Below are 115,343 nucleotides of genomic sequence, written 5' to 3' on the forward strand. Positions count from 1 at the left end.
AGATAGATCGTTACATTACCTACTACAATAATCACCGTTATCAATGGGGATTAAAAAAGATGACCCCTGTTCAATACAGGAATCATCTATTGTTGGTTGCTGCTGCTGCCTAACCTTCCTCTTTTTCAAGTGTCCTTGACAAGGGGGCCAGTTCACTTAGCTGCTTTACTCCTTTTTTACAAAGAAAATCATTCCGATTGGCGATTAAAACTTCCGATTAAAAGCGGTCGCTCATCCTCGAAGTACTCCGATAGGAATTTTTCTCACATAAACGATGCTTTGTACCAAACCCCGGAAAAGAAAAGAATCCCACCTAAGCATAGTAGAACAAATAACAGAATGACTGCTACGATAATCGTGCCTCCAGCTATTCGAGCAAGCTTTCTCACTATCATAACGTCCCTCCTATTGCTTTCTACTGATCTACTGGACGGTTAACGTCCCTTTATCCCTGTCAATGAGCACGAACTTGCTCTTCATACTGCTGCCATCCGGGCGCTTGAAGGTCAACTGGCTAGTCGCACCTTTTTCCAGCAGGGATTTAATCATCGTGATCGATATCGTCTTCCCTTGCTGCTCCTTCCAGATAACAAAGGTACAGCCATCTCGAAAAGCGCTGCAGCCAAAACCACGTTTACCTTCAATGATATGACCATGACAGCCGGCTCTTGGACAAGCTGCTATGGGTTCTCGTGTCGATGATGAACTTGCTGCGGTTTGCCTGCTGGAGGAAGCTGCTGCTGTCCGTGTACCGGATGTTGAAGATCTGGACGATGATGAGGCTGAAGCTGCTGTGGAATGTTCTCTGCTGCCGCTGGCTGCCTTCGTCGTACGGCTGCCTTTCTTCGCTCCAACTGCAGCTGTCCCGCGCTTACCGCCGCTTTCCCGTTCTTCGAACGTACCAGGAGCTGCTGGTCGCTGCTGGCGCACCTTATCGACGATCATAGCAGCAAATTGCTTTACTTTCATTATAAATTGATCATCAGATGCTTCACCACGTGAAATTTGATGGAGCCGTTGCTCCCAGCGGCCTGTCATCTCCGGTGATGCCAGCAGATCTACTCCCGCTCCACGGATCAATTCAATCGCAGCGCAGCCTTTTGAGGAAATCTCCAGCTTCTTGCCGGTTAGTCCAACATAACCAACCTGCTTTAGACGTTCGATCGTTGCTGCACGTGTAGCAGGCGTCCCTAGACCTGTATCCTTCATCGCTTCACGAAGCTCGTCATCTTCCATCGACTTTCCAGCACTTTCCATCGCTTTAAGTAAGGTTCCCTCGGTGTATGCTTTCGGCGGTTGAGTTGTCTTCTCGAGCGCTTCCGACTTCACACAGCGTACACCTTGGCTCGGCTCAATAGAGAAGGGCTTATCCATTAGCAGTTCTTCTTCATCGGCTTCAGCCTCGTCCTTCTCGCTACCTTTACGCTTACTCGTCTTCTTCGCGGTTTGCGCTTGATCCTGTTGGACGACCTTCCAGCCAATATCCAGCAATTCCTTGGCTTTTGTACGGAAGGTTTCGCCTTCTACTTCTGTTAACACCGTATGGTTCTTATAGACCGCCGGCGGGTAATATTGCGACAAGAAACGTCTAACAATCATGTCATAGATGTTTTGCTCTTCCGTGCTTAAACCTGATGGCCGCTTTGGCGTTGGCATAATCGCATGGTGATCCTCAACCTTGGCCGGATTACAAACAGCCTTATTGCCTTTGTGAACGCGGCTGCGGTCTGCTCCATTCGCAAGCTCCCTGTACGTATCGTTGCCCTGCAGCATCGAAAGCACCTTTTGCATAACTGGCAAGTTTTCTTCCGTTACGTAGTTGGAGTTCGTACGCGGATAAGTGATCGCTTTATGCTTCTCGTACAAAGCCTGCGCAATATCAAGCGTCTTTTTCGCCGAATAGCCGTAACGGCCATTGGCTTCCCGCTGAAGCAGTGTAAGATCATGAAGACGGAACGGATACTCTTTGCTCTCCGCTGTCTGATAATCTTTAATGATACCAGGCTTGCCTTGAGTCTTAGCTGCTAATGCCTCCGCCTTTGCTTTATCCGTTAACCGATCCCCCTGCCATATACCGGAATAACCAAATCCACTCTGATCGAAGGAAGCTTTCACCACATAATACATATCTGACTGGAAAGCAGTAATCTCCTTATGGCGGTCATACAGCAGTGCAAGTACAGGAGTCTGTACTCGGCCAACAGACAGCAGAGCCTTATGACGGATTGTAAAAGCACGCGAAGCATTCATCCCAATCAGCCAATCCGCCTCACTGCGCGCCCGTGCTGCCCTCGTCAGAGGTGCGTACTCTTCATCACTTCGAAGGGTATCAAACCCCTTCCGAATCGTCTCAGGCGTCAAATCAGAGATCCAGAGACGGTCTGTCGGCTGGGGAAGCTTCAAATACTGCCTGATCAGATGAAAAATAAGCTGTCCCTCTCGCCCGGCATCGCAGGCATTAACGAGACGGCCGCATCGCTTCGCAAGCTCACCGATCGTCTTTAATTGATCCTTTGTCCGGGCATTCGGCCACAGCTTGAATGTTTGCGGGATAATTGGCAAATCCTGATCATTCCACTTTTTATAGCGGGCATCATATTGGTCAGGCTCCGCTAAAGTAACCAGATGACCGATCGCCCATGTAATAATAAAACGGTCACCTTCCAAGTACGTCCGCTTATTAGATGCCTTCGGTTCAACAACCGCAGCTATCGTCCGTCCCATATCCGGCTTTTCCGCAATAATTAATGTCTTCAACAAATCGCCTCTCTAACTCTAGCTTGTTCGTTCCACTTTGCTTTTCATCGTTGCAAAAATTTTACTCACGCCATCGGCCCAATGCTGATCCTCCGCATATTTGCGGTTGATCCATGCAATCGGGTCCTTGCCCTCCGGCCGATTCCTGCTCCATTTCAAGACAGTCTCTGAAGCGATCCGTGCTGAGTCATGAATGGTCGTATTGTAGTCTTTCCAGCTATAAAAAACATTGAACGGATTATTGGCGATCTTCTTCGCCTGTTTATTCGACTTCGGTACAAAAGCCTGCTCCTGACCGGTAATCGCGAATAAAAGGAGGGGATGTATATCAAATGTTCTAGCGGCATCAATAATGGCATCCAAATAAGGCTGTTCAGCTAATAACGAATCTCTGCTGTTTAAAAAATCAACAAGACTGACCTTGTCCACATCTGCATAACGAAGCTCTTCCGGTAATTCGTTATTCTTTACCACCGGCTTGGCTTTTTCGAAGGATTGCAAATTTACAGGTGGCTGAAGCTTGTTAGGAGATGGTTTCAATAATGACCAGCCATACAGCAGGGATGCACAGACCAGTAATAAAGATAAAAGAAGATAAGTCAAGGTTTGCTTCGACCTATACGGCTTCACAAACTTCCTGCCAACATTCTGTACAGGCAGAGGAACTACCTCTGCCAGCTCAGCAACCGGTGGTTTTATCTTCACCTCTATAAGATGCTCAGACCTCATCCATTCCTTCAACTGCTCCCATTCACCTTGTATGGCAGGCTGTTGATGCTGCACCAGCTTGTCCAATTGAATATGAAACAAGTCCCAAGCCAGCTCGGCACCAGTCTGCTCCTCTACCCATTGATGAAGCGGCGTAACTACTTTGGCATCCGTTATATCAAGGGATAAGCAAGCTTCAAAGATATCATCCGCTCGGACCGGCATTTGCTTCTCCAACACGGTTGTTCGGATCAGTCTCGCTGTAACCTCATGTTTAATCGCTTCCTCGAAGGAAGGAAGCTGCTTATGGATAATACGGCTGACAGCATCTGCTACAATCTCTGCCCGCTTATCTTGCGGCATAGCCGCATATTTATGCTGAACGTATTGTCTGATTTTGCGTACATCGGTCGGGGTTAACACAAAAGCTTCTGCTCGATCGGCCGGCATGACGAATTCTCCCCTTTACGTCATCTCAAACCGATTTTACCACAAGTTTCCTTACAACGGGGAGGATAGATTTCTAATACGCTGCTGGATTTCATCACTCTCGATAAAGGTACGAATTTGTTCTTTTTCGAAAGTCGTAAATTGATACTCGCAATCAATATCTTCATCCTGAGGGACGATTTGCGCGATTGCGCCACCTAACGTACAAATAACTAGTCCGCTAAAATCAATTAGATCATCGGGAATAGGTGTCTCATCCATTACCTCGAATCGAAGGGTAATATCAACCCACTGATGGTCTCTGCGCTCCATCTCAGCCTTAATCGTTTCGAAACGCAGTTCTGTTACACGATCCAATCCATATTTAATCATCAACTGTCCTCCTAAAAAAGAATGGTTAGCCATTCTTGCTTCGTAAGCAAATGCTTATATCCGTATTCGACAAGAAAAGCGCCCGTAGGCGCTTTCTGTTAAAGATAGTTATCGTCATTAACTTCCTGCTTAAGGCAGCATCGACGATCCCATCAAATATTTATCCACTTCACGAGCTGCCTCGCGTCCTTCGTTAATTGCCCATACAACAAGGCTTTGTCCGCGGCGCATATCACCTGCTGCGAATACTTTATCAACGTTTGTTTTGTATTTGCCATAAGTTGCTTTCACATTCGTACGACGGTCTTGCTCAAGACCAAACGAATCGATCAGCGAGCTGTCTGGACCTTCAAAGCCTACTGCGATAAAGACAAGATCAGCCGGCCATACTTTTTCTGTGCCTGGGATGTCTTTATAAATTCTGCGGCCAGTTTCTTCATCAACTGTACGCTCGATTTGTACCGTGTGCAGCTCTTTCAGGTTGCCATTCTCGTCGCCAACAAATTTCTTCGTCAGTACGGAGAATGCACGAGGATCTTCACCATATAGGGCTTTTGCTTCCTCTTGTGCATAATCAAGCGTGTACACATTAGGGAATTGCGGCCAAGGGTTGTTCACGATATCACGTTCCAGTGGTGCTTTCGCAACCGTACCAAATTGTGTAACCGATTTACAGCCGTGACGCAGAGCCGTTGCCACGCAGTCTGTACCTGTGTCGCCGCCGCCGATAACGATAACATCTTTATMTTTAGCCGAGATGTAGTTTCCATCTTCGAGGTTCGAATCCAGGTAGCTCTTAATGGTTCCATTCAGATAATCCATCGCAAGGTGGATGCCGTTCAAGCTGCGGCCTTCCATCTCAACGTCGCGAGCTTTCGTTGCGCCACCGCACATAATGACAGCGTCAAATTCCTTCAGAAGCTCGTCTCTCGAAATATCTTTGCCAATCTCCGTATTCGTTACGAACTCAATACCTTCTTCTCTCATGATGTTCACACGGCGATCTACAACATGCTTCTCAAGCTTCATTGTAGGAATTCCGTACGTGAGAAGTCCGCCTAAGCGGTCAGCACGTTCGTATACGGTTACTTTATGGCCTGCTTTGTTCAATTGAGCTGCTGCTGCCAGACCTGCAGGACCAGAGCCAACTACCGCTACTTTTTTACCTGTGCGTACTTTAGGAGGTTGTGCAACAACCCATCCTTCTGCAAAACCGCGCTCGATGATCTCATTCTCGATCGTTTTGATCGTTACCGGATCACCGATCAGGCCTACTGTACAAGAACCTTCACAAGGCGCAGGACAAACACGGCCAGTAAATTCCGGGAAATTATTCGTTTTGTGCAAACGGTCAAGTGCTTCACGCCACAATCCCCGATAAATCAAGTTATTCCATTCTGGAATCAAGTTATTAACCGGGCAGCCGGATGCCGAGCCTGCAAGTTCCATGCCAGTATGGCAATAAGGAGTTCCGCAATCCATACAGCGAGCACCTTGCGTACGCAGCTGCTCATCCGACAAATGTTTATGAAATTCATTCCAATCCTTAATCCGCTCAAGCGGATCACGATCGGCCGGCAATTCACGTTGATACTGCATAAAACCTGTAGGTGTAGACATGTGCGAATTTCCTCCATCCAATATTCCCGAAAAGCTATATATTATTCTCTTAAAACTATATCGGGTATCATTAAATATTTCAACAAAAAACTTCATTAAACACGCGAATATTATATTAAAAAAGCCTATCATTGTTGTCTTCTGTCGTTAATGGATTATCCGCACAATCATTTGCACTTTATGACATATCGTTCGTCATTTCTTTATTTTAGCTTCCTTACGACTTTAGACGAGTAAAAGTTTGGAATGTAAAGGAAAAGGCGTTCCGCTCATCTCGTTCAACTTGCTCAGCATCTACCCGCTCCCACTCATCGGATGAGAACTCGGGAAAGAAAGCGTCTCCGCCTTCAATTTCGGTATCTACTTCCGTGAGCAGCAGTTTGTCCGCAAAGGGAAGAAACTGTTTATATATTTCCGCCCCGCCTATAACCATCAATTCGCCTTCACCATAACGGGCAATCGCTTCCTGCACCGAATGAACGACTTCACAGCCTTCTTTGGCGTAATCCGATTGTCTGGAAATAACCACATTGACGCGGTCTTTCAGCGGTTTCGGCAGCGATTCAAAGGTTTTACGTCCCATTACGACCGTTTTGCCTGTTGTATGACGGGTAAAGAACGCCATCTCTGCTGGAAGGCGCCAAGGCAGCTTATTCCCGATTCCGATTGTACGGCTGCGATCCATGGCTGCAATCATCGTAATCGACATGATGCGACCTGCTTTCTTATACGGCTACCGGAGCCTTAATGGTTGGGTGTGGCTGATAATTCTCGATCGTGATATCCTCTACCTCAACTTCGAAGATCGATTTCACATCCGGATTAATCGAAAGAACTGGCAGCTCACGCATGTCCCGCTTTAATTGAATATCAATTTGATCCAAATGATTCATATAAATATGAGCATCCCCAAGCGTATGAATAAACTCTCCTGCTTCCAGCCCGCATTCCTGAGCCACCAAATGAGTAAGCAAGGCATAGCTTGCGATGTTAAATGGTATACCGAGGAAAATATCTCCGCTGCGTTGATAAAGCTGGCAGCTTAACTTACCGTTTATCACATAAAATTGGAACATCGTATGACATGGAGGCAGCGCCATCGACGGTACATCCTCCGGATTCCAAGCGGATACAATTAGTCGTCTCGAGTCAGGGTTCTTCTTAATCGTTGCGATTACATCTTTTAGCTGATCAATGGTTTCCCCTTGCGTTGTGCGCCACTCCCGCCACTGCTTGCCATATACATTGCCTAGTTCGCCGTATTTGGTTGCAAACTCATCGTCTGTCAGAACAAGCTGGATAAACTTCTCCATCTGCTCTTTGTAAAGGCTATTAAAACCTTCATCCGTCTGCGAGCGTAAGCCGAAATTGGTCATATCAGGACCATTGTAATCGGTGCTCTCCACCCACCTCTTGAACGCCCATTCATCCCAAATGTGGTTGTTATGCTGCAGAAGATATCGAATATTCGTATCCCCTTTTATGAACCAGAGCAATTCACTTACGATTAATTTAAAAGGTACACGCTTTGTCGTCAAAAGCGGAAAACCTTTATTCAAGTCAAACCGCATCTGATAGCCAAAAGTCGAGATCGTTCCCGTACCGGTACGATCTTCTTTCTTCACACCATTAGCCAGCACATGACGCAGTAATTCCAAATATTCGACTTCTGTCGTTTGAACAGTCACGGTTTCTTTCAACTCCTTGAATTTCGATCTACAAGGGAACAAAACTATTTAACTATTTTAACATTTTCGCCGCGTGTTGTCTTTCCCGTTTTCTCTTCATTCGTAATTCATATCGTTCGGGAGCCGTTGCAAATAAATGGATTTCTCCTTCTGACTCCGGATACACCTTCGGCACTTTAGTTGGTTTGCCCTTATCATTCAAGGCTACAAAGGTGAAAAGGCGGTTACCGTCGTCGTTCGCTGTGCTGTATATAGATTCTCGGATTGAACGGTGACGCATACTTCCATTGAGCTGTCATTCGTCCAGCTGACGAATGCTTCTACTTCAATGACTTCGCCAACTTTTATCGGAGCTACAAAATCGATACTGTCCGTTGAGGCCGTAACAACCTGCATACGAGCATGGCGCATCGCTGCAATAGCCGCTGCTTTATCCATGTACTCCATTACTTTGCCGCCAAACATCGTCTCATGATGATTCGTATCCAGCGGGAAAATGATCTGCGTCATTACCGTTCTGGATGCACTAGCCGGCTTTTCCATAACCAACCGCTCCTTACGCTATGTACAGTTATAATATGCAAAAAGAGGCCCGCATGCTGTTCAAGCAGCGGGGCCTCTTCGATTAAATATCAAGTAGAGGAGCTATTATTTAGCTACTGTGTGAATCGGATGTCCAAGCGCTACCTCTGCTGCGTCAAGAACGATCTCACCCAGTGTAGGATGCGCATGGATAGTCAGAGCGATATCTTCGAGTGTAGCACCCATTTCGATTGCAAGAGCAAGCTCAGCAATCATGTTGGAAGCTTCAAGACCGATGATTTGTGCGCCCAGAACAAGACCAGTCTCAGCATCGGAAACGAGTTTCACGAAGCCTTCAGTCGCGTTAAGCGACATTGCACGACCGTTGATTGCGAATGGGAATTTGCCCACTTTTGTTTGGTAGCCTTTGTCTTTTGCTTCTTTCTCGGAAAGACCAACAGCTGCACATTCCGGATCGGAGAAGCATACTGCAGGTACACATTTGTAATCGATAACGCTTGGCTGACCAGAGATTGCTTCTGCTGCAATGCGGCCTTCGTACATTGCTTTGTGAGCTAGTGCAGGACCAGCAATGATGTCGCCGATTGCATAAATATGCGGGTTGCTTGTACGGCATTGTGCGTCAACTTCAACCAGACCACGTTCGCCAACTTTAACGTTAGCCAGTTCAAGACCAAGGTCTCCGTCTGTGTTAGGACGACGTCCAACTGTAACGAGCAGGTAGTCTGCTGTTACTTTCTCTTCTTTGTCGCCAACTTTATAAGTCAGTGTAACGTCTTTATCTGTTTGTTCAGCGCCTTGAGCCATTGCGCCAGTAACGATATCAACGTTTGTGCCTTTAAGTTTCTTAGCAACGATCGAACCCATATCTTTATCGAAGCCTGGCAGAATTGCGTCGCCGCCTTCAATGATTGTTACTTTTGTACCGAATTTGGAGTACATTTGACCAAGCTCGATACCGATGTAGCCGCCACCAATAACGATGATGCTTTTCGGAATTTCAGGCAGGGACAACGCACCAGTCGACGAAACGATACGGCCGCTGAACGGGAATGCTTTCAGCTCGATCGGACGGGAACCTGTTGCAATAATGCAGTTTTTGAAACGGTAACGCGGTGCTTCTTGATCGTTGAAGACACGTGCTTCGTTCTCGTTAATGAACATAACTTCGCCGTTGAAGTATTGCACTTTATTCGCTTTAAGAAGCGATGCAACACCGCCGGTCAGTTTTTTAACGATACCGTTCTTGAACTCTTGTACTTTGTTCCATTCCACTTTCACGTCGCCAGCAGTAATGCCGAACGCCGATGCATGGCTGATGGATTCGTATTGATGCGATGCCGAGATAAGCGCTTTGGAAGGAATACAGCCAACGTTCAAACAAACGCCGCCCACATTTTCTTTCTCAACAACAAGAACATTTTGACCAAGTTGTGCTGCGCGGATTGCTGCAACATAACCGCCAGGACCAGCACCGATGACTAAAGTATCAATATCTAAAGACGGATCTCCTACTACCATTGTAGTTACACCTCCATGATGAATAATTCTGGTTGACCCAGAAGTTGTTTAATGTAGTTCATAAAGTTTTGAGCTGTTGCGCCGTCGATGAGACGGTGGTCGAAGCTCAGCGACAGTGCCATTACAGGTGCTGCCACGATTTCGCCGTTGCGAACAACCGGTTTCTCAGAGATACGACCAGTACCCAAGATTGCAACTTCAGGGAAGTTGATTACTGGTGTAAAGAACATACCGCCAGCGGAACCGATGTTGGAGATTGTGATTGTGCTGCCTTTAAGCTCAGCAGAGGACAATTTGCCTTCGCGGCCTTTAACTGCCAGGTCACGGATTTTGTCTGCAACCATGAAGATATTTTTACGGTCAGCGTCCTCGATTACAGGAACGATCAAGCCGTTGTCTGTATCTGTCGCGATACCGATATTGTAGAACTTTTTGTAGACGATTTCTTGGTTAGCTTCGTCAAGCGTAGCATTCATGATTGGGAACTGGCGGCATGCCGCAACAAGTGCCTTCACGATGAATGGCAGGTAAGTCAGCTTGGAACCTTTTTTCTCTGCGTATGGTTTGTATTTCGTACGAAGAGCAACCAGTTCTGTAACATCCACTTCGTCCATGATTGTAACGTGTGGAGCTGTGTATACCGATTTAACCATCGCGTTAGCGATCGCTTTACGGATACCTTTGAATGGCACGCGCTCTTCTGGACGGTATGCGTCAGTTGCCGCTGCTGCCGGTTTAGCTGCTGCAGGTGCATCAGATGCTTGTGCTGCTGCTTCAGCTGCTGGAGCTTCAACCGCTGCCGGAGCTGCTGCGCCGCCGTTAGTTACATCTTCACGAGTGATGCGGCCGTTTTTGCCAGTGCCGGTAACCGTCGTCAGGTCAACGCCTTGTTCACGGGCAAATTTACGAACGCTAGGTGTAGCCAGTACTTGGCCGCCTGTTGCTTTAGGCGCTTCTGCTGGTACTGCAGGAGCTGCAGTTGGTGCCGCTGCTTGAGCAGCTGGTGCTGCAGGAGCCGCTGCCGCTGGAGCCTCAGTCGCAGTAGGAGTATCTTGATCAGGAATATCGCCTTCTGCATCAATAATCGCTACAACTTCGCCAACATGGCATACTTGGCCGTCCTTCATGCGCACTTCCGTAACAACACCATTTACAGGACAAGGAACTTCTACAACTGCCTTATCGTTCTGTACTTCCATGATGATATCGTCATCCGTTACTTTGTCGCCGACTTTAATATGCACTTTAACGATTTCGCCTTCGTGCAAGCCTTCGCCAAGCTCTGGAAATTTGTATTCAAATTTCGCCACTGTAGTATCCTCCTCAAAAGAATTGCCGTGCTCTTTGCGGTGATTCTTACCTCGTAAGCATCCGCTTAAATTCGCCGCCTAATGACGACTTTGCCCGCTATTAAGCGGGCAATTTATATCCATCATCCATGAGGATGAATAACATTAAAAGTTCAGGACTTTATTAACCGCATCTACGATACGAGCTGGTGTTGGCAGCCAAGTATCTTCGATTTGTGCGAACGGATATACCGTATCTGGACCAGCAACGCGGAGTACAGGAGCTTCCAGGTGCAGGATTGCTTTTTCGTTGATTTGAGCAATAACTTCTGCTGCTACGCCGGAAGTTTTTTGTGCTTCTTGAACAACGATTGCGCGGTTTGTTTTTTTGATCGAAGCAACGATAGTGTCGATATCGAGCGGCACCAGGGAGCGAAGGTCAATAACTTCCGCTTTAATACCGTTTTTCTCAAGCTCGTCCGCCGCTTTCACAGCTGTGTGAACCATCATGCCGTAAGCGATGATGGTTACATCCGAACCTTCACGAACCACGTTTGCTTTACCGATCTCAACTGTGTACTCGCCTTCTGGTACTTCAGCACGGAAAGCACGGTACAAGTTCAGGTGCTCCATGAAGAATACAGGGTCATTATCGCGGATTGCAGCGATCATCAGACCTTTTGCATCGTACGGGTTGGATGGAATAACAACTTTGATACCTGGTGTTTGAACAGCAAGACCTTCCAGGGAGTCCGTGTGAAGTTCTGCCGCTTTAACGCCGCCGCCAAATGGTGTACGGAATACGATTGGAGAGTTGTAACGGCCACCGGAACGGTAACGCATACGCGCCGCTTGAATAAACATTTGGTCCATTGCTTCATAGATGAAACCAACAAATTGGATTTCAGCAACCGGACGGAAACCTTGAATACCCATACCAACTGCCAAACCGCCGATAGCGGATTCAGCAAGTGGCGTATCGAATACGCGCTCCTCGCCGAATTCTTCTTGCAAACCTTCTGTTACGCGGAATACACCGCCGACTTTACCAACGTCCTCACCGAAGATAAGTACGTTCTCATCACGTTTAAGCTCCACACGCATAGCGTCGCGGATTGCTTCCAACATATTCATTTGAGCCATGATCGTCAGATCCTCCTTCATTTTTGCTCGTGCAAAATCCCATCGTCAGGCAAGGGTATTATTGAAAATCAGCCTTTTGCTCTTCCAGATGCTGAGGCGTTGTTTCGAACATAGAATCAATCAAGCCGCCAACTGTCATTTTCTCTGTTGCTTCTGCTTTTTTGATGTTCTCGTTAACAGCCGCTTTCGCTTCCTCTTTCACGCGAGCCGTATCTTCTTCTGTCCAAAGGCCTTTCTTCTCCAAGAACTTGCCGAAACGAATAAGAGGATCCTTAAGGCCCCATTCCGCTTCTTCATCTTTCGTACGGTATTTCGTCGCATCGTCAGACAGGGAATGCGGACGGAAACGGTAAGTCAACATCTCGATCAGAGTTGCACCTTCACCATTACGGCCGCGTTCAGCCGCTTCAGATACTGCTTTAATAACAGCAAGAACATCCATACCGTCAATTTGAACACCTTTGATACCAGCTGCAACGGATTTATGAGCAACAGACAAAGCTGCTGTTTGTTTCTCATATGGCGTTGTGATGGCATAACGGTTGTTTTGTACGACATAAATAACTGGAAGCTTGAATACTCCCGCAAAGTTCATAGATTCGTAGAAGTCGCCTTCAGAAGAACCGCCGTCACCTGTATAAGTGATCGCTACACGTTTCTCTCCGCGTTTCTTGAATGCCATTGCTACGCCAGCTGCATGAAGTACTTGTGCGCCGATAATGATTTGTGGCATAAGTACATGTACATCAGCTGGAATTTGGCCGCCATGTTGATGACCACGGGAATAAAGGAAAGCTTGATACATTGGAAGACCATGCCATACAAGCTGTGGGATATCCCGGTAGCCTGGGCAAATGAAATCATCTTTATTAATCGCATATTCGCTGCCGATCATCGATGCTTCTTGTCCGGATACCGGAGCATAGAAGCCTAGACGGCCTTGGCGGCCAAGGTTAACGGCACGCTCATCCCATGTGCGTGTAAATACCATACGGTACATTAATTCTTTTAATTGGTCGTCAGTCAGATCCGGCATATATTCCGGGTTAACTACGTCGCCGTCGAGCGACAACACGGATAATGGTTTTACAGGTTCCGTTTGAACTTCATATGGCAGTTTGTTAAGCACTTTGCTCATTTTGAACGCTCACCTCGATCATTAATATTTGAAAATCGGAGCTCTCTGTTATAGAATCATAATACACCTGTTTACCGAAAATGGTCAAAGAAAAAAACAAAAAAACCGTTGTTTTTTCGCTAATCTGGCCGATTTCACTGATGAATTGTATATGTAACAGATTTGTTTTTTCTGTATAACAGCATAATACAATCAGGGTTCAATACCAGATGATGACTGAGGTACGGGCAGATTATCATTACCTTACTATTGTTTACCCACAAGCCAACCATTCCATTCAGGGGGATTCACATATGACTGATCAACGTTACTTGAAACGCACCGTGGTGAAAGAAATTGTAAAAAGCAGTTACTTAACAGAAGGCGAACGCAGTTTGCGTATCTATTTGCCGCCAGGGTATAACGAAGTACTCAGCTATCCTGTCGTATACTGCCAGGACGGTGAAGACTTCTTCAACTTCGGACGGATTGCAACAACGGCGAACCGCATTATTCTCGATGAGGGCGTAGAACCATTCATTATTGTTGGCGTTGATGTCGACAAGACGTATAGAACAGCTGAATATTCGCCTGATGGCAATCGACACGCAGCCTATGTCCGTTTCTTCGGCGAAGAACTTATTCCTTTTATAGAAGGCAAATATCCAGTCCGAACTTCTCCTGAGCATCGTTTGCTTGCTGGCGACTCCCTAGGCGGGACGATCTCCTTCCACTTGGCATTAACATACCCAGAGCTGTTCACCCGCATCTTATCGCTCTCTGGCGCTTATTACGACCGCTCGAGAGAGATCATGGAAGAGCAAAAGGATTTGTCCTGGCTTGAGATGTATATGATTGCCGGCTTTGGGGAGACAGCTTATGATACCGGTCATGGTATTTTCGATTTCCTCGACATCAACCGTACAGCCCGCTCCATTCTTGAAGAAAGAGGTGCAAAGCTGACTTATTTTGAAAAAGACGGCGGTCATCAATGGGGCTTCTGGCAGAAGGAACTGCCGGACGGCTTGATGCATTTTATCGAAGTTGAATAACTAAAAAAAAGGTGCTGTCCATCATATTTGATGAAACAGCACCTTTTTTTATGGATGTAATTCCTGCAGCACCTGTAGTACGGATTTTCCGTCTTATTGGTACTCCTTCACGTCATCCGCACTCCCTATTACCCGCTGTAGTACGGAATTAAGGTCTTATTTTCTCCCTCACCCACCACACTCCCATCAGGCTAGAGTAAAAAACGCAAAAAAGCTCGGACAGGTATATACCCGACCGAGCTTTTCATTTATTTCAGGTCATTAACGATCTGTTCAAGAAGCTTATCGCTTCCTTCAACTACCAGCTCATATACATAGTCGAAATTGCCAGTATAATACGGATCTGGAACGTCGTCCTCGGCATGCTGTGGGAGCATGTCCATAAATTTGAAAATCGTAGCCGACTCGGCCGCGCTTCCGATAATCCGGCGAACGTCCGCCTCGTTCTTCGTATCCATACAAACGATATAATCGAATACATGATCATCAGCTGTAAATTGTCTTGCTTTCATGCCCGCATAAGAGATGCCATGAAGATCGAGCTGCTTGCGGGTTCCCTCATGAGGCGGCTTGCCGATATGCCAATCTCCTGTACCAGCTGAATCAATCTCGATCGCGTCAACAAGACCAGCTTTCTCCACCAGACTGCGGAATACGGCTTCTGCCATCGGCGAGCGGCAAATGTTGCCGAGACAAACGAACAATACGCGTGCTTTTCTCATATAATGCCTCCTCCTTTCTGTTTAAGTGACCTGCGAGGCAGTCTCCATTTGTAGTAAACCGACAGCATTCGGAACACGATAACAATAACAAACAAGACTAAGAGCTCAAACGTCGTATGGAACCAGCCTTCGCCTACTGCTAGGCCTGCGAGCATTGCCCATACCGCATAAATCTCATCCTTGAGCACGAGTGGCTTCCGACCTGCCAATACATCGCGAATGATGCCTCCACCGATACCTGTTAACATCGCCGCAACGAGTACAGCACTGATCGGGTGATTCATCTCGGTCGCATACAAAGCACCTTGAATCGCAAATGCTGACAATCCAATAGCATCAAAGAATGACTCGCTTTTCCTCCACTTGTGGATCCATGATACTGGCAGCAGAAAAGCAACCGTCATGGCGATCACAGCGATTTCCAGCAAGTTACCTTGATTCCATAATGTCGTAACCGGCCGGCCAATCAGCAAATTTCTTATAACACCGCCGCCAAACGCTGTTACAAGACCTAGCACAAATACGCCCAAAATATCGTATTCTTCCTCCATAGCAACGATCGCGCCGCTGACTGCAAAGGCGACCGTTCCAATAATACTGAAAACGCCAAAGATGTCCAAGCTCCCTACTCCTCCGCTTCCATGATGACCGCCCATCCGCGTTCGCTAACGCGATCCTGTCGGTACTGTCCTTCATCATTTTAGCCGCGCTTATTCGGTTTGACAATTGTTTTACACATAACTTTCGCATTATACTGGCTTCAATACCTGAAGTGCGAAAGGAAGAGTAAGTATGAATAATCGGATCATCATCTGTACTGGCGGTCAATTGGGTAGCTGGACGCTTCCCTTGATCCAACCCGGAGATACATTAATTGGCGCAGACCGCGGCGCTTTGTTCCTCGTGCAGCATGGATTTACGCCGGATCTGGCGCTTGGCGACTTTGATTCGGTTACACCAGAGCAATTTGAGCTTATCCGGTCAAACAGCCGGGAGACGCTTGCCTATGATCCGATCGATAAGGATTATACCGATACAGAACTTGCATTCCGCCATGCCCTGAACCAGTCCTCTTCTGAGGTTGTTATGCTCGGAGCGCTGGGGAGCCGATTCGATCATTCCCTTGCGAATGTGCATCTGCTCAAGCTGGCACTGGAGAAAGGAATTAAAGCTTCTATTACAGACGAGCATAATACGATTACCTTAGCCGAGACAGGAACAACAGAACTGCATCAAAGTGATTACAGCCATATTTCTCTGCTTCCCTTATCTGAACAGGTTACCGGGATTACACTCCATGGGTTCGCTTATCCACTGCATGAGGCAACGCTGCAGATCGGTCAGTCCTTGGGGATCAGTAATATACTTACAGATCCCGTTGGTACCTTAACCGTCCGTACTGGTATCCTGCTCGTTATTCAGAGCAAAGACTAACTTGTAATAGAGAAGCAGCTTAACTTTCTGTCACATCCTGCTTTGTCTCGATCGTCAAGCCTTCTACATACTTCCGACCAATAAGCTTCCGTTTTTTTCGATTATCTTTTGTATCGAACACAATATCCATATCATAATCAGATCCAGGATACAGTTTTTCCTTGCTGATATAAGGCTTTAATCGCTTGCGGTTAAAGCCCATTTTTTTACCCTGCACCTGAACAATTACTTCGCCCCGCTCATCGGCCGGCTGGAAGACAATTCCCGCACGCCGAAGCGGATAAATCCACACCGCATCACCTTTGAGAAGAACAGGGGCTGGGGACTTTTGTTTTTGTTCGGCTCGATTCTTCATAGTATCGACAGCTTCTTCTACTACCACTCCCACTGTCTTCTCCTCATACACGGACGAAGATGTTTCCAAACGGATCTCTGTTCGGCCTTCTGCCAACTTCTCCGCCCGCTTCATCACATGCTCCGGAAGTCCAAAGCGTCTAGCAATCGCGAAAGCATGGCTTTCTCCCGCTTCTCCTACCTCAAGACGATAGAGAGGGCGTAACGTCTCCGCGTCAAAAGCCATTCTCGCATTCATGCAGCCAGCTGTATTTGATGCAAACTTCTTAATCTCATTAAAATGGGTAGTCGCCGCAGTAAGTGCTTTACGTTGCAGCAGCTCCTCTAGGACCGCAATGGACAAGGCGATTCCCTCGCCGGGGTCAGTCCCAGCTGCCAATTCATCGAGAAGAATAATCGTCTGCTCATCTGCCGAATGAAGCATTTCTTTCAGAACGGAAATGTGTGAAGAGAATGTAGATAACGACTGCTCAAGGCTTTGTCCGTCGCCTACATCGGCCATAATATGCCGGAACACTCCAAATCGGCTGTCCCGGGAAGCCGGGACAAGTAAACCGGATTGGACAAGCAGCGCGAGCAGTCCGATTGTTTTGAGTGCTACCGTCTTACCTCCTGTGTTTGGCCCTGTAATAATGAGCTGTTTCCAACGAACGCCAAGCTCTACATGGATGGGCTCCGCTTGTTGCCCCAGCAATGGATGGCGAGCCTCTACCAGCTTAATTATAGGCTCATCGCTTAATGTCACAGGCTGACCATTATAGGAAAGTGACAATTTACCTCTAGCCAGCATGAAATCAAAAGATGCCATGGCCTCCCGATTCTGGAACAGATCCAGCTTATACAGTTCAGCTTCATCTGACAGCCGCGATAAAATAATCGTTCTTTCCCTTTCCTCTTCAGCCTTCCATTCTTGCCATTCCTGCTGCAATTCTGCAACATCAATTGGCTCAATAAACAGCGTCTGACCACTTGATGACTCATCCCACACCGTGCCTGGAACAAGCTTCCGATGTTCTCGCTTGACCGCAATAACTGACCTGCCCCTTCTTCTACTTATAATCGGATCTTGCAGTGCCGACTTGTACTTGGAAAGCGAAGCTTCCAGCTTCTTATGAATTTTATCTTCTACCGCGATCAGATGACGGCGTATCGTGCCAAGATCAGCACTTGCTTGATCCGTAAGACTCCCATACCGAATACAGCGGTCGAGCTCCTGCTTCAGCCGAGGACAATCATTCATCGAATCGGCGTAGGCGGCAATCGTAGGTGCAATCATTCGCTTATTATCCATGTAACGCTTCATCTGGGCGATCGATACAAGCCATGCTAACAGCTGATCCAGCTCCGATTCAGTGTAGATTCTGCCCTTACCAAGCAGGGACAGAAAAGGATCAATGCCCTCCATGGCCGAAAGGGGTACACTCGCACCAGTTGCGAGCAAGGCCGCTGCCTCTTCTGTTTCATTCAGCCAAGCTCTAATTTGCTTCCGGTTCGTGCTTGGTACATGTCGCTCAGCCAATAATTGACCTGCTGGTGATACCGTATAACCGATCATTTTATCCTTCAATTTGTCATATTCCAGTCTTTGAAATACAGCTTCATTCATGTGTTTAGATGCTCCTTTAATTGTTTTTGGGTATAAAAAAACAGGAAAAGAACGCAAGAAGCGTTCCGTTCCTGTTATCGTTTCGGCCTAGACCAATCCCGTTAAATGCCCTTTGAAGCACAAAAAAACCGTGCTGCAAGAGCACGGTGATAGCCAGCCGAATATCTTCAGGCGGAAATCCTCATGTTCTTAACTCTTGGCATCGGTCTTTGTCCAGAGACGTCACGATAGAAGCATGCATGATGACAAAAACGGCATCAGCAAGCCAATCAGACGAACAAACAAAACCGATCTATCCAATTAGAAGTTAAGAACACCAGCAAACATTAAAATTTCCCCTTCCGAAATCACACATTCAATCAAGCAGCTAATTTCTTAGCTATAATCACAATGTACGCTAAAGGCTTACGATTTGTCAATTCAATTTCCTACAGGAACTTCCAAACCTGTATAAGCAAATTCCGCATGCTCTGGTAACGGGTATGATCGCCTCAGATCGATATCATGAGACATATGCGTAAATAAGGTTCTCTTTGGCTTCCATGTCGGAAGCATGTCAAGAGCCTCCGTCACATCATAGACGGAACGCGTCTCATACGCGAAGTTTTCTTTATAAAAACTTGTGCCAAGCACAAGCAGATCCAGCCCGTAAAGCGGCTTCTGCTGCTCTTCTGTTAACCCAATTGAGTCGGAACAATAAGCCCATGCTTCACCTGACTCTTGATGGTCAAATCGAAAAGCATAAGCATAACCGTTCTTGCCATGATTCACTTTCCACGTTGAGACACGCCAATTGCCAAAATCACAAGGTGTATCGATTGCAATAAAGCGAATATTACGATTCAGCCAAGGAAAACGCTGCATAATTTCCGCAATAACTTCTTCGTGGGCATAAGCTTCACCTTTTACCCCTAGCCATCGGCAAGCATCCGCCCACTCAGGAAGGCCCCCGATATGGTCGAAATGTGCATGCGTCACAAGAATCCGATTCACAAAATGAAGGCCAGCTGCCTCCATCTGTGTTCGCCAGTCCGGCCCGCAGTCAATCATCATGGTTCCAATATCAGCATCTTCAAGCTGTACAAGGGAACGATAGCGGCGATTGACGCCGCTAGTTCTCGCTTCAGTGCATACCTCGCATTCGCAATAAACACGAGGAACACCCATCGCATCCCCTGTTCCTCGGAAAATAATCTTCATCATATCGGCAGCAGCTCGATCTGCTCCTTGCCGCGCAGCCCTTCGATCATATCAAGCCATTCTTGTGGCTTATTAGGAAGTGCAGAGTAGTAGCCTTCTAAGAACTGAACGACTAGCGCTGCTGGAATGGCAGCTAACTCTTCATCTGCAGGCAGGAAGCATAGATTAAGCCCCTCCACTGCCTCTCCTGTAAGCTCCCAGGACGGGTGCACGTAAGGGATATTGATCATTTTATATCCGATGTGCGATAACACTTCACGGCGTACATACGGATTCATCGGTGTAACTCCGCCGAATTCATGCTCTGAGCTTTCATAGGGGTTATAGATTTCTGCGAACATGCCGATTGGGGATGTACCTGACTCTTGTGCCAATCGAGCCAGATCCTTCTCGCGTCCCCGCATTAGGAAACGGCCGATACCTTTATTTGGCTCGCCGATAATGGTAAAGTCGGTCATCGCTACTCGAAGCTCAGGATAATAGCGGTACTCTGTGGAGCCGACTACTTCACCGTTCTCAATGGCTACGTAGACATGAATGCCTGGATCTTCGAGAGGCTCTTTCCACAGCTCGTAAGCGAGAACCTCTTCAGGTGGGAAGATCCGTTTGAGCAGCGCGTGAAGTGATGCGAAATATGGATCATTAATGGAATTAATGCGGTGATACTTTAATGGCATGAACAAACACTCCAATCTATGTAGAGCTGATGGGTGCTATGAGAAAGCCTGGGCCTTCAGCCGCTGTTGTTTTTGAATGTTTGGATTGAAAATCCCAGTGGTTTACATTCAAAAACAAAGGCGGGCGCTATCGCTCTGAAGGCTCCAGGTTTTCTCTCCGCACCAACGCTCGAAATATAATATTTGTCTTTAAACCTTCAAAAACGGATTGCGCCATTCCATTAGCGCAGCGTAATTACAGGACTCTTCGTCGTCCAGATAGTTGGCTGTGATTCCCACAGGAGTTCTGCCGCAGCGGAGAAGGAAGGTGATGACAGGGTCTTTGTAAATGCCCTTCATCACTTTCTCCAAGTATTGCTCAGGTGTCTCTTCAGCAGCGTGAAGATGATAACCGGGCATCCGGCCGGCTCCGAGAAGCCGCTTGAGACCGAGATGGACAACCGTTTCATACATCGACTGAAGAAGCCATTTGCCAATACCGGCCTTCCGATAGGCTGGAACGACACAAATATCAGCAACGTACAGGGTATCACCGTCTGGATTGTGATTGCGGATATAGCCGCTGTCCGTAATTTGCTCCCAGCTATGCGCTTCGTGATAATGAGACATATCCACAATAAGTCCTGTCATGGAGCCGATCACTTTGCCTCCGATTTCACAGCATAATGCCCCTTCTGGAAACCGGTTAATATGTTCGGTCAGCTGTTCTTCGTTCCACCAAAGCTCCTCCGGATACGGAGGCGGGAAGCTTTCGCTCTGAACATCAATTAAGGCCTTAAAATCCTGTGAAGTATAAGTACGAATAATAGCTTCGGTTGGCACTCCATCATGAATAACGAACAATTGCTTGCGCATAATTATGTCCAATCCGTATAGAGATCGGTCCGACGGTCTCTCCAGGTCGTCACTGATCCTGCAGCACGCACGTCCTCCAGCAGCTGGAGATCCAGGTCCGCCACAATGAGCATATCGTCATTGATGACTCCTTCGCTCAAAATACCTGCAGGCGGGAAGGGAATATCATTTGGCGTAATTACCGCTGCTTGCCCATAATTGGCACGCATGAAATCAACTTTGCGCAGCGATCCAACCGTCCCTGTCGTTACAATATAGATTTGATTCTCCACAGTTCTTGCATGACAGCAATACCGTACACGATAGAAGCCATGACGGTCATCTGTACAGGATGGACAGAAGATAACGTCCGCCCCTTTTGCACGCGCCATACGGACGATTTCTGGAAACTCAATGTCATAGCAAGTCAACATTCCTATTGTGCCAAATGGAGTATCGAACACCTGAAGTCCGTCACCTGGTGTCATGTTCCACTCGGTAACTTCCGTAGGCGTGAGATGAATTTTGGCTTGACGATCAATCTTCCCATCCGGATGGAATAAGTGAGCCGTGTTCTGACGTTTGCCATTACCGGCATCCACAACATGTGTACCGCCTACAATGTACATGTCATACTCTTTGGACAGCGTGCGGAACAACCCTTCATACTGCTCTGTAAACTCGGGTAAACGGTCGATAGGCATTGCCTTCCCATTTTCATCCCCGATTGATAATAACTGTGTTGTCAAAAACTCCGGGAACAACATAATCTGTGTCCCGTATTCCGAGGCATTCCGGACATAATGAGTAACTTGCGCAGCAAACAGGTCAAACGATGTGATGTCTTCCAGATGATATTGTACAGAGGCAACACGGTATTTCAACAGACCTCTCCCCTTTAAAAGAATTTCCGCTGCTTTTGGCTGGCAATTCTTACTTCGTAAGCTTGTACTATTTCCTTTACTTTCTTTGTTTGAACTGAATCGAGATTGTCGTCCCAAGATCCGGCAGACTAAATACATCAATCTTGCCTTCATGAAGGTCAACAATACGTTTGGCAATCGACAGCCCTAGACCAACACCACCTGTCGCGCGGCTTCTTGCACCATCTACCCGGTAGAAGCGCTCGAACATATGCGGGATTTCATTCTCCGGTATGCCGATCCCTTTATCCTTGACCTCGATCTTAACGATGTTTCTGATCAGGCTGACCGTAACATCTATCGGATCTTTACTGTATTTAATGGCATTATCGAGTAAGATCACAAGCAGCTGCCGGATCTTATCCTTATCTCCGTACAAACGAACAGAACGGGACATTGCTTTCACCCGAATTGGACGCTGGAAGGTCGTCTGCAGCATAACAGCAAGCTCATCCACAACTTGAACAACGTCAAACATCTCTTGATTCAGCCAATCCTCCTGCTCAGCTTCAGCTAGCATAAGCATGGACTTCGTCAAGTTCTGTAAACGGTTTGCTTCCTTATCAATCGCTTCAATCGCTTCATTACGAATGTTCTCATCATCACGTCCCCAACGCTTCAACATACCAGCATAACTGCTAATGACGGTAAGCGGGGTCTTTAGTTCATGGGAAGCATCGGCGACAAACTGCTTTTGTCTCGCAAATGTGCGGTCAAGCCTGTCTATCATCTGGTTAAAAGCTCGTACAAGCTGCTGCAGCTCGGCTGATTCTTCATGACTTGAAGGCTCGATCTTGCGCAGCTTCCCGCTTCGGTCGATTTCGCGCATCGTAATGATCATCTGCTGCATCGGCGAAGTAAGCCGGGAGGTGAACCAATACGTTCCGAAAATAGCAAATAGAATGGCACCCGCACTTGTAACAGAAAGAGCAGCAACCAGAATTTGCAAATAATCATCAAGCTCGTTCAGAACTCGATTAATCTCAAGCATGGCAACGACATTAGTCCCATCATAAATAGGAACGCGCATATACATAATCCGCTCGCTGCCCTTTTTGATCATACCCGTATCGTGATGACTCTGAAAGGATGCCGGCAGATTCAATAAAATAGGGTCTGAACCGGTAATATTAACAATTTTTCCGTCAGGCTTAATAATACGTATCATTTCGTTCACATTATAATATTCGTTCAAGAGATCAGGGTCGAATATCCCTTTGCCGTCTTGGATGTTCGGATTTTCCAGCATGAGATTTACCTTATTCCCAATCACTCGCTGTTCGCTCTCCGTCGTAATCTTGATGACGTAGAAGTACACAAAGATATTAAACAAAATGAGAATAAAGATTAGCCAGAAAATTGTAAAAAGCGTGAATCGTTTGCGAAGCGTCATGCGTCAGGCTCCTTTATCATGTAACCAACGCCACGGACCGTATGAATCAGCTTGTGGCGGTAACCCTTGTCCAGCTTTTGACGCAAATATCGGATATAGACATCGACCAGATTCGTCTCTCCGATAAAATCATAACCCCACACCTCTGATAAAATATCTTCACGCGATTTCTCGTCATTCTTATTCTCGACCAAATAGACAAGAAGTTCGAATTCACGTGGTGTAAGCTCAATGACAATATCCTTGCGATACACCTTGCGAGTTCGCAGCTCTATCGTCAAGTCGCCTACCTTGATCAAATCTGATCCTTCAGATTCCTTCGGATACTGCTGGAATATACGCAAAATGTTGCGGACACGCGCAAGCAGCTCTTCCATTGCAAATGGCTTCGTAATATAATCATTCGCGCCATGCTCGAAGCCACTTACCTTATCAGGTACCGTATCTCTTGCTGTAAGCAAAATAACAGGCACAGGGTTGCCCGCCTGACGCAGTCGGCGAAGCACCTCAATCCCATTTAATTCAGGCAGCATCACATCAAGCAGAATCAGTTCCCACTCACCTGTTGAAGCCATCTCATATCCTGTACGTCCGTCGGCTGCTGTACCGACCGTATATCCTTCATGTTCTAACTCAAGTTGTAATACGCGGGAAATCCCCGCCTCGTCTTCAACTACCAAAACTCGTTCATTCATTCTGGATGTTCACCTGCTTCCAAATATGCTTATGGACTCGTATTCATCATAAAGAAGGTTTATTTCAAATGCAAGCAAGGTCAGTGCCTAAAGCTGACATGAACGGCTTTCTTTTGCAGTTCCTTTGCTGCATATTCAATCAATGGCAGAAAAGCTTTTTCCAATTGTTTGCAAAGACCTTTCCAATCTGTTGCCCATTGACCCCGCCACATGGCGTCGAGCCAAGCTGTTGCAGGCAATAGAGGAATTGCCGCTATAGGATACTCGGGCAGCATACTCATCCATTCATTCCGTCCAGCGAACTTAGTATCTTTATTCGCAATCCACAACATCGAACCTCCATTTGCGGACAGTTGACTGCTTATTTGCATTAGTTCCTTGAGCTGCTCCGTCCTCCATCTGGAAGGATAGGGGTCTGCAACACTAATCACGATATCGGATTGAAGCATCCATTCCTTATGAAGGGGGCTGGCTCCTCCAGAAAGATCGGTAATAATCACTTCAGCTTCTCCCCCTTTCTGCCGAAGCTGAAGCTTATCCATCTCATCCCTTTGAGCCAAAAGGATAGGATGCTGCTGCGCATACCACCATACACCTTGATCGTTCCAGCTGTAATACTTGTCTTCTCGTTGATCGCGTCCTTTCATATTGCTTCGTAACAGAGCGGCCCATTCAGGCCGTTCCGTAGGAAATTCTGCAGCTGTACAGGTCAGTCCTCGGGCCCCAAGCAATTTCGCAAGTGTAATGGCTATAAAGGTAGCACCTGCCCCAGGCGATAATGAAACGACAGCAATCTGCAGTGACCGATTATGATTTCGGCTTCTACCATAGGAGAATGATTTACCTAAATTCATCAAGTTCGTAAAGTTCTCCCCGTCAGGCAAATAAGAAGCATAAATCAGCAGCTCTTTCTCAACCTCACTCATCACAGCATAACGATCGTCCACACTCGGCTGAACCATTCTCCACAGCATCTCTGCAAATTGACCCGGAACATCTGCCTGCAGCTGCCTTAGGAAGCTGCTCCTCTTGAATTCAGCATGATTAATATAGCTGCCCTCGCTTAACAAGTAATAAAGCAGCGCACCAAAACCGTAAATATCGGTACGCATTTCACTTCGTCCCATATGCTGCTCCGGAGCAGCAAAGCCAGGTGTACCAAGCTTCATCGTCGTTTGTGTCTGAACGGCCAATCTTGACTTCGCTATACCGAAATCAATTAGGCGAACATGGCCGTTATCTTCAACCATAATATTCGATGGCTTAATATCTCGATGGATGATGGGTGGTGACTGGCGATGCAAATAAACAAGCGCCGAACATAAAGGAATGGCCATACGCAGCACATCACGAAAAGAAAGCTTCTTCCCCTGCCGATTAAATACCTCGCCTAAGGTGAAGCCGTGAATATAGTCCATCACAATGGCTTCCTTCCCTTGCCCGTCAAGGGTAAAACTGTCAATAATATGCGGAAGACTCGGATGGCTAAGCCGCATCAGCATCCTAGCTTCCTCATAAGCATGTACGGATTCAGCCACTTTAATAGCACGGAGCTTCCCTTGAAGCCTTATATCTTCAGCCGCATATACTTCCCCCATACCGCCGCTGCCAAGCTTACTTAATACCCGATACCGTTCACCCAGGATCGTCCCGGATCCCCAGCTTCCGTCTATCTTCATACAACCATCCTCCTTATTATTAATCCATAAAAAAATCCCGGCTTGAACGAAGAATCCGTTATGGATTCCTGTTCAAACCGGGATGCTTTCCCGCTGTATTACGTTATATTGCTATCGTAGCATAGGGTCGTATAGCTCGCCTATTGTTTCTTTTCGAGATAGAGAGTAATCTCCTCACGGTTATGGAACAACTGCTTCGCCCGCTTAATAATAAATGCCGTTGAGAATCGTTCCTTCACTTCTCGGATCGTCTGCAGAGGCTTCTTATGCATCAGTTTTATTGTAATGATAGCTGTTGCATGCGGAGCAAGGGCTTGCTCCAGATCCAATACTAACCGGCACATCTGCATCGGACTCCAGCTCATATCGCATACGAGCAGATCAAATGATCCTGCCTGGAACTTTACATCTGAAGCATTACGCTTGAGATAAGTAAGAGCAGGATGACCTGCCAAGGAAGGATGCATGTCCCCCGGATCAATGGCTGTAACGCGTAATCCCCTCTCGAGTAAAAGCGATGTCCAGCCGCCTGGCGCAGCCCCAATATCCACTGCATTGCGGAATATGGCATAATTCAGTCCAAACTCCCGTTCTGCTTCAAGCAGTTTGAACTTGGCTCTGGAAATTTGTCCATCCTCCCGCTGGAAACGGACGGCTCCCCCTGGCCAATCGGACAGCATGTCCTGAGGTTTGCCAAAGCCTACATATAGCTCGCTTGCTGCCGCATAAATAGCAATAATAATATCCGGCTGTTGAACAACCGGTGTCGCATCAATTTCCTCTAATACGGCATCCAGCACGGCCTTCGTATCTGATGCCGAATAAGGGTATGCTGTCTTATTGACTCGGCGAACATGAATCGCTACCTGCTTGTCCTCAAACAACAGCTGTGAGCGTCTTACCGTCTCCGACAACTCCTGCAGATCGTCTGCATTGCCTTTGATCTCGATTGTCCGGTCAACAGGCTGTAAATGCCGCAGGAAAATCGGTGGTTCCTTTACAACTGCTGAGATCACTTCCTCAGCAGAAGGTTCACTATCGAATAAAAAAGTCTCTCCGGCGGCTAGAGGCGTAACTTTCACGCCATCTAACAGCCGCCGAAGTTCTTCAATTGCATAAGGGGAATACCCCTGATTAGCCGTACCAATCCATCGGCTCACTTCTACACCCCTCCGTTGCTGCACCAAAACAACAATCTATATTAGCCGTTCGCCGCAATTTCATCCAGCAGCGAATCCGGCATAGGTCCGTTCATAATCTTCATTTCAATTGGCCCATGGGAGGACAGCATATGATACATATGCATTCTTCCTGCCGTACTGGAAGTATGAAGATATACCTTCTTCGGGTAACGTGCCGACTCCACCATATGCCGCACAACTTCATAGCCCGTAGGCTCGTTCCAGCCCAAATCATAATCAAGAGATAATATATCAATTGACTCGGAATCAATCAGAAGCTTGCACTCTTCCACATTTCGAGCGAGCACGAAGCCTTTTGGACATGGGCGGTAATCATCCAAATACACATGAATCATCATTGTGTCCCCCATTCGCGCATCAGATTCAATTGTCTAGCATAAGTGCCGTCTTCGTCTGAAGGCGTTTCCAGTATAAAAGGAACCTTGTTTAGCGCCGGTACAGTCATCAGCCATTTCAATCCCGCTTCATTGATATGCCCGCTTCCAAGCGCTGCGTGCCGATCCCGGCGGGCTCCTGCCGCAAACATCGAATCATTAAAGTGGATAGCTGCCACCTGATCCAGCACACCTAACGCTGCCGCTTTATTCAGCCACTCGGCGTCTTCTTCCCCATGCCAAAGCCCACTAGCGAACATATGACAGGTATCGAGGCAAAAGGCCAGCTTCTCTGACTGCGAACATAACCCGCGAATTTGCGCCAGTTCCTCTATGGTCGTTCCCATAAAGGTGTGCTCACCTGATTGAATCTCAATCAGCAGCTTAGCTTTGCCGTCCCATCTGCTAGTCACTTCGTCAAGGGACTTGATAATGGACTGATAACCGAGAAGTGGTTCTTTTCCCTTATAGACGCCAAAATGAACCACTACGCCAATTGAGCCGCAGCTGTTTGCGATATCCAGGTCATTCAGCAGAGACTCAACGGTTCTTTGGCGTACATCCTCACGTTCGGATGCAAGATTCGTCGGATAAGGGGAATGTGCAATCGTAACGATGTCGTATTGTTTGCAGAGTTCCGCACAACGCTCAGCATCTCTTCGATCGAAAGATTTCAGACCGAGACTGCGAGGATTTTTGGGAAAATACTGAAAAGCACTAATGCCGCCCATATAGGCGGATTTGGCAGCGGCAGCGTAGCCTTCTTTTATACTGAGATGACGGCCGAGATACATAAGTTCTATTGTTCCTTCTGACAAGTACCGCAGACGAATGCTTTACGTGACGAAATTTCAATCTGCTCGATTGGCGTTCCGCACACGAAACAAGGCTCGCCTCCACGGTCATACACTTGGCAATGGTCGTTAAAACCACCGGTTAATGTATCGTCTGTCGTTAATGGCTGTTCCATATAGCCGCCCTTTGAAATCGCTTCCTTTAACACACTATGCATCGATTCATAGAGTCGTTCCCATGTATCGCTTGTCAAGGAAGGAATTTTTGCATCTGGGCGAATCTTTGCCGAGAAAGCGATCTCGTCCGCATAGCAATTGCCAATTCCGGACAACACATGCTGGTCGACTAAAGCTGTCTTAATCGCGCCTCTCTTCTTATCAAAGCGAGCTTTAAAGCGTTCCAGCGTCAATCTTTTATCAAAAGGATCGGGTCCAAGCTCTGACAATTTCGCATCTGCTTCCTTCACAGACATGAGATGGAGATAACCCAATCGAAGGCCGATAAAGTATAAATTCCCAGTGGCAAACCGTATAGTCACCTGTACAGTACGGTCTGGACGTTCTTCATCCGTTCCATAAAAAATCGTGCCTCCAAGCATCAGATGGAGCACAAGACGTTTGCCGTTATCAAGGTGGAATAAAAGATGCTTGCCTCTACGTTCAACGAACCATATCGTCCGTCCGGCAAGCTCATTTTCGAATAGTTCGGCACTTACATTAATCGATTTGTCCCGTGTAACTTCTGTGCCTAAAATCGGCGAGCCGATAATAAGCTCCGATAAACGCAATCGGTAATTTTCCATTTCTGGTAGTTCCGGCATTCAAGCTCGCTTCCTTCCTGTCTTCCTTCTCTTATATCCCGATCGAGGCCGAAATATACGAGAGAAGCTTATGTAGATCTTCACAAATAACATCGGGCTTACACCCTGCGCGCTCCGCATAATGTTCGAAGTTATCCGCATTCGTTAAACCAGTCAATACGAGCAATGTCCCGCAGCCCGAGGCATGACCAGCCGCAATATCCGTCGCCATATTATCACCAATAACCCAGGTTTGTTCAGCAGTCAGGCCAATCTGACGCAGCGAGTAATCCATCAATATCTTTGAGGGTTTGCCGATCAAGGTTGGTTCCTTCCCTCCAGCCGCCGTCAGCATGGCGCCAATCGAGCCTGCACCCGGGAATAACCCGCCTTCGCCAGGCAAAAGCAAATCCGGATTCGTTAATACAAATTCGGCACCTTGATGGATCGAACGGACAGCTCTCGTCATTCGTTCATAAGAGAGCTGCCGATCGAGTCCTTGCAGGACAAAATCAGGCTGGTCTTCAACGAGCTGAAGACCAGCTGCTTCAACCGCTTCTAACAGTCCACTCTCGCCAATAACAAGAACGGTTGCGCCAGGCTTCTTGTTTGCTATGTATTGCGCCGCAGCCTGTGCTGAGGTACAGACTTCAGCAGGCTCGGCATCGATCCCCATCTTCCGCAGCCGGTCAGCAACGGTTTCTGGGGAAACGGTCGAATTGTTCGTCACGAAACGATAAGGAAGCTTCCACTCCCGCAGCTGCCTGATTAACACATCTGCTCCATCGATTCGCTGTGTACCATGATATAAAGTGCCGTCCAAATCTAGGAGCAGGCCTTTCATCGATGCTAGTTGTTCATTCATTCAGCAAGCTTCCTTCCCGTCTTGCGCAGAAGCCGCTCTTTCCGCTTACGAAGGCTATCAAGTTCGGCGCGGCGCTTAGCATCCCGCCGTCCAAGAGGATCGCTAAGCGCCTGTTCTAGTGCTTCTGTCACATATGATAGAGCTGAATCATAATCCTTCAGCTTATGTTCATAATACATAGCTAGTTCAACACTCGCGTTGATCCCAGCAGATCCATATTGGACGGATTGTATAACAGTCTTCTGCCACAATAACACAGCTCGCTCCCAATTTCCAGCCTTCTTGTCTCTGGCAGCCAGCATGGAAAGCGGTGCTGCGGCAGCACGTTCGGACTGAACAGCAAGTTCAAACATCCGCTCCGCACGATCTGCATGTCCCATCTTCTCCAGCCATAAACCGGTCCTTATGAGCTCTTCCGGTTCTTGCGGCATTGGCAGCTGATATCCGCCTTCCGTCCCATTAAGCAGATGGCCGAATCGAATAGACAAACAGACGAGTGACAGCATGTCGATTTCATTGTGCTCGAACACTCCTCTAAGAGGCTCTGGATTACCATCAGCTAGAAATTGAAAATAAAGCTGCGGAGCCAGTGATCCGGGCACATCGTCCACCCGCTCAATGCCAAGCCTCTCTTCCTCAACGTGGCTAAGTCGTAAGGAAGTTAATGTATTTTTCCATATACTTCGTGAGGGATGAAGGAAATCTAGATGAAGAGGCTGCCATAAACTGCGATTGTAACCATTCATAATAAACCGGGTTTGCATAACCGGCCAATCGAAGGTTTTTCCATTGTAACTAACTAGGTACCGATATCCGGCAAGCTTTCCGCTCAAATAATAAAGCATTGCCCGCTCCTCCGCGGGATGACGGATTACCGCTTGCTCGACAATCAATTCTGTTCCTGACCAATAAGCCAGACCAACCATAAACGGAATATTACCCGTTCCAACACCTAGCCCTGTGGTCTCCAAATCCAAGTAGAGCAGCTGTTCTGCCACGAGAGGGGACGCCTCCTCATGGAAGGCTGCAAGTCCCACAACGGATGATGAAAGCTCATCCAGACCGTGTATTCCGTGCTTATGAGCAGCAGGATAGCTCAGCCGGCGAATCAGAAAGCTGCCCGCTTCGTTATGAAGCAGCTTAACTCCCATGGATGACCATTCCTCAGACAAGGTCTCCAAATGATCTAGAGCAGCCGGAGAAGATGCTGGTTCTGCTGGTTCTGCTGGTTCTGCTGGTTCTGCTGGTTCTGCTGGTTCTGCTGGTTCTGCTGGTTCTGCTGGTTCTGCTGGTTCTGCTGGTTCTGCTGGTTCTGCTGGTTCTGCTGGTTCTGCTGAGCTGAATGCTTTTGTGCTTCCCGTTTATTCCTTCGATTTCGTTTCCGATACATGATGGACATCCATCCTTGCATGAGCATTTTTTTATTAGATTGGCAGCGGCCTGCTTCACCTCATCAAAACGTTTGTATACGTCGTCGGCAAGCCCGATCCCGCCTGGATAATGGTCGTAAATAAAAATAGTTGGCAGTCCTGTATGAGCAGCCTTAATCTGTGAAGTAACATGGACGTCGCTGCGGTCGCACATGACCAACACAGGAACGATATGCTGAATCACGTTTGCGATACCAAGCAGCAATTGTTCCAGCGTCTTCGTTCCCAGCTCAGGATCCGTATCTTTCAGCTCAAGCCAAGTTGCACGGGTATGAAGCTCCTGCTCAGGCAGGTGAATGGGTCCTGATCCAATATTTTCAAAGGTTGTCAGTTTGATCTTCTTGAATATCGTGGGGATCATCGTAACGGCTACATCACCTTGATGAACCGCACCATGGCCGGAGATTCTTGACTTATCGATCTCCAGAACTTTGAGATTTACTGCCAGATTAGCATCTGTGTAATACTCAACGTCCACTTCACGCACATAAGCTTTCTTATGATCCCAGTCCAGCTTCTCGACCTGGAATTGCACGCCTTCATGCAAATAGATCGCTTCATCATGCAGCAGCGTCATCGCGCTGAACCGGTCCATTTCCCCAATAATTCTCACATCGGCTACATTGGATTGATCCACAATAACGACATTTTCCTGCGATGCGGAACGCAAGCTGATCTCACTTGCAGGGAATGCCTGATTCGCCCAATAGAACGTATCTCCATTCCGGTGTAGTACGCGTTCCTCCTGCAAATACTCCAAAATCTCGCTAACTTCAGCTGGACCAAATTCCTCTGTATTCTTAAACGGCAGCTCATAAGCTGCGCAGCGAATATGGTCAACCAGGATGATCAGATTCTCCGGATTAATACGTGCGGATTCTGGCGTACGGTCGAAGAAATACTCCGGATTTTGTACAATATACTGATCGATTGGTGTAGAGCTGGCTACCATCAGAATCAATGCTTCCCCATGCCTTCTCCCTGCACGTCCAGCTTGCTGCCAAGTACTCGCGATGCTGCCCGGATAACCAGTCATTACGCAAACCTGCAGCTGCCCGATGTCTACGCCAAGCTCCAGGGCGTTTGTACTTACAACACCAAGAATCTCGCCGTCACGCAGACCTTTCTCGATCTCTCTGCGCTGTTTCGGTAAATATCCTCCCCGGTAACCTCTAATTGACTTCGTGCCGATCTCATTCTTCACAAGCTCTTGAATATGGCTGAGTATGATTTCAACTCTCACCCGGCTGCGGGCAAATACGATCGTCTGGATTTTATTCTTGAGGAATTCCCTCGCCAGATGATTAACCTCAACCGTTGCGCTCTTGCGGATATTTAACGGTACATTCACGATTGGCGGATTATAGAATACAAAATGCTTGCGCCCTCTTGGCGCTCCATTATCATCAATAAGCCGCATAGGGCTGCCGGTAAGCTGTTCAGCCAGTTCCTTCGGATTGGCAATCGTGGCCGAAGTACAAATGAAAGTAGGATTACTTCCGTAAAACTTGCAGATCCGCTTCAGTCTACGAATAACATTGGCAACATGGCTGCCGAACACGCCACGATACGTATGAAGTTCATCTATCACGATAAATTTCAAATTTTCAAATAAGCTAACCCACTTCGTATGATGAGGCAAAATAGCCGAATGAAGCATATCCGGATTTGTAATGACGATATGACCGGCTTTTCGGACGATCTGACGAATTGCTGGAGAGGTATCACCATCATAGGTGTAGCTCTTGATATCGATGCCCATCTCGTTGATGATCTCATTGAGCTCACTTTTTTGGTCTTGTGCAAGTGCTTTGGTCGGGAACAAATACAACGCACGGCTTGTATCATCCTTCGCAATCGCCTGCAGAACAGGCAGGTTGTAGCACATCGTTTTGCCTGAGGCCGTTGGTGTTACTGCAACGATGTTCTCTCCTTTGGAAGCGAGACGGAATGCCGTTCCCTGATGGGTGTACAGGTCGGATATCCCGCGTTTCTGCAGTGCTGCACGAATGCGAGGATCCACATTATCGTCGAATGGCGTTGTTTTCGCCTCTTGTGGCTGCATCTCGTACCAGTTCACTATATTTTCGTTGGATCGTAATTCATCTATTAATTCAGGTAATGTTTTCTTCTTGAACATATTCGGACGTCACCCCTTGATACCAACAGTTTAGCGAATATTTGTTCGCTTGGCTAGAGTACATATTTTGCCGTCGAGTTGTGATTACGATTAGGTTAAATGCAACCTACGTATTCGAATGTTCCTTCGATCGCCATTGCTCGAGGATTCCTTTGAATTAATCAAAGGGGGAGGAATCCCCGAGCAAAAGCGAACACTAACGTTTCTCCAGAATCATTCGAATTACTCCGTTTGCCATTAACCTATGAACCGTCACAAAATTTGTTTAAATATGTGAAAGGAAAAAGAAACAACAAAAACGGCCGTGTTGTATTACACGACCGCTTCTAAATTTACTTACATCTACACCAAATGCCATTTGATGATTGTCACGCCAGAAGCGGACGTCTATCCAGGAAACCTCGAAGCCGTTCTGATGCTCATGTACATGAAGATGTACTTGATCTACGAAGCCTAGAGTCCATAGCATAATCAACAGAACATGCTCCATGACACCAAGCAACCATGCAGAAGGTAAAACCAATGCTCGTGCCCATAGGAATGGAGCAGGCAGAGAGTGCATAATGCCACGATGATGGCGGATATAAGCTGCATGCCCTCTTAACCTTGCAAATACATCAAAGTCTGGTGCATGACTGCCGATGATCGTTCCGGCAAGGATTGCGAACCCAATCTCCGGCTGACTCGATACCGTCGGATTCAAGCAGGCTAGACCACCAAGTGTTGCACCAAACAGTAAATGACTCCCCGTATCCATGCTGTCCTCATCCCTTCAATCGTCGATTTAAGGTCAGCATAATACGCTCCGTTTACGGATTATTTTCAAACGATGATGATTTTGTTAGAAGATGCTTATCCCTTCGCTCGAGGAACCTCAGTATGATAGAGATCATACGCAGCCGATGAATTCGGGAAGATTGTCCTTGCTTCCTCTTCCAGAGCGGCAATATCGTCGTCGCCAAATCGTGTGCTGAAATGGGTCATGATTAATCGCTTAGCATTCGCTTCAAGTGCTGTTCTCGCCGCTTCAACGGTTGTGGAATGACCGTATAAATGGGCTTTCTCCTCTTGCCCTGCCGCAAAGGTTGCTTCATGGATAAGTAAATCCGCATTTTGAGCCAGCCGCATTGCGTTGTCACATGGCTTGGTATCCCCAGCAATAGCAATGGTCCTGCCGCACAACGGGGTACTCGCCACATCGGCAGCACGAATCAAAGTACCGTCTGGCAGCGTAATGTCCTCCCCTTTTTTAATACGGCCAAATAACGGACCTGCCGGAACTCCTAATTGCTGAAGCCGCTCAACATTTAGTTTCCCTGGGCTCTCGCATTCGGTAATACGGTAACCAAAGCAAGGAACTCGATGTTCAAGCGGCAGCGCTTCAACCGTATACCGTTCCGTCTTCAAAATAACCCCTTCACTCACTTCATGATAAGTAATCTCGTAATCAAGATGCGTGCTGCTTAACGTTATTGCTGTCTCAATCATCTCCCGGATACCAGGAGGACCAAACAGCTGAAGGGGACCGTTGCCGCCTACATATGACCGTGTACTAAGCAGGCCCGGAATACCGTATGTATGATCGCCATGCAAATGTGTTACGAATAAGGCTTCAAGCTTCCCGAGCTTAAGCGGCGTTCGCATCAGCTGATGCTGGGTACCCTCGCCTGCATCAAACATCCATAAAGAACAATCCGGGTCCGGCAGTTTTAGTGCAATGGATGTAACATTACGATGCTTCATCGGCCGACCTGCGCCTGTTCCCAGAAACCAAACTTCCATTCTGCTGTCACCTCGCATCAAATAGTCACCGCAATATAGGATGAAAGCCCCCGCAGGGAAGCTGGATATACCAGCTCACACTTACGGAGGCTTAGCTTGCATCTATCGTTCTACTTTTTCAACGTTGAAGTACTGTGCCTCCGGATGAGCAAATACCATTGCTGATACAGATGCTTCAGGCTCCATCATGAAACCTTCGGTCAGTTCTACTCCGATATCCTCAGGCTTCATTAATTCGAACAGAGGTCCTTGATCCTCGAGGTTCGGACATGCCGGGTAACCAAAGGATACACGAATGCCCTGATATCTTGCGCCAAAACGCTGCTTCATCGTCATTGTGCTTGGATCCGGGTAGCCCCAGACATCACGCATCATATGATGGACACGTTCTGCCATCGCTTCTGCTGTTTCAAGCGCAACTGATTGCAAAGCATGTGAACGCAGATAATCGCCACGATCCTTCCACTCTGTTGCCAGCTCGCGAATGCCTTGCCCTGCTGTAACGACGAGGAAACCTACATAATCCATTACGCCGCTCTCAACTGGCTTCAGATAATCAGCAAGACAAAGGAAAGGCTCCACTTGCTGACGAGGGAAGGTAAATCGTTTGATCTCTTTCGTATGATCCTGCGGATCATAGATAATGATGTCATTACCGGTCGATTGAGCTGGGAAGAACCGATACATCCCATTCGCCTTTAAAATGCCGCTGGTTGTACCTTCCTGCAGAATAGCATCAACCGTTTCTTTCAATTGAACGGCTTTCTCGTTGCCTTCTTGCAGCAGGCTGTCTACGTTGCCTTTGAGACCAAGGTGATGGCCAAGCAGCATCTGCATATTGATGTAAGGAATAATATGCGGAATCGGTACATCACGAAGGATATGTCTGTCGGTATCCGGCGGGATAAAGACAGGCGCATCAACCGAGATCTTGGAACGAGCTATGCGAGTAAGCTGCGGCTGCACTTTTTTCTCCTCAGCTTCATCTATACCTGATTCCTTATAAGCACGCATTTCTTCTTCCATTCTGCTGCGATGTGTGCTGTCCATCAGTTTGTTCGCAATATCAAGACCGTCCATCGCATCTTTCGCATACAGCGTAAGACCATCGTATTCCGGGCCAATTCTTGTCTTTGTGAACTTACGCGTAAGTGCTGCACCGCCGACCATAATTGGAGCATCAATACCCGCATTACGCATATCCTGCGCTGTTATCACCATCTGTTGAGCAGATTTTACAAGTAAGCCGGAGAGGCCGATAATATCCGCTTTCTCTTTACGATAAGCTTCAATAAGCTGTTCAGGCGGTACCTTGATTCCAAGGTTAATAATTTTGTAACCGTTGTTTGACAAAATAATCTCAACCAGGTTTTTACCGATGTCATGTACATCGCCTTTTACCGTTGCCAGAATGATTTTGCCTTTCACGGAAGATTCATTCTTCTCCATGAACTGCTCGAGATGAGCTACCGATGCTTTCATAACCTCGGCACTTTGAAGCACCTCTGCTACGATCAGCTCATTGCCATTAAACAGTCGGCCAACCTCTTCCATCCCGCGCATCAATGGTCCGTTGATCGTTTCCAGCGCCGTATACTTCTGAAGCGCAAGATCAAGGTCAGGAATAAGCCCTTCTTTTGTACCTTCAACAATATATGAGGCAAGACGTTCTTCCAGAGAAAGATTCGATATTTTCTCTTTCTTAACGACTTTCTTCTCACGGAATGCAGCGACAAATGCAGCAAGCGTCTCATCGGTCGTGTTGTAGATGAGGTCTTCTGCCAGCTTGCGCTCTTCTTCAGGAATCGAAGCGTACCGTTCCAGTTTTTCCGTATTTACGATCGCATAATCAAGACCGGCTTTTGTACAATGGTACAAATAAACCGAGTTCAGCACTTCGCGGCCTGCATCTGGCAGACCAAACGAAATATTACTTAGGCCAAGAATCGTCTTCGCTTTCGGGAACTTCTCTTTAATCATCTTAATGCCTTCGATGGTTTCTACTGCTGAACCAATATACTGCGGGTCACCAGAACCAACCGGGAACATATTCGGGTCAAAAATAATATCTTCCGGATTCATACCGTATTTATTAACGAGCAAATTATAAGACCGCTCCGCCACTTCCATCTTTGCTTCACGGGATACCGCTTGTCCGCGTTCGTCTATGAGGATCATGACAACCGATGCACCATATTGGTGAATAAGCGGAAGGATTTTCTCGAATTTTGATTCGCCGTCCTCGAGGTTGATCGAGTTAATAATGGCTTTACCCTGCGAGTACTTCAGACCAAGTTCGATAATATGGTCGTACGTCGAATCGAGCATCAGAGGAACTTTAATTTTCTTCACAACTTGCGGTAAAAACTCATGAACCGCATAAGCTTCATCGATATCCGTATCCTGCAGGTTAATATCGATAATATGAGCGCCGCCTTTTACCTGCGCGCGGGCGATCTCCGATGCTTCATCAAACTTGCCTTCTTTAATCAGGCGTTTGAATTTACGTGAACCGGAAATGTTCGTCCGTTCCCCGATCATAATCGGGCGATTGTCTTCTTCGATAAAGACCGTATCAATACCAGATACAGCCGCGGGATGGGTGCCGTATTGCGTACGAGGCGCGTAAGTGGCCATCGTCTCAGCCAACGCTTTAATATGCGCTGGAGTTGTTCCACAGCAGCCGCCGGCAATATTCAGCCAGCCTTGCTCGGCAAATGCCGACATTTTTCGCGCTAAAGATTCAGGTGACTCATGATAATTGCCATTCTCATCCGGCAGACCTGCATTTGGATAACAGCTGACAGCCGAATCCGCAATTTCGCTAAGCGAACGGATATGATCACGCATGAACTCCGGACCAGTCGCACAGTTCAGACCGATCGAGACCGGCTTCAAATGCTCAAGTGAAATATAGAAAGACTCAATGGATTGACCCGCAAGGGTTGTTCCCATTGGTTCAATTGTGCCGGAGATCATAATCGGAAGCTCACGCTTAAGTTCCTCGAACGCTTTCCGGATACCAATACTGCCTGCTTTCACATTCAGCGTATCTTGCGATGTTTCAAGTAAAATGGCATCAACATTGCCTTCAATAAGCGCAAGTGTCTGTTCATAATAGCTGTCAACTAGCTCATCAAATGTAACACCGCCTGTTACCGACAGCGTTTTCGTTGTTGGACCTAGCGCTCCGGCTACATACCGGGGGCGGTCAGGTGTCGAGAATTTATCCGCTGCATCTCTTGCAAGCTTTGCCGCTGCAAGGTTAATCTCACGGGCTTTTTCCGGGATATCGTATTCCGCAAGTACGACGCTTGTCGCACCAAACGTATTCGTTTCCAAAATATCTGCTCCTGCCTCCAGATATTTCTCATGGATCATCGATATTACATCCGGACGCGTCAATACGAGCATTTCATTACAGCCATCCAGCTCTTCTCCGCCGAAATCATCAGCAACTAGATCTGCCTGCTGAATCATCGTTCCCATCGCTCCGTCAAGGATGAGGATGCGTTGCTGCATCAATTCTTGCATGGTCGGTTTCAACAAATTTCGTACACCCTTCCTCCGAAAATCATTAACAAATAGTGTAACAGAATAGCCGCTCGCTGAAAAGGCAATCCATCGACATTTGACTACATTTGCTTTATAATTGGGCTTATCAGTTAATTTCTATAGGGAAAGAGGGATTGAGAATGGCTGAAATTCGCATTCGCAATACAAATGAGCGTATTTCTGGTGAGCAGAACGTTCGTGAGTTTTTAGAAAATCAAGAAGTTTTGTATGAACATTGGGACGCTACTAAGCTGCCTGCACCACTTAAAGAGAAGTTTATTCTCTCCGATGAAGAGAAAGCAGAAGTCTTGTCTACCTTTAACGATGAGATTACAGATCTCGCCGCTCGTCGCGGTTATAAAACATGGGACATCATCACGTTGTCCGATGCTACTCCTAACCTGGATGAACTGCTGAAAAAATTCGAATCCGTACACACACATACGGAAGATGAAGTACGTGCCATTACAGCTGGTAAAGGCATCTTCGTTATCAAAGGTACAGAAGAAGTTGGTTACTTCGACGTTGAGCTTGAAGCTGGCGACGTTATTTCCGTACCAGAGAGAATCCCTCACTTCTTTACATTGATGGACAATCGCCAAATCGTAGCGGTACGTCTGTTCATCGAAACAGAAGGCTGGATTGCACATCCATTCGAAGACCCTGCATTCGTAAAATAAGAAAACCTATATCGAAGTCATTCGATGATGAGCGACCGCGTTTAACGGTTGGTTTTATCGCCAAATAGAATTTCAAATTATATTATCTCAGAAATTTATAAATTCCAATGTGGAAATCATTCGATTGTGGAAATCAAAAAGCCCCTCGCACCATCATCAGATGGCTCTAGGGGCTTTGTCTTGTCCATTATTGCTCCAGCAACAGCAGAAGCTCTTCCAAATGAGCGATTTCATGCGATGGGATGATGTCATCATTGCGGACAGCACTATGACGATTCACCCAAACAGATGTCATACCAATGGTGTTAGCTCCGAGAATATCGGTCGTCAGTTTGTCGCCAACCATGATGCCGTGTTCCGGTTCAATGCCCAAGCGTTCCAATGCATGACGGAAGATCGATGCAGCGGGCTTACCTTCCCCGAATTCTCCCGAAATAATAATGTGATCGAAATAAGGAGCAAGCTCAGGAACTCCTGCCAGCTTCTCACGCTGCAGGTCTGGCGAACCATTCGTCAGCAGGAGCAGCTTGTACTTGCCTTTTAGTGCATCAAGCACACGGAAGGTTTCATCATATACGATAGGACGGCTGCGGCGTTCTGCAGGGAATTGTTCAGCAAGCTTAGCACCGAGCACTTCATCCTCTACACCAAGCGCACGCAGGCCGCGAGTCCAAGCATCTTTACGATAATCAGGAGCAAGCTTCTCCAGATTACGGAACTCCTCTTGCTCTCCTTCGCGGAAGTTAGCCCATAGTCCTTCGAAAGGATTAATCCCAATCATTTTCGTGAACGGGAACGTTTCATAGGATTCATACAACGCACGAGCTTCTCTGCGCACGGATTCTTCCAATTGCTCAGGATCCACGCCAGCAGCTTCAGCGCCAGCTTTACATGTTGTTTCAAATGCTTCTTTTACACTGCGGTCATCCCACAGCAAAGTATCATCAAGATCAAATAAAACGGCTTGCTTCCCCATAATTCGCATAACTCTCCTACTCTGCTTCTATTTTTCTTCAAAAGGCAAATTGTGTATTTTAGCAAAATCCTTTAATTTAGCGCTGATTTCATCCGTAGGATAACGATTCAGCAAACGCGAGAATACCCAATTAGCACCTTTTTGCTGCATGATGATAATTGCACCCTTTTGTACGCTGATTCCTTTAATATTTGACACTGGAAGCTGCTTATCGCCAGTCATTTTGCGGGTTTGGATATAATCCTTACCAATCGAGATATACGGACGGCGCAATAAGAAGACCAATGCCAGTAATAAATAACAGCCAATCGTTACCCATAACATCGTTGATGGCTCAAAATCAGGAGCAGAAGTTACCATAAAGGTATACATACCGATCATCAATACGAGCACGATTGGAAATATGTAGTTACGGCCGGTAAAGCGATCCGTTTTGGGTTTTCCAGATGATGTAGTACCAATCTGTGAAACACCATGCTTTTTACGCGCTTTATTAATTTGGTTCGTATTTTTGCGCACTTTGCGCTCCCACGTACGTGACAAGCCAATTCCTCCTAGTGTATATTGCAGGGCGCCGTTCATGGAACGGCGCCAGTGCTAACTATATAAAATCCAGACCAACTTAATGGGTTACACCCTTTTGCTCGTCGTCGTCCACAATTTCAATCGTATCCAACTGCTGTCGGAAATTTCTTTTGAAATTATCCAAATATTGTTGACGCAATACGGCACGTTCAGCAATTTCCTCTTCAGTTAAACCCACTGTTTTATTTTTACGGGATAATTCATTAATACGCGCGATGATTTCTTCCACTGCCTTCACCTCATTTGTACAATACTCATCTCTTCTTACCTATTTTGACTTTTTACGCGAGCAATTGTCAAGGTAATGATATAAGAATAGACAAATGGACAGGGAATAAAACGCACATCCTGTGCGCTACTCCCTGTCCATCTTCATAAATAGGTTATTGAGGAATAATTATGATTTGTCCTGGCCTTAGTTCAACGGTACTTAAATGGTTACGTTCTTTGATCTTATAGATGTACTGTCTAATATCCTTGGAACCATCCAGATAACGGTCTGCAATACCCCAGAGTGTATCACCTGCCGTAACAACTACAGTCTCCTCATTCAAGGCTGCTGCTTCTATATGATCGGATGAAGCGTTCGTACGCATCATTAGGAAACTAGTAAAGAGAAGGACAAACACCGCTGCACTTACTACAAGTTTAAAAGCATGACGAGTAACAATATTGCTCCGCGATTTGAAAGATTTAACCGCATCTTCCTTATGGATACTTTTATAAAAAGCTGGATTCATCATCATTATTATCGCTCCCCGAACGTTTGTTCTGTTTTCTTCTGTTCTTAGAATAACACGAACAAATGTTTGTAGTCAACAAAAATGCGAACTTTTGTTTTTAGGAACTTATGTTTGTACGAACTCCGGTTCTATGTTATAATTTTCTTCAAATATATTAATGGAGTGATTTCAGTGTCTAAGATTTCGAACCGCCAACAGTCGATTCTTGAATTTATAAAGAATGAGGTTCGGGACAAAGGATACCCGCCTTCTGTTCGCGAAATCGGCGAAGCGGTTGGCCTGGCATCAAGCTCCACCGTACACGGGCATCTGGATCGGTTAGAGAAGAAAGGCCTTATTAGACGCGATCCTACTAAACCCCGGGCGATCGAAATTTTAGATCAAGACGGTGTTGACGGTATCATCCTCCCCGCTGTAGCACAAGTACCAATCGTCGGCAAGGTAACGGCAGGCGTGCCGATTACTGCGACTGAGAATATTGAAGATTATTTCCCATTAGCCGCTCATTTCGTCGGAAATGATCAAGTATTTATCTTGAATGTCATTGGCGAGAGCATGATTGAAGCTGGTATACATAACGGTGATCTTGTCATCGTACGCCAGCAGCAAACGGCGAACAACGGTGATATCGTTGTAGCAATGACGGAAGATGACGAAGCGACTGTAAAGACTTTTTACAAAGAGAAAGACCATATTCGCCTTCAACCGGAGAACTCCACAATGGAGCCCATCCGCTTGAACACAGTAACGATTCTCGGTAAAGTGGTTGGGTTGTTCCGTGACTTCCACTAATAACTAACAAAAAGAGGCTGTTCCCGCTGATCCGATTGCTTCATTCGGATAGTGAGAACAGCCTCTTTTTTTGATTTGGATTATAATAGAAAATTTCAACATTACCCAACTACCTTTATATGGTATTATTTCTGTGATGGAATTAGATCTCCTGACCGAGAGGTGACTGCGATTGAAGAAGCGATTAATGAAATCAGAATTCAATAGATCGATATCTGGGGTATGCGGCGGGATCGCCAATTATTTTGAACTATCCGCTTTGTTCGTAAGAGTTATATTCCTCATTTTTATCCCCGCCAATCTAATTATCTATATGATCCTGGCTAACATTATTCCTGATCCTCCCTCTTCTTTATATAAAAAATAACACCCTCGACGCTACGTCGAGGGTGTTTTACATCATAATAGAAATCCTAATAATCCTAGTACAGCGTCAGATACTGATCGCGTTCCCATTGATGAACTTGTGTTTTGTACATGTCCCACTCGATTTCTTTCAATTCGTAGAAGTGAGCCAGAGCGTGCTCGCCAAGTGCTTCGCAGACCACGTCGCTGCGGAGCATTTCGTCGAGAGCTTCCTTCAGATCGGATGGAAGGCTTGGCACACCAGATTCCAGACGCTCTTCTTCCGTCATGATGTAGATGTTGCGATCTACTGGTGCTGGAAGCGGAGTTTTATTCTTAATACCGTCAAGGCCAGCTTTCAACATAACGGCAAGTGCCAGGTATGGGTTAGCAGCTGGATCTGGGTTACGTACCTCGATACGTGTGCTGAGGCCACGGGATGCCGGGATACGGATCATCGGCGAACGGTTACTTGCTGACCAAGCTACATAACAAGGTGCCTCATAACCAGGAACCATCCGTTTGTAGGAATTGATCGTTGGGTTCGTAATAGCTGCCATTGCACGTGCATGCTCCAGAATACCGGCCATGTAGTAACGTGCAGTTTGGCTAAGGCCAAGACGATCTTTCTCATCATAGAACATGTTTGTACTGCCTTGGAACAATGATTGGTGGCAGTGCATACCAGAACCGTTCACGCCAAACAATGGTTTTGGCATAAAGGTTGCATGAAGGCCATGTTGTCTCGCAATTGTCTTAACAACAAGCTTGAATGTTTGAATCTGGTCAGCCGCTTTAATAGCATCTGCATATTTAAAGTCGATTTCGTGCTGGCCTGGAGCTACCTCATGATGAGAAGCTTCAATCTCGAAGCCCATCTCTTCAAGTGTAAGTACGATCTCGCGACGGCAGTTCTCGCCCATATCCATTGGTGCAAGGTCAAAGTAACCACCTTGGTCGTTCAATTCTGTTGTAGGCTCACCGCGGTCATCGGTTTTGAACAGGAAAAATTCCGGTTCAGGACCTACGTTCATCGCTGTAAAGCCCATCTCTTCTGCTTCAAGCAGGGAGCGTTTCAGAATACCACGCGGGTCACCTGCAAATGGTGTGCCATCAGGCATATAGATATCACAGATCAGACGAGCAACGCGATCTTGTGCAACCCAAGGGAATACAACCCAAGTATCCAAATCAGGGTATAAGTACATGTCAGATTCTTCGATACGAACGTAACCTTCGATGGAAGATCCGTCAAACATCATTTTATTGTCCAGTGCTTTATCGAGCTGGCTTACTGGAATTTCCACGTTCTTGATTGTACCAAGCAAATCGGTAAATTGAAGACGGATAAATCGAACGTTCTGTTCCTCTGCAATGCGTTTAATATCCTCTTTCGTGTAACTCACACCGTTCATCTCCTTTTGCTGGTTCGTAAATTAGTAAGACTTAGATTATCGCTTGTTTAAGAAACGCGACAACTGACCTTGAATAAGGGATGCTTGGCCAGGACGTTTCTCGAGCAATTGCTGCTTCAGCAAGCGATGCAGCTGCGCATCGGACAGCTCCTTACGCTTCACTTCTGATTGCTCGCTTACGATTGTAGCGTCGTCCGATTCTTTTGAAACCGGATTCATGACTTGCTTAATGCCAGCAATGTTAACGCCTTTTTCAATCAATGCTTTAATTTCTAACAGACGCTCGACGTCATTAAAAGAGAACAGACGCTGGTTGCCGGCGGTTCTTGCCGGTACAATCAATTCATGCTGTTCGTAATAACGAATTTGACGCGCCGTTAGATCCGTTAGCTTCATTACGATACCGATCGGAAATAAGGCCATGTTTCTACGTATATCGTCACCCATTTCACATCAACCTTCCAGTCGCTCATTTATACGTATATAATAACCCACCTACCAAAAACGTGTCAAGTTGTGTTAGGTTTAATTACGTTTAATTACGTTTAATTGCGATAAGTCCGTTCTTAATGAGTCGACGTAACGCTGTAAGTACACCAAACTTCGCATGGGCAAAGGTCAAGCCGCCTTGCATGTAAGCGATAAAAGGTTCACGTATCGGTGCATCAGCTGATAACTCAAGGCTTCCGCCTTGGATAAACGTTCCCGCCGCCATAATAACAGGATGTTCATATCCTGGCATGTCCCATGGCTCAGGTACGACATGTGCATCAACCGCAGCCGCCTGTTGGATGCCTTGTACAAACGCTATCAGTTGCTCTGCTCCGCCAAATCTAACTGCTTGAATAAGATCTGTGCGAGGCTCGGACCAATGAGGCTTAGTCTCAAAGCCAAGCTGTTCAAACATTGCCGAGGCGAAGACGCTTCCTTTCACAGCTTGTCCAACCAGATGTGGTGCAAGGAACAACCCTTGATATATTCCGCGAAGCGTGTCCAGCATAGCACCAACCTCGCCCCCAATGCCCGGCGCAGTCAGACGAAAGGCTGCCGATTCGACTGCAGCGGCAGTTCCAACGATATAACCACCGGTTGCTGCAAGACCGCCGCCGGGATTTTTGATGAGAGAACCTGCCATTAAATCTACACCTACTTGAGTTGGCTCACGCAGTTCGGTAAATTCGCCATAACAGTTGTCAACAAACACAAGCACATCAGGCTTGATTTGCTTAACCCTCTGAACCATATCGCCAATCTCATCGACGGTAAATGATGCTCTCCAGCTGTACCCTCTTGAGCGCTGAATACCAATTACTTTCGTATGTTCATTAATTGCGGCTTCTATACTATTCCAATCCAGCTTGCCGTCTTCCTGTAAATCCACTTCGTTATAACGGATTCCCCAGTCTTGCAAGGAGCCTGTCCCATCTCCTGGCTTGCCGATCACTTTGTGTAAGGTGTCGTAAGGCTTCCCTGTAATATACAGCAGTTCATCTCCAGGACGCAGCACTCCAAACAGAGCGCAGCCAATTGTATGTGTGCCCGACACGAAATGCGGACGTACCAGTGCCGCTTCGGCACCAAATACATCCGCGTATACAAGATCCAGCACTTCACGGCCGCGGTCATTGTATCCATAGCCCGTCGAGCCTGTGAAGTGAAAATCGCTTACTTGATGCCGCTGAAACGCTCGGATTACTTTCCATTGATTACGTTCAGCAATACGGTCAATCAAGCGCAGCTGCTCGCTAGCTAGTTGTTCCGCTTCTTCCGCTAATTGCTCCAGATCATTCCATATTGATTCATTTTCTTGCTCCTGATGGTCAATCATTCTAGCCTGTCTCTCCCTTTGTTATCGTAACCCAAATCCTTATTCTATATAGGGCTGTAGTTTGTATCCGTGTAATTCATATGCTTGACGGCTGACCTGAACGGTCAATCGTAACGATTCGCCATCTTCGCTAACATCATTTTCTACTACTTCCCCACTTCGATAAGCAAGTGCGATCAAATCTCCGCGGTCTGCAGGTAAGGTGAAAGTTACCGTATCACCTGTCAACTTATCTTGAATTTTATTCCGTACCAGCGTCAAATCGGCTTCCTGGTAAGCGCTAATAACAAGCGTATCTGGACCTGCAATTGGCACATCCACGTTATTCTCTTCACATAGGTCTTTCTTATTATAAATCGTTAGATTAGGCGTACCCGCTGCTCCAAGATCACCTAGGATCTTCTCTACAACCGCCATTTGCTCATCGCGCATTGGTGAGCTGCCGTCCACGACATGGAGCACAAGGTCTGCTTCCAGTACTTCCTCAAGCGTCGCGCGGAATGCAGCAACAAGGTCATGAGGCAAATTCTGAATGAAGCCTACCGTATCCGTTAGTATAACTTCTCGGCCATTAGGCAGTTCAAGCGTACGAGATGTAGGATCAAGCGTTGCAAATAATTGGTTCTCTACATAGACGTCTGCACTAGTAAGCTCCCTAAGCATCGTTGATTTCCCGGCATTCGTGTAACCGACCAATGCTACTTGAATAACACCAGACTTCTTACGTCTCTCCCGATGAAGCTTACGGTGACGAACAAGCTCATCAAGCTGGGCTTTCAGATCAGTGATACGACCCCGGATATGCCTCCGGTCCGTCTCCAGCTTCGATTCACCCGGGCCTCTTGTACCAATACCGCCGCCAAGCCGTGACAGGTTCTTGCCATGGCCGGACAAGCGCGGCAGTAAATAGCTGAGCTGCGCCAGCTCAACTTGAATAATGCCTTCACGAGTCTTAGCCCGTTGTGCGAAAATATCAAGAATAAGCTGTGTACGGTCTACGATTTTTAAATCTAGAGCTTCCTCCAAATTCCGAACCTGTGCGCCAGACAATTCCTGGTCGAAGATCGCAGTAGTCGCACCCATTTCTTCAGCAATCGCTCTTAACTCTTCCACTTTGCCTTTACCGATGAACCACTTTGTATCTTTTGCTTCTTTATTTTGCGTCATGGTGGTCAGTACTTCAGTTCCCGCTGTCTCAGCCAGCGCAACCAGTTCAGCCAGCGAATGCTCCGGATCACTGATGCTGCGCTTTATATCAGGTGTAACCAGACTAACCAGCACGGCACGTTCCAGCATAGTCATTGTCGTATTATGTGTTTTATCTCGCATGATTGCTCCTTCTAAAGTGGCGTCATTTTATTTCCCATTTAAAGTCTTCCGGTTTGATCGTCATAAGCTCCTGCTTCGGCGGAATCCCATTCGAATATTGATTCAGCAGCCTGACGGCCTGATATCGGATAGCCTTCTCAATCAAATTCCTCACATAACGGGCATTGCTGAACGAGAACAAGTCATTCATCTTCTCTTGGATTAAATGCTGCCTTAGTTTAAATATGGACTGCGGCATCAAATAATAATCTCGATCCTTCGCCATCAGCTCAGAAATTTGAATTAATTGATCAATATTATAGTCTGGAAAATCGATTTGAATCGGAAAACGTGACGGCAGCCCTGGATTAGTCAGGAGGAAATGATCGATCTCAGCAGGATAACCCGCTAAAATGAGCACAAATTGATTACGATGATCCTCCATTGCTTTTACAAGGGTATCAATTGCCTCTTTGCCGAAATCCTTCTCTCCGCCGCGCGCCAGGCTGTACGCTTCATCCACGAATAAAACGCCGCCAATCGCTTTGCGCACCAAATCCCGCGTTTTCTGTGCTGTATGCCCGATATATTCTCCGACCAGATCTGCCCGCTCTACTTCAATCAGATGACCTTTAGAAAGTACACCCATCTTCTGGAACAGCTTCGCAACGATTCTGGCAATTGTTGTTTTGCCGGTCCCGGGATTCCCCTTGAAAATCATATGATAGACATGTGATCCGCCAAACAAGCCCGCTTCCGAACGCATTCGGGTTATATATAAAAGCGCATAGACTTCATATATAAGAGCTTTCACATTGTCCATCCCTACCATGGGTTCCAGCTCTTTCTGAATATCCGCAAAATGATCTCCAGGAGGGAGCGGCTTAACGGCTGGCAGCGGCTCATTATCAACTACAGGCGCTGAAGCCGTCATTTGAATGGGTTCCTGACTTCTAAGGACTACATTGATCTGACGGGACGGCCTTGCTCCATTATTCGATCCCGATATGACATGTCCGCTCATCTATCGCATCACCTATCCTTCGCACCGTCACTAGCTTGGGTATGCCAAAGAAAACAACCCCGGCATATCCCGCTTCTAACAAGTGTATTCTATCGGAATCGGTCATATTAACAGATTTTATTACAGGGAGTCTGGAGAGCGGTATCCGAACTTCAAGAGAACAGAATCCACCTTCCACTTCGTGTAAGCAAGTACTTCCCGTGATTGATTGCGGAATGGGTTCAAAACCTCAGAATGGAAGGCTGCAGCCTGCGTATTCTTGTAGCCTAGATAACGAGCTATTTCCATCGCCCTTGGCGCATGATAGTCATGTGTCACGATTAGGAGCTTATCCAAATGTTGATCAGCGGCAATCACTTTGCTGTTCAGGAGATTCTCATATGTACTTCTTGCCGCATTATCCAGAAACATTTTATCTGCTGGAACACCCTTCGCCATCAAATAAACCTGCATCCCTTCCGCTTCGGTCAGCTTCGAACCATTACGATCAAGACCGCCGGATAGGATAAGCATCTGAACTTTTCCGTCTTTATAAAGCTTGTCCGCATAATCAAGCCGTTCTTTGAGTGCAGGACTTGGCTTGTCTGACCATAATGAAGCACCTAATACGATCGCAGCATCAGCTTGTTCAATCGGCAGGGATTCATCATAGCTGTTGATCAGCCAAATCAAATAACCGCAGAACAATAATCCCAAACATACGAATGCTGCAAAGATACGAAACAGGAGCAATCCGCGACGTTTGCGTGACTTGCTCCTCGTATGAACAATACTTTTCATGATTCTCTAAGCTCTCTCTCCGTCAAGCTTTTACGATGCTTCAAGCTCAGTGTAAAATACCGGAATCGGCCATTGCGAATGCTCGAAAGCAATCTTCCCGCTGTCTTGCGTGCAAGTGCCGCTTCTTTCCCGGTTACCTCTCCTTGACGAAGAGCATCTTCCAGTTCGTCCTCATCAAGCAGGAACACTTCTCCGCTTGGCAGCACGACCACATCCAGATACAAGTCATCAAACCAAGGCACATGCTGATCCGTCAGCCCTTGCGTCTTGCAAATATCGATATACCATTGTACAACACGGCCCTTATCGTCAAACATCGTCGTTACGACAAAATGCTCACCCCGCGGAAAATGCTGCATCCAAAGATAACCGCGGTCTGCCAAACATAAACGCCGCCCGTTATATTCCTTCCAAAGCGGCTCGCGCAACTCATGAATCCGGTAAAACGTAACGAGGCCTTTGAACTCATCACTGTCGAGCGCCAGACAATTGTAACTTTTGCGTATAATGCGACGCCAGTTAGCCCGGTCTGAAAATTTTCGTTTCATACGGAACGTACCTTTCCGTTGAGATAAGCCTTTGATGCTTGGCTTTCGATGATGATGGATAGCGTTGTAAAAAGCTTACCATAACTTAACGCTCTTCTCCAGCACGCATGCAAAATAAACCAAGCCACCCCCCACTTTTCCATGTGAAGTAGCATGTGAGGCACCTGCTTTTGCCCAAAAAACGAAAAAAGGGATAGAACGGATTGTCCGCTCTATCCCATATCCRGCTTATGATTCCAAGATCGTAATCGAATTGATAATGACTTTTTCTTTCGGTACATGCTTGTCGTTGACCGGTGTCTTCGCTATATTCATGACCGTCTCCATGCCGCTGTCTACTTTTCCGAAGATCGAATAGGTAGGTGTTTGGTTCAGATTGACCGCATCAGGGCCTGTGCAAATGAAAAACTGACTGCCGCCTGAATTCGGTTTGCCGCTGTTCATCATCGCAACAACACCAGGCTCGAACTTGATACTTGTATCAAATTCATCAGGAATCGAATACCCCGGATTACCTGTGCCATTCCCTTTAGGATCGCCGCCTTGAATCATAAAAGATTCAATAATGCTGTTAAACGTAAGACCATCATAATAACCGCTTTTGGCAAGGAAAACAAAATTGTTAACCGTAACCGGTGATTCCGCCGCATACAGCTTAACGGTAAAATCACCCTTGCTGGTTGTAAATTTGGCCGAATACTGCTTATTCAAATTGATTGACATCTCCGGCATTTTGTCCCACTTCATCGGTTTATCAGCCGAATCGCCGGATGATCCGCAGCCCGTCAGTAATACAGCGATGACTGTAAAGGTCATGACGATGCTCCAGCTTATTTTCTTGAGCTTGCCCATCTTCAACGTCCAGCTCCTTACGTTTTGCCGCCAGCACTTCCGGCTTCAATTTTATCGGTAGTGCCTTTGCCCGTTGTGCCGGTGCCGGGATCGGTCGGATCGACCGAACCTCCGGCACCTTCACTTGGTTCTCCATTGCCATTCCCATTGCCAGCACCATTGCCTGGGCCCGGTGAAACGACTCCGCCATCTCCTGGCGTTTCCGTTTCAACCGGCTGATTCGGATCAACAGAAGGTGGAGGCGTTATACCGCCATTCGTCCCGTTATCCGGAATATCTGGAAGGTTGCCATCATTCGGCTGATCTGGTTCCATAGGCTGCTCAGGGACTTCAACATCTATCTCTGGCACTTTGATTGTAACCGTGTCAGAAGGCTTGCTTTCTACATCCTCTTCCGCATTATAAGCTACAACATAATATTGGTATGTCATACCAGGGAATACACTCATATCATCCATCATCGGTGTAACTGCATCAGCGAATACCGAGAATTCTGATTCGGATGAGTCTTTCCGGTAAATGCGATATGTTACACCTTTGCTGTCCGCAGGAGCAGTCCAGGACATCTGAACCTTCAATTGATCCGGCAGGAACTCTGCTTTAAAGCCCGTTACTGCTGCCTGCTCCTTCACTTCCTGCTTAATGCCGCTAGGCTGCACAAACGATGATTTTGCAACACCCTTCATCGCCTGCGACATAACCTTACTGAACATCGCGGCTGATTGCGCACTGCTCTTCTTAATCACGTGCTGCTCATCCGTTTTGTCATAACCCATCCAGACAGCAGCGGTCCATTCCGGTGTATAACCGACGAACCACGCGTCCCTGTTCGCACTTGAATTAAAGCCAGGGATACCATGCTGCGATGTACCTGTCTTACCTGCTACGGGACGGTCAATACGGGCACCCGTACCTGTACCGCCCTTCTCCAGAACGGTTTGCATCATTTGTGTCATGTACCACGCTGTTTCCGGCTTCATTAGCTGTTTCGCCTGTGGAGCACGGTACGTGTATACTTTCTTGTTAGCCGAGTTCTCAATCTTCGTAATCGTATGCGGGTCTACCGATTTGCCTCCATTAGCAAATACACTGTAGGCCTCTGCCATCTGCAGAGGGGTTACCCCCTTGTAAAGACCGCCAAGCGCAATCGCAAGGTTGCGATCTTCCGGCTCCAGCTCAATGCCAAGCTTCTTGGCAAACGCAATACCGTTGCCAATTCCCACTTGATTCAGMGTCCATACTGCAGCTAGGTTGCGGGATTCCTTAATCGCCTGCTGCATCGTTACTGGACTTGAACCATGGCTGTCTTTCGGACAATAATCGCCAAAGCATTTTTGTGAATCCTGATTAAGTACTGTCCAAGGATAATAATCACCAGATTCAAGCGCCGGACCGTAGGATACGATCGGCTTGAACGCAGAGCCCGGCTGACGCTGCACCTCTACTCGATTCAGACCTTTACGTACATAATCACGTCCACCAGCCATCGCCTGTATCGTACCGTCACGGTGATCCATGATGATCATAGCGCCTTGCGCCTTCTGATCGTCTGGACTCTTCTCGAAGTTGGTATCATCTGCGAATTCTTTCTCAACGGCTGTCTGTGCGGTTGGATTAAGCGATGTATAGATTCGATAACCGCCAATCCGCAGTTCTTCCTCCGTCATGTCTGGTATTACTTTAACAGCTTCTTCAATTACATAATCGACGTATGCTTTATATGGATCGCTTTTCTTTTCTTCCAGATTAGCAGGCGGCTCATAAACAACCGCTTTCGCTTCTTCCATTTCCTGCTCTGTAATCAATTTTTGGTCATACATCAGCTTCAAAATGACAGCCCGGCGTGCCATAGAAGATTCCGGATCATTAATTGGATTATAACGGTTAGGCGCCTTTGGCATACCAGCGAGTGTCGCAATCTGCCAGATCTTCAAATCCTTCAGATCCGTATCAAAATAAAAATCCGCGGCACCTTTAATGCCATAAATCCCTTTACCGAAAGGAATTCGGTTCAGGTACATCGTCAGAATTTCCTGCTTCGAATACTTATTTTCAAGCGCGACCGCAATGGATGCTTCCGTCGCTTTACGGAAAAAGGTTTTGTCCGCAGTCAGGAATATATTTTTTGCCAGCTGCTGGGTGATGGTACTTGCTCCCTCCACCTTGCTTCTTGCAATAACGTCTTTCACGACAGCACGTCCGATGGAGAAGAAGTCAATCCCGGAATGCTCATAAAACCTCTGGTCCTCCGTTGCTACGAAAGCATCTAGCAGCAGCTTCGGCATTTCGTTAAATTCGGCGTTCTCACGGTTCTGGTTTGCGTCGTAGAGCTTTGTAATCTCTTTTCCGTTCATGTCATATATAATCGACGCTTCGCCGAGTTCAAGCTTATCCGCCTTCTCAGTCAAGATTCGCTCGCCGTTCAGTGTAATAAACAAATATCCGATGATGCCACAGACGATTGCAAACACAACGGTAAAGAAGAACGCAAAAAACCATTTACGAGGCGTCATTCTTTTCTTTTTCTTTGCCGTCCCTCGTTTCATCTCCTTAGGTTTGCTGCGTCTAGGTTGTTCAGCCATTTGGCTCCCTCCTGTTGTTCCAAAATCTGTTTCTCTATTCTTCAATATACCCTGGAATGAAAAGAACAACCCTGCTGGAGCGGGTTGTTCTTGCCTTCCGCTATCAAGTTAAACGTTATCCGTGAATAGAAGGTTTCACAAATAACATTACGTTCTATGCTTCTGAAGCACTGTTGTCTTGCATTAATGAAACATTACGCTGTGGAGTAAACGTCGAGATCGCGTGCTTGTACACCATTTGCTGACGACCTTCACTGTCAATGATAATCGTGAAGTTATCGAACGCTTTAATAACGCCCCTGATTTGAAAACCATTCATTAAGAAAACCGTAACCGGAATGTTGTCTTTGCGCAGTTGGTTCAAGAAAGTATCTTGAATATTGATCGATTTGTTCATTGGACGTTACCCCCGTCTAAAAAAGATTGATTAGAAGTATATTCAAGATTGACTTGAAACTTTCCTGCTATTATATCATGAATCCGAAGTAAATTGTTGTGAAAATTTTCCCCCATATCAATCCACTCGATATCCTTCATGCGGCGGAACCAGGAAAGCTGGCGCTTAGCAAAGCGCCGTGTATCTCTTTTGAGCAGCTCTACAGCCGCTTCAAGCGTACAATCACCACGTAAATACATGACGATTTCTTTGTAGCCGAGCCCCTGCATGGCAACTCCATCCGCAGGTACACCACGCTTAAGCAGACCCTTCACTTCTTCGACCAAACCTTCCTCCAGCATTTGATCAATTCGCTGCTCAATCCGTGAATACAGCACTTCCCTGTCCATATTCAGACCTAGAATACATAATTCGTAGGGCGATTCTTTTTTCTGTCGCTCGAGCTGAGCCGTCATCGTCTCACCTGAGAGGTGGTAAATCTCGAGTGCGCGTATAATACGTCGCTGATCATTCGGGTGAAGACGTTCCGCAGATTTGGGGTCAACAAGAGCCAGCCGGCCATGAAGTGCCTCTGCTCCATTTTCTTCCGCGTAAAGCTGCTGTTCCTCACGAAATGCAGGATCTGCGCCATTATCGTCAAATTCAAAGTCATAGCAGACCGATTCAATATAAAGGCCCGTTCCGCCCACGATAAAAGGAAGCTTCCCTCTTGCGGCAATATCTGTAATCGCTTCTCTGCATTGCTCTTGGAAATCTGCAACGGAATAAGCCTCTTCAGGCTCGTTAATATCAATCAAATGATGGATGATCCCTTGCCGCTCGGCAAAAGGCAGCTTTGCCGTACCGATATCCATCGTCTTGTACACCTGCATGGAATCACCAGAAATAATCTCGGCATTCCAGGCTTTGGCCAGATCCAGACTAAGCTGTGTCTTCCCTACAGCTGTTGGTCCAACCAGCACAAGCAGCGGCTGCTTGCGGTCATTCGTCCCTGCTTCCTGCAACCTCTATCACTCCATAAGCTATTTTCGACGTATTCACATGCCGCCGCTCGAACCCAAGCCGAGCAAATTCTCCGCTGTCACGATGCTCCTTCATTACAACCGACTTACGAGCAACTCTTATCGCTTCTCGAACGGCATCAGCTGTTAACTCACTGTCATTAGCGAGGTTCCGCAAAGGCTCAAGTGCGCTCGATTCATGAATAGGCTGGCGAAACATCGGATCGAAATAGACGATATCTACACTCTTGTCCAGCAGTCCGGCCAAATATTGCGTATGATTCACGTTTATCATTTGAACACGACGCATCGCAGAATCCACATCCGGCAAGCCGGACTGGTAGACCGCTAAACCTTCACGCACAACTGCACAGAGGATTGCCTGGCTCTCAATAGCGGTTACGGCTCCCGTTTCTTCTACTGCATAAGAGAATACCAGTGAATCTGACGCAAGTCCTGCTGTACAGTCAATAACACGATCTCCGGGTTTGCAGCCCGTCAAATCGATAAGAGGATCGCTCTCACCCTTGCGAAGCCTCTTCACACGAACAAAGGCCATACTTGGATGAAAATATAACGGTGTTTCCGTCTGGCCGTCGTAAAATCGGACTTCCTTCTCCGTTACCACGATCAGCTCAATTTTCTCCATCTTCTCCGCCAATTGCCGAAGCGTCTGTCTGCCTCGTACAACATAGGGAGCAGATAATTCATCCGCAAGCCGCTTAGCGGTAGCTAACGCCTTCTGAGACGGCTTGTCGGAGGTTGTTACGATCATGACATCACCCGTTTAAACATTTTTTCCAATTGATAAGTAGAAATATGGACGACAATCGGACGTCCGTGCGGACAGGTATAAGGCTGAATACACGCGGCAAGACGAGCAAGCAATACCTCGCCTTCCTCACGTGTCTTCCGGTCATTCGCTTTAATCGAAGCCTTACAAGAGCACATAATAGCCGCTTTTTCTCTGAGCTTTGCGATATTAATCGACTTGCGCTCGCTTAACAGCAGCTCTGCCATTTCCTCGATAATGGCCTGCTCCTCGCCTTGCGGGAACCATTCCGGATAAGCGCGTACCAGGAAGGTTTGCTGCCCGAACGGCTCAAGCTCCACTCCTGCCTCCTGAAATAATCCAATCATACCGCGCAGCTGCTCCGATTCTCCTGAAGTAAACTCGAGAGTTAGTGGAACAAGCAGCTGTTGGCTGGCCGCTTCAGGATTGCCAAACTTCTGATAGTAATATTCATAATTGATCCGTTCATGGGCGGCATGCTGATCGATGAGGTACAATCCCTCTTCTGCTTGCGCCACGATGTACGTGCCATGCAACTGCCCAATCCAGTATAACTCTGGGAATGTAGGGCCTTGTTGCTCTGATTGGCTAGCAGAAGGATGCTCTCCATTATTACTTTGTAATTGTGATACCTCTTCCGTCTGCTGGAGTGCAGGAGCAGCCTGCTCCCACGGAGCTGAGGCCTCATGCACCGAGACTTCACGCTGCTCAGCAGGCTTATAGAGCCGTTCCGTCGCATCCTTTGGCACATAATCACGCTTAGGAGGCTGCGGGAAAGCTGAGCTGTAAGAAGAGCTGCTGCCGCTTGAATAGGAAGAAGATGCCTGACGATTTGGACTAAACCCGCCTCCGGATGAAGGGGTTGGGCTTGCAAACGGTGACCGCTCCTGACCGGATGGTTGAGTTTGAATCAGCGGATCCGGCCGATGGAAAGAGATCGCATCCTGTACAAATAGCGGCTTCTCGCGTTCCGGCTTCTCAGACGGTCCTGGTATATGACGAACTTGCCCAAGGGCCTCCTTCACCGCTTGCTCTACTAACGTACGAAGCTCGGTTTCTTTACTGAATCGAACCTCCATCTTAGAGGGATGTACGTTAACATCAAGCAAGCTTGGATGCATGCCGATCTCCAGTACAACAATCGGGAATCGGTTAATTGGCAAGAGCGTATGATAGGCCTGCAGGATCGCCTGGTTCACCGTATGACTGCGGATATACCGTCCGTTCACGATAACCGTCATCCCGTTGCGATTCGCCCGAGTCAGCTCCGGCTTCGAAATATAGCCGCGCAGATCATAATCGGATGTCTCACCTTCCACCTTCAGCATCGCCTTTGCCGTATTCGTTCCATACACTGCCGCAATAACTTGCTGCCTATCTCCGGTACCAAGCGTGCGAAGCAGAACGGATCCATTATGTTTCAAGGTCACGGTAATACCCGGATGGGCCAGCGCTATTCGGTAGACATAGTCGGTAATATGACCAAGCTCCGTTTGGATGGCTTTCATATATTTAAGCCTTGCCGGCGTGTTATAAAATAAATCCCGCACTGACATATCGGTGCCCTGAGGAGCATTGGCCGGTTCGTTAGCCGTTACCGTACCACCTTCAATATAAAGACGTTGCGCAAGGCCGCTCGAATCGATCGATGAGACGCATTCGAGCCGCGACACGGCCGCGATACTTGGCAGCGCTTCGCCACGAAAACCTAGGCTTGCGATCCTGAACAGATCGCTGCTGGAAGAGATTTTGCTGGTCGCATGGCGTTGGAACGCCGTTTCCATATCCGCTGGCTCGATCCCCGAGCCATTATCCGTTACCCGAATGTACGATAATCCGCCTTCTTCGATCGTAATATCAATGACGGAGCTCCCCGCATCAATTGCATTTTCCACTAATTCCTTAATAACCGATGCCGGACGCTCCACGACCTCACCCGCCGCGATCTGGTTCGCAAGCTGTTCATCAAGCACCTGGATTTTCCCCATCTTCAAATCCCTCCTTCCTCCATCACTTGCAATTAATCATTTATCTTTTGTTTCATTTCATTCAACCACTGCATCGCCTGCATCGGCGTCATATTAAACAGATCCAGCTTCCGAAGCTGATCTGCAAGCTGCTCGGCCTTAGGCGACGCTTTGCGGCGTCCTTGCTCCTGCTGTTGCACCGCAGGTACACCAGGCTCATCAAAGATGGAGAGCTGAACAGCAGCTGCCGTCTCTTTGATTGCTAGTTCAGGTTCTGGCGCAGTTATATAAGATGGAACACTCTGAGCTTCGGCCACTTTGTAAGCGGGCTGCTTCTTGTCACTTGAAACTTGCAGCAAGTTCTCAGCATCGGCTTCCAAGTGCTCCAGTAAGACGTAAGCACGGTCGATAATTGAATCCGGCAAACCCGCCAGTCTTGCACAATAAATCCCGTAACTCGTACTAGCAGCACCAGGAATCAGCTTACGCAGGAACGTCACATGATCGCCGCTCTCCTGAACGGCCATACAGGCGTTCGCCAGCTTCGGCAATGTGGCTTCCAGATGCGACAGCTCATGGAAATGCGTCGAGACAAGTGCTTTACAGCCAATATGATGGTGAACGAACTCAATAACAGCCTGAGCGATCGACATGCCTTCACTTGTTGAAGTCCCTCGTCCAAGCTCGTCAATGATCACGAGACTGTTCTCAGTCGCTTTTTCCGTCATAAGCTGGATATCCTTCATCTCGACCATAAACGTACTTTGACCGCCAATGAGATCATCTGCTGCGCCAATCCGTGTGAAGATACGGTCAATGAGCGGAATCTCTGCTGCTTTCGCTGGTACAAAGCAGCCAATCTGCGCCATGATACAAATCAGTGCTGCCTGGCGCATGTAGGTGCTTTTACCTGCCATATTTGGTCCAGTAATAAGCAGCATCGACTGCTCATCATGACGAAGTGCAGTAGAGTTAGAGATGAATGGAATACCTTCCATCATCGCCTCAACAACGGGATGTCTTCCTTCTTCAATAACCAAATTAAACTGATCAGTAATAGTTGGACGAGTGAATCTTCTCTCTGCACTAACTGTTGCAAGCGACTGATAAACATCAAGCTCAGCAACTACTTCTGCCAGACGCTGCAGTCGGTGCAGCTGCAATGCCAGATGATCGCGAAGCTCGAGGAAGCGTGCATACTCCAGATCGACCATTTTGTCCTCTGCTTCAAGGATCAGCCGTTCCTTCTCCTTCAGCTCCGGTGTGACAAACCGTTCAGCGTTCGCGAGTGTCTGCTTGCGCTCGTAACGGCCTTCTGGCAGCAGCGCCAGACTACCCTTAGATACTTCTAGAAAATAACCAAATACCTTATTGAAGCCGATTTTGATCGTCTTGATGCCTGTTGCTTCCCGCTCCTGACGCTCAAGCTCAGCCAGCCATTTCTTGCCGTTGGTGCTTGCTTCACGAAGCTGGTCCAGATAATCATCGTAACCGGCACGAATTAATCCGCCCTCCCGAATCGATACAGGCGGCTCGTCCACAATGACCGTCTCGATCATTTCCGCGAGATCCGTGCAATCATCAAGTCCATCCACAAGCAAGCGAAGTTGCTCGGAACCCGCGTTCCTCGCTAGCTCGACAAGCTGAGGCGTGCGGCGAATGGAGCTTCTAAGTGCATTCATATCTCTGCCGTTCGCACTGCCGAAGGCAACCCGTCCAACTAGACGCTCAAGATCATAAATATGATTCATCTCAGAACGAATATCGTCCCTTGCAATTAAATTCCGATATAATGCATCAACCGCTTCGTAACGCTCTTCAATCTTGGAACGGTTAAGAAGCGGCTTATCGATCCAGCGGCGGAGAAGCCTTGCCCCCATCGAGGTTTGCGTCCGGTCCAGCAGCCACAAAAGTGAGCCTTTTTTGCTCCGGTCGCGCACCGTCTCAGTAAGCTCCAGGTTACGGCGCGTATAGTGATCGAGAATCATATATTGATTTGGTTCATAGGTACGTATGGTACGCACATGGCCAAGCGAACGCTTCTGCGTCTCCTCAAGATATCCCGTCAAAAGACTGACTGCACGATAACGGGCATCATTCAGACCATCGAGCTGAGAATGATCGAATTGTACATTGAGCTTGTCCTCTGCCATAGGCTCCCTCGCCGTCAGCAGAACGGGGCGATTCCAGACCGCATTCTCCCGCAGCTGCGTAAGCAATGCTTCATCACCAACAATCTCTGCCGGCTGGTAAACGTTAATCTCATCAATGAGCGTATCAAGGTTGTACACAAGTGAGGTTACATACAGCTCGCCAGTCGATAAATCACAGGCTGCCAGTCCCATAGTGGAAGATGAGACCGATCCTACGGAGACGATAAAATTATTAGATTTGTCGGCAAGCGATTTGGATTCCATCACCGTACCTGGTGTAATCACCCGTACAATTTCACGGCGTACAACGCCTTTGGCAGCCGACGGATCCTCTACTTGCTCACAGACCGCGACTTTATAGCCTTTTTCCACAAGCCTTGCAATATAGTTCTCTGCAGAATGATAAGGGACGCCGCACATCGGAATTTTCTCCGTGCCGCCTCCCTCTCTGCCCGTTAATGTAATTTCTAGCTCACGTGATGCATGGATGGCATCATCGAAAAACATCTCGTAAAAATCGCCGAGACGGAAAAAGAGGAACGCATCTTTCGCTTGTTCCTTAATCGCAAGATATTGTTGAATCATCGGGGTATAGCCAGCCACTGTTGCCCCTCCCAGGTTAATAGCATTATTTGATCCTATATAAACATCATCATGCTATTATACCAAGCGGATTGCGGCGCGCCAACCTGCGATGGTCCAAGCCATACAGGCGATTGTCAGAAAAAGCACTCCCAGGCTGGGAAGCTGCCTATACCTCAACTTTGTCAATGAATACAATGTCCAGTAACTAGGTCCGAAATCGAGGGAGAAGAAATGAGCAAACAACGGCTTAACATCTTGTTTCTGGAAAACCACCCGATGTGGATTCATGGTCTGCCAAACGGATTTCGCAAATTGGGACATGAGGTGATGACCAGTTTGCCTCAAACAATGACATACGCAGCAATGGATAAATTTAAACCGGATCTGATCATTGCGATCAGCTGGACGCCTTCGAATGACAAGCCAAAAAAACAAGAGCGAATTGCGTCTCTTGTTCAGCATGCCAAGGTACCTTATATTTACTGGTCCACCGAAGATCCAGGGTTTACGAAACGTGTATCCCTTCCATTAATTAAGCGGACAAAGCCAGATTTTGTATTTTCGATTCATCGGCCGACCGTCGCAAAGTTTAACCAATTAGGCATACGAGCTGCCCATTTGGATTTCGGAAGTGATTCAAGCGTACACCGGCGTATGAAGCCGCTACAGAAGTACAAAGGCACCGCAGCTCTTGTTGCGAATGGTTATCCGAATTTATATAAGAAAAGACCGCATAATTACCGGTTTCAATCTTTGCGCAGGCTCGTTAATCCCTTCCTCTCCACTGCTTATAAGACCGATCTGTATGGCAGGTATTGGAATGAGATGAAAACGATCTTCAAGAGACCTATTGCCGCAAACCGTATTCATGGCTATTTACCCTATAAAGAAGCAAGTAAAGTATACAGCTCGGTCGATTATGTGCTTGGTCCGCAGAATGCGAGAGACCGACTCACGCAGCGTACCTATGAAATTCTGGCTTCTGGCGGGTTATTAATAACCGATGACACACCTGAAGTGCGCAGATGGTTCAAGCCGGGGCAGGATTTACTTGTCACTTCTTCTGAACAAGAAACCGCCAGATTAATTGCGTATTACAATACAAAACCCAAATTGCGGGAGCGTATACGGGCAAACGCAGTTAAAGCCGCGGCAGTCTACTCCTACACGGTTCGGGCCGGCTTTATCCTCCAAAAGCTTTATGAGGAAGGTATTTTAAACTCGAAGTAGGCGAGAAATGGTAACGAACTTAAACCCTTTCTGACGCAGCCGGGTGATGATGACAGGCAGAGCTTCCACCGTCTGCTTCGCGGAGTCGCTCGCATGCAACAATACCACATCACCCTTCTTTGCTTCTGTTGTGACGTTACGAATTACTCTTGTAACACCAGGATTGGTCCAGTCCAGGGAGTCCACACTCCAATGAATCGTCTGATAGCCTAAGGAGCCAAGCAAGCGGGTAACCCGATTGTTCATATCTCCGTTAGGGGTTCGAATCAGGCGACATTTCGCGCCGGTTGCTTTATTAATAATAGCATCAGCCTTCTTGACTTCTCTTTTAATCCATCGATTACTATGCTCTGTATAATTTTCATGCAAATGACCATGGGAACCGATTTCGTAGCCTCTGTCTCTGATTTTACGAGCGGTCGCCGGCTTTTTGGACACCCAGGCGCTGGATAGAAAAAAAGTCGCCTCCATCACCTCATAGTGCTTAAGAACTTGAAGTACTTGATCTGCAACTGCGTCCCCCCAGCCGATATCAAAAGTCAATGCAATCAGCTTCTGAGGTGTGTCAATCCGATAAATAGGTTCACCTCTACGCAGGATCATGAGCTTTTCTTCCCTTCTCGTCATTCAATCGATGAAAAATTTGGGACGGTGAATACCATTAAAATTTTATTCCTGGAACGTGGCGGTATATGGAGTTATGGTCTTCCAGATGGACTCAGGGATCTAGGGCATGAGGTGCGGATGTCAGGTCCAGTCAATACCAAATCCCTTACCAGCCTGCTTACTACCTTTAAGCCGGAAATACTCGTTTATGTCGGCTGGGGCTATGATCACACTCCCACCAAACAATTACTCATTCGGAAATTTGCTTCTGACTTCAAGATCCCATTAATCTATTGGTCTACTGAGGACCCCAATTTTACAGAAGTATTCACCCTGCCCTTATTAAAACGAATCAAGCCGGATTACGTGTTCACCATATCCGCCCAAACCTCCAAGCGTTTCCGCAAACTTGGTTATGCCAGCAAGTATTTGGACTTTGCCTTTCATTCCACAATTCATCGGCGCGTCAGTCCGATAAAAAAATATAAAGCAGATATTGCCGTTGTAGCCAACGCCTACCCTGATGTATTGAAGAAATATCCAAAATTGTACCGGCGCAAAGCTATCGATATCCTCATCCGTCCACTTCTGCAAGCAGGATATCGGATTGATTTCTATGGCCGTAATTGGCATTTGATGAAACCTTTCCTAGGTCGGTCATTGCCTGCCCGCTTCATCAAGAAGCCAATCCCCTACAAAGATGCCTACAAAGTATACAGCTCTGCCAAGATCATGCTTGGGCTGCAAAACTATAAAGATATGGCTACACAACGTACGTATGAGATCGTTGGTTCGGGTGGTTTTTTACTGACTTGCAATTCAGCCGGGGTAAGAAAGCTGTTGAAGGCAGGCCGTGATGCGGCGCTATCCTCCTCTCCCCAAGAGACGCTCCGACTGGTCCGACATTACTTGGCTAACCCGCAGGATCGTGAAAAGATAAGACAACACGGCCCTTTAGCGCTTGCTAATCATACGTACACCAATCGTGCTAAAAGCATGATGGATGCTCTGAAGAGAGCAGGAATTATCCAGTGACAAGAGTCGCGTATCTTACTTTTGATGACGGGCCAGCTGCGAATACCATGCGGATATTGGCCATTCAAAAGCAACAGCAGGTTAAAGCAACTTTTTTTGTACTCGGTACAAATCGTAAGACAATTTATCGTCAGATTCTGAAAGATAGTCACACCATAGGCAACCATAGCTACTCCCATCAATATTCAATGATCTATGCTTCAGTAAATCGCTATCTGCGTGACTTCGAACGATTAGAACGACTGCTGAGACAAACAACGGGAAGACGAACGACTCTGTTTCGCTTCCCTGGAGGCTCAAACATAAGGCTTCCAAAGAAGAGCGGAGGAATAAAGACGGTAAGACATATTGCAGCAGTCTTGCACAATCGCGGATATAAAGGCGTGGATTGGACGATTAATTCTCTAGATTCACGAACTCCGGCTCCAAGCAAGAAGTGGAAAATTACACATTCACCTGTTCATCTCTTTATTGCAGCGAGGAGGGATGAAAGATGAGGATTTTATTCCTAGAGAGCCATCCGATGTGGATTCACGGACTGCCTAATGGCTTTCGCGACGCCGGACATCAGGTGAAAATATCCGGGCCATTGAGCAAGGACTCTATCGTTCGGCTGCTCCGAGGCTTCAAACCGCAGTTGATTATCAGTCTGGGCTGGACTGACGAGCATAACCAGGATAAGCAGAAGCTGGTGAGAAAATATGTGAAGCCCTCAGGCATTCCGCATGTATATTGGGCGACCGAAGATCCAACCCACTTTCTATCATTCACCCTCCCTTATGTTCTTACTGTAAAGCCTGACTTTGTATTTACTATATGTAAAGCAAGAATAAAGGACTATGCCAATATAGGGATTCCTGCTGCCCATATGGATTTTGGCTTTCATCCCATAGTTCACCGCACCGGCAGAAGTTCACCCCGATTTAAAAGCAGTATTGCTGTGGTGGCGAATGGCTATACCGGAATACTGGAGAAATATCCGCAGCATTACCGGATTCAATCCTTGAGGCATCTCATTAAGCCATTGGTTCAGGACGGTACCCGTATCGATATTTGGGGACGACAATGGGACATGATGAGGCCTGTCCTAGGCGTTAAGGTACCACGGAACTGGATCCATGGATATCTTGATTATCCAGACGCGCGCAAGGTATACAACTCAGCAAAAATTGTGCTTGGTCCTCAGAATCAACTGACACAGGTGACGCAGCGTACTTATGAAATCCTTGCCTCCGGAGGGTTTTTGATCACAAGTGATACTCCTGTAATACGGCGTTTGTTCCGGCCCGGCAGAGACTTGGTCGTCACACGCTCAGCAAATCAAACCCGGCAATTGATTCGTTACTATCTCAATCATCCATGGGAGCGGAAAAAGATTCAGATGCAAGGGCTGACAGCCGTGCAGAGGCATCACTACAAATACAGGGCTGCTTACATGCTTGCCTTGTTAAAAAAGCATCACATTATTCCTTAATCTAAGGTAGGTAGGAAATATGCGATATATTGATCGGCTTATTTTCCAGGTGCCGTAAAACAAAAAATCGCGGCCCTGACCATCAACGTTGCGAACGGCAGAAAGGTATCCATTCAGATACACTCTCTTCTACAACGTTTGAAAGTCAAGGATGCGACTTTTTTTATCGATTTGATTGGAAGTACAAAGATATCTCTACCCTTCTCAATCGAGTCGTATCACGTATCCATCCCGGCGGCATCATCTTGCTGCATGCCTGGGCTGCCTTGTAAGCGTTGGGCAGTTGTTAGCGGAAGGTAGACGGCAGTCCCGTCAGAAGAAATAAAGCGGCTGCCATACTCATGGCTGCGGGATGCGCCATTTGATGCGGATGTCAGCCCGCTCATCCCAAGTAACGCCGCGCCTTGCCGCATCGAGCACAGGCTCGATGTACGGCGCCAGCGCGGCGTAGCTGTCTGTCGCCGACATGGCGCCGGCGACACGGTCCAGACAGCCGGCGAGCTCTGTGCGGTCGCCGGCGTAGTAGGCTTCGACATACCGCTCATCAAGAGCGGGTATGTCATGAAGGGCATCCGCCTCGCGCGCGCAGAGAAGCGCAAGCGCGAAGGCGGCTTTGGCCGCTGCCGGCGACACGAGCCAGCTCGGCAGCGTGCGGTACTCGAAACCGCCATGCGGCTGCAGGCGGTAATCGCCCAAGATGCCGTAGCGGGGGCGACGCCCGCGTCCGGCAGGATCCTCGACAAGCGCCAGCGGCATCGCCGCGTAGCTGTCGAGCAGCCTGAGCAGGCGCGGCGTCAGCCGCACGCCACTCAGATGGATATGCCCGCCGAGCGCAAGCCCCGGTACCGGCATGGCGCCCGCAGCCCAGCGGAGGCTCGGGTCGCGGACAAGCTCGGCGGCGCGAAGCAAGAGCCGCCGCACATTAGCAGCGAGCCCCGCCACATCGGCGGCTGGCTCAGGTCGAAGCTCGGCGACGGGATAAACAAGCCGCCGCCCAACCAGCATCGCGTCGCTGCCCGCGGCACCGCCAACGCCTTCCCCCAAATACCGTGAGGCAGGTGCAATTTTGCCATCTGGCCGGATCAGCACAAATTCCGGATCAGCTCCGATAAGGAGCTTGGCATCCTGCGGTAAGATTACCTTTTCCCATAATGCTGGAGTCGCCTTCCTGTTCTTTCGTGCCGCTCTCATCGATGCGCGACCATCCGTACCAAGCGCAACATCAGCCTCTCCAATATCAATGCCTACGGCGTATAAACCAGCAATAGCTGTGCGAATGACACGACGAAGCAACCCATCTTCCGGCCATTCAGCAGGATGGTCCCGAGCCTGCACAATTGCCTCGCCACTTCCAAACGTCTTGCCGATCCTGTTAATCCTTCTCAGCTCAAGGAGAGCCAAATTAGCAATACCAACCCGATATAACCTCTCGTCTTCCTGCTGCTCACGGGAAAGGCCGGCGCGGCGCCACCTGCGGAGCATCTCTTGTTCGGTCATGACTGCTGCATCAAGCCGGTTCAGCCGGTTTCCAGCCATCCCGCCACCTTCTTTTGCTTCGATTCGATTCCCCGTAACCAATGCCCAAATTGTGCGAATTCAACAAAAAGAGGGCTTTCGCCCTCGAATTTGCCGCTCTCGCGGCATATCTTACAGTACAGAAGCGGAAAGCCGGATTACAGCTCGTCGTCCAGTAAATCCGGATCCAAATCCTCGTAGTCCCCGTCGCCGAGACCGAAGTCAAGTTCTTTACCGTCGTCGTAGCCGCCTGGGAAGCAGGCTACCCAAACCTTCGTTTCGGCGATCATTTCTACGGCAAATTCGCGTTCAACACGAACCGTAACACCTGAACCGCTCGTTGAGATGTTCGCCTCAATGCAGTTTGGCTCTTGGATGCAATCGGAAGATACTTCTTCTGTAGAAGACCGATGCTTCGGATCCAGATAAGAAAGAGGAACATGCTCAACATAGTGTACGGATTCTTTTGCTACGTCCGTTTGCGAGTTTTTGCTGTACGAATACCAAATATTGATATCGTAAGTACCTATTACCTCAATGCCGTCGCCCGATCTGACCGCTTCATATTGGTGGTTGATTATCCATGCACCCAAGATGCTAGTCGGATGATGAGGCGGTGTTACGGTATGAGAGACAGTGGAAAACTTACGACCTTTCCCGCAGACAGCTTTCGTTATAATCTCTCTACCTTGTAGCTGTTTATCTGCAAATGTCATCGATTTAACCTCCTCCATACAATCATTCAATTAAAGTGTATGCAGGTCATTCGTCTAGGGTGACTGAATCTTTTCCCGCGCCGCCACGAATTTTATCCCTCTTTATTTTATGGCTCCGCTTTGTCTAACATGACATTTCTTTTCTTCAATCTCTTCGCAATCTCCAAATATCTTTCAAGCTCCATTCTCATCTTCAAAATGGCAGCACGAACTTCGAATTCATCACGTGTTCGTGGGAGCTCCATCGCTCGGTACATCTGCCTAAGATCGGACAAGCGCTGCTCCGTAATCCCCCGGTATACCTCCGATTTGACCTCTTCAGAGAGAAGCTCCAATATTTCTGCCAGTGGTTCGTTCTGCGGCAGCTTCTCATAGACGAGCGCAAGCTCCTCAAGCATCCCTTGAACAGATTCCAGCTGCAGACGTCTCATTTCAAAGTAAGTAGACCAATAGTGCTCCTGGCCGATCAAACGATTTTCCTTGTTCAGCACCGCTCTCCGCGCACCTTCTTCTATTAACCGGTGAGCTTCAAGCAGCTCACTTCCGTTCCAGATGTGGGAAGGATTGCGTAGTGTTAAAGCCATCTCGGTAAAAACAACGCCAAATAGCCGTTCTACAGAATCCTTGAGCGATTCAAGCAGATGCTGATCCTTCGGCATGTAGATAAAGTTAATGACCGTCGCCCAGCCGAGGCCAACAAGCATAAGAAGGACTTCATTCACAAGCACATCAACCGTTACTTCACCATGAGCAAACAGCTGGAAAACGATAACCGCACTCGTCACAACTCCATCCTTTAGGTTGAACCGTGCCAATACCGGGAACGTCATTAAGATAAATAATGCCACGACCCAAATATGAAAACCAAAAATTATAAATGCCAAAGAGGCAAAAAAAAGTCCCAGTGAAGAAGCGACGAAACGCTCAATAGCGCTCTTCAGCCCTTTCATCCGGCTGACTTCAACACCGAGAATAGCAAGAATACCCGCACCAAGCGGTGGTTCTAAATGTAAATATACGGCTGTGTAAATGGCGATAATGGCTGCTAAAGCCGTTTTGATAATGCGAATACCCACTGCGTTCCCTCACGTTCGGATTTATTAATACCTTATCCTAACGCTCGCGCCAGCCTGACGTCAACTTCCGTTCCAATATTGCCACAAGTTGATACATAATGGTCGCAACGACCGCGATTACGATCAGAGTCGATAGTACGAGGGTAAAGTTAAATACCTGGAATCCATAAATCATCAAATAACCGAGTCCAAGCTTCGCAACAAGGAACTCGCCTACAATAACACCAATCCAGGCAAGACCTACGTTAACTTTTAATGCTGAGATGATCACAGGAAAGGACGCTGGCAAAATCACAAGCCGGAACAACTGCGCTCTACTCGCACCAAACAGCCGGACAACCTTGATATATCCCGCGTCTATCTCTCTGAATCGGTTATAAATATTAATCGTCGTTATGATAACAGTCACCGATAAGGTCACTGCCACGATTGAAGTGAAGCCCGGTCCAAGACTGACGATAAAGAGCGGTCCAAGCGCTACCTTCGGTAAACTGTTCAATACGACGAGATATGGATCAAGCACCCTTGATAAAAAAGGAAACCACCATAGCAGAGCAGCAATCGCTGTACCTACTAATGTACCCAGTAAAAATCCGATAATCGTCTCTGACACCGTCATCCCGATATGCGGCCAGATGGATCCGTCCGCCATGGAGCTCCAAAGCTGCTTGATAAGTTTGGAAGGATAACTGAAAAGCAGCGGATCAATCCATCGTTGCCTGCCTGCCGTTTCCCACAGGGCAATGAACAGGAGTAAAATTGCAGCTTGAGTCGTTCCAACAGCTGCTGTAAGCCGTCTTGCCCTATGCTTATATTGCTTATGAAGCTCCTTCATCTCACTTACCCGATCCTCTTGAATACCGGATATCGAAGCATTGTTGTCAGGCGCTTTATTCGACATGCCCATTGCCTCCTTCCACCCGGTTAAGCTCTGCCCATAGTTGATCAAAAACATCCTGGAAGCCCGGCAGTTTACGTGCCTCCATAGGGGTAGCCTGTCGGATCTCCTCCGGTATTTCAAGCTGCTTTACAATTCTCCCTGGGTTCGCGGCGAGCACGATTACTCGATCACTCATCGCTACGGCTTCCGCCAGATCATGGGTAACAAGAACTGCCGTTTTGCCTAAACGCTTCAGCGTTTCATCAACTAAATCTTCAAGCTGAAGCTTAATATGCAAATCAAGCGCAGAAAATGGTTCATCCAGCAGCATTACCTCCGGATTAGTCGCCAGCATTCGCGCCAAAGCAACACGCTGCCGCATACCACCAGACAACTCATGTGGATATTTGGTCCCTGAGCCTGGCAATCCCAGCTCGGTCAGAAGCCGATCTACCTCCTTTAAGGCTGCTGCTGTCTTACCGCCGGTTATTTCAAGTCCAATCGCAGCGTTGTCTCGAATCGTCCGCCATGGAAACAAAAAATCCTGCTGCAGCATATAGCCAACCAGCTTAGACGGACCAAGGACAGGCACTCCAGCAAGAAGCACCTGTCCTCCGCTTGGAGGGAATAAACCCGCCAGCATGCTAAGAATGGTCGTTTTGCCGCAGCCGCTAGGACCGACGAGGCTGACGAACTCGCCGCGCCGTACCGTCAAATTCAATTTCTCGACGGCCAAGGAAGCACCCTTCTCGTTGACATAGACATGGGATACGTCCTTAAGCTCGAGCCGATAATCTTCGCCAGCCATTGTAGTCCCTCCTAAAAAGAATTGAAACTTAACTGCCGAATCCGGCAGTATGTTTCAATTCTTGCTTCGTAAGCATCATCTTAAAGAATTACCACATAAGTGGCCTGAATAAGGCCATTTTGTGGTGATTCTTACTTCGTAAGCATTATCTTAAAGAATTGAAACTTAACTGCCGAATCCGGCAGTATGTTTCAATTCTTACTTCGTAAGCATCATCTTAAAGAATTGAAACTTAACTGCCGAATCCGGCAGTATGTTTCAATTCTTGCTTCGTAAGCATCATCTTAAAGAATTGAAACTTAACTGCCGAATCCGGCAGTATGTTTCAATTCTTACTTCGTAAGCATCATCTTCACTTGCAAGCGTAAGCCTTAGCTTACTTCTTCACATCTTCAATCGCTTTCTCGGCGAAGCTGTTATCAACAATTTTGTCATGCTCTGTACGTTCCTTCAGCTCACCAGCCGAAGTCATGACATCCAGCAGATTATTCCATTCACCTTCGTCGATGATTGGATCGGTAGCATAGGAACCTTGCTGCTTGTAGCGGTCAATCGAGCTGATCAGAATGTCTTTATCCACGTTATCGAAATATGGCGCGACAGCTTCCGCAATAGTTGCAGCGTCATTTTCCTGCACCCAGATTTGCGCTCTATGAATAGCATCTGTAAACGATTGGATCACAGCTGTATTTTTCTTGATATAGCTTTGTTTCGTCATGAACACGGTATAAGGCAGATGTCCGCTTTCAACACCAAATGAAGCGACAACCTTACCTGTTCCTTCTTTCTCAAATACGGATGCCGTTGGTTCGAACAGCTGTACATAATCCCCTGTACCAGAAGCAAATGCCGGAGCGATATTCGCGAAATCCACGTTCTGAATCAGTTCCAGATCCTCTTGTGGATTAATGTCATGCTTTTTCAGCGTAAATTCTCCCGCCATTTGCGGCATTCCACCTTTACGCTGTCCGAGGAAAGTTGAACCTTTCAGGTTGTTCCAATCAAAATTCGTGTCATTACGTGCCACAAGGAATGTACCGTCAGTTTGCGTGAGCTGCGCAAAGTTAATGACCGGGTCATCGGAGCCTTGCTGATACACGTAAATAGATGTTTCCGAACCAACAAGTGCAACATCAATCGAGTTGGACAGCAGTGCTGTCATTGTTTTGTCCCCGCCTGCTGTTGTCGTCAGCGTCACGTCCAGCCCTTCATCTGCAAAGAAACCTTTTGCAAGAGCCACATATTCCGGAGCGTAGAAGACTGACCGTGTTACTTCGCCAATGGTCAGCTTTGTTTTCTCCGAGCTTCCTTTGCCGCAGCCCGCCAATGCAGCCGTTGTTGTCAACGCCACAATGAAAAGCAGCGACAGCCATAGCTTTCTCTTCATCTCTAATCCTCCTGTAGATACTCAATTTAAGTAAGGTACTGTAGCCTATGCAGGAGCCAATATGACGGTGAATTACGAACGTTTGATTTTGCCAACGTAGAACATCACTTTCGATGCCTACAATAGTCCACTAATAGAAAATTTCCGTACTACAGCAGGCAAGAAACGGCTCGGCGGGACGAAAGCAGCCCATTAAGTCGGTTTTTCCGTACTACAGCGGGTTTCGAGGAGTTACGGGAGCGTTCGAAGAGTAATTAGGAGGAAATTTCCGTACTAAAAAAGAAAAACCGCCCCGATTCGGGACGGCTTCACTTACATATGCCAAATTACAGCTTATAAATATCTTTATATTTCCTCTCCAAGTAAGTGACCAGATGCTGAGGATCAAGCGGCTTGCCGGTTACGTCTTGGATCAGCTCCGAAGGCGATTTCAGCTTGCCAAACTTGTAGATCCGTTCGGTCAGCCATTCCTTGATCGGAAGCAGCTCGCCGCGGCCTACCAGATTCCAGAAGCCGTCCAGCTCACGCTCCATTGTATCGGCGATTTGAGCCGCATACATGTTGCCAAGCGAGTAAGACGGGAAGTAGCCAAATGCACCACCAGACCAATGAACATCCTGCAATACGCCTTCTGCATTCGACGGAGGTTCAATTCCAAGATACTCTTTGTACTTATCATTCCAGATCTGTGGCAGATCAGCTGCTTTCGCGCCTTCATTAAAGATCATTTTCTCGATCTCATATCGAATAATAATGTGCAGGTTGTACGTAAGTTCATCCGCTTCAATTCGAATGAGAGATGGCTCAACAACGTTAATGCCGCGATAAAACTCTTCAACGGACACATCAAGCTGTCCAGGGAATTTCTCCTGCAGCTGGCCGAAATACTGCTCCCAGAACGGTTTGCTGCGGCCGATCACATTTTCCCAGAAACGCGATTGCGATTCATGAATACCCATCGATGTACCTGTGCAGAGTGTCGTTCCAATCAACTCTGGCATAAGATTCTGCTCATACAGCGCATGTCCGCCTTCATGAATTGTGCCGAAGAGCGCGCTTGTCACATCATCCTCCAGATAACGTGTCGTAATCCGAACATCACCTGGATTGAGACCTGTTGCGAATGGATGAACACTCTCGTCTAGACGTCCGGCTTCGAAGTTGTAGCCCATTTGATTCAGAATGAACAAGCTGAATCCTTTCTGTGCTTGTTTATCATATTTTTGTCCAAGGAATGAAGTATCCGGCTGATGAGGCGAAGCCGCAATGGCCGAAGCAAGTGGAACCAATTGTTCACGCAAGCCTCCAAATACGCGGTCCAGCTCAGCTGTCGTCATGCCTGGCTCGTACTGATCAAGCAATGTATCATAGCGGGTTGCCTTTGGCCCCCACAAATCAATAAACTGTTGCGTGTAATCGATAACCTTTTCGAGGTAAGGTTGGAAACTGGCATAATCATTATTCGCTTTTGCTTCTTCCCACTTGGATTCTGCTTGCGAAGATAGGACAACATATTCCTGATAGAGCTTTGGAGGAATTTTGACGCTTCGATCATAGTCTTTCCGCGTTTCGCTGACGAGTTTACGCTCGATGTCGGAGAGCTGCTCCTGCGCAGCAGGCTGCTCCAGTTCGTTCAAATATTCGCCAAGCTCTGGCGATGTTGATAACTTGAACATATCCCCGGATAAAACGCCAATGACTTCCGAACGAGTATCCATGCCTTTACGCGGTGCCCCTGTCCGAAGATCCCAATACAGAAGGCCAAGCGCTTCCTCATAGCTTTTAATTTTACGGATTGTTTCCATAAACTTTGCTGCTGTTGTTTCATTATGTACCGTCATAGTTCCATCCACCTTCCCTATTTCGAATTGCTCATTTTCAGCAGAGCATAACTTGATCTTACCGATTACAAAACGTATAATCAACTTTAACCTTTTCGTCTTTAGTAGAGTAGAGAGAAAGAGAGGATCATACGATGCGCATTACTTTTACTGCTCCTGCTGTAGAGGCCTTAACCCCTTACATAGCGGATGGCCATAAACAGCTCAAGCTGCTGCATGATACCGAAGGCTGCGGCTGTGTGGTCAGCGGTGTCCCCGCTCTCCAATTAATCGAGCAAGGCGGCCCGGATGACAAGCTGGCACAAGGCAATCCATTCCCGTTCTGGTATGAACCTCGGCATGAAGTTTTCTTTGAGCCAGAGCTTCGCATTGATTATAATGAATCAAGCGGTTTTTACAGTCTTAAGAGCGACAATCAGATTTACACGCTGAACCTACGTTTTTTAAAGAACTAATATTCAACTTATTTAGGAGGCTTTCCAAATGAACAATTTAGAGAAAATTCTAACTCACAACCAGGCTTTTGTAGAAAACAAAGATTATGAGCAGTATCTAACTGATAAATTTCCTGACCGCAAAATTGTAGTAGTCACTTGTATGGACACCCGTCTCATCGAGCTGCTGCCAAAAGCGTTGAACTTGAAAAATGGTGATGCAAAAATTATTAAAAACGCTGGCGCGATCATCACACAGCCATTCGGCAACATTATGCGAAGCGTGCTAGTTGCTCTCTACGAGCTCAAGGCAGACGAAGTCTTTATTATTGCCCACCACGAGTGTGGTATGACTGGCATTAACCCGGAAACGGTAGTAGGCCATATGCTGGAACGCGGCATTCCGCAGCAAACAATCGATACTCTTCGCAACTCCGGCGTTGACCTTAACCGCTGGCTGACCGGCTTTGACAACTTGAAAGAAAGCGTGGAGAAGAGCGTAAGCATCGTGCGTAACCACCCGCTTCTGCCACCAAATATTCCAGTGCACGGAATGGCCATCCACCCGGATACAGGTGCTTTGGATCTGATCGTAGATGGATACACACATTTGAAATAAAACAAAAAGGAACCGGACCCAGCGCTTATTGCACTGGACGGTTCCTTTTTTTCGTTTCTGCTGCCGCGGCCCGCTCTGCTATAACCTCACTGCGATCACGTAATTTGTGCCGGTGGATAAGTGCTGCATCATCCATTGGGCTGATACTTCCCCACTGTACATTTAGCTTGTTGCATAGCTGCATACAACGCTGTTCAAGATCCGGATCGGTCACTTTTAACGTCATTTCCTGATAAGGCGTCCGCTCTCCTCGCGATAAATAACCATAGTGGCGTGATAATTCAGCTATTACATCACTGCCATTAAGTCCTAATTCGTCCAGGGATTGTTGATGCAGCTTCTCGAGTGCTTTCTCGTACATCTTAACCGCACCTTTTTCGTTGCCGCGCCGTTCATGATATTGACCTACTGCCAGCTGAATGAGACCAACCCAAATGGATGCCCGCGGATCATCCGGATGCTCTTTCCAGTACTCCTCGAGCAGCTCATGACATTCGAAAAAATCCCGTGTACCGTTAAATTCAACCAGATAGGAGATATAAGCCGAAGGATAAGACATATGGATTCTCTCCTGTTCATATATATGATTTGGAACATTGTGTATAAAAAATTTTGAAACCTCCGTTAATATTAGCCGTAAATGTGTATGATAGCAACGAATACTCTACACATCGAAGCAGGAGGAGAAGTACACAATGAAAAAAGGGTTATTGGTCATGATCGCTTTCGCTTTGTTCCTGACATTTGGTCTTGGGCAAGCGGATGCTGCAAAACGCGGCGGCGGATTCAAATCGCCAAAACAAAGCTACACGACAACACCTAAGAAGCCAGCGGCATCAGAATCAACTTCTGGTACGAAGACAAACACTGGTGCAACAACATCTAAAACAGGCACAACGGCAAACAAAGGCTTTTTCGGCGGAGGCAGCTTTATGAAAGGCATGCTCGTAGGCGGAATCGCAGGTATGTTGTTTGGCGGCATGATGGGCAGCATGGGCGGTATGGGTCAGTTCTTCGGTCTGATTATCAACTTGCTTGCCATCTTCGTGCTCGTAAGAATTGTTATCTCGCTCTTCCGGATGTTTAAGAAAAAAAATAATCCCGATACACGGAGACCTTACTAATGACAAGAATTTACACGGACGAAATTATTAATGCCGTTTGTCTGCATATGGCAGATCGCAGAGGCGTGCAACCTTCGGACGTGGAGGTGCAGCTGTCCTGGGATGAAGAGTACGGCTTCACCGCAGAAGTATGGGTTAAAGGTCGGAGCCAATATATTATCGAAGCAAATCTGCTCGAGGCGATTGAGCAATATATGTACCGGCAATATAACCGCCGCGTCTTCCGCTCCAATATTAAGCTGGATGTGGACGAAGAGATGTGGGCGGACATCGAAGATTAGATTAGAAATGACGAAGCCTCCAATTCCACTGTAAGAGTGGGGTTGGAGGCTTTTTCTATACCTGTCTACTTCTCTTCCCGCTTCATACGATCATTCACCCATGCTTGATTAATAGCTTCTTTCGTAATATCCCGCTTTGGAAGATTAAGATAAATGATAAATAATAAAATAGAGTTCATAAAAGTTAGTAGAAATGTAAGAACAAGCACGATTGATTTACCTCGCTTAAGCTTTTAGGTCAAAATAGTCGGATTGTCCGTCCCATATAACCWGTAATTTGATGACCGTATTCTTATCAGGTACAGCTTTCGTTACGTTTAAGAGCAAGAAATAAATCCCGCTTACACTTACATCTTCCGTGATAATCGCACCACTGCCGCCAACGAACCCGCTGCCGCCATCATAATTCGTTCTGATTTCCCCTGTTGGATAAGGTTTAGGCCCCAGAAACTTCAAGAAGCTCACAGAATCATACCGTTCAGTTCCTGGCAGCTTATAAATAAACACCGACACAGCCCAGTTATCACTATGCCCCTGAAACGAATAGACTTCCTTGGACTTTGCAACTTGAGGTATATCATTGCTATCAATACCCGAGTAGACGTTTACTCCATGACTGCAGCTGCTGAGAATTATTAAGCAGAAGACCATTAGCCCAACTACAATTCGTTTCAAGCCTTCACCTCTCATTCGAATTGTTTTACCTATATTTTCTATTCCTGAGTTACATATTCCTTCTATATTGCCCGCCAACCTCAAATAAAGTATTTGTAATCTGGCCGATAGAAGCGAATTTCACAACCTCCATCAAAGTCTCGAACAGATTCCCATCTGATTTGGCTGCCTGCTTCAAACTGTCCAATGCTTCCGCACATTCCTGCTGATGCTTCATCTGGAATGCTTGCAAATGATGAATTTGCGCCTGCTTCTCATCTTCCGTGGATCGTGCAAGCTCCATCTCATAACGCTCTTCTCCTGGTTCGGGATTCAAGAACGTATTCACTCCGATAATCGGCAGTTCCCCCGTATGTTTCTTTTGCTCGTAAAATAAAGATTCATCTTGGATTTTGCCCCTTTGATATTGCGTTTCCATTGCGCCAAGTACGCCTCCCCGATCATGGATTCGCTGAAACTCCTCGAGTACAGCCTCCTCCATCAGATCAGTCAGCTCCTCGACGATAAAAGAGCCCTGCAGTGGATTCTCGTTCTTCGCAAGCCCAAACTCCCGATTAATAATAAGCTGGATCGCCATCGCCCGGCGTACGGAGCTTTCCGTTGGCGTCGTAACGGCTTCATCATACGCATTCGTGTGAAGAGAATTGCAATTATCATAAGTCGCCATTAAAGCCTGCAGCGTCGTCCGGATATCATTAAAGTCCATCTCCTGCGCATGCAGCGAGCGGCCTGACGTTTGTATATGATATTTCAGCTTCTGACTCCGCTCATTTGCCCCATATTTGTATTTCATGACAGTCGACCAAATCCGGCGCGCTACCCGTCCCATCACATTGTACTCAGGGTCAAGGCCATTGCTGAAAAAGAACGACAGGTTAGGTGCAAAATCATCAATGTGCATCCCGCGTGCCAAATAATACTCCACATACGTGAATCCATTCGCCAGCGTAAAAGCCAGCTGTGTAATCGGATTCGCCCCTGCTTCCGCAATGTGATACCCGCTGATGCTGACCGAATAATAATGGCGTACATGATGATCGATAAAATATTGCTGGATGTCGCCCATCATTTTCAGAGAAAATTCGGTACTGAAAATACAAGTATTCTGTCCCTGGTCTTCCTTCAAAATGTCCGCTTGCACCGTTCCTCGAACAGAACGCAGCGCTCGCGCCTTAATCGCCTTATACTCCGCTTCATCTGGCTGATGACCATGCTCAATAACAAACTTATCAATCTGCTGGTCAATAGCCGTGTTCATAAACATGGCAAGAAGGATCGGTGCCGGACCATTAATGGTCATCGACACACTGACGGAAGGATGACACAGATCAAAGCCTTCGTACAATTTCTTCATATCGTCCAGCGTACACACATTGACTCCACTATTCCCGATTCTCCCATAGATATCGAGACGGTCGCTTGGATCCTGCCCATATAAGGTCACACTATCGAAGGCAGTGGATAAACGTGTCGCTTCATCATTCCGGCATAGATAATGAAAACGCCGATTTGTCCGCTCAGGTGTCCCCTCCCCTGCAAACTGGCGTTTCGGGTCCTCATCGGTTCGTTTGAAGGCGAATACGCCTGCTGTATAAGGGAATTTACCAGGCAAATTCTCCTTAAGCAACCAGCGAAGCAGTTCGCCTGCCTCATGAAACTTTGGTAAGCTGACCCGGGGCACGAGACTTCCCGAAAGCGATTCCATCACATATTGCTGATAGGATCTGCGGACATCCGGCCAATCCGACAATTGTTTCCGGCAGTCCAGATGCAGATCATCCTCCCATTCCATCAGCATGACATCCAGCTTTTCAGCGAAATGAGCGGTCTCATCACTTGTCAGAAGCCTGCCCTGATTGGCGTGAATCAATTGGCGCGTACCTTTAAGCTGGGCAATCGTTCGGACGACGGCGACCTGCTCTTCGGTAAATTTTTTATAGTAACGGACGGTTTGTATAATTTCCCGCAAATATCCGGTTCTCTCTTGAGGAATGATTGCCTTTTTCTTAGCAGCCTGCTCATAAGGGATATTTCGCATTAGCGGCCAATCTCCACCTGCTTTGTCCTCTACCACCTTCATCACATGATGGAAAAGCATCGTCACACCTGGATCGTTAAATTGGCTTGCAATTGTCCCGAATACAGGAAGCTGCTCGTTAGGAACCCCTTCAAGACGCCGCCTGCTTCTTCTAAACTGCTTGCGAACATCCCGGAGTGCATCCTCCGAGCCGCGGCGTTCAAACTTATTAATAACGACGATATCGGCGTAATCGATCATATCGATCTTTTCGAGTTGAGTAGACGCTCCGTATTCGCTCGTCATCACATACATCGATATATCACATAGATCGACGATTGATGCACCACCTTGGCCGATCCCGCTCGTTTCGATAATAATAAAGTCATAACCGGCTTGTTTGACGACAGCAATGGCGTCTTTCGTGGCGTCACTTATCTCCAAGCGGGAGTTTCTAGTTGCCATACTGCGCATATAAGCTCTTGGATCATGGATCGCATTCATCCGAATCCGATCTCCAAGCAAAGCCCCACCTGACTTCCTCTTGGTAGGATCTATCGAAATGACGGCAATCGTTCGGTTGGGATAATGATCAAGATAACGGCGGACAAGCTCATCGGTGAGCGAGCTTTTCCCCGCACCTCCTGTTCCTGTAATGCCAAGCACCGGTGTATCAGGAATTTGCTCATGGAGCTGTTGCAAGGCGTTTGATGTCGTGTGATCCAAAAAAAGATTGGCCGCCTTATCTTCGGCAGCCGATATAAGCCTAGCAACCGCTCCACAATTTCTGGATTTTAGCTCCTTAAAATCCTGCTCAGCCTGTCTTGGCGTAGGATGATCACTTGCCTCAATCATGTAATTGATCATACCTTGCAATCCCATCATACGACCGTCTTCCGGGGAGAACACTTTTGCAATTCCGTAACGATGTAAGGCTTCAATCTCCGAAGGAATAATAACCCCGCCGCCACCTGCGAAAATTTTAATATGGTCAGCTCCTGCCTGTTTCAATACATCGTACATATACGTTAAATACTCGATATGTCCACCTTGATAAGAGCTGATTGCAATCCCCTGTACATCCTCTTGGATCGCTGCGCTCGTCACTTCGTGAACCGACCGGTTATGGCCAAGATGAATAACCTCTACACCAGATGCTTGCAGAATCCGCCTCATAATATTGATCGATGCATCATGCCCATCAAATAAAGCAGCTGCTGTTATGAATCTAACATGGCATTGCGGGCGATAAACGGGTATTTCCATACTGAATCCCGCCCTTCCGATCTGAGTAATACCAGCCCTTCTCCTTATTCCTACAATATTCGAGTTTAAGCCGAGCGATTCACATTCTTTTATTGCGGCATATTTGAGCAGCTTAAATATACTTTGAATCTATCCGTCAATAAGAACGTATAGTTATAAATGATGACCTAACAAAGCAGGAGGAAGAACGAATGAATTTGACTCCAACTCAACAAACCGTGTTACTAACTCTAACGAAAGAATGGTTGTCACCCGTACAACTCAGTGAACGCCTTCCCAAAGAATCGGGAAATCTATACAGTGTTAATCAATCACTTAAAGACTTAGTGAAGGCAGGATTGGCACAAGTGAATCCTGTTGTATATGGTCTGTATCGGTTAACCGCGAAGGGCACAACCCTCAAAGAAGAAGCGCAGAGTATCGGGTGATGTGAAAATGAAAGGGCATCTCCCTCTTTGGGAAGATGCCCTTTAATTATGCTCTGCGGAACGCAAGCACGGCATTCACGCCGCCGAAGCCATAGGAATTAGATACTGCCGCATCTGCTCTAACCTCTCTTGCATGCCGTGCAACCAGATCGATCTCCGCTTCCGGATCGGGATCATGTAAATTCGTTGTTGGCGGAAGCCACCCGTTACTTAGCGATAGCAGCGTAATGGCTGCTTCGATCGCACCGGAAGCTCCAAGCGGATGACCGTACAATCCTTTCGTGCCGCTGACCGCAACTGGCCGGCTGCCAAATACACTTCGAATCACTTTCGATTCTGTCACATCGTTTAGCATCGTAGAAGAACCATGTGCATTTACATATCCGACATCATCCGGCGACATATCTGCACTGGCAAGTGCCATCTTCAGCGCTCGGGCCGCCTGTGCGCCGCTTGGCAAAGGTGCGCTCATATGATGGGCGTCATTCGTTAAACCAAATCCAGCAAGCTCCCCATAAATTCGTGCGCCACGAGCACGGGCATGATGCTCAGCCTCAATGACAAGAATGGCTGAGCCCTCACCCATCACGAAGCCGTCACGGTTCCGGTCGAATGGCCGGCTTGCACTTGACGGCTCTTCATTACGTGTGGACATGGCGCGCAGCATATCAAATGCACCAAACGATAAAGGAGCAAGCGGCGCTTCTGAGCCCCCTGCAATAACAACATCTGCTTCCCCTCGCTGAATAGCCTGCAGAGCTCGTCCAATCGCAACTGCTCCAGAGCCGCAGGACATCGAATTGGTCTCGTTTGGACCTGTAAAGCCAAACTCCATCGCAAGATTACAGGAAGCGGCTCCTCCGAATACGGAGAAACCAAGAGTCGGTGATACAGAACGGAATCCACCCTGCATATATTGGCCGCATTGTTCTTCAGCAAACGCGATTCCTCCAAGGGCAGATCCCATAAATACGCCGGCCCGCTCCGACTCTATATCTTGCGCATCCAGCCCTGCATCACGAAGTGCCATAATGCCTCCCGCTACTGCCAGCTGCGAATAACGATCCATCCGATGTGCACGCTTCTTATCCATAAAAGCCGTTGCATCAAAAAGCGGGATTTGCGCAGCAATCCGGCTGCGGAGACCTTCCGGTACAAACCTATCGATCGGTGTAACGGCGCTCTCTCCACGCTGCACCCCTGTCCAAAACGCTTCTACACCAATACCAATAGGTGTTACACAGCCTATTCCAGTCACAACCGCCTTGATCTCTGCCATATCAGCTCACCTCTTCCTGTTCTTCTTGTTGCTCGATTTGCCTCTTAAGTCCTTGCAGTGTCCGATCCGCTATGACATAGACGAATAAGTCGCCAATCATCCCCGATGCAAGCTTTCGCCCAAATGGCGGCTGCAGCCAACGGTGAATAATAACGACTTTCACCTGATCCTTATGCCCTTGCGGCTCAATCTGCCATTCCACTTCCATTCCTGCCGTCACACCTCGAACATGCTTGTAAAAGACCTTGCGGCGCTGCTGATCGATATCCATCTGGCTGACCCACCAAACCGGCCATCCGAATGGCTTAAACGGTCTAACCGCCTTCATCATCACGAGTCCGCCCTGATCGCTGCTGCCCTCTTCAAACTGAACTCCCCGATAATGCGGGAGCAGCATCGGCCATTTTTCCACCTGCCGAGCATATTGAAATGCCGTTTCTTGATCACAATTTATGGTGATTTCATTACGGGTATACATGGCTCTGCCTCCTTCGGACAATCTCCTATTACTTCTGCCAGCTTATTCCTAAGCAGCGGGACTGCCCCCACTAACCGTAAGGCTGACCGCCATAAGAGCGGCTGTCTGTTTAGCCGTTCTATAAAGTGCTGCAGCTTTGTACCTAGTTCGAATTCATCGTCACGATCAACCGAATATTGGCGGATCGGCTCTGATCTTCCACTTTGAAGCGACTGCAGTAATGCCGGTGCCGCAAGCTCGGAGCTTCTTAGTGCCCGATATATCCCCTGCCCGGTTAATGGATCATAATAACCCGCTGCATCACCAAGCAAAACCATACCTTCAATGAAATGCGGCAGAACGGGACGGTCGAATGGGCCGCATGCCAACACATCTCCCTCAATCTCCACCTCCATTAAGCGATCGAATAACTCCGGTATCGCTTTCGCTTCTTGGAGCACATAAGCAGTTCGTTCTCGCCCCGCAAGTGCTGACGCATGGTTACTATCTAATGCAACGGTCATATTCGCTTGTCCACCACCAATGGGGGCAAGACCAATTACTTTTCCATGCGACCCTGTAAATAGTTCAACTTTACCGCTTAAACCTTGCATCCCATTTAGCCGCATGGTGAATGCTGCCTTTCGAAGAGGACCATATCGGTTCACTTTGGCACTTCTTGCAACGACTGATCGAAGACCATCACTTCCTGCCACAATAGCTGCACGTATGGTTAGAGGTCTGCCTTCAGGAGAACGTGCAATAACACCCGTTACCCGCTCCCCCTCCCAGATCAAGCGTTCAACTCTTGTACACTGCTCGAAAATCGCCCCTGCCCGAGTAGCTTGCTGGGCCATCCATTGATCAATCACTTCTCTGCGGCAGCCGATGCCAAAATCCCCTTTCGGGTAAGCTGCTTCCAGCGTTGTTCTTCCGCTTACAACCCGCCATCCGTTTAAATGGCTGTATGGAAAATCAAAGACTTGTTCCACATTCGTGTATCCCGCCACTCTTCCCAACGCAGCAACTGCACCAGGATTAAGCGATTCTCCGCAAGGCTTGCGTCGCGGGAAGGATTCTGCATCAAGCATTAAGACGCGAACGCCGCTGCCCGCAAGTAACTTCGCCAATGTGCTTCCGGATGGGCCTGCCCCAACCACAATCACATCATAATTATTCATGACCAACAACAGCCAAGCGGAATGGAAAATGCTTATGTACCGTAGCTTTAACCCCAGCTTGATGGACCAGCTGCTTCGCTTCCTGCAGAGTGAAAGAGCGCTGTACCGATAGTGGTCCGTCATGCCGCGTCACCGGACTCCTCCAGACAAACTTTGCGAGCAGCTTAGCAGCCCAATAAGCTAGCTGATGCCTTTCTAAATCCGTCACTACCCAGCCTGAACGGGTAACACGAGACATTTCCCCTAACAGCTTTGCCGCTGAACCTTCGTCCAAGTGATGTAAGGCAAGGTTGCAAAAAGCGATATCAAAGCTGTTGTCCTCGAAGGGAAGTGCTGTACCATCTGCACTCAGCACCTCAATTGACGGATAGGCATCTGTTCGGCGTGCTGCGAGCTCGACGATTTGTGGATGGTTATCGACTGCAACAACAGATGCTTTCCGACCTCTTTTCTCGCACCATTTCACAAAAGCAACCGGCAGATCTGCAAGCCCCGTCGCCACATCAAGTACTCGAATAGGCTCCGCTTGATTAAGCCGACTCATAAGCTTTTCCAAATGAACAAACAAAGCGGGATTACCACCAAGATATCGATTGACGCCCCACACCTCGCGCAGGCTTTTTTCAAGCTCTAATGGCTCCACGCCATCACCATCGAGCAGCTCCTTCAGGTTCAGCCGCTCGTACAGCTGTGCCATCTCATCACCTCATCCAGCTTTTTCCTACATGGCCTTATTGTTATTCTTTTCCACTTCTTTTATCCATCGATGCTGTCAAGCATGAACTCTTGGCAATATTTACACTGGAGAGCATGCCAAATTTTATCGCAACCTAATCGGCTCAATTGCGTCTAATTTAGTAGACTTTGAGAGGAGTGTGATAGAAAAGCATGTTCAAAAAACTATCGGCGGCAGTTCTGCTTCTGTTTGTTGCCCAAACCATTGGATTATGTGCAACCAGCATGGCAGCTAGCCCGGTTTCCGGCACAATGACCAAGTATCGCGTCTATCAGAACGATCAAGCATTGCGTGAATTTGCTACCGATAAGCAGGCGATCGCTTACGCTTCAAGCTTTGAGTACAGTCATGTGGAAGCGATTACGGGCCGTGTATGGGTGTGGGACAATCTGCCCAAGTACAAGATTTATCAAGGCGGCACTTCCAGCACGAAATGGGAGTATCGCACGTACAATGAGGCACTGGCCGCAGCCAAGAATTTGAAAGGCGTACATATCCGGGATCTCGAAAGCCCGGGCTGGATTTATCAGTCTTATCCGAAATATCAGCTCTATCAAGGTGATAAAACCAATACGAATTGGGGCTTCACGACGTTAGATGCGGCAAAAAAGGAAGCAAAGAGTTGGACAAATGCTCATATCATGGAGCTGTCTTCTAACAGCTGGATTTGGGACAATATGACGGAAGCAACGGAGAAGAAAATACGAAGCGGCAATGCCGTCTACTCTATTAAAGTAGATAAGGTCCAAGTTGAGGGGACTAAAACGTATGCTTTTCTATACGATGCTATAAAAGCAGCCGCAGCTATTCCTAGCAGCACCGTTGTTAATAATGTTTCTGGCCTTATTGTGCACTCGAATGTGCCAACCTACGAAGTACTGCAAAGCGGCAAAACCATTAAATCGTTTGTTGCTCTTGATCCCGCCTTGMAATACGCCAAATATTTCGGGAACTCAGAAGTCAAACATAACGGAACAACTTGGTGGACAAGCGTGCCTTACTTAGCTGTCTATCAAGGCGATACCAAACTGAAATCCTTCTTCTCGAGAGCATCAGCTGTTGCTTATGCGAAAGGATATTCAAACAGCTATGTCCAAAATGCAGATGGACGCAAGCTTTGGAGCAACACGAAGAGCCTAGTTTATCTGGCTTGGAACGGTTCCTCCAACAGTGAGACCATCTTGAACCAGACGGCAAAGACTCAAGGATTGTCGATCGACTCCCCTTCTTGGTTCGAGCTTAAAGATGCTGGCGGTTCACTAACGGATCTATCCGATCCTGCTGTCGTATCTAGCTTAGAGTCGCATGGCATACAAGTGATGCCCCTTGTCTCTAACGATTTCGATAAGCAGATGACATCGGCTTTTCTAGCGGATTCCAAGGCTCAACAGCAGTTCATTTCGGGTCTTGTGACAAAGCTTGCTGCACTAGGTGTATATGGGGTTAATATCGACTTCGAAGAAGTAGCAGGAACAGATCGTGTGGCATATACCTCATTTGTCACTTCTCTAACGAAGGCTGCTCATGCAAAAAGCTTGAAAGTATCGATTGATCTTCCACGCGGTGACGTGTCCTGGGATCATCTGACCGCTTATGATCATGCAGCTCTTGCAGCTGTCGTGGATACGATTATCATTATGGCGTATGACGAGCATTGGAGCGGTGCGTCAACAGCAGGCTCCGTTGCGAGCCTGCCCTGGGTGGAAGCTGGTGTTCAGCAATTCCTTGCCTACGGTGTACCTCGCAGCAAGCTGATGCTTGGTATTCCATTCTATGTACGAGAGTGGAAAGTCGACGGCTCTGGCAATCTTGTCAGCAACCGTGCAGTCCTGATGAGCGACATTCCGAAGCTGATCGCAGATACAAACGCAGTTGGTGTCTCCGATCCTGCTACTCCAGGCCAAACGAAATACAAATACGTGAAAGACGACTTCACTTACGTATTCTGGGCGGAGAACGCAAGCAGCGTACAAGCACGCATCAATATTGCCAAAAAATATGACCTCGCCGGCGTTGCCGCCTGGCGCCTCGGCTATGAATCTTCTGATCTCTGGACGATGATGCTTCGTTTGAAGCAGGGTTAAATGGACAAATCCCCGGCTCTCGCTTATGGCGAGGGACGGGGATTTTTATGAGCATTCTGAACTCTATTAAGTCAACTGTTGCGCTATCTCCCAAATATGTCCGCCTGGATCCGTGAAGCTTGCAGTGCGTACACCCCACGGCCGGTCCATGGGACCGTTGAGAAGGGCGACGCCACGTGCATTGAGCTCAGCACAGACAGCATCCACATCTTCAATCCGAATTGTGAACTGAAAGCGCGATCCGTTCTCTCTGCTTGCGACTATCTCAGGAGCAATAAGCTCGTGGGCGGCCGAATTCTGAAGCAAATTAATGCTCATGTTGGCGAAGTCAAATACGGCGGAGTTGTCGTCTTCATATACGACTGGAAGGCTGAATACCTGTTCATAAAACGACTTTGCAGCTTGCAGATCCTCAACGAATAACGTAATGACATTAATGCTCAGTGAGCCTAAAGCAATCATTTCTACACCTCTTCCAAGTGATTTTGTATCTGGTAAAATTACGTATAGATCACTCTCATTTTACCATATTTAGATAGATTCACCACCCAATTTCCTTCACACTAAAAAGCTGCCAGTCGCCTGGCCGCCTCTCTACATTAATGAATAATAAACGTTGCATCCTGTTTATCAGTCGTCGAGCTTGATGCACTAAGCGGATCAATCCGCATGCTGGTATAGTTCAATTGTCTAATGTAGTAAGTTGGGAAGTTGTACGATCTGAACGAGACTTGGGCCGAGTTCGCAAGACCCGCTGTCTGATAAAACGTAGCATCTTGATTAAATGTTGTTGTCCCGTCGTTACGGCTCACTTGAAGCACATAGTTATAATGTCTTAAGTAATAACCAGGGAAGTTAACCGATTCAAAGGATACACCGCCGGAGTCTGCCAGGCCAGGCACCATTCGGAATTTGGAATCATTGATCGGTGATGGGTTCGTATCAATCCGAGCCAAGAAGTTATAATGGCGCATATAGTATCCTGCATACCTGCTGGATTCCAGCTGGTGAATTTGTGCTGCGTCCCCTAACTCTTTGCTGCCGTAGCTAACTGAGTTATGTCCACTGCCAAGTGGTCCACCTGTCAAAATAAGTACATTATGATTATCAGCCATAGGCAATAACGCGCGGCTGTAACCTTGTGGCACTACTGTACTTACTCTCGTCCATGTATCTGAAGCACCATTCTCCGAGTTCAGATAGAGATCTGTGCTGGAGTTGGATGATACAGCAATTGTTCCGTTTGGTCCAGTGCCTGAGAGCCAGACAACATATGGAGAGCTTGAAGGAATAACACCGTCTCTTGTTTTAAGTACAGTACCTGGATCTGTAGCAGCTCCGAAGTTTTCCGGATTGGAAGAGATTTTGTAATAAACCGCAAAGTTGCCGTTTGGCGATCCTCCGTATTCATAGGTCAAGATGTAATTGCCATTACCAAGCTTCGCAACGGTAGACATTCCTGGACGTTTCGTCGAATCTGCCAGTGCAATATCTTCTACTGTGGAGCTCCAAGTTGTACCATTAGTCGAGGTAACGTGAACAAGTTTTTGATTATGTGCTGCATCACGCTCATCCGAGTAGTACATGATGAGCTTGTTGTTGGCTACAAGCAGGAATGGCTCCCATACAGGATCGTAAGAGCCATTTGGATCTGCTTTTCCACCAGTTGCAATTGAACTAACGAATGTCCAGGTCAAGCCTTTGTCCGTACTTTTGTATAGATCAAGCTTCGTTTGCGACAGATCGGAAGGGATGGAGTTGCCCGCACAGAGTAAAGTACCTAAAAACGTTCAAAGCTAACAAACTCACCAACCGGTTTGCGATAACCACGTATTCTGCGGCTTGATGTATCTTCTTTGCCAATTGCGATAAGCAGCGCAGGAACATATCGATCCGGGACGTTTAATAGTGTTTTAATTGCTTCAGGGTCAAAGCCTATCATTGGGCTGCTGTCCCATCCTTTTTCTTTGGCAGTGAGCATGAATAACATAGCGGATAGATTAGCATTACGAATCGCTTCATCTTGTTTGAAGGCTTCCCCGCGTTCTTCATAAAATTGCTGAACCGAAGAAACAGTAAAATCAAATTCCTGTTTATTTATGACTCCTAAGTTTAGTAATCCCTCGTTAATTTCCGCAGCATTTAGGTGTGCATCCATATGACCAAGAACAAGAATGACTGCAGAAGCGGTCTGAATTTTATATTGCTTATTTGCGGCTTCATAAACCTGCTGCTTAAGCTCTTCATCCCTTACAACAATATAATGAGCATGCTGCAAATTAAAAGATGACGGTGCGTATTTGACTAGTTCAAAGATTTCATTCAGTTCTTTATCCTCAATAACGATACCTTTATTAAATTTATTTGCAGATCTTCTCTCAGTAACTACGGACACAAAATCTTTCATGTGGCCCGCCTCCTCTTTATTCAAGTATTTATCTTTAATTTAATTATCTTAACTTTAAGATGTTTTTATTATATAATTCGATTTGACAAAATGCAACAATTATTTCTTCAAAAGAAATGGAAGGAAACAATAGCCGCACCCTTGACTATTACGTATACGTCATGCTTTATAATACAAATAACTTAATTCAAGGGAAGGAGCATCCCTCTTATGTACAGAATTGGCGAGCTTGCAAAACAAGCAGGAATTTCGGTAAGAACCTTGCAATATTACGATAAGCTGGGTCTGTTATCTCCCTCCCATCTGGCGGAGAATGGTTATCGCTACTATTCGGATCTGGAAGTCATGACTCTCCATCATATTACTGTCTTGAAGCAGCTTGGCTTTACGCTGGCACAGATCCAAGCAATTCTGCAGGATAATCATGGACTCCCGTACGCTGAACAATGGTCACAAGCCATTCGGCAGCAGATTGATTTCGTGAAGCAAGAGCAAGAACGTCTAGCTCTGCTGGATCGGATGCTGCATGTTTCCCTTCATACCATAGAGTTGAGAAGGAAGATCGACTCTTCTGAGCTGCTGCAATTTATTCATTCTCTGCAAGCAGATAAACCGTCCGCAGATCAGCAGCCCCAATACACTCAGCGTCAGTCCGTTTTTAAGGATGATGAGCTGCAGACCCTTTCCTCGCTCCCACGCCTCGATTCGGATGATCCTCGTAATGCAGAGTGGGTTAAGCTGCTGCTGGATATCCATAACCATCTTGATGAGCCGCCTCACTCCGAGATTTCGCAGCAATTGGCTGAAAGATTGATCCATATCATGCAAAGCTGGTTCGGGGATAACGACTCTCTCGTTGATAAGTATTGGAATTACATCCGTCCCGAAGATGGCGAAACGGAGAAGGTTCTTGGCCTTGATCAAGCAACCATGGCTTACATTGACCGTATAGTTGATTATTATTTGGAAGGACGTGACCAGGAATGACTGAGGAGCCTTTAAAAAAAGAAAAAGCACTCTCTCAAAATCGAGCTTGGTTATATATCGCCATTGGCGGTGCTTTGGAGATCGTCTGGGCATCCGGCTTCAAGTATGAAGCGATCCCCTCCTTAATCGTCCTTATCTCCTTGCTCGTCAGCTTTGATCTCATTATTCGCGCAGCAAAGGTCATCCCGATCGGCACGGCCTATGCGGTGTTCGCAGGCATCGGAACCATCGGAACGGTGATCGTTGAAGCTATCTTTGAGAATGGCGACATCTCACTTCTCAAAATCGGTATTATTTTGCTTCTGCTGGTGTTTATTATTGGATTAAAGCTGACATCAGATGGGGGGCGGAAGCTATGAGTTGGATATTCTTGGTCATAGCTGGATTACTGGAGGTCGTTGGGGTTATCGGAATCAAACAGGTCGCAAAGAAAAACAACTGGCCAAACAATCTCTTGATGATCGTTGCCTTCATTATCAGCTTCCAACTGCTTCTTCAAGCTTTAGAGACCATCCCCCTCTCCACCGGTTATGCGGTATGGACAGGAATCGGTACGGTTGGAGGAGCTATTGTTGGCATGCTCTTCTACAAGGAACCACGTAATCCGAAGAGAATCTTGTTCATAGCAGGAATTATATGTTGCATCGTTAGTCTGAAGCTTATTGACTCGTAATCAACCGACAGTGTCTGAACCATGATAAAAGGAAGCCCTCCTTTTGTAGATGGCTTCCTGTCATTCGTAATTATCATTCAGCACCTGAAACAAGAAAGGTTCACCGTTCAGATAGGCATTCAATATTGCTCTAGCGTATGGCTGTTCCTCGATTAAACCTTCCGTCTCAAGCTCGTTCTCCGCATGGAAACTGTAAGCTTCGATAATCGACATAATGAAGAAACACTCCAGCATCGAAATAGCCTTGCTGCTTAGCTGTCGAACCTTCTCATAGCCTTCTATAAAAAGCATTCTTTGATGAGGTCGAAGCCCCATAACCGCCTGAGCGATGTCATAAGTATGATAGCCAAAGCCGCATCTTCCGAAATCAATTGCGTATGGTTTGCCATGATGAAAAACAACATTCCCGCTGTGCAAATCCGCATGAATCATACCATAATCTTGTTCCTCTGCTACAAAGGTATCAAGCATATCCGCGACTTTTGCCGCAGCATTCGTATACAGTTGAAATGCTTCATCTGTAATAAAGGAATGATGATGCCGCTGCAAATGCTCCCAATCCCGTTTAAAGCTGTCGCTGCCCCAGTGTGGACGAATAAATTCTCTGCTAGCGGCAAAATCAGAACTCCCTGTGTGAAGGTCCGCCATCAGCATCCCCATCTGTTGAATATGCTCATCCGTAAGTGACCATTTATCCAAGCGCTCACCTTCAACCCAGCTGAGCATTGTTGCATAATAAGTTTGATCATCTTCATCTGGAATGGCTGAGACGAGCGAACTCTCCCGATTCATCACCCCTTCAGGCACAATAATTCCCTTACGCCTCAAGTGATTTAACCATTCCAATTCGGACAGCGTTGCTTCAGCTGATTTGTTCCCTGAATGAATCCGAAGTAAGTACTTGTCACCCTCCCCGCAATCAATTCGGAAAGTGACATGCTCAGACACTTGGATGAAATGAATGGAGTCCCATTCCAGCTCATATTTCTGCAAAGCGACTAGCGCCGCTCGTTTCGTTTGCCTGAGCGTATTACGCCGTTTGTGATCTGTATCCATTAAAAAACCGCTGTTCATGCTGCCTCCTTATAATTACTGATTTAATGCTTTACAAATCTCCTCAAGCTTCAGGCTCCGTGAGCCTTTCACTAGAATGACATCCTTATTGCTCAATATACGGTTACATGCTGACACTAACTCTTCCTTGGAAATAAAATGCTTTACTTCTCCTTCAAACTCCTTATTACGTAGACTATCAACAATCGTTCTGCTAAAATCCCAATGGTAAATACAGAATGAATGTGGGACGGGTTAATACTGTTAGCCATTTCCTCATGAAATTGTTGCTCTTGATCTCCTAATTCCATCATATCGCCAAGAACCAAAACCTTATGATGATAGCGCAGCTACTGCTCCGTTCTCGAATGCCTTCTGTACATAGTTGTGTCCATCATCGATTCTTACGATTGGGACAAATAAATTGCATTCCTTTATGGTTCTGGAATCAATGCATACGCCTTGGATGCTTATATGTTCAGGAGAATGCATAGAAGCGGTAACGCCGTTTCTTTGGACCATGGATACGATCTCTTCCAACGAACGTTTGATCACAATGATTCCCTCTCTAGGTTCAATAAGGCTATTATGGCATTTCTGCTTGTTAAATTAACCAAATTATTTCGGCTGAGCTATCCACGAAAAGGAGAGGGCACCTTCAACAGGCACCCCCTCGTTTTTAAGCTGCTATGCTCTCTTCTCCACCGGAATCCAAATCTCGCTCCGATAGGTCGGCGATGTAATATCCTTATGCTCATTCCACAGGATCTCCGGACCTTCGGCCACTTCGTAATTCGAGGACGGGAACCACTCCGAATAAATGCGACCCCAAACATTCTGAAGCGTTGCCGGGAATGGGCCAACAGCTTCGAATACAGCCCATGTTCTTGGAGCAACCTTCAGCTCACTAAATTCATCCGGACAGGCTTCTGTTGTTGCAACCCCGATATAGTGATCCAACTCCCCTTTTTCCTCCATACGACCTTCTGAGAAATGAACGGAGGCATTTAACAGACCCTTTGGAGTAACATTGGACAAAGATTTCAACTTATTAATCCGATCCTCGTTCAAGCTTTGCCACATAGCTGCAATCTCTGGATTCACTCCCTCAAACACGATGGGAACCCTTTTCATAATGCCAGCGATACTGAATGCTTCCTTCTCTTCAATCCGGTAATTCATTTCGTCTCCCCCTGTTACAGATAGTTGAAAGGACATTCGTGGAAAAGCTTTGAGAGACTGGCCGCTATGTCTCGCCTCTGACGGTGTGATGCCGTGTACGCCTTGGAATGCCTTCGTGAAGGAATCTGGTGAAGAATAACCATACTTGACGGCAATATCAATCACTCGAGTAGATGACGAATCCATAAGATCAAATGCTGCGAGTGTCAAGCGCCGGCGGCGGATATACTCGGATAACGTTACTCCAGCAAGGAATGAGAACATTCTTGTAAAATGGTATTCCGAGCAGCACGCCCGCTTTGCTACTTCTTTGAAATCAATCTCCTCTGTCAGATTGTCTTCGATAAATTTCAAGGCTTTGTTCATATTGTCCAGTGTATTCATTGCCCTCCTCCTTTCCTCATCAATAGAATAGCAAAAGCTATTCCTGCCTATCCGACAATTCATGCACAAGGATAACGGCTTACTCATATGTAAAAAAAGACAAGCTGACTCAGCTTGCCCCGCGACTTTATTAGGCCATTGTTACTTCTTCAATCATACAGATGGGTACATGAATGAGCATGCTGTCATCGTATCGAAGCTGTACAAACTGCTCTTCTACCTTTTCGATCTTCCCGTTCCACTTCTTGCCTTCTTCTGTCAAGATCGCTACGAACTGCTGTGATAACTTCGCACACAATAGGATAGATCGAATTGTCGAGATCATCCTCAGCTCCCCTGCTTTTCCTCGAATTCATCCGATAGTTTTACAAAAATGGGACTTATGCCTTAATTTTATAGGATTTAAGTTCATTATTCAATTCAATACTTCATACGGTCTTCACTTAGATAATTAAATGATATACTCGAATAATATTACTTCTTTTGTATTTTCATTGCACTTCACCTCCCTTAAATGCCACTATCAAAGTAGAATTGCTAGACTGAAAGGAGCTCCCCCCATGAGCCAAAAACAAAAGCTGAATAATGATTGGTATTTCTCCAAGCATCCGCTAGGAACCGAAATAGATACGATTAAAGCTGGTAAGATTCCTTGGGCCCCCATCACCGTACCGCATGATTGGCTGATCTATGATTCGAACAATCTGTATGAGAACAGTGTTGGCTGGTATCGCAAAACCATAACTCTTACTGAAATCGCCCCTCACACCTGCTATTCGCTTCGATTTGAAGGCGTTTACATGAACTCGACGCTTTATGTCAACGGGCGGGAAGCCGGTACCTGGAAAAATGGTTACTCGACGTTTGAACTCGACATTACTTCTTATTTAATAAATGGCGACAATGAAGTTTACGTTCAGGTTATTCATGAGTCTCCGAACTCCCGTTGGTATTCTGGTGCAGGGATCTACCGTCCCGTATGGCTGGTCACCTCTCCTGATACCCATCTCGCTTCGGATGGCATTTATATTTCTACTTCCAATAAAGGTGAGGCGTGGGCCGTTGAGGTGGATACCGAGGTCGTATTTGCGAAACCGTCAAGTGCAGCAGAATTTAAGCTCCGCCACAGCATTTTGGATGCCTCATCATCAATTATTGGCCAAGCTGAAGTTTCCCTCCAATCAGAAACTGATCATACAGTAACCTTTAGCAGCATCCTGACGGTTCAGGGTCCGCTCCTATGGGATATTGAGCGGCCGAGCTGTTATATGCTCCAGACGGAGCTTCTTGCTGATGATGTTGTTATTGATGTAGAACAACAAACCTTCGGCTTCCGCACATTTGAATTTGATACGGAAAAAGGCTTTTTTCTCAATGGCCGTCATGTCAAACTCCAAGGTGTCTGCCAGCACCATGACTTAGGCTGCCTTGGCGCTGCCGTGAATAAAACCGCACTAAGAAGACAAATTGCACTTCTTCAAGAGATGGGCGTAAATGCCATTCGAACTGCTCATAACATGCCTGCTGTAGAGCTTATGGAATTAGCAGATGAGATGGGAGTCCTTATCGTATCCGAAGCATACGATATGTGGGAACGGGCAAAAACGACTTATGACTTTGCGAGATTTTATGCCGACTGGTGGGAAAAGGATATTTCCAGCTGGGTTCGCAGAGACCGTAATCACCCCAGCATGCTGATGTGGAGTATCGGCAATGAAATCTACGATACCCACGCTGATGAACGCGGACAAGCACTTACGATTGAGCTTCGTGACAAGGTTCACTTCCATGATCCTAAGGGCAATGCTGTTGTCACCATCGGCTCTAACTATATGCCATGGGAGAACGCCCAAAAATGCGCGGATTTGGTCAAGTTCGCTGGCTATAACTATGGAGATAAATATTATCAGCAGCATCATGAAGAACATCCGGACTGGTTCATATATGGCAGTGAGACCTGCTCGACCGTACAAAGCCGTGGTATATACCACTTCCCTCTTGCCCAATCCGTCTTGGCGGATGATGATGAGCAATGCTCGTCGCTAGGCAACAGCTCCACCAGCTGGGGGGCCAGAAGCACCGAAGCCTGCATCATTGCCGACCGTGATGCAACCTTCTCGCTGGGACAATTTCTGTGGACCGGCTTTGATTATATTGGTGAGCCTACCCCATATCACACAAAGAACTCGTATTTCGGACAGCTGGATACCGCTGGATTCAAAAAAGATTCGTTCTATATCTATCAAGCGGAATGGACCAATTATAAAGTAAAGCCAATGGTTCATATTTTCCCGTATTGGGATTTCTCTGAAGGTCAGTTAATTGATGTACGTGTATGCTCGAATGCACCAAAGATTGAGCTGTTCTTCAATGAAGTGTCGATGGGTACCTATGAGATCGACCATGCTCATGGACAGAAGCTGCTTGGTGAATGGCAAATTCCTTATACTCACGGCGTTCTGCGTGCCGTTGCCTACGATGAGTCGGGTAACCCAATTGCAACCGACGTGAAGTCCTCCTTTGGAGATGCGGCTGCTATCCACCTCACACCGGACAAAGATACCGTAACCGCTGTTGGTTCCGATCTGATCTTCATCGAGATCGCTGCTCTCGACCAAGAGGGTCTGCCGGTAGATAATGCGAATAATCGGATTCATGTAACGGTTGAAGGACCTGGCCGTCTTGTAGGGTTGGATAATGGCGACAGCACGGATTACGATTCGTACAAAGGAAATAACCGCCGGATGTTCAGCGGCAAGCTTCTTGCTGTTATTGCTTCAACGCTGGAGAGCGGAACCATTACAGTTCGAGCAGCCTCCAACGGCTTGACGTCCAGCGAGATTACGTTAACCTCCGTTGATCCTGTAACTGCCGATTCAACTGAAGAATATTCGTTGTATGCTTATAACCCGGCTATGTCTTCTGCAGCTGGCGATCTAGTTTTGGAAAATGATGAAATTCCCGTTCGTAAGCTGGAGATCATCTGCCCGCAAGGAAATGAACTAACTGCAGACACCCGCTCCCTTCCGGTTCAAGTCGTTATTCACCCTAGCAATGCGACTTATAAGGAGATCGAATGGCGGGTTACGAATGTCGCCGGAGTGGATGCAAATATCGCAAGCCTGCAGGCAATCGGCCAAGAAGCTGTCGTTACCGCCCTAAGCGATGGTGATTTCTATATTCGCTGCGCGACGAAAAACGGTTCAGACCAAACCCGGCTTTATTCCTTAATGGAATTCCGGATTAACGGCGTCGGACAAGCTTTTATCAATCCGTATGAGTTTGTATCGGCCGGTTATCATAGCGAGTCAAGCCGCAACCTGACGAATGGCAATGAACGTGGTGTTGCAACAAGCAGAGATGGCGAGAGCTGGATCTGCTTTGACAATATTGATTTCGGCAGCTTTGGCACGGATGAACTGACATTACCGATCTTCTCTTTGGACAGCGCACAGTTCCTGATGGACATTTGGGAAGGCATTCCTGGTGAGCCAAACGCCTCCTTGATTACCCAAGTGTCCTATCATAAGCAGACCAAATGGAACGTCTATCAAGAAGAGACCTACCGATTGCCGCGGAGATTGAAGGGGATTACGTCCCTCAGCTTTGTTCTGAATCGAAAAATCCATCTGAAAGGCTTCCAATTCAACAAAGCCATTAAGGCTTTTGAACGCCTTGAAGCACTGGATAATAATCAGATCTATGGAGATACCTACACGCTGGCCGGAGATTCCATCCAGAATATCGGCAATAACGTTTCCTTAGTGTTTGAGGATATGGATTTTGGAGATGTGGGAGCAAGTAAGCTCGTGATCAACGGTCAGTCTCCAATCGACAACAATACGATTCATGTCCTGTTCAGTGGTCCAGATGGCGACTCGAAACAGCTCTTGGAATTCGCATATTCCGAAGACTATTGCAAGCGTGAGTATACACTGGAACGCATTATCGGTCCACAGACCGTCACCTTCATCTTCCTTCCGGGAAGTCAATTCCATTTTAAGTCATTCCAATTTCTATCTGAGTAAGAAACAACCTAAGAAAGGACTTCAGCATGAAGCTGAGGTCCTTTCTTTTCTCTTCTGGATGAACCGCAACCAACCTAACAAAATCGCGTACAATTGTATAAATAAGGAAAAATATTCATCACCGTCTTATCCTAGCTTTTCTTTACGAAACCTATATTCGAAGTAAATAATTATTAAAATAATTTAAGAGAAACCTTTTCGAAATTATATTTTGGTAAACTAAAGTTTACGATTCCTAACAGTCATCTAAGGAGGATTATACATTTGAGAGTGAAAGAGAATTTAATTGGAGCGGCTATCGCTTTCGTACTGATATGCGGCGCTGGGGCAATAGGCGCTAATTTCGTTCTGAAAGCAATGGGCGATGGAGATAAAGTCGAGGCTGCTGATCAATCCAATACCGCAGCAACGAACAAACCACTTCATGTTCCGCAGGTTGATTTTGAGGCAAACTCAACAGAAGGCCGTGCGATTACGACGATAAAAGAATTCCATGCTGCCTTTGACCTAAAGGTTACTGGTGGAGGACTGGATAATTTCGCATCCGATAATGACGATTCTTGGAATGAATTTTTAACCTCTGATGCATTCAATACAGACAAATATGAGGAAATCGGTAAGGCGCTTACGAGCGTACAGGGCTTGCAATTAGATATGAACACTTTAATTGAGCTAGCTAATATTGCCCGTGAAAAGCATGACCCGGAGGCTTTGCGGTTCATGCATCGTATCCTACATGATCTGGACTTATACGCTTTCCCTAATAAAGAAACGGTTCAACGTGATTATTGGGGTGTAACAAATACGGTTCCTTCTGAGGATGGGACTAACCGTACTGAAATGGAGAAATTCTTAGCAGCGAATTAACCAACCGAAACCGGGACACTCATTGTGTATCCCGGTTTTTTCATGCAAACCTTGCAATGATGTTTGGCAGCTCAAACAAATTTTCACAGACCACATCCGCATATTCATTATGAGCAATCTTACTTTTTAATACCGTTCTCATTCCCATTTGTTTTGAAGGCACCATATCTGCCTTGACGCTATCTCCAACAAATACCGTTCGCTCTGCAGAGACTTCAAGATTAGCGAGAGCTAGTTGGAAGATCGCATGATCTGGTTTTCTCATACCTACTGCACCAGAAATCACAATATCGTCGAAATAATCTTCAATACCAAGAGACTTAATTTTACTTAACTGATAAAAGGCTCTGCCATTCGTAATCATGCCTATTTTATAACCTGCTTGTTTCAACGCATGCAGCATATCCACTAATCCAGGATAACCAATTACAAACACATGGAAATTACGGTTCAGATCATCTAACATTGAAGGAAATAAAGCGCTCTCGATTTGGAAAAAGGCGATTAACTCCTCATACACTTCTTCTTTTGGCCGCACAGCATGATTCAGCACCACGAATTTTTCAATGAATAGCTCTCTTCCGACGTTGCAGGACACTAATGAAAAAGCTTCATATTGATGGTTTGCGAACCGGATTAAGGATTCGTGTTTGTCGAGCAGCGTCTGATCAAGATCGAAGATAACTGCCTCTATCTTACTCACGTAAACACTCCTTCATCAGATAATCCATGTAAGCTAGCGCATCATTCCTTCTTTGGAATCTAGAGCGATACAACGACTTCTTCGAGCCAATGCGTAACTGTATTGATTCCTGAATGATGCGATGCCATCTAGCCGGGACATGCTGAAGGGCGTACTCACCAGCTCCAGTCTTAGAGATCATGTCCTGTTCCCGAATGGAATAATAGATACGTGAAACCCCTAAGACACCCCACTCGATCATCCAATCTTTATACAGCATGCCAAAGTAATTTTTGGAAGGGAACCTCTCGACTTTTCTTTTCCAATTCATCCAATACTGTTCGACGTTCCGTTTCATGTTCTGAGTTAAAACATCCCAATCGACGGTGTAATCGTACGTACGCGGATCTTTGCCCAAGATTGGGATACCATACTGCTTGAGCTGGTACGCATCTATCGAGTTCTTGTGAAGTCTTTCAATACCCACAAGCTTCCCACTATTAAAATAGTAATAGGGACAATCTTTATAAGCCAGGTTCTCCATATCCTCCCTCACGACATATCTGCCGTCCAGACTGATCATGGGGAATTTCTGCTCTAGATCACGATGGATTGACTCGATAACTTGCACTTCCTTCTCGGTTATTGCTCTACTTGTAACAGCTACAAAATCAAGATCACTAAATCCTTCTTGAAATGCCCCTAATGAAACCGAACCAAATAGATGATAAGCTTCGACCAAGTTGGGAAGTTTCTGATCTAATCGGATAATATGTTGGTCCAAAACCTCTTGAGCCTTTTTAGGAACGGCCACCAACATCCCCCTTATCATAGTGATATAGAGAGGATAACATATAGCCATCTATTATAAAATATTGGAAATTCTAAAAATCTCGAAGTTTGATAACGGTTAAAACCGGTTCAAAAGCCTTTACCGTGCCATTCATATTTTCGCAAACCAATGTTAAGGCTGAATCACGCAGTAGGGATAACAGATGTGTTCTGCCGACTCCTACTGTTATTCAATCGTTATTCTTACCGTTAGCAAGCCTGCCTCTTGTCTTCCCTTCCAAAACACCATCTACAGCAATAATAAAAGTAATCTCTGACACGGGCTGCAGTGTAACGTTGACGGAATAAGTAACGAGATACAGTCCTGCATCTGGTACAACAATCGAGCTTTGAAGCTCAGCATTCTCTAATTCAAAGAAATCTGTAACTACGATTGGCTCCATTTTACTATTTTAACTTCAGAGAGCATTCCTGCATCTCCAAAGCTGTTAACCGGCAGCCCTGCTGGCCCTGGAGGTCCTTGGATACCCTACGGCCCCCTTGGTCCGGTTAACCCAGTAGGTCCCGTTGGACCAGTCGCACCCGTCATTCCTGTTATTCCTGACGGCCCTGTATTACGACTTACCATCATTAAGCAAAAAAAGAGCAGCCATCAGCTCTCTGAGCTATCTGGCTCTCTCCTCATTTTACATTAAACGGTGCATGCTCCAAACAATACCGCCAGTGTTGGCACCTCCTAATATTAAATTGATAGTAAGTCCATCTGCTACATAAAACAAACCAATCACATCTCCTGCTGTTAACGTAACATCCCCTGACAATGTTACGGTTCCATTGCCTAATACCGCTCGAAGATTAAGGAGAGTCACATTTATGTTGAGTAATGGAAACAATCCGCTAATTAGGGTCGTAGCCACAGGCGATGTTCGCTGAACAGCAAAGGCTGGATTGACGCCTGCTCCTAGAGAAAGGGTAATAGCAGCCGAAGTAGAGTAGTTAATCGTCGCAAGTATCTCATAACGACCCGTTACCGGAACCGTATAGTTTCCGGTCGTCGCATTAAAGTTTGCGCTAGGAAAATAAGGAGATGCCGTCGACCAATTCGTCAATTGCTGACTAGCAGAAAGACTTAACGTACTAATAAAACCAGAAAACCCTTCAGACAAAATATTAGGCCCCGTTGCTCCCGTTGCTCCCGTTGCTCCCGTTGCTCCTGTTACACCGGTTGCTCCGGTTGCACCCGTCGCCCCTATCACTCCCGTTGCTCCTGTTGCCCCTGTTGCTCCTGTTTCCCCTGTTGCTCCTGTTGCTCCTGTTGCTCCCGTTGCACCCGTTGCACCCGTCGCCCCTGTGGCACCCGTTGCTCCGGTAGCTCCTGTTTCGCCCGTTGCTCCTGTTGCTCCCGTTGCTCCCGTTGCTCCTGTCTCGCCCGTTGCTCCCGTTGCTCCCGTCGCCCCTGTCGCTCCCGTTGCTCCCGTTGCTCCTGTCGCTCCTGTCGCACCCGTCGCTCCTGTTGCCCCTGTTGCTCCCGTAGCACCCGTCGCCCCTGTTGCTCCTGTTACTCCCGTTGCTCCTGTCGCTCCCGTTGCTCCCGTTGCTCCTGTCGCTCCTGTCGCTCCCGTCGCCCCTGTTGCTCCCGTTGCACCTATTGCTCCTGTTGCCCCTGTGGCACCCGTCGCCCCTGTCTCGCCTGTCGCTCCCGTAGCTCCTGTTGCCCCTGTCGCTCCCGTTGCACCTGTTGCTCCTGTTGCTCCCGTCGCCCCCGTCGCCCCTGTCGCTCCCGTTGCTCCTGTCTCGCCTGTCGCTCCCGTTGCACCCGTTGCTCCTGTCTCGCCCGTCGCCCCTGTGGCACCCGTCGCCCCTGTGGCACCCGTCGCCCCTGTTACCCCTGTCGCTCCGGTGGCACCCGTTGCTCCTGTTGCTCCTGTCTCGCCCGTAGCTCCCGTCGCCCCAGTGGCACCTGATGCTCCGGTAGCTCCTGTTGCTCCTGTTACTCCCGTAGCTCCCGTGGCACCCATTACTCCCGTAGCTCCGGTGGCACCCGTTGCTCCGGTAGCTCCTGTTTCGCCCGTTGTACCCGTCGCTCCCGTTGCACCTGTTGCTCCTGTGGCTCCCGTTACTCCCGTAGCTCCTGTGGCTCCCGTTGCTCCTGTTACACCAGTTTCGCCCGTGGCTCCTGTCGCACCTGTACCCCCTGTTCCCCCTGTCGCACCCGTCACGCCTGTTGCTCCCGTGGCACCTGTTGCTCCTGTCTCCCCTGTCGCTCCAGTCGCACCTATTGCCCCTGTCGCTCCTATTGTTCCTGTGGCTCCTGTTACACCAGTTTCGCCCGTGGCTCCTGTCGCACCTGTTGCCCCTGTTACTCCCGTAGCTCCCGTGGCACCCATTACTCCCGTCGCCCCTGTCGCTCCCGTAGCTCCTGTTGCTCCTGTTTCGCCCGTCGCTCCTGTTGCACCCGTCGCTCCTGTTGCACCCGTTGCCCCTGTCGCTCCTGTTGCTCCAGTTTCGCCCGTTGATCCCGTTACCCCTGTTGCACCCGTGGCACCCGTGGCACCTGTGGCTCCAGTAACACCAGTCACTCCAGTCGCTCCCGTTGCACCAGTTTCGCCCATTGATCCCGTTACCCCTGTTAATCCCGCAGCGCCTGTCGCACCTGACGCTCCTGTTGCTCCAGTTACTCCCGTAGCCCCAGTGGCACCTGATGCTCCGGTAGCTCCTGTCGCACCCGTCGCTCCTGTTGCCCCAATTTCTCCTGTAGCTCCTGTTACCCCCGTTGCTCCAGTTACTCCTGTCGCACCCGTCGCCCCTGTTTCACCTGTTGCCCCTGTTGCCCCTGTTGCCCCTGTTGCCCCTGTCGCACCAGTTGCCCCTAATAATCCTATTTCACCCGTCGCCCCTGTCGCTCCCGTTGCTCCTGCTCCTGTTGCACCGGTTGCCCCTGTCGCACCAGTTTCGCCCGTTGCACCTGTCTCTCCAGTCGCTCCAGTCGCTCCAGTCTCCCCACCACTGCTGCCTGTCGGTCCGGTTGGCCCTACTGCACCAGTCGCTCCCATCTGCCCGACACCAGTCGCGCCTGTCGCACCAGTAGCTCCAGTTGCACCTGGATCTCCCATAGCTCCTTGAACACCTGCAGCTCCTGTTGCACCTGGCACCCCATCCACACCAGCTGCTCCTGTCACACCAGCAAATCCTGCTGGCCCTGTCGGTCCAGTTGGTCCAGTTGGTCCAGTGGGACCAGGTGGACAATGGCATCTAAGCCCATTCGTAATCATGACCTGAATAGAAGAAATAATGGCAATAAACTTGTTCGTATAGCTCGGATCCAAACATCCCTGCTTTACAATCGACAACAGAAGATCCATCAGCTGTTGTAAAGCTACCCCTATACTTAATGGTGAAAAGGGCATTACCTTTGCAGCAATAAGAGTAAGCTCCAACTTGGCCAGCAGCCGGGCTTTATTCGCATTTTTTATTCGGGAAGTTTGAGTCAATGTCAACAGTCGCCCCAAAATATCCCGTAAATGCAAAACAACATTCTCCGTCGCGTTATCTTGAAATAAGACTGGAATAATAGCTCTCAATTCTTGTAGAAGCAGCAAAACTGTCCCTGTATCATGACCATAGCCCTTCATTTTCCCTGAGGATCCAGAATGGGCTCGATTCAGCTTGCGGCGCTTCACTAACAACACCTCCTTTTATCCAATCGTTTCCCAAATATTAATTACATATTGACGAACAGGTTTCATAAAATCTTCATCGAATACTTAATCAGAATCACATGCTCCACATCATGTAAAATCCATTAAACATAAGGAGTCACTTATGGACGAAAAAAGAAAATGGGCATACAAGAGATTACTTTACGCTTCTCTTCTGGACATGAGGGCAATCGCCGGAAGAGGGTCTTTTCTAAGCAATCAGCATCCTTATTTATGGGAATTTTCTTTCGCTTTCCATAACTTAGCAAGATTTAATATCTTCGATTTCGAAGGCTTTGACGAAGATCATTTTTGGCGGGACTTTGACATATTAAGAACGAAATTCCCTAAGACAAATGACTATTATAAAATGTTTAATGACTTCCTTAATGAGCCATAAAGCACTTCGTGTCAACACCATTTACTACAACCTATATAGTTACGTTGTAAAGCTTTTCATCATAACTACTTAAAAGGAGAATCACCAATGATTCCACAAAGAGTCAGCTTAATAACTGTTGGTGCTTATGATCTGCCTACACTTCGTGCATTTTACCAACGTTTGGGATGGAAAGAGACTCTGTCAAGCTCGGATAACTATGCCGCGTTTCTTACAGCAGGAGTAATCCTGTCTTTGTTCCCGATTGAAGAATTAGCCCGCGATGCCGGCGTAACGTTCACGCAGGATAAACAATCTTACTCTGCTGTTTCGTATGCCATTAATGTGGACGAGCCTTCTCAAGTAGACTCCACCATTGAACAAATCCGGGAAATTGGCGGAAAAATATTACGAGAACCTAGCGATGCTTTCTGGGGAGGACGGACGGCTTACTTCGCAGATCCGGAAAATAATCTATGGGAATTGGCGTGGAATCCCACTGCCGTGTTTGACGAACGAGGTGGAATGATTTCCTTCTAAAGGGAGGCAGTACAAAATGGAAATAACAATTCGAAATATTCATGATACTGAACTTAATACTTTTGTAGAAGTCCTGACTGAAGGGGCAAGATGGATCGCTAAGAATAACGTTCCGATGTGGGATGAAGCCGATCTAACCCTAGATCAACTATTACACAGCCTAACCATAGACAACGTGTATGCAGCCATAATTGGCGGAGAATTCGCGGCCGTCATGATCTTACAAGAAGAAGACAGCTTCTTCTGGCCGGAGGATCTGTCGAACGACTCCCTCTATCTCCACAAGCTGTGCATCAGAAGAAAATATGCAAAGTCCGGATTATCTAGCAGCATGCTTGAATTTGCGAAGAATCGTGCACATGACTTACATAAAAGCTATCTGAAGCTGGATTGTGCCTCTGATCGCCCTTCCCTTCGCCAATTATATGAGCAGCATGGCTTTCAGCTTGTCCGCGAAGCGCAAGTCATGGAGAAATACTCTGCTGCCTTCTACCAATACAAAGTAAAGAGCTATGCCGAAGCCTAAGGCTGCGACATAGCTCTTCTGTTTTTTCACTCTACTTCAGCGGCACCCAGCTCAACTGTCGAGCTTGCCACTTCAACTCCGTTCACCAACAAGGCGATACGATGCTCTCCAGCATAATGTTTGCGGGTTGATAGGTCTGCAAAACGATGAATTCTGTTGCCAGAGAGTGTTGAGCCGCCTGGAACGGTTTTGTCTGATAAGAGAAACAGCTTACGAGAAGCTTTCCCTCCAGATTTCACGAAATCTATGCCGTATTCAATCCGTAGATGCATCGGCTCACCGTCTTTGGCTTGCAGCTCATATTCCAGACGGCAGTTATCTCCAATCTCCAACAACGCTGGACGAGCATGCAAGGATGCCGAAATGATGATCGGATCTGATTCAGCTGCTTCCATCGCATAGCCAAACAAAGCAAGTACCTCCGGATGAGCTTTGCGTATCAAATTTCGGCAGGCATGCCGGATAATCCAATCCGTATAGGGATGCTGACCCTTCCATCTGCGGGCTGTCTCGATAACAACATCCGGATGGTCCTTAACAATATCATTCAGATTATTGGCGACACTCTTACGGACATACAAAGATGGATCTTCCTTCAATAACTCTAGAATTGGAAGAATCGGCGATGGATCTTTCTTAAAGACAAGAAGTGCTTGTCCCCACGGTAGTCGCGGTCTGCAGCCTTCGCTTGCCAAGCGGCGTACATGTTCATCCGGATGTTGTGCCCAGGTTAGCATTTGGCGAATCATTCGCTTCGGGTCACGAAGCAAAAACACACGAACGGCGAACTCCGCCGAAGATTTGGTAGTGAATCGTTCTAAAGCTTGCATAGACAGCTCCCAATGCTCCTCTGCCCCTCCATACACCTCTACAAAATCCGGGAAAAATAAATAAGGAAAACCTGAGCATTCCTCATATACGGCATACAAAACAGCTAACGCATCTTCATAATCGGAAGGCAAATGCTTACCAAGTACGATTGCAATTTGACGGATCCGTCCTTTCAACTCCAATTGTTCCCACGCTTCATTCATTACCTGTGATACAAACGATTCTATATCAAATAACGGGTATGCGGCCTTTAATTTATCGGTAAACTGCCTTAGAAAAGCTTCATGATACATTTCTTTTAACGGCTCAGCCAATGGTGTTCCCCTCTTCGACAATCTCATATTCTTAGTGTTATCCATATCACCATTATAGAACATTTGTTCTTATATGGGAATAGCCACTTTTTCAATATAAAAAAAGAAACCAGCTTGTCTTATAGACAACTGGTTCCCCTATTTTGTTAGACAAGTATTAGAATTCGTTAATTCCCAAGTTAAACTGCCACTGAATACCAAACTTATCGGTAACCTGTCCATACAGTTTACTCCAGAACGTCTCTTGCAGCTCCATGACGATCGTACCGCCATCACTCAATCGATTAAATGCCGTACGAAGTTTTTCTTCTTCGTTCTCTACATACGCCAGTGTAATATTGTTGCCTAGAGTAAACGGCATACCAGGGAAGATGTCGGAGAACATCACATTGCTTCCGCCAATGTTCAGGCGAGTGTGCATAATCAGGTTTTTGGCTTCTTCAGGCAATGGATAATCCGGATGTGGCGGCACTTCACCAAATGTCATGAGCTTAGGCTTGTCCAAACCGAATACAACTGCGTAAAACTCCGCCGCTTCTCGGCAATTCCCATCAAAGTTCAAATAAGCATCAACGGACATCTAGATCTCTCCCTGTGCGAATAGTATTATGATCGCTGAATGGCAATCCTTCAATAATGTACCATTTCTCGCAGCAAGAATCAAAATTTTCTATCTAGTCTTAAACTTCGACAGCACTTCTTGCAAATGCTGGGCCATATGGCTGAAATCTTCCGCAGATGCAGAAATATCTTTCATTGATGCAAGCTGTTTTTGAGAGCCCAGCGAGATACTTTGGGAGTGACTATGGGTAGATTGAGTCATTGTCGCAATCTCTGTCATAGACGCTGTCACTTCTTCCGTACCTGCTGACATTTGTTCCGATGCAGCCGATACCTCTTGGATTTGGCTCGAGATTTCCTGGAAGGTCGCCGTAATCCTGCCGAATACCTCACCAGCCTCATTGATCAGCTCCGAGCCGATTCCAACATCTTCAACCCCTTGATTCATCGCATGTACCGCTCTTGCCGTTGTTCCTTGTACTTCTTGAATCAGCTTCGTAATCTCAGACGCTGAATGAGCAGATTGCTCCGCCAGCTTCTTCACTTCATTTGCCACAATAGCAAATCCTCTGCCATGCTCCCCTGCTCTTGCTGCTTCAATGGAAGCGTTAAGCGACAGCAGTTGCGTCTGATTTGTAATCTCTTGAATGACCGACACGATATTGCCGATTTGATTCGATTTCAATTCCAACTCTCGGACTTCTTCAGCCGAATTGCCAACGGATGTATGGATCAGCTTCATTTGTTCAACGGCATGCGTAACAGCAACTTGTCCAAGCTGAACTTCATCCAGCGAGGTTTGAGATGCTTCTGCAACAACAGAGGACGATTCTGCAATCCGCTGCACACCGGTAGCCATCTCTTCCATCGCTGTAGAGGTTTGTTCAGCCGCCACCATTTGATTCTCTCCAGCTGTTGCGACATTTTGAATCGCATCACCAATCTGACTGGAAATATCGACCGAATCAACAGACGCTGCCGTCAGCTCTTCCGAGGATGCGGCAAGCTGTTCAGCAGCAAAGCTTACTTTGCCAATGGTGTCAGAGAAGGAATCCAGCATTTGATTCATATGATCTGCAAGAGTGCCCAGTTCATTTTTCGTTTTCACTTCAAGCCTAGGCCTTAAATCGCCGCTTGCAAGCACTTTAATCACATTCGTTATGTATACAATTGGTGTCGCCATTTGGGTTGCGGAGATATAGGTAGCGATCAACGCCAACAGCGTCATGACTAATGCAACTCCGATTGTTTTCCACAGCATATCCGTAACCGGCTTCATCGCTTCTTTCTCCGGTATCGACAGCTGAATCACATAACCATTCTTGTCGCTTCGGCATAGCCGATTTTTTTCACGCCATCAAATGTAAAGGAATAATTGGTATCGTGTCCTTGTTTCGCTGATTCGAATGCTTCCACAGTTGCAGGCATATTCAGGTCATATACGGTTTTGTTCATGACCAAATCTGCTCTCGGATGACTGATAACGAGGCCATTGTTGTCCATTAAGATGGCATAACCTGTTTTACCAACCTTCGTATCACGAACAATTGCAGCTGCAGCATTGATCTCATAACCAAATATGTAGAATCCATAAGCTTTGCCGTTTTGCATAAGTGGTGCGGCGATGACAATAGAAACTTTGGAAGGATCAACTTTGTTCACGAGCGGATTACTAACCGTTAATCTACCTTCTGATACGGATTTGAAATAAGGACGTTCAGATACATCAATCCGGTCACCGGTTCCTGATACGGTAAAATTCTTGCCCGTCATGTCGAGGGAAAAGCCTGGGGACATTAAATCCGGATTTTCTTTTATAAAATGTTGAATCAACTCGTCATGCTTTTGTGCATCTTGACCATAATATTGTCCGATGCCTGCTAATGCATTTATTTTGGTCACTTTCGACTGTAATTCCTCGTCCATCCTTGCTGTAATTACATCCGCCTGCAGGGCAAGATCCTTTTTGATCTGGCTTTTGAATAAGGAAGAGTTGGAAAGGAATAACGCAACAGACATGGACGCGACGATCGCAACGGCGATGATCAGCGTGGTAATCAACATGCGATGCGCGATCTTGCGTGTCTGGAATATTCGGGGTAATTTGAACCTCTTCTTCATCTGTTATATGCACCCTCTCATTGTTGTCGGTTGGCACAACAAAAAGACCTCTGCTCTTCGTGAGCAGCCCGGCGATCATACCAGCTGCAGTTTCCTGCTTCGACTTAGACCCGTGGCTTTGCGTCCCCGCCTTTCACGCCTTTATGCATTTTTGAGCGAGGTCACACTTAGTAAAAGATTAACGTGATGCCAGCACGACTTATCCTACACTATAAATTTGAGTTTTCCATTGCTTTAAAGTTAGAAAATTGTTAGATTTTCCGCGCAATTGGGAGCTATACCCAAGTTTCTTTTCCACCATGGATAGTGTAAGATGTAGAAAGCGATTCAGAAGATACAAATAAATGGCAGGAGTTGTGGGGTTTGGCAAAAAACGAAATCATTCTAACACCCGAAGGTCTTAAGAAGCTTGAGGAAGAGCTCGAAGAGCTGAAGACCGTCAAACGTTCCGAGCTTGCACATCGTCTTAAAGTAGCCATCAGCTATGGCGATCTAAAAGAGAACAGCGAGTACCACTCGGCCAAGGATGACCAAGCTTTTATGGAGACAAGAATTACGCAGCTGGAGAAAATGCTGAAGACCGCACGTGTATCTAACTCGGTTGATACGACGAAGGTTGGAGTTGGCTCGAGCGTTGTTCTGAACGATATTGAGGTATCTGAGAAAATCGAATACCGCCTTGTTGGTCCCGCAGAAGCAGACGTATTTAATAATAAAGTTTCATATGAGAGTCCGCTGGGCCAAGCGCTAATGGGCAAAAAAGTTGGAGATATCATCAAAGTTGATGCGCCGATTGGTATCATTAAATATGAACTGCTTGAGATCAAAGTGAACAACTAAAGAATAGGATGCAGCATACGATGCTGCATCCTTTTTTTTACCACATCGGAATGTATAAGTTCTTTAAAGCCATAAAAATCATTCCGATTGGCGATAAAAACTTCCGCTTAAACGCGGTCGCTCATCTTCGAAGTACTCCGATAGGAGTTTTTCTCATTCTTCGAACAGTTGGATGAAGTTCTGTGCACTTCTGGATAAATACCGATCCTTGAGCCAAATAATACCGACATCTGATTGAAAATCTGCATCTGATATCGTGAGCATCTTTATAGATGGAAGAGGAAAAGAAGCCATGACCGACTTCGGAAATACGGTTGCTCCAATGCCGGCTGCTACCAACGCTACGATGATTGCTACACTTGAGCATTCGCAGATTACCTTTGGTTCAAAGCCATGTGCTCTTGCCTCAATCATAACGCGGTGATGCATGGCGATGGTTTTGTCGGTTTTAAGAGTCAGAAACGGAAGATCCGCCAGCTCGCTCATTAATAAGGTGTTCTTATCTGGGTCACTTACCCAGCCGGACGGAAGTACGGCCACATAGGGATCAGACGGCAGCGGCAAGACAGAGTATGGCTGTGTATGTAAGGTCGATTCGAAAGGGATCCTCGCAACAATCAGTTCAATATCCCGCTTCTCTAGCAGACTGCCGAGGATAAAATGGTCCCCTTCCCATATTTTGAATGTGACGTTAGGATACAGCCTGCGGAATTGCTCAATAGGCCTTGGAAGCAAGGAAATACAGGACACGACAGAGCCGATCGCGAGTGTGCCGTGAAGCCCGGCATCCAGCTCTTTCACTTCATGAATGGTCTCGTTAAATTCCTGCAGCAGCCGTTCTGCTTTATTCTGCAGCAGTTCACCCGCATGAGTCAGAACAAGCCCTTTTCCACTTCGATCGAACAGCGTGACGCCAAGTTCATCCTCCATCAGCTTTAGCTGACGGCTCAGCGGAGGCTGTTCCATGTTGAGCGCTTTCGCCGCACGAGTGATTTGTCCTTCTCTGGCGATCGCCAGAAAGTACCTTAACTGTCGTATATCCATAGCCAGCCCCCAATATACCTTTTCGGTATGTGTTCACAATAAAACAGATACTTTAAATATATCGATTGGCATGGTACGATTCAACTATAACTAGCAACAAGGAGAGATCAAATACGATGAAACCAACCATCACAATAGAACTTTCTACGAACAAAAAACCGAAACCAAAAGCATCTGAGCTTGGATTTGGCAAGTATTATACCGACCACATGTTCATTATGGATTATGATGCAGCTACTGGCTGGTATAACCCGCGCGTCGTGCCTTATCAGCCGATTTCGCTTGATCCTGCAGCCAAAGTGTTCCATTATGGTCAAACAATCTTTGAAGGCCTTAAAGCTTACTTAACCGGTGATGGCAAAATCCGTCTGTTCCGTCCGGAACAGAATATGGCACGTCTTAATCGTTCCAATGCACGTCTTAGCATTCCTGCAGTAGACGAAGAGCTGGCGCTTGAAGCGCTGAAGCAGCTTATTCTGACAGACAGCGACTGGATCCCATCTGATGCGGAAACTTCCCTGTATGTACGTCCTTTCGTTATTGCAACGGAAGCACAGCTTGGTGTTAATGCATCAACGCAATACATGTTCATGATCATCATGTCTCCGGTAGGCTCCTACTACGCGGAAGGCATTCATCCCGTTAAAATCCATGTGGAATCCCAATACGTTCGCGCAGTACGCGGCGGTGTCGGCAATGCGAAGACTGCTGGTAACTACGCAGCAAGCTTGAAAGCGCAGGAAGAAGCTTATGCTCATGGCGCTTCTCAGGTGCTATGGCTTGATGGTGTTCACCGCAAATATATCGAAGAAGTAGGCAGCATGAACGTCTTCTTCAACATTGATGGTACTGTAGTAACACCTGCACTGAACGGCAGCATTCTCGATGGCATTACACGTGACTCGATCATTCGTCTGCTGAAACATATGAATGTGCCTGTTGTTGAAAGACAGCTGTCAATCGATGAGGTTGTTGCAGCTCATCAAGAAGGTCGTCTTGTCGAAGCATTTGGAACAGGTACTGCCGCGGTTATTTCTCCAATCGGGGAACTGTCTTGGGAAGGTACTCGTTATGTCATTAACGAAGGAAATACCGGCGAGCTGTCGCAAAAGCTGTACGACATGCTGACCGGTATTCAAAGAGGTACAGTAGAAGATCCGTTTGGTTGGTCCGTTATTCTTGAACCGTCCGAGCACCTAGCTGCACGTTAATTGCCATAGGTCTTTACAGACATTTGGTCTAAACTCTTAAACTCATAACCTTGCTTGCGGGCTTCGTCGATAATCGATCCGAGCGCAGCGGCATTATCTTTGGACACGGTATGAAGCAGGATGACCGCTCCGGGATGAAGCTGGGCGACCACTTGATTGTAGGCGAAGCCCGCTCCTCTTTGCATGTTCACATCCCAATCCTTATAGGCAACGGACCAGAATACGTTTGTATAGCCGGATTCCTTACTTACCGCCAGCACATTGTCACTGAAAATCCCTCTTGGCGGCCGCAAATAAGTCATGGCCTGCTGTCCGGTCAGCGTATTGACCTGCTCCTTCACCTTCTCCAGCTCGGTACGAATTTGTTCAGCTGAGATTTGAGTCATATCTGGGTGGGTCCAGGAATGATTACCTACAAGATGACCTTCGGCCGTCATCCTTTTCACCAGCTCAGGCTGATCCTTCACATAATGCCCCGTTACGAAAAATATGGCAGGCACCTGCTTCTCCTTGAGCACATCAAGCACTTTAGACGTATAGCCATTCTCATACCCATTATCAAAGGTAAGATACAGCTCCTTCTTGGTCGTGTCCCCTAGAAAAATCGCTCCATGCTTCATTACCACATCTTTGAAGCCCTCTTCATTAATCGAAGGCAGCTGCCCGCCTACACTTTTCTTGAATCCAAAATGAAATGGCCCGGCCAGCGCGTCAGCCGGATGCTGGGCGACCAGCAAAGACAAAACGGCCGCGATCCATAACGTATGGATCCATGCTGATTTTTTTCTCATTTTTGGCTTTACTCCTCTATGTGTAGTCCGCTTATTTTCCCCCATTTCAGAAATTCCAATCCTGTATTTGCAGTTTGACAAAATTAGTTGTCAGAGATATAGTTGTTGTAACAACTAATTTGGAGCGTGAGTAAAATGCATCAAAAGGGATTGGATCATTCGCTTGGCTTCTTGCTTGGTGCCACCTATCGGAAGCTTACGAATTTCTTTGCGAGCCGCATCAAGGAATTTGGGCTGACCCCCGAACAATGGGCTGTTCTATTCCGCGTACGGGAGGAAGACGGTTTAATTCAGAAGGAAATTGCAGATCGGGCGGGCAAGGATAAGCCTACGACTACTCGTATATTAGATACGCTAGAGGCGAAAGGCTTTGTGACGAAGCGTGCCAGTGAGCATGACCGCCGTTCTTTCCAGGTATTTATTACCGAGCAAGGCAAAGAAACGGCGGATGCGATTGAACCTATTGAATACAGCACCATTGCTGAGATAGCGCAAGTGATGTCCATCGAGGAATATGAGCTTATGAACCAACTGCTAAGAAAACTTAACGACCATACAACCAGCTTATTGGAGCATGAAAAGGAGCAATGATACACCATGAACATACATCCAGAGAAACTTTGGACGAAATCTTTTATTACGTTGACCGCCAGTTATTTGCTATTATTTCTAAGCTTGCAAATGCTGCTGTCTCCGTTCCCTACTTATGCAAAAGAACAATTTCATCCAGATAACTTCACCTTAAGTCTTGTCACCAGCTTGTTCGCCTTGGCAGCGATCGTTACACGTTTTGCAATGACGCCGCTGCTTCGTGTCGTTCATCGGAACGTGATTTTGTTTTCCGGACTTGTTCTCGCAACAATAGCCACTATCCTCTATCCATTCGCTGAATCGATGACTGTTTTATTAATTCTGCGGGCTGTCTTCGGGGTTGGCTTCGGGATGACTAGTACAATTATCCCTACTTTAGTTACACAGATCATTCCAAAGAAAAGAACGGGTGAAGGGATCGGCTACTTCGGTATTTCCACAAGCTTAGCGATGTCGCTTGGTCCGATGATTGGTCTCTCTGTCATCAAACAATCCGGATTTACTACCTTGTCAGTTATCGGTACAATCGCCCTTGTCATAATAATTCCGCTTCTCTTGCTTACACGTAGTATTCCGCAGCAGCCTGCCAGAATTCAACCAGCTCCGGTTCAGACTACTGCCGATCAAGGACAGCGCTCATCTTCGACAGCTCGCATGATGGTACCTGCCGTGTTAAACATGCTGATGTCGATTACTTACGGCGGTATTCTTGGTTTTATTGCCTTGTATGGCGCACAACGAAATATTGAGCAGATCGGCTTGTTCTTCTTATTTATTGTGTTTACCGTTCTTGTTATTCGTCCGATATCCGGCAAATTATTCGACCGTCGCGGACCAATGCTCGTCCTTATACCTTCCGCATTTATCGTCATTGCCAGCTTGATTATTCTGTCTTATGCACACTCGATGCCACTCATTATTATCTCGGCCTTGTTGTACGGATTTGGCTTTGGTGCCATTCAGCCGACGACACAAGCATGGATGCTGCGCGAGGCTGCACCACATCAAACAAGCTTTGCCAACAGTTTATATTACAACACCATTGACCTTGGCGTTGCTGTTGGATCGATGCTGCTAGGCATTATTGCATCCGCTACAAGCTATGCAGAGATGTACAGATACGCTGCCGCTGCCATGGTCCTCTTCTTAATCGTCTCCTGCGTAAGTATGATCGCAGGCAAACGAAGCAAGACCGTGAAGACATCAACCACCGCAGTATCTTCCCGATAAAAAAGGCCGAATCCAGTGAGCCTCAAGGCTTCTGGATTCGGCTTTTTTCACTTAATGTATAAGTAATTGTTCCTGTCAAAAAAGATATAGTATAACGTTAATAGGTTATTTACGCCTCCTAAATTTTCATGGAAAATTGAACATGCTCTCGACAGCTTTTTCACCTTTTGCGTCTTGTAACTTATTAGAAAGAAAGATACTCTTAATGGAAATATGATCCTATTTAGAGGTGGATGCTGGATGTCTTACGAGACACCTAAATTAAGTGCATTGGCTATTAATCGAGCTTTGCTCGCAAGGCAAATGCTGTTATCGCGTTCGAATATGTCTGTACTTGATACATTGGAATGGTTTATCGGCCTGCAGGCTCAAGCTCCAAACGCGCCATATTACTCTCTTTGGACAAGACTGAATGGATTTGAGCAGTCACAATTGTCTACTCTAATTCAAAATCGTGAAGCTGTGCGGATCGCCCTTATGCGCTCCACTTTGCATCTTGTATCTGCTAAAGACTGTCTATTGCTTAGACCATGGGTACAGCCTGTACTCGATCGAGGATTAAAAGGATCTTTTGGCAAGGCTTTGTCTGGAATCGATTTGGACAGCGTAGCACTTGAAGGCAGAAAACTTGTCGAGGATGAAGCACGCACATTCAGTGAGCTAGGTAAATTTCTAGCTGACCAGTGGCCAGGTGTTAATAGTGAAGCCCTCGCTGCTGTTATACGCAACTACGTTCCACTCATTCAAATACCGCCGCGTGGTTTGTGGGGAGAAAGCGGACAAGCAACCCATACCTCCTCAGAGGTCTGGCTGGGACAATCCCTTAGTGAACATGTCGATACGGAAAATTTAATATTACGTTACCTCGCCGCATATGGGCCAGCAACGGTAAAGGATATGCAGGCTTGGTGCGGACTCACGCGTCTCAAAGAACATTTCGAAAAGCTGCGTCCACAGCTTCTTACTTTTCTGAACGAACAAGGCAATGAGTTATTTGATCTTCCTGATGCACCCCGCCCTGACGCCGAAGTAATACCACCAGCTCGCTTCCTTGGCGAGTTCGATCAAATGCTTCTTGGAGTTGTCGATCGATCACGGGTGATGGATATTACGTATACCAAACGAATCTTCACCGCCAATGGCATCCTGCGTGCAACGATCCTGCTGAACGGTTACATCACCGGTATATGGAAAATCGAGCGAGAACGAAATAAAGCTTCTCTCCTCATCGAGCCCTTCCGTGTGCTGACTAATGAAGAACAAGCTGAACTAATTATAGAAGGCGAAAAGCTGCTGCAATTCGCCGCCCCAGGGCAAGAACAAGACATTCGTTTCAGCAAATAGGCGGACGCTTTCTCCGCACTGCACCTGCTCTTACCCGCTTCGGTATGGTTTTTGCGACTTATTTGACCACTTTTGATCCACCGAGCCCGCACTTCCCCACTGCAGTACGGTTTTTCCGTCTTATTTGGCTACTTTCACCTCACCGTGCCAGCTCTCACCCGCTGCAGTACGGTTTTTGCGACTTATTCGCTGCCGACAGACAATAAATCGGGCCACGGTTCCTCGTGAACAGTGGCCTGTTTTTATCGTGCGCTGCCGAAGACTTGCGCCACTCTCAAAGCATTTGGCGCTCAATCAGTTGCTTACTTACAGCTTATCCATCCGATAAGTGTAACCGCAGAACTTACATTTGAATAAGACGCCGTCCTCACCAACAACATACGTCAAGCGATCATCATCCTCAAGCTCAATATACTCTCTACCCGTTTCATCACGGTCTCCGGTTGCAAACAAACCTGTTTTGTTACCGCATTCACATTCAAAGATCAAAACCATTCCTAGCCCATCTCTCTTTCTAAAATATTCTATTTTTATTAGTAACTTTCCCATTTAAAGCTTGACAATGATACGATTTGTATCATAAATTACTAGTAGTGAGTGTAACCTATTGCCAATCTTTATATCCAATGTGAGGAGCGAATGACCTTGACGATGGGAGATCGCCTAAAGGAGCTGCGCCAGCAAAGAAGCTTGTCGCAAGAGATAGTTGCACAATCCATCGGCATCACGCGATCCGCTTACAGCCACTACGAGATCAACAACCGGCAGCCCGTTTATGAGACTTTGATTAAACTCGCGGCTTTTTTTGAAGTCACCACGGATTATATTATCGATGGCGATGCGCGAGGTGCGGAGTCTCCATTTGCAGCGGATACGTTTGAAATCATTCGGCTGCTGAACACCATGGACGAGGACAAACGCAAAGTATCAATCGACAAAATGCTGGATGCTATTCGAGAGTCTTAAATAGCCGCTGTCTGCAGGACTAGCGGCTGTTAAGCCTCTTTCGTCCTGTAACAGCCATCACCAGGCACACAACGGCAAA

The 115,343-nt window shown here is 47.1% G+C and carries 109 protein-coding genes, 3 pseudogenes and 1 riboswitch (1 of these 113 running past the window's edge); of the genes and pseudogenes, 29 read left to right on the plus strand and 83 right to left on the minus strand.

Annotated features, from left to right (window positions below; genetic code table 11):
• Positions 1 to 113, plus strand: a 113-nt coding sequence (locus tag AB4Y93_RS26340; RefSeq protein WP_441896695.1) for an IS3 family transposase, incomplete at its 5' end; no start/stop codon positions are given.
• A gap of 310 nt (positions 114 to 423) precedes the next feature.
• On the opposite strand, the gene AB4Y93_RS26345 is transcribed toward AB4Y93_RS26340, so the two are convergent.
• From AB4Y93_RS26345 to pdhA, 11 genes and pseudogenes are all read right to left on the minus strand, one after another.
• The gene (locus tag AB4Y93_RS26345; RefSeq protein WP_441896491.1) at positions 424 to 2,757 is read right to left on the minus strand and encodes a DNA topoisomerase 3; all 2,334 of its coding nucleotides are present in this window, start codon (positions 2,755 to 2,757) and stop codon (positions 424 to 426) included.
• Positions 2,758 to 2,775: 18 nt separating this feature from the next.
• Positions 2,776 to 3,915 carry a hypothetical protein gene (locus AB4Y93_RS26350; RefSeq protein ID WP_441896493.1) on the minus strand — a complete coding sequence of 380 codons (1,140 nt, stop codon included), beginning with the start codon at positions 3,913 to 3,915 and terminating at the stop codon, positions 2,776 to 2,778.
• Positions 3,916 to 3,966: 51 nt separating this feature from the next.
• A complete protein-coding gene (locus tag AB4Y93_RS26355; protein WP_441896495.1) occupies positions 3,967 to 4,287 on the minus strand; it encodes a hypothetical protein in 321 nt (106 codons plus the stop codon).
• Between the two features lie 129 nt (positions 4,288 to 4,416).
• On the minus strand, positions 4,417 to 5,907 hold the full coding sequence (locus tag AB4Y93_RS26360; protein ID WP_441896496.1) for a glutamate synthase subunit beta: 1,491 nt from the start codon (positions 5,905 to 5,907) through the stop codon (positions 4,417 to 4,419).
• Between the two features lie 217 nt (positions 5,908 to 6,124).
• Positions 6,125 to 6,616, minus strand: a complete 492-nt coding sequence (locus AB4Y93_RS26365; RefSeq protein WP_441896498.1) for a dihydrofolate reductase — start codon at positions 6,614 to 6,616, stop codon at positions 6,125 to 6,127.
• A 16-nt stretch (positions 6,617 to 6,632) separates the two neighbouring features.
• Positions 6,633 to 7,595, minus strand: coding sequence for a thymidylate synthase (locus tag AB4Y93_RS26370; protein ID WP_441896499.1), 963 nt, complete (start codon positions 7,593 to 7,595; stop codon positions 6,633 to 6,635).
• 52 nt (positions 7,596 to 7,647) lie between these two features.
• Positions 7,648 to 8,138 (minus strand): annotated as a pseudogene (locus AB4Y93_RS26375) (acyl-CoA thioesterase).
• 105 nt (positions 8,139 to 8,243) lie between these two features.
• Positions 8,244 to 9,659: a dihydrolipoyl dehydrogenase gene (gene lpdA, locus AB4Y93_RS26380; RefSeq protein ID WP_441896500.1), complete on the minus strand. Its 1,416-nt coding sequence runs from the start codon at positions 9,657 to 9,659 to the stop codon at positions 8,244 to 8,246.
• Between the two features lie 5 nt (positions 9,660 to 9,664).
• On the minus strand, positions 9,665 to 10,969 hold the full coding sequence (locus tag AB4Y93_RS26385; protein WP_441896501.1) for a dihydrolipoamide acetyltransferase family protein: 1,305 nt from the start codon (positions 10,967 to 10,969) through the stop codon (positions 9,665 to 9,667).
• Positions 10,970 to 11,113: 144 nt separating this feature from the next.
• Positions 11,114 to 12,091, minus strand: coding sequence for an alpha-ketoacid dehydrogenase subunit beta (locus AB4Y93_RS26390; protein ID WP_441896503.1), 978 nt, complete (start codon positions 12,089 to 12,091; stop codon positions 11,114 to 11,116).
• A gap of 58 nt (positions 12,092 to 12,149) precedes the next feature.
• The gene (gene pdhA / locus AB4Y93_RS26395; protein ID WP_441896505.1) at positions 12,150 to 13,229 is read right to left on the minus strand and encodes a pyruvate dehydrogenase (acetyl-transferring) E1 component subunit alpha; all 1,080 of its coding nucleotides are present in this window, start codon (positions 13,227 to 13,229) and stop codon (positions 12,150 to 12,152) included.
• A 293-nt stretch (positions 13,230 to 13,522) separates the two neighbouring features.
• Between pdhA and AB4Y93_RS26400 the strand changes: the two genes are divergently transcribed.
• The gene (locus AB4Y93_RS26400; RefSeq protein WP_441896507.1) at positions 13,523 to 14,260 is read left to right on the plus strand and encodes an alpha/beta hydrolase; all 738 of its coding nucleotides are present in this window, start codon (positions 13,523 to 13,525) and stop codon (positions 14,258 to 14,260) included.
• 248 nt (positions 14,261 to 14,508) lie between these two features.
• Here AB4Y93_RS26400 and AB4Y93_RS26405 read toward each other — a convergent pair whose 3' ends face one another.
• Complete coding sequence (locus AB4Y93_RS26405) at positions 14,509 to 14,982, minus strand: low molecular weight protein-tyrosine-phosphatase (protein WP_441896509.1); 474 nt, start codon at positions 14,980 to 14,982, stop codon at positions 14,509 to 14,511.
• Positions 14,979 to 15,602, minus strand: coding sequence for a trimeric intracellular cation channel family protein (locus AB4Y93_RS26410; RefSeq protein ID WP_441896511.1), 624 nt, complete (start codon positions 15,600 to 15,602; stop codon positions 14,979 to 14,981). The genes AB4Y93_RS26405 and AB4Y93_RS26410 overlap by 4 nt, the downstream gene beginning before the upstream one ends.
• A 172-nt stretch (positions 15,603 to 15,774) precedes the next feature.
• Between AB4Y93_RS26410 and AB4Y93_RS26415 the strand changes: the two genes are divergently transcribed.
• A complete protein-coding gene (locus AB4Y93_RS26415) occupies positions 15,775 to 16,416 on the plus strand; it encodes a thiamine diphosphokinase (protein ID WP_441896512.1) in 642 nt (213 codons plus the stop codon).
• A gap of 19 nt (positions 16,417 to 16,435) precedes the next feature.
• On the opposite strand, the gene AB4Y93_RS26420 is transcribed toward AB4Y93_RS26415, so the two are convergent.
• The 18 genes and pseudogenes from AB4Y93_RS26420 to metH form a co-directional block, all read right to left on the minus strand.
• Positions 16,436 to 18,376: an endonuclease MutS2 gene (locus AB4Y93_RS26420; RefSeq protein WP_441896514.1), complete on the minus strand. Its 1,941-nt coding sequence runs from the start codon at positions 18,374 to 18,376 to the stop codon at positions 16,436 to 16,438.
• Positions 18,377 to 18,796: 420 nt separating this feature from the next.
• Positions 18,797 to 19,579 (minus strand): MBL fold metallo-hydrolase, encoded by a 783-nt coding sequence (locus AB4Y93_RS26425; RefSeq protein WP_441896516.1) that lies wholly within the window; start codon positions 19,577 to 19,579, stop codon positions 18,797 to 18,799.
• Positions 19,576 to 20,253, minus strand: a complete 678-nt coding sequence (locus AB4Y93_RS26430; protein ID WP_441896517.1) for a GNAT family N-acetyltransferase — start codon at positions 20,251 to 20,253, stop codon at positions 19,576 to 19,578. Before AB4Y93_RS26430 ends, AB4Y93_RS26425 begins: the two co-directional genes overlap by 4 nt.
• Positions 20,254 to 20,442: 189 nt before the next feature.
• A complete protein-coding gene (locus AB4Y93_RS26435) occupies positions 20,443 to 21,108 on the minus strand; it encodes a GNAT family N-acetyltransferase (protein ID WP_441896519.1) in 666 nt (221 codons plus the stop codon).
• A 2-nt stretch (positions 21,109 to 21,110) separates the two neighbouring features.
• Positions 21,111 to 21,971, minus strand: coding sequence for a carbon-nitrogen hydrolase family protein (locus AB4Y93_RS26440; protein WP_441896521.1), 861 nt, complete (start codon positions 21,969 to 21,971; stop codon positions 21,111 to 21,113).
• 76 nt (positions 21,972 to 22,047) lie between these two features.
• The gene (locus tag AB4Y93_RS26445; protein ID WP_441896523.1) at positions 22,048 to 23,403 is read right to left on the minus strand and encodes a HAMP domain-containing sensor histidine kinase; all 1,356 of its coding nucleotides are present in this window, start codon (positions 23,401 to 23,403) and stop codon (positions 22,048 to 22,050) included.
• Positions 23,400 to 24,098 (minus strand): response regulator transcription factor, encoded by a 699-nt coding sequence (locus AB4Y93_RS26450; RefSeq protein WP_167273720.1) that lies wholly within the window; start codon positions 24,096 to 24,098, stop codon positions 23,400 to 23,402. Before AB4Y93_RS26450 ends, AB4Y93_RS26445 begins: the two co-directional genes overlap by 4 nt.
• An 80-nt stretch (positions 24,099 to 24,178) precedes the next feature.
• A complete protein-coding gene (locus tag AB4Y93_RS26455) occupies positions 24,179 to 25,777 on the minus strand; it encodes a serine/threonine-protein kinase (protein ID WP_441896524.1) in 1,599 nt (532 codons plus the stop codon).
• A 140-nt stretch (positions 25,778 to 25,917) separates the two neighbouring features.
• A complete protein-coding gene (locus AB4Y93_RS26460) occupies positions 25,918 to 26,937 on the minus strand; it encodes an SAM-dependent methyltransferase (protein WP_441896526.1) in 1,020 nt (339 codons plus the stop codon).
• A gap of 41 nt (positions 26,938 to 26,978) precedes the next feature.
• On the minus strand, positions 26,979 to 27,317 hold the full coding sequence (locus AB4Y93_RS26465) for a cyclic-phosphate processing receiver domain-containing protein (RefSeq protein WP_415639903.1): 339 nt from the start codon (positions 27,315 to 27,317) through the stop codon (positions 26,979 to 26,981).
• On the minus strand, positions 27,314 to 28,147 hold the full coding sequence (locus tag AB4Y93_RS26470; RefSeq protein ID WP_441896528.1) for a deoxyribonuclease IV: 834 nt from the start codon (positions 28,145 to 28,147) through the stop codon (positions 27,314 to 27,316). The genes AB4Y93_RS26465 and AB4Y93_RS26470 overlap by 4 nt, the downstream gene beginning before the upstream one ends.
• A 5-nt stretch (positions 28,148 to 28,152) precedes the next feature.
• Positions 28,153 to 28,968: a DNA-formamidopyrimidine glycosylase gene (mutM, locus tag AB4Y93_RS26475; protein WP_441896530.1), complete on the minus strand. Its 816-nt coding sequence runs from the start codon at positions 28,966 to 28,968 to the stop codon at positions 28,153 to 28,155.
• Positions 28,969 to 28,999: 31 nt separating this feature from the next.
• Complete coding sequence (locus tag AB4Y93_RS26480; protein WP_441896532.1) at positions 29,000 to 29,812, minus strand: TIGR01457 family HAD-type hydrolase; 813 nt, start codon at positions 29,810 to 29,812, stop codon at positions 29,000 to 29,002.
• Entirely contained in the window at positions 29,809 to 30,963 is a 1,155-nt protein-coding gene (locus AB4Y93_RS26485; RefSeq protein WP_441896534.1) for a ribonuclease H-like domain-containing protein, read from the minus strand. The genes AB4Y93_RS26480 and AB4Y93_RS26485 overlap by 4 nt, the downstream gene beginning before the upstream one ends.
• Positions 30,964 to 31,147: 184 nt before the next feature.
• Positions 31,148 to 33,382 (minus strand): annotated as a pseudogene (locus AB4Y93_RS26490) (DEAD/DEAH box helicase); the annotation flags it as partial.
• Between the two features lie 265 nt (positions 33,383 to 33,647).
• Positions 33,648 to 34,139: a metal-dependent hydrolase gene (locus AB4Y93_RS26495; RefSeq protein WP_441896536.1), complete on the minus strand. Its 492-nt coding sequence runs from the start codon at positions 34,137 to 34,139 to the stop codon at positions 33,648 to 33,650.
• A 95-nt stretch (positions 34,140 to 34,234) separates the two neighbouring features.
• A complete protein-coding gene (rnz, locus tag AB4Y93_RS26500) occupies positions 34,235 to 35,164 on the minus strand; it encodes a ribonuclease Z (RefSeq protein ID WP_441896538.1) in 930 nt (309 codons plus the stop codon).
• 102 nt (positions 35,165 to 35,266) lie between these two features.
• Positions 35,267 to 38,713, minus strand: coding sequence for a methionine synthase (gene metH / locus AB4Y93_RS26505; protein WP_441896540.1), 3,447 nt, complete (start codon positions 38,711 to 38,713; stop codon positions 35,267 to 35,269).
• Positions 38,714 to 38,859: 146 nt separating this feature from the next.
• On the opposite strand from metH, the gene AB4Y93_RS26510 reads away from it, so the two are divergent.
• Entirely contained in the window at positions 38,860 to 39,399 is a 540-nt protein-coding gene (locus tag AB4Y93_RS26510; protein WP_441896542.1) for a 1,2-dihydroxy-3-keto-5-methylthiopentene dioxygenase, read from the plus strand.
• Positions 39,400 to 39,586: 187 nt separating this feature from the next.
• On the opposite strand, the gene AB4Y93_RS26515 is transcribed toward AB4Y93_RS26510, so the two are convergent.
• The 4 genes from AB4Y93_RS26515 to AB4Y93_RS26530 all read right to left on the minus strand — a co-directional run bounded on the left by AB4Y93_RS26515 (position 39,587) and on the right by AB4Y93_RS26530 (position 41,706).
• A complete protein-coding gene (locus tag AB4Y93_RS26515) occupies positions 39,587 to 40,375 on the minus strand; it encodes an HAD family hydrolase (protein ID WP_441896544.1) in 789 nt (262 codons plus the stop codon).
• Positions 40,376 to 40,402: 27 nt separating this feature from the next.
• Entirely contained in the window at positions 40,403 to 40,918 is a 516-nt protein-coding gene (locus AB4Y93_RS26520; protein ID WP_441896546.1) for a hypothetical protein, read from the minus strand.
• 79 nt (positions 40,919 to 40,997) lie between these two features.
• Positions 40,998 to 41,189 (minus strand): DUF896 domain-containing protein, encoded by a 192-nt coding sequence (locus AB4Y93_RS26525; RefSeq protein WP_167273666.1) that lies wholly within the window; start codon positions 41,187 to 41,189, stop codon positions 40,998 to 41,000.
• A gap of 154 nt (positions 41,190 to 41,343) precedes the next feature.
• Positions 41,344 to 41,706: a LysM peptidoglycan-binding domain-containing protein gene (locus AB4Y93_RS26530; protein ID WP_441896548.1), complete on the minus strand. Its 363-nt coding sequence runs from the start codon at positions 41,704 to 41,706 to the stop codon at positions 41,344 to 41,346.
• Between the two features lie 168 nt (positions 41,707 to 41,874).
• Here AB4Y93_RS26530 and lexA point away from each other — a divergent pair, with 168 nt between their 5' ends.
• Complete coding sequence (lexA, locus tag AB4Y93_RS26535) at positions 41,875 to 42,495, plus strand: transcriptional repressor LexA (RefSeq protein ID WP_167273657.1); 621 nt, start codon at positions 41,875 to 41,877, stop codon at positions 42,493 to 42,495.
• Between the two features lie 187 nt (positions 42,496 to 42,682).
• The gene (locus tag AB4Y93_RS26540) at positions 42,683 to 42,862 is read left to right on the plus strand and encodes a PspC domain-containing protein (RefSeq protein WP_441896697.1); all 180 of its coding nucleotides are present in this window, start codon (positions 42,683 to 42,685) and stop codon (positions 42,860 to 42,862) included.
• Between the two features lie 55 nt (positions 42,863 to 42,917).
• Here AB4Y93_RS26540 and glnA read toward each other — a convergent pair whose 3' ends face one another.
• The 14 genes from glnA to mutS form a co-directional block, all read right to left on the minus strand.
• The gene (gene glnA / locus AB4Y93_RS26545) at positions 42,918 to 44,246 is read right to left on the minus strand and encodes a type I glutamate--ammonia ligase (RefSeq protein WP_167273653.1); all 1,329 of its coding nucleotides are present in this window, start codon (positions 44,244 to 44,246) and stop codon (positions 42,918 to 42,920) included.
• A 45-nt stretch (positions 44,247 to 44,291) separates the two neighbouring features.
• Positions 44,292 to 44,702: a MerR family transcriptional regulator gene (locus AB4Y93_RS26550; protein ID WP_015844216.1), complete on the minus strand. Its 411-nt coding sequence runs from the start codon at positions 44,700 to 44,702 to the stop codon at positions 44,292 to 44,294.
• A gap of 88 nt (positions 44,703 to 44,790) precedes the next feature.
• Positions 44,791 to 46,083, minus strand: coding sequence for a methionine gamma-lyase family protein (locus AB4Y93_RS26555; RefSeq protein ID WP_441896551.1), 1,293 nt, complete (start codon positions 46,081 to 46,083; stop codon positions 44,791 to 44,793).
• A gap of 39 nt (positions 46,084 to 46,122) precedes the next feature.
• Entirely contained in the window at positions 46,123 to 47,412 is a 1,290-nt protein-coding gene (gene hflX, locus AB4Y93_RS26560; RefSeq protein ID WP_441896553.1) for a GTPase HflX, read from the minus strand.
• Between the two features lie 22 nt (positions 47,413 to 47,434).
• On the minus strand, positions 47,435 to 48,415 hold the full coding sequence (locus AB4Y93_RS26565) for an AAA family ATPase (protein WP_441896555.1): 981 nt from the start codon (positions 48,413 to 48,415) through the stop codon (positions 47,435 to 47,437).
• A 120-nt stretch (positions 48,416 to 48,535) separates the two neighbouring features.
• Positions 48,536 to 49,195, minus strand: coding sequence for a YdcF family protein (locus AB4Y93_RS26570; protein WP_441896556.1), 660 nt, complete (start codon positions 49,193 to 49,195; stop codon positions 48,536 to 48,538).
• Positions 49,192 to 49,743, minus strand: coding sequence for a DUF402 domain-containing protein (locus AB4Y93_RS26575; RefSeq protein WP_441896558.1), 552 nt, complete (start codon positions 49,741 to 49,743; stop codon positions 49,192 to 49,194). The genes AB4Y93_RS26570 and AB4Y93_RS26575 overlap by 4 nt, the downstream gene beginning before the upstream one ends.
• A 228-nt stretch (positions 49,744 to 49,971) precedes the next feature.
• Positions 49,972 to 50,595 carry a peptidylprolyl isomerase gene (locus AB4Y93_RS26580; protein ID WP_441896699.1) on the minus strand — a complete coding sequence of 208 codons (624 nt, stop codon included), beginning with the start codon at positions 50,593 to 50,595 and terminating at the stop codon, positions 49,972 to 49,974.
• 17 nt (positions 50,596 to 50,612) lie between these two features.
• Positions 50,613 to 53,177: a PBP1A family penicillin-binding protein gene (locus AB4Y93_RS26585; protein WP_441896560.1), complete on the minus strand. Its 2,565-nt coding sequence runs from the start codon at positions 53,175 to 53,177 to the stop codon at positions 50,613 to 50,615.
• 154 nt (positions 53,178 to 53,331) lie between these two features.
• Positions 53,332 to 53,574, minus strand: coding sequence for an RNA chaperone Hfq (gene hfq / locus AB4Y93_RS26590; protein WP_015844208.1), 243 nt, complete (start codon positions 53,572 to 53,574; stop codon positions 53,332 to 53,334).
• Positions 53,571 to 54,578 (minus strand): tRNA (adenosine(37)-N6)-dimethylallyltransferase MiaA, encoded by a 1,008-nt coding sequence (miaA, locus tag AB4Y93_RS26595; RefSeq protein ID WP_441896562.1) that lies wholly within the window; start codon positions 54,576 to 54,578, stop codon positions 53,571 to 53,573. Before miaA ends, hfq begins: the two co-directional genes overlap by 4 nt.
• Complete coding sequence (locus AB4Y93_RS26600; protein WP_441896564.1) at positions 54,556 to 55,350, minus strand: class I SAM-dependent methyltransferase; 795 nt, start codon at positions 55,348 to 55,350, stop codon at positions 54,556 to 54,558. The genes miaA and AB4Y93_RS26600 overlap by 23 nt, the downstream gene beginning before the upstream one ends.
• Positions 55,347 to 57,356, minus strand: a complete 2,010-nt coding sequence (gene mutL, locus AB4Y93_RS26605; RefSeq protein WP_441896566.1) for a DNA mismatch repair endonuclease MutL — start codon at positions 57,354 to 57,356, stop codon at positions 55,347 to 55,349. Before mutL ends, AB4Y93_RS26600 begins: the two co-directional genes overlap by 4 nt.
• A gap of 32 nt (positions 57,357 to 57,388) precedes the next feature.
• Complete coding sequence (gene mutS, locus AB4Y93_RS26610; protein ID WP_441896568.1) at positions 57,389 to 60,091, minus strand: DNA mismatch repair protein MutS; 2,703 nt, start codon at positions 60,089 to 60,091, stop codon at positions 57,389 to 57,391.
• Positions 60,092 to 60,304: 213 nt separating this feature from the next.
• On the opposite strand from mutS, the gene AB4Y93_RS26615 reads away from it, so the two are divergent.
• The gene (locus AB4Y93_RS26615; RefSeq protein ID WP_441896570.1) at positions 60,305 to 61,303 is read left to right on the plus strand and encodes a CgeB family protein; all 999 of its coding nucleotides are present in this window, start codon (positions 60,305 to 60,307) and stop codon (positions 61,301 to 61,303) included.
• On the opposite strand, the gene AB4Y93_RS26620 is transcribed toward AB4Y93_RS26615, so the two are convergent.
• The gene (locus AB4Y93_RS26620; protein WP_441896572.1) at positions 61,289 to 61,906 is read right to left on the minus strand and encodes a polysaccharide deacetylase family protein; all 618 of its coding nucleotides are present in this window, start codon (positions 61,904 to 61,906) and stop codon (positions 61,289 to 61,291) included. The genes AB4Y93_RS26615 and AB4Y93_RS26620 overlap by 15 nt on opposite strands.
• Positions 61,907 to 61,954: 48 nt before the next feature.
• Here AB4Y93_RS26620 and AB4Y93_RS26625 point away from each other — a divergent pair, with 48 nt between their 5' ends.
• The 3 genes from AB4Y93_RS26625 to AB4Y93_RS26635 are packed head-to-tail and all read left to right on the plus strand — an operon-like array spanning position 61,955 to position 64,418.
• The gene (locus AB4Y93_RS26625; protein ID WP_441896574.1) at positions 61,955 to 62,944 is read left to right on the plus strand and encodes a CgeB family protein; all 990 of its coding nucleotides are present in this window, start codon (positions 61,955 to 61,957) and stop codon (positions 62,942 to 62,944) included.
• A complete protein-coding gene (locus tag AB4Y93_RS26630; protein WP_441896575.1) occupies positions 62,941 to 63,441 on the plus strand; it encodes a polysaccharide deacetylase family protein in 501 nt (166 codons plus the stop codon). The genes AB4Y93_RS26625 and AB4Y93_RS26630 overlap by 4 nt, the downstream gene beginning before the upstream one ends.
• Positions 63,438 to 64,418, plus strand: a complete 981-nt coding sequence (locus tag AB4Y93_RS26635; protein ID WP_441896577.1) for a CgeB family protein — start codon at positions 63,438 to 63,440, stop codon at positions 64,416 to 64,418. Before AB4Y93_RS26630 ends, AB4Y93_RS26635 begins: the two co-directional genes overlap by 4 nt.
• Positions 64,419 to 64,757: 339 nt before the next feature.
• Here the strand turns inward: AB4Y93_RS26635 and AB4Y93_RS26640 are convergent, their stop codons facing one another.
• The 7 genes from AB4Y93_RS26640 to AB4Y93_RS26670 all read right to left on the minus strand — a co-directional run bounded on the left by AB4Y93_RS26640 (position 64,758) and on the right by AB4Y93_RS26670 (position 72,641).
• On the minus strand, positions 64,758 to 65,954 hold the full coding sequence (locus AB4Y93_RS26640; protein ID WP_441896578.1) for a putative amidoligase domain-containing protein: 1,197 nt from the start codon (positions 65,952 to 65,954) through the stop codon (positions 64,758 to 64,760).
• A gap of 137 nt (positions 65,955 to 66,091) precedes the next feature.
• Positions 66,092 to 66,649: an outer spore coat protein CotE gene (locus tag AB4Y93_RS26645; RefSeq protein WP_441896580.1), complete on the minus strand. Its 558-nt coding sequence runs from the start codon at positions 66,647 to 66,649 to the stop codon at positions 66,092 to 66,094.
• A gap of 107 nt (positions 66,650 to 66,756) precedes the next feature.
• A complete protein-coding gene (locus AB4Y93_RS26650; protein ID WP_441896581.1) occupies positions 66,757 to 67,725 on the minus strand; it encodes an aromatic acid exporter family protein in 969 nt (322 codons plus the stop codon).
• Between the two features lie 37 nt (positions 67,726 to 67,762).
• On the minus strand, positions 67,763 to 68,626 hold the full coding sequence (locus tag AB4Y93_RS26655; RefSeq protein ID WP_441896583.1) for an ABC transporter permease: 864 nt from the start codon (positions 68,624 to 68,626) through the stop codon (positions 67,763 to 67,765).
• On the minus strand, positions 68,616 to 69,413 hold the full coding sequence (locus tag AB4Y93_RS26660) for an ABC transporter ATP-binding protein (protein WP_441896584.1): 798 nt from the start codon (positions 69,411 to 69,413) through the stop codon (positions 68,616 to 68,618). The genes AB4Y93_RS26655 and AB4Y93_RS26660 overlap by 11 nt, the downstream gene beginning before the upstream one ends.
• 376 nt (positions 69,414 to 69,789) lie before the next feature.
• Positions 69,790 to 70,800: an ABC transporter substrate-binding protein gene (locus AB4Y93_RS26665; protein ID WP_441896586.1), complete on the minus strand. Its 1,011-nt coding sequence runs from the start codon at positions 70,798 to 70,800 to the stop codon at positions 69,790 to 69,792.
• A 326-nt stretch (positions 70,801 to 71,126) separates the two neighbouring features.
• Entirely contained in the window at positions 71,127 to 72,641 is a 1,515-nt protein-coding gene (locus AB4Y93_RS26670) for a carboxypeptidase M32 (RefSeq protein ID WP_441896588.1), read from the minus strand.
• A 134-nt stretch (positions 72,642 to 72,775) separates the two neighbouring features.
• Between AB4Y93_RS26670 and AB4Y93_RS26675 the strand changes: the two genes are divergently transcribed.
• Positions 72,776 to 73,096: an iron-sulfur cluster biosynthesis family protein gene (locus AB4Y93_RS26675; RefSeq protein WP_441896590.1), complete on the plus strand. Its 321-nt coding sequence runs from the start codon at positions 72,776 to 72,778 to the stop codon at positions 73,094 to 73,096.
• Between the two features lie 28 nt (positions 73,097 to 73,124).
• Positions 73,125 to 73,694 (plus strand): beta-class carbonic anhydrase, encoded by a 570-nt coding sequence (locus AB4Y93_RS26680; RefSeq protein ID WP_441896592.1) that lies wholly within the window; start codon positions 73,125 to 73,127, stop codon positions 73,692 to 73,694.
• A 25-nt stretch (positions 73,695 to 73,719) separates the two neighbouring features.
• Here the strand turns inward: AB4Y93_RS26680 and AB4Y93_RS26685 are convergent, their stop codons facing one another.
• Entirely contained in the window at positions 73,720 to 74,253 is a 534-nt protein-coding gene (locus AB4Y93_RS26685) for a DUF309 domain-containing protein (protein WP_441896593.1), read from the minus strand.
• Between the two features lie 136 nt (positions 74,254 to 74,389).
• Between AB4Y93_RS26685 and AB4Y93_RS26690 the strand changes: the two genes are divergently transcribed.
• Together AB4Y93_RS26690 and AB4Y93_RS26695 are read left to right on the plus strand one after the other, a co-directional pair.
• Positions 74,390 to 74,818, plus strand: a complete 429-nt coding sequence (locus AB4Y93_RS26690; RefSeq protein ID WP_441896595.1) for a hypothetical protein — start codon at positions 74,390 to 74,392, stop codon at positions 74,816 to 74,818.
• Positions 74,818 to 75,099: a YxcD family protein gene (locus AB4Y93_RS26695; protein WP_167273559.1), complete on the plus strand. Its 282-nt coding sequence runs from the start codon at positions 74,818 to 74,820 to the stop codon at positions 75,097 to 75,099. Before AB4Y93_RS26690 ends, AB4Y93_RS26695 begins: the two co-directional genes overlap by 1 nt.
• Positions 75,100 to 75,324: 225 nt before the next feature.
• Here AB4Y93_RS26695 and AB4Y93_RS26700 read toward each other — a convergent pair whose 3' ends face one another.
• Positions 75,325 to 75,774 (minus strand): hypothetical protein, encoded by a 450-nt coding sequence (locus AB4Y93_RS26700; protein ID WP_441896597.1) that lies wholly within the window; start codon positions 75,772 to 75,774, stop codon positions 75,325 to 75,327.
• Between the two features lie 49 nt (positions 75,775 to 75,823).
• Positions 75,824 to 79,057 (minus strand): fused isobutyryl-CoA mutase/GTPase IcmF, encoded by a 3,234-nt coding sequence (gene icmF / locus AB4Y93_RS26705; RefSeq protein WP_441896599.1) that lies wholly within the window; start codon positions 79,055 to 79,057, stop codon positions 75,824 to 75,826.
• Positions 79,058 to 79,248: 191 nt separating this feature from the next.
• Between icmF and AB4Y93_RS26710 the strand changes: the two genes are divergently transcribed.
• Entirely contained in the window at positions 79,249 to 79,485 is a 237-nt protein-coding gene (locus AB4Y93_RS26710) for a hypothetical protein (RefSeq protein ID WP_441896601.1), read from the plus strand.
• Positions 79,486 to 79,531: 46 nt separating this feature from the next.
• Here AB4Y93_RS26710 and AB4Y93_RS26715 read toward each other — a convergent pair whose 3' ends face one another.
• Genes AB4Y93_RS26715 through AB4Y93_RS26730 form a run of 4 tightly spaced genes read right to left on the minus strand, consistent with a single transcriptional unit; the run spans position 79,532 to position 83,099 of the window.
• Positions 79,532 to 80,764 carry a beta-ketoacyl-[acyl-carrier-protein] synthase family protein gene (locus tag AB4Y93_RS26715; protein WP_441896603.1) on the minus strand — a complete coding sequence of 411 codons (1,233 nt, stop codon included), beginning with the start codon at positions 80,762 to 80,764 and terminating at the stop codon, positions 79,532 to 79,534.
• Between the two features lies 1 nt (position 80,765).
• Positions 80,766 to 81,242, minus strand: a complete 477-nt coding sequence (locus AB4Y93_RS26720) for an SRPBCC family protein (protein WP_441896605.1) — start codon at positions 81,240 to 81,242, stop codon at positions 80,766 to 80,768.
• Entirely contained in the window at positions 81,215 to 82,402 is a 1,188-nt protein-coding gene (locus AB4Y93_RS26725) for an NAD(P)/FAD-dependent oxidoreductase (protein WP_441896606.1), read from the minus strand. Before AB4Y93_RS26725 ends, AB4Y93_RS26720 begins: the two co-directional genes overlap by 28 nt.
• Complete coding sequence (locus AB4Y93_RS26730) at positions 82,395 to 83,099, minus strand: methyltransferase domain-containing protein (protein WP_441896608.1); 705 nt, start codon at positions 83,097 to 83,099, stop codon at positions 82,395 to 82,397. Before AB4Y93_RS26730 ends, AB4Y93_RS26725 begins: the two co-directional genes overlap by 8 nt.
• Positions 83,100 to 83,290: 191 nt before the next feature.
• Here AB4Y93_RS26730 and AB4Y93_RS26735 point away from each other — a divergent pair, with 191 nt between their 5' ends.
• The gene (locus tag AB4Y93_RS26735; protein WP_441896610.1) at positions 83,291 to 85,222 is read left to right on the plus strand and encodes a glycosyl hydrolase family 18 protein; all 1,932 of its coding nucleotides are present in this window, start codon (positions 83,291 to 83,293) and stop codon (positions 85,220 to 85,222) included.
• 66 nt (positions 85,223 to 85,288) lie between these two features.
• Here AB4Y93_RS26735 and AB4Y93_RS26740 read toward each other — a convergent pair whose 3' ends face one another.
• The 3 genes from AB4Y93_RS26740 to AB4Y93_RS26750 all read right to left on the minus strand — a co-directional run bounded on the left by AB4Y93_RS26740 (position 85,289) and on the right by AB4Y93_RS26750 (position 87,629).
• Positions 85,289 to 85,684 carry a VOC family protein gene (locus AB4Y93_RS26740; RefSeq protein ID WP_441896612.1) on the minus strand — a complete coding sequence of 132 codons (396 nt, stop codon included), beginning with the start codon at positions 85,682 to 85,684 and terminating at the stop codon, positions 85,289 to 85,291.
• 137 nt (positions 85,685 to 85,821) lie between these two features.
• A complete protein-coding gene (locus tag AB4Y93_RS26745; protein ID WP_441896614.1) occupies positions 85,822 to 86,919 on the minus strand; it encodes an AbfB domain-containing protein in 1,098 nt (365 codons plus the stop codon).
• 83 nt (positions 86,920 to 87,002) lie between these two features.
• Positions 87,003 to 87,629, minus strand: coding sequence for a nitroreductase family protein (locus AB4Y93_RS26750; RefSeq protein ID WP_441896616.1), 627 nt, complete (start codon positions 87,627 to 87,629; stop codon positions 87,003 to 87,005).
• Positions 87,630 to 87,839: 210 nt separating this feature from the next.
• On the opposite strand from AB4Y93_RS26750, the gene AB4Y93_RS26755 reads away from it, so the two are divergent.
• Genes AB4Y93_RS26755 through AB4Y93_RS26765 form a run of 3 tightly spaced genes read left to right on the plus strand, consistent with a single transcriptional unit; the run spans position 87,840 to position 89,289 of the window.
• A complete protein-coding gene (locus tag AB4Y93_RS26755; protein WP_441896618.1) occupies positions 87,840 to 88,616 on the plus strand; it encodes a MerR family transcriptional regulator in 777 nt (258 codons plus the stop codon).
• Positions 88,613 to 88,975 carry a DMT family transporter gene (locus tag AB4Y93_RS26760; protein WP_441896620.1) on the plus strand — a complete coding sequence of 121 codons (363 nt, stop codon included), beginning with the start codon at positions 88,613 to 88,615 and terminating at the stop codon, positions 88,973 to 88,975. The genes AB4Y93_RS26755 and AB4Y93_RS26760 overlap by 4 nt, the downstream gene beginning before the upstream one ends.
• Entirely contained in the window at positions 88,972 to 89,289 is a 318-nt protein-coding gene (locus tag AB4Y93_RS26765) for a DMT family transporter (RefSeq protein WP_441896622.1), read from the plus strand. Before AB4Y93_RS26760 ends, AB4Y93_RS26765 begins: the two co-directional genes overlap by 4 nt.
• 60 nt (positions 89,290 to 89,349) lie before the next feature.
• On the opposite strand, the gene AB4Y93_RS26770 is transcribed toward AB4Y93_RS26765, so the two are convergent.
• The 4 genes and pseudogenes from AB4Y93_RS26770 to AB4Y93_RS26785 all read right to left on the minus strand — a co-directional run bounded on the left by AB4Y93_RS26770 (position 89,350) and on the right by AB4Y93_RS26785 (position 92,233).
• Positions 89,350 to 90,363, minus strand: coding sequence for a phosphotransferase enzyme family protein (locus tag AB4Y93_RS26770; protein ID WP_441896624.1), 1,014 nt, complete (start codon positions 90,361 to 90,363; stop codon positions 89,350 to 89,352).
• Positions 90,364 to 90,684: 321 nt separating this feature from the next.
• Positions 90,685 to 90,864 (minus strand): annotated as a pseudogene (locus tag AB4Y93_RS26775) (UDP-N-acetylmuramoyl-tripeptide--D-alanyl-D-alanine ligase); the annotation flags it as partial.
• A 165-nt stretch (positions 90,865 to 91,029) separates the two neighbouring features.
• A complete protein-coding gene (locus AB4Y93_RS26780; protein WP_441896626.1) occupies positions 91,030 to 91,908 on the minus strand; it encodes an AraC family transcriptional regulator in 879 nt (292 codons plus the stop codon).
• A gap of 130 nt (positions 91,909 to 92,038) precedes the next feature.
• Complete coding sequence (locus tag AB4Y93_RS26785; protein ID WP_441896628.1) at positions 92,039 to 92,233, minus strand: hypothetical protein; 195 nt, start codon at positions 92,231 to 92,233, stop codon at positions 92,039 to 92,041.
• A 235-nt stretch (positions 92,234 to 92,468) separates the two neighbouring features.
• Between AB4Y93_RS26785 and AB4Y93_RS26790 the strand changes: the two genes are divergently transcribed.
• A complete protein-coding gene (locus AB4Y93_RS26790) occupies positions 92,469 to 95,936 on the plus strand; it encodes a glycoside hydrolase family 2 TIM barrel-domain containing protein (RefSeq protein ID WP_441896630.1) in 3,468 nt (1,155 codons plus the stop codon).
• A 264-nt stretch (positions 95,937 to 96,200) separates the two neighbouring features.
• Entirely contained in the window at positions 96,201 to 96,803 is a 603-nt protein-coding gene (locus tag AB4Y93_RS26795) for a hypothetical protein (protein ID WP_441896632.1), read from the plus strand.
• 40 nt (positions 96,804 to 96,843) lie between these two features.
• Here AB4Y93_RS26795 and AB4Y93_RS26800 read toward each other — a convergent pair whose 3' ends face one another.
• The 4 genes from AB4Y93_RS26800 to AB4Y93_RS26815 form a co-directional block, all read right to left on the minus strand.
• The gene (locus AB4Y93_RS26800) at positions 96,844 to 97,506 is read right to left on the minus strand and encodes an HAD family hydrolase (RefSeq protein WP_441896634.1); all 663 of its coding nucleotides are present in this window, start codon (positions 97,504 to 97,506) and stop codon (positions 96,844 to 96,846) included.
• Positions 97,499 to 98,299, minus strand: a complete 801-nt coding sequence (locus tag AB4Y93_RS26805) for an aminoglycoside adenylyltransferase domain-containing protein (protein ID WP_441896636.1) — start codon at positions 98,297 to 98,299, stop codon at positions 97,499 to 97,501. The genes AB4Y93_RS26800 and AB4Y93_RS26805 overlap by 8 nt, the downstream gene beginning before the upstream one ends.
• A gap of 208 nt (positions 98,300 to 98,507) precedes the next feature.
• A complete protein-coding gene (locus AB4Y93_RS26810; RefSeq protein ID WP_441896638.1) occupies positions 98,508 to 98,720 on the minus strand; it encodes a hypothetical protein in 213 nt (70 codons plus the stop codon).
• Between the two features lie 243 nt (positions 98,721 to 98,963).
• A complete protein-coding gene (locus tag AB4Y93_RS26815; protein ID WP_441896640.1) occupies positions 98,964 to 101,957 on the minus strand; it encodes a collagen-like repeat preface domain-containing protein in 2,994 nt (997 codons plus the stop codon).
• A gap of 505 nt (positions 101,958 to 102,462) precedes the next feature.
• Between AB4Y93_RS26815 and AB4Y93_RS26820 the strand changes: the two genes are divergently transcribed.
• Complete coding sequence (locus AB4Y93_RS26820; protein WP_441896642.1) at positions 102,463 to 102,894, plus strand: VOC family protein; 432 nt, start codon at positions 102,463 to 102,465, stop codon at positions 102,892 to 102,894.
• A 16-nt stretch (positions 102,895 to 102,910) separates the two neighbouring features.
• Positions 102,911 to 103,420, plus strand: a complete 510-nt coding sequence (locus tag AB4Y93_RS26825; protein ID WP_441896644.1) for a GNAT family N-acetyltransferase — start codon at positions 102,911 to 102,913, stop codon at positions 103,418 to 103,420.
• A 26-nt stretch (positions 103,421 to 103,446) separates the two neighbouring features.
• On the opposite strand, the gene AB4Y93_RS26830 is transcribed toward AB4Y93_RS26825, so the two are convergent.
• From AB4Y93_RS26830 to AB4Y93_RS26845, 4 genes are all read right to left on the minus strand, one after another.
• Positions 103,447 to 104,565, minus strand: coding sequence for a DNA alkylation repair protein (locus tag AB4Y93_RS26830; protein WP_441896646.1), 1,119 nt, complete (start codon positions 104,563 to 104,565; stop codon positions 103,447 to 103,449).
• A 157-nt stretch (positions 104,566 to 104,722) separates the two neighbouring features.
• Entirely contained in the window at positions 104,723 to 105,145 is a 423-nt protein-coding gene (locus tag AB4Y93_RS26835) for a VOC family protein (RefSeq protein ID WP_441896649.1), read from the minus strand.
• Positions 105,146 to 105,235: 90 nt separating this feature from the next.
• On the minus strand, positions 105,236 to 106,438 hold the full coding sequence (locus AB4Y93_RS26840) for a methyl-accepting chemotaxis protein (protein WP_441896651.1): 1,203 nt from the start codon (positions 106,436 to 106,438) through the stop codon (positions 105,236 to 105,238).
• Positions 106,435 to 107,247, minus strand: coding sequence for a cache domain-containing protein (locus AB4Y93_RS26845; RefSeq protein ID WP_441896653.1), 813 nt, complete (start codon positions 107,245 to 107,247; stop codon positions 106,435 to 106,437). Before AB4Y93_RS26845 ends, AB4Y93_RS26840 begins: the two co-directional genes overlap by 4 nt.
• A gap of 59 nt (positions 107,248 to 107,306) precedes the next feature.
• A riboswitch (cyclic di-GMP riboswitch) is annotated at positions 107,307 to 107,405 on the minus strand.
• 205 nt (positions 107,406 to 107,610) lie between these two features.
• Between AB4Y93_RS26845 and greA the strand changes: the two genes are divergently transcribed.
• Entirely contained in the window at positions 107,611 to 108,087 is a 477-nt protein-coding gene (greA, locus tag AB4Y93_RS26850) for a transcription elongation factor GreA (protein WP_167273435.1), read from the plus strand.
• A gap of 153 nt (positions 108,088 to 108,240) precedes the next feature.
• Here the strand turns inward: greA and AB4Y93_RS26855 are convergent, their stop codons facing one another.
• Positions 108,241 to 109,131, minus strand: a complete 891-nt coding sequence (locus AB4Y93_RS26855; protein WP_441896655.1) for a LysR family transcriptional regulator — start codon at positions 109,129 to 109,131, stop codon at positions 108,241 to 108,243.
• Positions 109,132 to 109,247: 116 nt separating this feature from the next.
• On the opposite strand from AB4Y93_RS26855, the gene AB4Y93_RS26860 reads away from it, so the two are divergent.
• Positions 109,248 to 110,342: a branched-chain amino acid aminotransferase gene (locus tag AB4Y93_RS26860; RefSeq protein ID WP_441896657.1), complete on the plus strand. Its 1,095-nt coding sequence runs from the start codon at positions 109,248 to 109,250 to the stop codon at positions 110,340 to 110,342.
• On the opposite strand, the gene pdaA is transcribed toward AB4Y93_RS26860, so the two are convergent.
• Positions 110,339 to 111,133, minus strand: a complete 795-nt coding sequence (gene pdaA, locus AB4Y93_RS26865) for a delta-lactam-biosynthetic de-N-acetylase (protein WP_441896659.1) — start codon at positions 111,131 to 111,133, stop codon at positions 110,339 to 110,341. The genes AB4Y93_RS26860 and pdaA overlap by 4 nt on opposite strands.
• Positions 111,134 to 111,268: 135 nt before the next feature.
• On the opposite strand from pdaA, the gene AB4Y93_RS26870 reads away from it, so the two are divergent.
• The 3 genes from AB4Y93_RS26870 to AB4Y93_RS26880 all read left to right on the plus strand — a co-directional run bounded on the left by AB4Y93_RS26870 (position 111,269) and on the right by AB4Y93_RS26880 (position 114,298).
• Entirely contained in the window at positions 111,269 to 111,724 is a 456-nt protein-coding gene (locus AB4Y93_RS26870) for a MarR family winged helix-turn-helix transcriptional regulator (protein ID WP_441896661.1), read from the plus strand.
• A 6-nt stretch (positions 111,725 to 111,730) separates the two neighbouring features.
• The gene (locus AB4Y93_RS26875) at positions 111,731 to 112,954 is read left to right on the plus strand and encodes an MFS transporter (protein ID WP_441896663.1); all 1,224 of its coding nucleotides are present in this window, start codon (positions 111,731 to 111,733) and stop codon (positions 112,952 to 112,954) included.
• A 240-nt stretch (positions 112,955 to 113,194) separates the two neighbouring features.
• A complete protein-coding gene (locus AB4Y93_RS26880) occupies positions 113,195 to 114,298 on the plus strand; it encodes a winged helix DNA-binding domain-containing protein (protein ID WP_441896665.1) in 1,104 nt (367 codons plus the stop codon).
• A gap of 306 nt (positions 114,299 to 114,604) precedes the next feature.
• Here the strand turns inward: AB4Y93_RS26880 and AB4Y93_RS26885 are convergent, their stop codons facing one another.
• Positions 114,605 to 114,793: a hypothetical protein gene (locus AB4Y93_RS26885; RefSeq protein ID WP_441896667.1), complete on the minus strand. Its 189-nt coding sequence runs from the start codon at positions 114,791 to 114,793 to the stop codon at positions 114,605 to 114,607.
• Positions 114,794 to 114,949: 156 nt separating this feature from the next.
• Between AB4Y93_RS26885 and AB4Y93_RS26890 the strand changes: the two genes are divergently transcribed.
• Positions 114,950 to 115,264, plus strand: a complete 315-nt coding sequence (locus tag AB4Y93_RS26890; RefSeq protein WP_415639830.1) for a helix-turn-helix domain-containing protein — start codon at positions 114,950 to 114,952, stop codon at positions 115,262 to 115,264.
• A 19-nt stretch (positions 115,265 to 115,283) separates the two neighbouring features.
• Here the strand turns inward: AB4Y93_RS26890 and AB4Y93_RS26895 are convergent, their stop codons facing one another.
• Positions 115,284 to 115,343: the 3' portion of a phosphatase PAP2 family protein gene (locus AB4Y93_RS26895; RefSeq protein WP_441896669.1), read on the minus strand. 504 nt of this gene lie beyond the right edge of the window; 60 of the gene's 564 nt are visible here — the last part of the coding sequence; its start codon lies off the right edge, out of view; it ends in the stop codon at positions 115,284 to 115,286.

This window comes from Paenibacillus sp. YAF4_2, from assembly GCF_052113225.1.
In the GTDB taxonomy this organism is placed as follows: domain Bacteria; phylum Bacillota; class Bacilli; order Paenibacillales; family Paenibacillaceae; genus Pristimantibacillus.

What these genes read in the sequence shown, in the direction of transcription:
- AB4Y93_RS26455 (WP_441896524.1), bottom strand. Translation starts at nt 25,777, where the DNA reads ATGAAGATAGACGGAAGCTGGGGATCCGGGACGATCCTGGGTGAACGG.
- AB4Y93_RS26730 (WP_441896608.1), bottom strand. Translation starts at nt 83,099, where the DNA reads ATGGCACAGCTGTACGAGCGGCTGAACCTGAAGGAGCTGCTCGATGGT.
- AB4Y93_RS26835 (WP_441896649.1), bottom strand. Translation starts at nt 105,145, where the DNA reads ATGTCCGTTGATGCTTATTTGAACTTTGATGGGAATTGCCGAGAAGCG.
- AB4Y93_RS26365 (WP_441896498.1), bottom strand. Translation starts at nt 6,616, where the DNA reads ATGTCGATTACGATGATTGCAGCCATGGATCGCAGCCGTACAATCGGA.
- AB4Y93_RS26720 (WP_441896605.1), bottom strand. Translation starts at nt 81,242, where the DNA reads ATGTATACCCGTAATGAAATCACCATAAATTGTGATCAAGAAACGGCA.
- AB4Y93_RS26670 (WP_441896588.1), bottom strand. Translation starts at nt 72,641, where the DNA reads ATGACGGTACATAATGAAACAACAGCAGCAAAGTTTATGGAAACAATC.
- AB4Y93_RS26765 (WP_441896622.1), top strand. Translation starts at nt 88,972, where the DNA reads ATGAGTTGGATATTCTTGGTCATAGCTGGATTACTGGAGGTCGTTGGG.
- AB4Y93_RS26640 (WP_441896578.1), bottom strand. Translation starts at nt 65,954, where the DNA reads ATGGCTGGAAACCGGCTGAACCGGCTTGATGCAGCAGTCATGACCGAA.
- AB4Y93_RS26860 (WP_441896657.1), top strand. Translation starts at nt 109,248, where the DNA reads ATGAAACCAACCATCACAATAGAACTTTCTACGAACAAAAAACCGAAA.
- AB4Y93_RS26755 (WP_441896618.1), top strand. Translation starts at nt 87,840, where the DNA reads ATGTACAGAATTGGCGAGCTTGCAAAACAAGCAGGAATTTCGGTAAGA.
- AB4Y93_RS26350 (WP_441896493.1), bottom strand. Translation starts at nt 3,915, where the DNA reads ATGCCGGCCGATCGAGCAGAAGCTTTTGTGTTAACCCCGACCGATGTA.
- AB4Y93_RS26690 (WP_441896595.1), top strand. Translation starts at nt 74,390, where the DNA reads ATGAAAAAAGGGTTATTGGTCATGATCGCTTTCGCTTTGTTCCTGACA.
- AB4Y93_RS26770 (WP_441896624.1), bottom strand. Translation starts at nt 90,363, where the DNA reads ATGAACAGCGGTTTTTTAATGGATACAGATCACAAACGGCGTAATACG.
- AB4Y93_RS26480 (WP_441896532.1), bottom strand. Translation starts at nt 29,812, where the DNA reads ATGAATGAACAACTAGCATCGATGAAAGGCCTGCTCCTAGATTTGGAC.
- mutM (WP_441896530.1), bottom strand. Translation starts at nt 28,968, where the DNA reads ATGCCGGAACTACCAGAAATGGAAAATTACCGATTGCGTTTATCGGAG.
- AB4Y93_RS26725 (WP_441896606.1), bottom strand. Translation starts at nt 82,402, where the DNA reads ATGAATAATTATGATGTGATTGTGGTTGGGGCAGGCCCATCCGGAAGC.
- AB4Y93_RS26685 (WP_441896593.1), bottom strand. Translation starts at nt 74,253, where the DNA reads ATGTCTTATCCTTCGGCTTATATCTCCTATCTGGTTGAATTTAACGGT.
- AB4Y93_RS26620 (WP_441896572.1), bottom strand. Translation starts at nt 61,906, where the DNA reads ATGATCCTGCGTAGAGGTGAACCTATTTATCGGATTGACACACCTCAG.
- AB4Y93_RS26790 (WP_441896630.1), top strand. Translation starts at nt 92,469, where the DNA reads ATGAGCCAAAAACAAAAGCTGAATAATGATTGGTATTTCTCCAAGCAT.
- AB4Y93_RS26695 (WP_167273559.1), top strand. Translation starts at nt 74,818, where the DNA reads ATGACAAGAATTTACACGGACGAAATTATTAATGCCGTTTGTCTGCAT.
- AB4Y93_RS26675 (WP_441896590.1), top strand. Translation starts at nt 72,776, where the DNA reads ATGCGCATTACTTTTACTGCTCCTGCTGTAGAGGCCTTAACCCCTTAC.
- AB4Y93_RS26400 (WP_441896507.1), top strand. Translation starts at nt 13,523, where the DNA reads ATGACTGATCAACGTTACTTGAAACGCACCGTGGTGAAAGAAATTGTA.
- AB4Y93_RS26570 (WP_441896556.1), bottom strand. Translation starts at nt 49,195, where the DNA reads ATGAAAAGTATTGTTCATACGAGGAGCAAGTCACGCAAACGTCGCGGA.
- AB4Y93_RS26680 (WP_441896592.1), top strand. Translation starts at nt 73,125, where the DNA reads ATGAACAATTTAGAGAAAATTCTAACTCACAACCAGGCTTTTGTAGAA.
- AB4Y93_RS26845 (WP_441896653.1), bottom strand. Translation starts at nt 107,247, where the DNA reads ATGAAGAAGAGGTTCAAATTACCCCGAATATTCCAGACACGCAAGATC.
- AB4Y93_RS26785 (WP_441896628.1), bottom strand. Translation starts at nt 92,233, where the DNA reads ATGATCTCGACAATTCGATCTATCCTATTGTGTGCGAAGTTATCACAG.
- AB4Y93_RS26465 (WP_415639903.1), bottom strand. Translation starts at nt 27,317, where the DNA reads ATGATGATTCATGTGTATTTGGATGATTACCGCCCATGTCCAAAAGGC.
- AB4Y93_RS26485 (WP_441896534.1), bottom strand. Translation starts at nt 30,963, where the DNA reads ATGGGAGTTAAGCTGCTTCATAACGAAGCGGGCAGCTTTCTGATTCGC.
- AB4Y93_RS26740 (WP_441896612.1), bottom strand. Translation starts at nt 85,684, where the DNA reads ATGATTGCTTTAGGCTCACTGAGCATTAATGTCATTACGTTATTCGTT.
- AB4Y93_RS26810 (WP_441896638.1), bottom strand. Translation starts at nt 98,720, where the DNA reads ATGGAGCCAATCGTAGTTACAGATTTCTTTGAATTAGAGAATGCTGAG.
- AB4Y93_RS26870 (WP_441896661.1), top strand. Translation starts at nt 111,269, where the DNA reads ATGCATCAAAAGGGATTGGATCATTCGCTTGGCTTCTTGCTTGGTGCC.
- AB4Y93_RS26540 (WP_441896697.1), top strand. Translation starts at nt 42,683, where the DNA reads ATGAAATCAGAATTCAATAGATCGATATCTGGGGTATGCGGCGGGATC.
- AB4Y93_RS26390 (WP_441896503.1), bottom strand. Translation starts at nt 12,091, where the DNA reads ATGGCTCAAATGAATATGTTGGAAGCAATCCGCGACGCTATGCGTGTG.
- AB4Y93_RS26415 (WP_441896512.1), top strand. Translation starts at nt 15,775, where the DNA reads ATGAATAATCGGATCATCATCTGTACTGGCGGTCAATTGGGTAGCTGG.
- AB4Y93_RS26750 (WP_441896616.1), bottom strand. Translation starts at nt 87,629, where the DNA reads ATGAAAGATTTTGTGTCCGTAGTTACTGAGAGAAGATCTGCAAATAAA.
- AB4Y93_RS26555 (WP_441896551.1), bottom strand. Translation starts at nt 46,083, where the DNA reads ATGATTGACCATCAGGAGCAAGAAAATGAATCAATATGGAATGATCTG.
- AB4Y93_RS26635 (WP_441896577.1), top strand. Translation starts at nt 63,438, where the DNA reads ATGAGGATTTTATTCCTAGAGAGCCATCCGATGTGGATTCACGGACTG.
- AB4Y93_RS26855 (WP_441896655.1), bottom strand. Translation starts at nt 109,131, where the DNA reads ATGGATATACGACAGTTAAGGTACTTTCTGGCGATCGCCAGAGAAGGA.
- AB4Y93_RS26470 (WP_441896528.1), bottom strand. Translation starts at nt 28,147, where the DNA reads ATGTATCTCGGCCGTCATCTCAGTATAAAAGAAGGCTACGCTGCCGCT.
- AB4Y93_RS26710 (WP_441896601.1), top strand. Translation starts at nt 79,249, where the DNA reads ATGAATTTGACTCCAACTCAACAAACCGTGTTACTAACTCTAACGAAA.
- icmF (WP_441896599.1), bottom strand. Translation starts at nt 79,057, where the DNA reads ATGGAAATACCCGTTTATCGCCCGCAATGCCATGTTAGATTCATAACA.
- AB4Y93_RS26825 (WP_441896644.1), top strand. Translation starts at nt 102,911, where the DNA reads ATGGAAATAACAATTCGAAATATTCATGATACTGAACTTAATACTTTT.
- AB4Y93_RS26510 (WP_441896542.1), top strand. Translation starts at nt 38,860, where the DNA reads ATGGCTGAAATTCGCATTCGCAATACAAATGAGCGTATTTCTGGTGAG.
- AB4Y93_RS26565 (WP_441896555.1), bottom strand. Translation starts at nt 48,415, where the DNA reads ATGAGCGGACATGTCATATCGGGATCGAATAATGGAGCAAGGCCGTCC.
- AB4Y93_RS26435 (WP_441896519.1), bottom strand. Translation starts at nt 21,108, where the DNA reads ATGCGCAAGCAATTGTTCGTTATTCATGATGGAGTGCCAACCGAAGCT.
- AB4Y93_RS26450 (WP_167273720.1), bottom strand. Translation starts at nt 24,098, where the DNA reads ATGAATGAACGAGTTTTGGTAGTTGAAGACGAGGCGGGGATTTCCCGC.
- AB4Y93_RS26665 (WP_441896586.1), bottom strand. Translation starts at nt 70,800, where the DNA reads ATGAAGAGAAAGCTATGGCTGTCGCTGCTTTTCATTGTGGCGTTGACA.
- AB4Y93_RS26515 (WP_441896544.1), bottom strand. Translation starts at nt 40,375, where the DNA reads ATGGGGAAGCAAGCCGTTTTATTTGATCTTGATGATACTTTGCTGTGG.
- AB4Y93_RS26820 (WP_441896642.1), top strand. Translation starts at nt 102,463, where the DNA reads ATGATTCCACAAAGAGTCAGCTTAATAACTGTTGGTGCTTATGATCTG.
- AB4Y93_RS26425 (WP_441896516.1), bottom strand. Translation starts at nt 19,579, where the DNA reads ATGATGAAGATTATTTTCCGAGGAACAGGGGATGCGATGGGTGTTCCT.
- AB4Y93_RS26355 (WP_441896495.1), bottom strand. Translation starts at nt 4,287, where the DNA reads ATGATTAAATATGGATTGGATCGTGTAACAGAACTGCGTTTCGAAACG.
- rnz (WP_441896538.1), bottom strand. Translation starts at nt 35,164, where the DNA reads ATGGAAGTTTGGTTTCTGGGAACAGGCGCAGGTCGGCCGATGAAGCAT.
- AB4Y93_RS26880 (WP_441896665.1), top strand. Translation starts at nt 113,195, where the DNA reads ATGTCTTACGAGACACCTAAATTAAGTGCATTGGCTATTAATCGAGCT.
- AB4Y93_RS26875 (WP_441896663.1), top strand. Translation starts at nt 111,731, where the DNA reads ATGAACATACATCCAGAGAAACTTTGGACGAAATCTTTTATTACGTTG.
- AB4Y93_RS26760 (WP_441896620.1), top strand. Translation starts at nt 88,613, where the DNA reads ATGACTGAGGAGCCTTTAAAAAAAGAAAAAGCACTCTCTCAAAATCGA.
- mutL (WP_441896566.1), bottom strand. Translation starts at nt 57,356, where the DNA reads ATGGGGAAAATCCAGGTGCTTGATGAACAGCTTGCGAACCAGATCGCG.
- AB4Y93_RS26655 (WP_441896583.1), bottom strand. Translation starts at nt 68,626, where the DNA reads ATGTCGAATAAAGCGCCTGACAACAATGCTTCGATATCCGGTATTCAA.
- AB4Y93_RS26715 (WP_441896603.1), bottom strand. Translation starts at nt 80,764, where the DNA reads ATGGCAGAGATCAAGGCGGTTGTGACTGGAATAGGCTGTGTAACACCT.
- hfq (WP_015844208.1), bottom strand. Translation starts at nt 53,574, where the DNA reads ATGAACAAATCGATCAATATTCAAGATACTTTCTTGAACCAACTGCGC.
- AB4Y93_RS26445 (WP_441896523.1), bottom strand. Translation starts at nt 23,403, where the DNA reads ATGACGCTTCGCAAACGATTCACGCTTTTTACAATTTTCTGGCTAATC.
- AB4Y93_RS26615 (WP_441896570.1), top strand. Translation starts at nt 60,305, where the DNA reads ATGAGCAAACAACGGCTTAACATCTTGTTTCTGGAAAACCACCCGATG.
- AB4Y93_RS26530 (WP_441896548.1), bottom strand. Translation starts at nt 41,706, where the DNA reads ATGATGATGAATCCAGCTTTTTATAAAAGTATCCATAAGGAAGATGCG.
- AB4Y93_RS26405 (WP_441896509.1), bottom strand. Translation starts at nt 14,982, where the DNA reads ATGAGAAAAGCACGCGTATTGTTCGTTTGTCTCGGCAACATTTGCCGC.
- AB4Y93_RS26420 (WP_441896514.1), bottom strand. Translation starts at nt 18,376, where the DNA reads ATGAATGAAGCTGTATTTCAAAGACTGGAATATGACAAATTGAAGGAT.
- hflX (WP_441896553.1), bottom strand. Translation starts at nt 47,412, where the DNA reads ATGCGAGATAAAACACATAATACGACAATGACTATGCTGGAACGTGCC.
- pdaA (WP_441896659.1), bottom strand. Translation starts at nt 111,133, where the DNA reads ATGAGAAAAAAATCAGCATGGATCCATACGTTATGGATCGCGGCCGTT.
- AB4Y93_RS26660 (WP_441896584.1), bottom strand. Translation starts at nt 69,413, where the DNA reads ATGGCTGGCGAAGATTATCGGCTCGAGCTTAAGGACGTATCCCATGTC.
- AB4Y93_RS26430 (WP_441896517.1), bottom strand. Translation starts at nt 20,253, where the DNA reads ATGCCATTAAAGTATCACCGCATTAATTCCATTAATGATCCATATTTC.
- AB4Y93_RS26780 (WP_441896626.1), bottom strand. Translation starts at nt 91,908, where the DNA reads ATGAATACACTGGACAATATGAACAAAGCCTTGAAATTTATCGAAGAC.
- AB4Y93_RS26890 (WP_415639830.1), top strand. Translation starts at nt 114,950, where the DNA reads ATGGGAGATCGCCTAAAGGAGCTGCGCCAGCAAAGAAGCTTGTCGCAA.
- AB4Y93_RS26550 (WP_015844216.1), bottom strand. Translation starts at nt 44,702, where the DNA reads ATGGGTGACGATATACGTAGAAACATGGCCTTATTTCCGATCGGTATC.
- AB4Y93_RS26645 (WP_441896580.1), bottom strand. Translation starts at nt 66,649, where the DNA reads ATGACATTTGCAGATAAACAGCTACAAGGTAGAGAGATTATAACGAAA.
- AB4Y93_RS26495 (WP_441896536.1), bottom strand. Translation starts at nt 34,139, where the DNA reads ATGGATACGGGGAGTCATTTACTGTTTGGTGCAACACTTGGTGGTCTA.
- AB4Y93_RS26580 (WP_441896699.1), bottom strand. Translation starts at nt 50,595, where the DNA reads ATGGGCAAGCTCAAGAAAATAAGCTGGAGCATCGTCATGACCTTTACA.
- AB4Y93_RS26600 (WP_441896564.1), bottom strand. Translation starts at nt 55,350, where the DNA reads ATGATCGTAACAACCTCCGACAAGCCGTCTCAGAAGGCGTTAGCTACC.
- lpdA (WP_441896500.1), bottom strand. Translation starts at nt 9,659, where the DNA reads ATGGTAGTAGGAGATCCGTCTTTAGATATTGATACTTTAGTCATCGGT.
- AB4Y93_RS26885 (WP_441896667.1), bottom strand. Translation starts at nt 114,793, where the DNA reads ATGGTTTTGATCTTTGAATGTGAATGCGGTAACAAAACAGGTTTGTTT.
- pdhA (WP_441896505.1), bottom strand. Translation starts at nt 13,229, where the DNA reads ATGAGCAAAGTGCTTAACAAACTGCCATATGAAGTTCAAACGGAACCT.
- AB4Y93_RS26575 (WP_441896558.1), bottom strand. Translation starts at nt 49,743, where the DNA reads ATGAAACGAAAATTTTCAGACCGGGCTAACTGGCGTCGCATTATACGC.